The 114,158-nt window shown below is 66.3% G+C and carries 100 protein-coding genes, 2 tRNA genes, 1 pseudogene and 1 other annotated feature (2 of these 104 only partly in view); of the genes and pseudogenes, 52 read left to right on the top strand and 51 right to left on the bottom strand.

What is annotated here, in order from left to right:
- The 5 genes in view from fliP to AM586_RS21120 are tightly spaced (at most 15 nt apart) and all read left to right on the top strand, a layout consistent with a single transcriptional unit that may run on beyond the window.
- Positions 1–43, top strand: the final stretch of a protein-coding gene (fliP, locus tag AM586_RS21100) for a flagellar type III secretion system pore protein FliP (protein WP_047824356.1). Its footprint begins 734 nt before the window's first position; 43 of the gene's 777 nt are visible here — the last part of the coding sequence; its start codon lies off the left edge, out of view; it ends in the stop codon at positions 41–43.
- A gap of 15 nt (positions 44–58) precedes the next feature.
- Positions 59–328 carry a flagellar biosynthesis protein FliQ gene (gene fliQ / locus AM586_RS21105; RefSeq protein WP_047824354.1) on the top strand — a complete coding sequence of 90 codons (270 nt, stop codon included), beginning with the start codon at positions 59–61 and terminating at the stop codon, positions 326–328.
- A gap of 11 nt (positions 329–339) precedes the next feature.
- Positions 340–1,119 (top strand): flagellar biosynthetic protein FliR, encoded by a 780-nt coding sequence (gene fliR, locus AM586_RS21110; RefSeq protein WP_047824351.1) that lies wholly within the window; start codon positions 340–342, stop codon positions 1,117–1,119.
- Positions 1,112–2,251, top strand: coding sequence for a flagellar biosynthesis protein FlhB (locus AM586_RS21115; RefSeq protein WP_047824349.1), 1,140 nt, complete (start codon positions 1,112–1,114; stop codon positions 2,249–2,251). Before fliR ends, AM586_RS21115 begins: the two co-directional genes overlap by 8 nt.
- Positions 2,248–4,341: a flagellar biosynthesis protein FlhA gene (locus tag AM586_RS21120; RefSeq protein ID WP_047824348.1), complete on the top strand. Its 2,094-nt coding sequence runs from the start codon at positions 2,248–2,250 to the stop codon at positions 4,339–4,341. The genes AM586_RS21115 and AM586_RS21120 overlap by 4 nt, the downstream gene beginning before the upstream one ends.
- Before the next feature lies 1 nt (position 4,342).
- Here AM586_RS21120 and AM586_RS21125 read toward each other — a convergent pair whose 3' ends face one another.
- Together AM586_RS21125 and AM586_RS21130 are read right to left on the bottom strand one after the other, a co-directional pair.
- Entirely contained in the window at positions 4,343–5,158 is an 816-nt protein-coding gene (locus tag AM586_RS21125) for a hypothetical protein (RefSeq protein ID WP_229411103.1), read from the bottom strand.
- 149 nt (positions 5,159–5,307) lie between these two features.
- On the bottom strand, positions 5,308–6,507 hold the full coding sequence (locus AM586_RS21130; RefSeq protein WP_047824343.1) for a flagellin: 1,200 nt from the start codon (positions 6,505–6,507) through the stop codon (positions 5,308–5,310).
- Positions 6,508–7,079: 572 nt separating this feature from the next.
- Here AM586_RS21130 and AM586_RS21135 point away from each other — a divergent pair.
- The 4 genes and pseudogenes from AM586_RS21135 (at position 7,080) to AM586_RS21150 (ending at position 12,221) form a co-directional block, all read left to right on the top strand.
- Positions 7,080–8,303: pseudogene (locus AM586_RS21135) on the top strand (IS3 family transposase).
- Positions 7,360–7,476 (top strand) — a sequence feature (AL1L pseudoknot). Its footprint overlaps the pseudogene before it by 117 nt.
- Before the next feature lie 367 nt (positions 8,304–8,670).
- Positions 8,671–9,663 (top strand): tRNA dihydrouridine(20/20a) synthase DusA, encoded by a 993-nt coding sequence (gene dusA, locus AM586_RS21140; protein WP_257791524.1) that lies wholly within the window; start codon positions 8,671–8,673, stop codon positions 9,661–9,663.
- A gap of 344 nt (positions 9,664–10,007) precedes the next feature.
- The gene (locus tag AM586_RS21145) at positions 10,008–11,804 is read left to right on the top strand and encodes a methyl-accepting chemotaxis protein (RefSeq protein ID WP_229411101.1); all 1,797 of its coding nucleotides are present in this window, start codon (positions 10,008–10,010) and stop codon (positions 11,802–11,804) included.
- A 75-nt stretch (positions 11,805–11,879) separates the two neighbouring features.
- Complete coding sequence (locus tag AM586_RS21150; protein WP_047824338.1) at positions 11,880–12,221, top strand: energy transducer TonB; 342 nt, start codon at positions 11,880–11,882, stop codon at positions 12,219–12,221.
- Here AM586_RS21150 and AM586_RS21155 read toward each other — a convergent pair.
- Entirely contained in the window at positions 12,200–13,255 is a 1,056-nt protein-coding gene (locus AM586_RS21155; RefSeq protein ID WP_082439829.1) for a glycosyltransferase family 2 protein, read from the bottom strand. The two genes, AM586_RS21150 and AM586_RS21155, sit on opposite strands and share 22 nt — an antisense overlap.
- Before the next feature lie 68 nt (positions 13,256–13,323).
- Positions 13,324–14,853, bottom strand: coding sequence for a hypothetical protein (locus AM586_RS21160; RefSeq protein WP_047824336.1), 1,530 nt, complete (start codon positions 14,851–14,853; stop codon positions 13,324–13,326).
- Between the two features lie 168 nt (positions 14,854–15,021).
- On the opposite strand from AM586_RS21160, the gene AM586_RS29105 reads away from it, so the two are divergent.
- The 3 genes from AM586_RS29105 to AM586_RS21170 all read left to right on the top strand — a co-directional run bounded on the left by AM586_RS29105 (position 15,022) and on the right by AM586_RS21170 (position 16,475).
- On the top strand, positions 15,022–15,150 hold the full coding sequence (locus AM586_RS29105; protein ID WP_257791525.1) for a hypothetical protein: 129 nt from the start codon (positions 15,022–15,024) through the stop codon (positions 15,148–15,150).
- A gap of 442 nt (positions 15,151–15,592) precedes the next feature.
- Positions 15,593–15,967 carry a YXWGXW repeat-containing protein gene (locus tag AM586_RS21165; protein WP_047824333.1) on the top strand — a complete coding sequence of 125 codons (375 nt, stop codon included), beginning with the start codon at positions 15,593–15,595 and terminating at the stop codon, positions 15,965–15,967.
- Positions 15,968–16,094: 127 nt separating this feature from the next.
- Entirely contained in the window at positions 16,095–16,475 is a 381-nt protein-coding gene (locus tag AM586_RS21170) for a hypothetical protein (RefSeq protein WP_156328143.1), read from the top strand.
- An 84-nt stretch (positions 16,476–16,559) separates the two neighbouring features.
- Here AM586_RS21170 and AM586_RS21175 read toward each other — a convergent pair.
- From AM586_RS21175 to AM586_RS21190, 4 genes are all read right to left on the bottom strand, one after another.
- Positions 16,560–16,635: transfer RNA gene (locus AM586_RS21175), tRNA-His, on the bottom strand.
- A 76-nt stretch (positions 16,636–16,711) separates the two neighbouring features.
- The gene (gene murI / locus AM586_RS21180; RefSeq protein WP_047824329.1) at positions 16,712–17,575 is read right to left on the bottom strand and encodes a glutamate racemase; all 864 of its coding nucleotides are present in this window, start codon (positions 17,573–17,575) and stop codon (positions 16,712–16,714) included.
- Positions 17,576–17,631: 56 nt separating this feature from the next.
- Positions 17,632–19,167: a fumarate hydratase gene (locus AM586_RS21185; protein WP_047824327.1), complete on the bottom strand. Its 1,536-nt coding sequence runs from the start codon at positions 19,165–19,167 to the stop codon at positions 17,632–17,634.
- A 17-nt stretch (positions 19,168–19,184) separates the two neighbouring features.
- Positions 19,185–19,736: a YqhA family protein gene (locus AM586_RS21190; RefSeq protein ID WP_229411100.1), complete on the bottom strand. Its 552-nt coding sequence runs from the start codon at positions 19,734–19,736 to the stop codon at positions 19,185–19,187.
- Between the two features lie 292 nt (positions 19,737–20,028).
- Between AM586_RS21190 and acs the strand changes: the two genes are divergently transcribed.
- Positions 20,029–22,032, top strand: coding sequence for an acetate--CoA ligase (gene acs, locus AM586_RS21195; protein ID WP_047824323.1), 2,004 nt, complete (start codon positions 20,029–20,031; stop codon positions 22,030–22,032).
- Positions 22,033–22,129: 97 nt separating this feature from the next.
- Here the strand turns inward: acs and AM586_RS21200 are convergent, their stop codons facing one another.
- From AM586_RS21200 to AM586_RS21210, 3 genes are read right to left on the bottom strand one after another with little or no spacing between them, the layout of a single operon-like run.
- Entirely contained in the window at positions 22,130–22,426 is a 297-nt protein-coding gene (locus tag AM586_RS21200) for a KTSC domain-containing protein (protein ID WP_047824321.1), read from the bottom strand.
- 34 nt (positions 22,427–22,460) lie between these two features.
- Positions 22,461–23,201, bottom strand: coding sequence for an SDR family NAD(P)-dependent oxidoreductase (locus AM586_RS21205; protein WP_047824319.1), 741 nt, complete (start codon positions 23,199–23,201; stop codon positions 22,461–22,463).
- Positions 23,202–23,204: 3 nt separating this feature from the next.
- A complete protein-coding gene (locus AM586_RS21210; protein ID WP_047824317.1) occupies positions 23,205–24,509 on the bottom strand; it encodes a family 1 glycosylhydrolase in 1,305 nt (434 codons plus the stop codon).
- A 193-nt stretch (positions 24,510–24,702) separates the two neighbouring features.
- Between AM586_RS21210 and AM586_RS21215 the strand changes: the two genes are divergently transcribed.
- The 6 genes from AM586_RS21215 (at position 24,703) to AM586_RS21240 (ending at position 30,471) form a co-directional block, all read left to right on the top strand.
- A tRNA-Ser gene (locus tag AM586_RS21215) sits at positions 24,703–24,793 on the top strand.
- A gap of 155 nt (positions 24,794–24,948) precedes the next feature.
- A complete protein-coding gene (locus AM586_RS21220) occupies positions 24,949–25,848 on the top strand; it encodes a LysR family transcriptional regulator (protein WP_047824315.1) in 900 nt (299 codons plus the stop codon).
- Between the two features lie 303 nt (positions 25,849–26,151).
- Positions 26,152–27,537: an MFS transporter gene (locus AM586_RS21225; RefSeq protein ID WP_047824313.1), complete on the top strand. Its 1,386-nt coding sequence runs from the start codon at positions 26,152–26,154 to the stop codon at positions 27,535–27,537.
- Between the two features lie 8 nt (positions 27,538–27,545).
- Positions 27,546–28,478 (top strand): hydroxyacid dehydrogenase, encoded by a 933-nt coding sequence (locus tag AM586_RS21230; protein ID WP_047824311.1) that lies wholly within the window; start codon positions 27,546–27,548, stop codon positions 28,476–28,478.
- 12 nt (positions 28,479–28,490) lie between these two features.
- A complete protein-coding gene (locus tag AM586_RS21235) occupies positions 28,491–29,183 on the top strand; it encodes an RraA family protein (protein WP_047824309.1) in 693 nt (230 codons plus the stop codon).
- 226 nt (positions 29,184–29,409) lie between these two features.
- Entirely contained in the window at positions 29,410–30,471 is a 1,062-nt protein-coding gene (locus AM586_RS21240) for a porin (RefSeq protein WP_229411099.1), read from the top strand.
- 123 nt (positions 30,472–30,594) lie between these two features.
- Here AM586_RS21240 and AM586_RS21245 read toward each other — a convergent pair whose 3' ends face one another.
- On the bottom strand, positions 30,595–31,347 hold the full coding sequence (locus tag AM586_RS21245) for an SDR family NAD(P)-dependent oxidoreductase (RefSeq protein ID WP_047824307.1): 753 nt from the start codon (positions 31,345–31,347) through the stop codon (positions 30,595–30,597).
- A complete protein-coding gene (locus AM586_RS21250; RefSeq protein WP_047824305.1) occupies positions 31,317–31,727 on the bottom strand; it encodes a MerR family transcriptional regulator in 411 nt (136 codons plus the stop codon). Before AM586_RS21250 ends, AM586_RS21245 begins: the two co-directional genes overlap by 31 nt.
- Before the next feature lie 428 nt (positions 31,728–32,155).
- On the opposite strand from AM586_RS21250, the gene AM586_RS21255 reads away from it, so the two are divergent.
- From AM586_RS21255 to AM586_RS21265, 3 genes are read left to right on the top strand one after another with little or no spacing between them, the layout of a single operon-like run.
- Positions 32,156–33,382, top strand: a complete 1,227-nt coding sequence (locus AM586_RS21255) for a hypothetical protein (RefSeq protein WP_047824304.1) — start codon at positions 32,156–32,158, stop codon at positions 33,380–33,382.
- Positions 33,383–33,385: 3 nt separating this feature from the next.
- Positions 33,386–34,180 (top strand): hypothetical protein, encoded by a 795-nt coding sequence (locus AM586_RS21260; RefSeq protein WP_156328142.1) that lies wholly within the window; start codon positions 33,386–33,388, stop codon positions 34,178–34,180.
- 54 nt (positions 34,181–34,234) lie between these two features.
- On the top strand, positions 34,235–35,233 hold the full coding sequence (locus AM586_RS21265) for a GlxA family transcriptional regulator (protein WP_047824299.1): 999 nt from the start codon (positions 34,235–34,237) through the stop codon (positions 35,231–35,233).
- Between the two features lie 9 nt (positions 35,234–35,242).
- Here AM586_RS21265 and AM586_RS21270 read toward each other — a convergent pair whose 3' ends face one another.
- From AM586_RS21270 to AM586_RS21290, 5 genes are all read right to left on the bottom strand, one after another.
- Entirely contained in the window at positions 35,243–35,740 is a 498-nt protein-coding gene (locus AM586_RS21270; RefSeq protein WP_047824297.1) for an Ohr family peroxiredoxin, read from the bottom strand.
- Positions 35,741–35,755: 15 nt separating this feature from the next.
- On the bottom strand, positions 35,756–36,505 hold the full coding sequence (locus AM586_RS21275) for an SDR family oxidoreductase (protein ID WP_047824295.1): 750 nt from the start codon (positions 36,503–36,505) through the stop codon (positions 35,756–35,758).
- 10 nt (positions 36,506–36,515) lie between these two features.
- Positions 36,516–36,995, bottom strand: coding sequence for a carboxymuconolactone decarboxylase family protein (locus tag AM586_RS21280; RefSeq protein WP_047824293.1), 480 nt, complete (start codon positions 36,993–36,995; stop codon positions 36,516–36,518).
- 145 nt (positions 36,996–37,140) lie between these two features.
- On the bottom strand, positions 37,141–37,968 hold the full coding sequence (locus AM586_RS21285) for a DMT family transporter (RefSeq protein ID WP_047824292.1): 828 nt from the start codon (positions 37,966–37,968) through the stop codon (positions 37,141–37,143).
- The gene (locus AM586_RS21290) at positions 37,961–38,974 is read right to left on the bottom strand and encodes a LysR family transcriptional regulator (protein ID WP_229411098.1); all 1,014 of its coding nucleotides are present in this window, start codon (positions 38,972–38,974) and stop codon (positions 37,961–37,963) included. The genes AM586_RS21285 and AM586_RS21290 overlap by 8 nt, the downstream gene beginning before the upstream one ends.
- A 305-nt stretch (positions 38,975–39,279) precedes the next feature.
- On the opposite strand from AM586_RS21290, the gene AM586_RS21295 reads away from it, so the two are divergent.
- On the top strand, positions 39,280–39,693 hold the full coding sequence (locus AM586_RS21295) for a cupin domain-containing protein (RefSeq protein ID WP_047824290.1): 414 nt from the start codon (positions 39,280–39,282) through the stop codon (positions 39,691–39,693).
- A gap of 30 nt (positions 39,694–39,723) precedes the next feature.
- On the opposite strand, the gene AM586_RS21300 is transcribed toward AM586_RS21295, so the two are convergent.
- Positions 39,724–40,122 (bottom strand): hypothetical protein, encoded by a 399-nt coding sequence (locus tag AM586_RS21300; protein WP_047824288.1) that lies wholly within the window; start codon positions 40,120–40,122, stop codon positions 39,724–39,726.
- A 122-nt stretch (positions 40,123–40,244) separates the two neighbouring features.
- Positions 40,245–41,531 carry a bifunctional diguanylate cyclase/phosphodiesterase gene (locus AM586_RS21305; protein WP_052233415.1) on the bottom strand — a complete coding sequence of 429 codons (1,287 nt, stop codon included), beginning with the start codon at positions 41,529–41,531 and terminating at the stop codon, positions 40,245–40,247.
- 249 nt (positions 41,532–41,780) lie between these two features.
- On the opposite strand from AM586_RS21305, the gene AM586_RS28295 reads away from it, so the two are divergent.
- Positions 41,781–42,206 (top strand): hypothetical protein, encoded by a 426-nt coding sequence (locus AM586_RS28295; RefSeq protein ID WP_047824286.1) that lies wholly within the window; start codon positions 41,781–41,783, stop codon positions 42,204–42,206.
- A 116-nt stretch (positions 42,207–42,322) separates the two neighbouring features.
- Here the strand turns inward: AM586_RS28295 and arsH are convergent, their stop codons facing one another.
- The 4 genes from arsH to AM586_RS21325 are packed head-to-tail and all read right to left on the bottom strand — an operon-like array spanning position 42,323 to position 44,624.
- Positions 42,323–43,030: an arsenical resistance protein ArsH gene (arsH, locus tag AM586_RS21310; protein ID WP_047824725.1), complete on the bottom strand. Its 708-nt coding sequence runs from the start codon at positions 43,028–43,030 to the stop codon at positions 42,323–42,325.
- Between the two features lie 4 nt (positions 43,031–43,034).
- Positions 43,035–43,772: an MIP/aquaporin family protein gene (locus AM586_RS21315; protein ID WP_082439430.1), complete on the bottom strand. Its 738-nt coding sequence runs from the start codon at positions 43,770–43,772 to the stop codon at positions 43,035–43,037.
- Positions 43,769–44,248, bottom strand: a complete 480-nt coding sequence (locus AM586_RS21320) for an arsenate reductase ArsC (protein ID WP_047824284.1) — start codon at positions 44,246–44,248, stop codon at positions 43,769–43,771. Before AM586_RS21320 ends, AM586_RS21315 begins: the two co-directional genes overlap by 4 nt.
- Positions 44,249–44,285: 37 nt before the next feature.
- Positions 44,286–44,624 (bottom strand): helix-turn-helix transcriptional regulator, encoded by a 339-nt coding sequence (locus AM586_RS21325; protein WP_047824282.1) that lies wholly within the window; start codon positions 44,622–44,624, stop codon positions 44,286–44,288.
- A gap of 188 nt (positions 44,625–44,812) precedes the next feature.
- On the opposite strand from AM586_RS21325, the gene AM586_RS21330 reads away from it, so the two are divergent.
- The gene (locus AM586_RS21330; RefSeq protein ID WP_047824280.1) at positions 44,813–46,105 is read left to right on the top strand and encodes a sugar MFS transporter; all 1,293 of its coding nucleotides are present in this window, start codon (positions 44,813–44,815) and stop codon (positions 46,103–46,105) included.
- Between the two features lie 13 nt (positions 46,106–46,118).
- Entirely contained in the window at positions 46,119–48,677 is a 2,559-nt protein-coding gene (locus AM586_RS21335) for a family 20 glycosylhydrolase (protein WP_229411097.1), read from the top strand.
- A gap of 24 nt (positions 48,678–48,701) precedes the next feature.
- On the opposite strand, the gene AM586_RS21340 is transcribed toward AM586_RS21335, so the two are convergent.
- A complete protein-coding gene (locus AM586_RS21340; protein ID WP_162600570.1) occupies positions 48,702–49,136 on the bottom strand; it encodes a response regulator in 435 nt (144 codons plus the stop codon).
- A gap of 154 nt (positions 49,137–49,290) precedes the next feature.
- On the opposite strand from AM586_RS21340, the gene AM586_RS21345 reads away from it, so the two are divergent.
- On the top strand, positions 49,291–51,345 hold the full coding sequence (locus AM586_RS21345) for an ATP-binding protein (RefSeq protein ID WP_052233413.1): 2,055 nt from the start codon (positions 49,291–49,293) through the stop codon (positions 51,343–51,345).
- On the opposite strand, the gene AM586_RS21350 is transcribed toward AM586_RS21345, so the two are convergent.
- The 5 genes from AM586_RS21350 to AM586_RS21370 all read right to left on the bottom strand — a co-directional run bounded on the left by AM586_RS21350 (position 51,326) and on the right by AM586_RS21370 (position 56,664).
- Positions 51,326–51,967 (bottom strand): hypothetical protein, encoded by a 642-nt coding sequence (locus AM586_RS21350; protein WP_047824276.1) that lies wholly within the window; start codon positions 51,965–51,967, stop codon positions 51,326–51,328. The genes AM586_RS21345 and AM586_RS21350 overlap by 20 nt on opposite strands.
- Before the next feature lie 161 nt (positions 51,968–52,128).
- Complete coding sequence (locus AM586_RS21355; protein WP_047824274.1) at positions 52,129–54,453, bottom strand: xanthine dehydrogenase family protein molybdopterin-binding subunit; 2,325 nt, start codon at positions 54,451–54,453, stop codon at positions 52,129–52,131.
- Positions 54,450–55,466: a xanthine dehydrogenase family protein subunit M gene (locus AM586_RS21360; RefSeq protein ID WP_047824272.1), complete on the bottom strand. Its 1,017-nt coding sequence runs from the start codon at positions 55,464–55,466 to the stop codon at positions 54,450–54,452. The genes AM586_RS21355 and AM586_RS21360 overlap by 4 nt, the downstream gene beginning before the upstream one ends.
- A complete protein-coding gene (locus tag AM586_RS21365; protein WP_047824270.1) occupies positions 55,463–55,990 on the bottom strand; it encodes a (2Fe-2S)-binding protein in 528 nt (175 codons plus the stop codon). The genes AM586_RS21360 and AM586_RS21365 overlap by 4 nt, the downstream gene beginning before the upstream one ends.
- 56 nt (positions 55,991–56,046) lie before the next feature.
- Positions 56,047–56,664 carry a DUF642 domain-containing protein gene (locus AM586_RS21370; protein ID WP_047824268.1) on the bottom strand — a complete coding sequence of 206 codons (618 nt, stop codon included), beginning with the start codon at positions 56,662–56,664 and terminating at the stop codon, positions 56,047–56,049.
- A gap of 494 nt (positions 56,665–57,158) precedes the next feature.
- Between AM586_RS21370 and AM586_RS21375 the strand changes: the two genes are divergently transcribed.
- From AM586_RS21375 to AM586_RS21385, 3 genes are read left to right on the top strand one after another with little or no spacing between them, the layout of a single operon-like run.
- Positions 57,159–59,090: a diguanylate cyclase domain-containing protein gene (locus AM586_RS21375; protein ID WP_052233412.1), complete on the top strand. Its 1,932-nt coding sequence runs from the start codon at positions 57,159–57,161 to the stop codon at positions 59,088–59,090.
- Positions 59,087–60,661: a sensor domain-containing diguanylate cyclase gene (locus AM586_RS21380; protein WP_156328141.1), complete on the top strand. Its 1,575-nt coding sequence runs from the start codon at positions 59,087–59,089 to the stop codon at positions 60,659–60,661. Before AM586_RS21375 ends, AM586_RS21380 begins: the two co-directional genes overlap by 4 nt.
- 22 nt (positions 60,662–60,683) lie before the next feature.
- Positions 60,684–61,127, top strand: a complete 444-nt coding sequence (locus tag AM586_RS21385) for a MarR family winged helix-turn-helix transcriptional regulator (RefSeq protein WP_047824264.1) — start codon at positions 60,684–60,686, stop codon at positions 61,125–61,127.
- A gap of 72 nt (positions 61,128–61,199) precedes the next feature.
- On the opposite strand, the gene AM586_RS21390 is transcribed toward AM586_RS21385, so the two are convergent.
- Positions 61,200–63,674 (bottom strand): TonB-dependent siderophore receptor, encoded by a 2,475-nt coding sequence (locus AM586_RS21390; protein WP_047824263.1) that lies wholly within the window; start codon positions 63,672–63,674, stop codon positions 61,200–61,202.
- Between the two features lie 347 nt (positions 63,675–64,021).
- Here AM586_RS21390 and AM586_RS21395 point away from each other — a divergent pair, with 347 nt between their 5' ends.
- The 4 genes from AM586_RS21395 to AM586_RS21410 all read left to right on the top strand — a co-directional run bounded on the left by AM586_RS21395 (position 64,022) and on the right by AM586_RS21410 (position 69,429).
- Positions 64,022–65,026, top strand: coding sequence for a LacI family DNA-binding transcriptional regulator (locus AM586_RS21395; RefSeq protein ID WP_229411096.1), 1,005 nt, complete (start codon positions 64,022–64,024; stop codon positions 65,024–65,026).
- Between the two features lie 53 nt (positions 65,027–65,079).
- Positions 65,080–67,419 (top strand): glycoside hydrolase family 65 protein, encoded by a 2,340-nt coding sequence (locus AM586_RS21400; RefSeq protein ID WP_052233411.1) that lies wholly within the window; start codon positions 65,080–65,082, stop codon positions 67,417–67,419.
- Complete coding sequence (pgmB, locus tag AM586_RS21405; protein WP_047824259.1) at positions 67,416–68,060, top strand: beta-phosphoglucomutase; 645 nt, start codon at positions 67,416–67,418, stop codon at positions 68,058–68,060. The genes AM586_RS21400 and pgmB overlap by 4 nt, the downstream gene beginning before the upstream one ends.
- A 106-nt stretch (positions 68,061–68,166) precedes the next feature.
- Positions 68,167–69,429, top strand: coding sequence for a sugar MFS transporter (locus AM586_RS21410; RefSeq protein ID WP_047824258.1), 1,263 nt, complete (start codon positions 68,167–68,169; stop codon positions 69,427–69,429).
- On the opposite strand, the gene AM586_RS21415 is transcribed toward AM586_RS21410, so the two are convergent.
- Both AM586_RS21415 and AM586_RS21420 read right to left on the bottom strand, forming a co-directional pair.
- Entirely contained in the window at positions 69,426–71,555 is a 2,130-nt protein-coding gene (locus AM586_RS21415; protein ID WP_060566703.1) for a GGDEF and EAL domain-containing protein, read from the bottom strand. The two genes, AM586_RS21410 and AM586_RS21415, sit on opposite strands and share 4 nt — an antisense overlap.
- 77 nt (positions 71,556–71,632) lie before the next feature.
- Positions 71,633–72,430, bottom strand: coding sequence for a hypothetical protein (locus AM586_RS21420; protein WP_047824256.1), 798 nt, complete (start codon positions 72,428–72,430; stop codon positions 71,633–71,635).
- 123 nt (positions 72,431–72,553) lie between these two features.
- Here AM586_RS21420 and AM586_RS21425 point away from each other — a divergent pair, with 123 nt between their 5' ends.
- The 4 genes from AM586_RS21425 (at position 72,554) to AM586_RS21440 (ending at position 77,194) form a co-directional block, all read left to right on the top strand.
- Positions 72,554–73,621 carry an aldose epimerase family protein gene (locus tag AM586_RS21425; protein WP_373887926.1) on the top strand — a complete coding sequence of 356 codons (1,068 nt, stop codon included), beginning with the start codon at positions 72,554–72,556 and terminating at the stop codon, positions 73,619–73,621.
- A gap of 171 nt (positions 73,622–73,792) precedes the next feature.
- Complete coding sequence (locus AM586_RS29195; RefSeq protein ID WP_047824252.1) at positions 73,793–75,490, top strand: methyl-accepting chemotaxis protein; 1,698 nt, start codon at positions 73,793–73,795, stop codon at positions 75,488–75,490.
- A gap of 82 nt (positions 75,491–75,572) precedes the next feature.
- Positions 75,573–76,268, top strand: coding sequence for a fumarylacetoacetate hydrolase family protein (locus AM586_RS21435; RefSeq protein WP_047824250.1), 696 nt, complete (start codon positions 75,573–75,575; stop codon positions 76,266–76,268).
- Positions 76,265–77,194 (top strand): 2-hydroxyacid dehydrogenase, encoded by a 930-nt coding sequence (locus AM586_RS21440; protein WP_047824248.1) that lies wholly within the window; start codon positions 76,265–76,267, stop codon positions 77,192–77,194. Before AM586_RS21435 ends, AM586_RS21440 begins: the two co-directional genes overlap by 4 nt.
- 29 nt (positions 77,195–77,223) lie before the next feature.
- Here AM586_RS21440 and AM586_RS21445 read toward each other — a convergent pair whose 3' ends face one another.
- From AM586_RS21445 to AM586_RS21460, 4 genes are read right to left on the bottom strand one after another with little or no spacing between them, the layout of a single operon-like run.
- On the bottom strand, positions 77,224–78,381 hold the full coding sequence (locus tag AM586_RS21445) for an HlyD family efflux transporter periplasmic adaptor subunit (RefSeq protein WP_060566705.1): 1,158 nt from the start codon (positions 78,379–78,381) through the stop codon (positions 77,224–77,226).
- A 15-nt stretch (positions 78,382–78,396) separates the two neighbouring features.
- Positions 78,397–79,872 carry an efflux transporter outer membrane subunit gene (locus AM586_RS21450; RefSeq protein WP_229412937.1) on the bottom strand — a complete coding sequence of 492 codons (1,476 nt, stop codon included), beginning with the start codon at positions 79,870–79,872 and terminating at the stop codon, positions 78,397–78,399.
- An 18-nt stretch (positions 79,873–79,890) separates the two neighbouring features.
- Positions 79,891–81,393 (bottom strand): MDR family MFS transporter, encoded by a 1,503-nt coding sequence (locus tag AM586_RS21455; protein WP_060567160.1) that lies wholly within the window; start codon positions 81,391–81,393, stop codon positions 79,891–79,893.
- Positions 81,394–81,449: 56 nt separating this feature from the next.
- The gene (locus AM586_RS21460; RefSeq protein ID WP_052234545.1) at positions 81,450–81,899 is read right to left on the bottom strand and encodes a MarR family winged helix-turn-helix transcriptional regulator; all 450 of its coding nucleotides are present in this window, start codon (positions 81,897–81,899) and stop codon (positions 81,450–81,452) included.
- A 120-nt stretch (positions 81,900–82,019) separates the two neighbouring features.
- On the opposite strand from AM586_RS21460, the gene AM586_RS21465 reads away from it, so the two are divergent.
- Positions 82,020–82,874 (top strand): hypothetical protein, encoded by an 855-nt coding sequence (locus AM586_RS21465; protein WP_052234544.1) that lies wholly within the window; start codon positions 82,020–82,022, stop codon positions 82,872–82,874.
- On the opposite strand, the gene AM586_RS21470 is transcribed toward AM586_RS21465, so the two are convergent.
- Positions 82,871–83,773 (bottom strand): LysR family transcriptional regulator, encoded by a 903-nt coding sequence (locus tag AM586_RS21470; protein ID WP_052234543.1) that lies wholly within the window; start codon positions 83,771–83,773, stop codon positions 82,871–82,873. The two genes, AM586_RS21465 and AM586_RS21470, sit on opposite strands and share 4 nt — an antisense overlap.
- Before the next feature lie 102 nt (positions 83,774–83,875).
- Between AM586_RS21470 and metE the strand changes: the two genes are divergently transcribed.
- Entirely contained in the window at positions 83,876–86,152 is a 2,277-nt protein-coding gene (gene metE / locus AM586_RS21475) for a 5-methyltetrahydropteroyltriglutamate--homocysteine S-methyltransferase (RefSeq protein WP_052234542.1), read from the top strand.
- A gap of 76 nt (positions 86,153–86,228) precedes the next feature.
- On the top strand, positions 86,229–87,047 hold the full coding sequence (gene fdhD, locus AM586_RS21480; protein ID WP_052234541.1) for a formate dehydrogenase accessory sulfurtransferase FdhD: 819 nt from the start codon (positions 86,229–86,231) through the stop codon (positions 87,045–87,047).
- Between the two features lie 36 nt (positions 87,048–87,083).
- Here the strand turns inward: fdhD and AM586_RS21485 are convergent, their stop codons facing one another.
- Positions 87,084–89,387, bottom strand: coding sequence for an FdhF/YdeP family oxidoreductase (locus AM586_RS21485; protein WP_082439433.1), 2,304 nt, complete (start codon positions 89,385–89,387; stop codon positions 87,084–87,086).
- Between the two features lie 118 nt (positions 89,388–89,505).
- Here AM586_RS21485 and AM586_RS21490 point away from each other — a divergent pair, with 118 nt between their 5' ends.
- Entirely contained in the window at positions 89,506–90,963 is a 1,458-nt protein-coding gene (locus AM586_RS21490) for a PLP-dependent aminotransferase family protein (RefSeq protein WP_229411314.1), read from the top strand.
- Here the strand turns inward: AM586_RS21490 and AM586_RS21495 are convergent.
- Positions 90,960–91,766 carry a formate/nitrite transporter family protein gene (locus tag AM586_RS21495; RefSeq protein ID WP_052234539.1) on the bottom strand — a complete coding sequence of 269 codons (807 nt, stop codon included), beginning with the start codon at positions 91,764–91,766 and terminating at the stop codon, positions 90,960–90,962. The genes AM586_RS21490 and AM586_RS21495 overlap by 4 nt on opposite strands.
- Before the next feature lie 176 nt (positions 91,767–91,942).
- Here AM586_RS21495 and AM586_RS21500 point away from each other — a divergent pair, with 176 nt between their 5' ends.
- Positions 91,943–92,227 carry a hypothetical protein gene (locus tag AM586_RS21500; RefSeq protein WP_082439831.1) on the top strand — a complete coding sequence of 95 codons (285 nt, stop codon included), beginning with the start codon at positions 91,943–91,945 and terminating at the stop codon, positions 92,225–92,227.
- 7 nt (positions 92,228–92,234) lie between these two features.
- Here the strand turns inward: AM586_RS21500 and moaA are convergent, their stop codons facing one another.
- Positions 92,235–93,272: a GTP 3',8-cyclase MoaA gene (gene moaA / locus AM586_RS21505; protein WP_082439434.1), complete on the bottom strand. Its 1,038-nt coding sequence runs from the start codon at positions 93,270–93,272 to the stop codon at positions 92,235–92,237.
- Between the two features lie 81 nt (positions 93,273–93,353).
- The gene (locus AM586_RS21510; RefSeq protein ID WP_052234538.1) at positions 93,354–94,376 is read right to left on the bottom strand and encodes an asparaginase; all 1,023 of its coding nucleotides are present in this window, start codon (positions 94,374–94,376) and stop codon (positions 93,354–93,356) included.
- A gap of 318 nt (positions 94,377–94,694) precedes the next feature.
- Between AM586_RS21510 and AM586_RS21515 the strand changes: the two genes are divergently transcribed.
- Entirely contained in the window at positions 94,695–95,066 is a 372-nt protein-coding gene (locus tag AM586_RS21515; protein ID WP_052234537.1) for a hypothetical protein, read from the top strand.
- A 76-nt stretch (positions 95,067–95,142) separates the two neighbouring features.
- Here the strand turns inward: AM586_RS21515 and AM586_RS21520 are convergent, their stop codons facing one another.
- On the bottom strand, positions 95,143–96,000 hold the full coding sequence (locus AM586_RS21520; protein WP_052234536.1) for a pirin family protein: 858 nt from the start codon (positions 95,998–96,000) through the stop codon (positions 95,143–95,145).
- A gap of 137 nt (positions 96,001–96,137) precedes the next feature.
- Here AM586_RS21520 and AM586_RS21525 point away from each other — a divergent pair, with 137 nt between their 5' ends.
- The 7 genes from AM586_RS21525 (at position 96,138) to AM586_RS21555 (ending at position 106,910) form a co-directional block, all read left to right on the top strand.
- Positions 96,138–97,673 carry a dipeptidase gene (locus AM586_RS21525; protein ID WP_052234535.1) on the top strand — a complete coding sequence of 512 codons (1,536 nt, stop codon included), beginning with the start codon at positions 96,138–96,140 and terminating at the stop codon, positions 97,671–97,673.
- Between the two features lie 335 nt (positions 97,674–98,008).
- On the top strand, positions 98,009–99,103 hold the full coding sequence (galT, locus tag AM586_RS21530) for a galactose-1-phosphate uridylyltransferase (RefSeq protein WP_052234534.1): 1,095 nt from the start codon (positions 98,009–98,011) through the stop codon (positions 99,101–99,103).
- On the top strand, positions 99,100–100,203 hold the full coding sequence (locus AM586_RS21535; protein WP_052234533.1) for a Xaa-Pro peptidase family protein: 1,104 nt from the start codon (positions 99,100–99,102) through the stop codon (positions 100,201–100,203). Before galT ends, AM586_RS21535 begins: the two co-directional genes overlap by 4 nt.
- Positions 100,200–101,300: a galactokinase gene (gene galK / locus AM586_RS21540; RefSeq protein WP_060566708.1), complete on the top strand. Its 1,101-nt coding sequence runs from the start codon at positions 100,200–100,202 to the stop codon at positions 101,298–101,300. Before AM586_RS21535 ends, galK begins: the two co-directional genes overlap by 4 nt.
- A complete protein-coding gene (locus AM586_RS21545) occupies positions 101,287–103,107 on the top strand; it encodes a glycoside hydrolase family 2 protein (RefSeq protein WP_047827143.1) in 1,821 nt (606 codons plus the stop codon). Before galK ends, AM586_RS21545 begins: the two co-directional genes overlap by 14 nt.
- Positions 103,108–103,298: 191 nt before the next feature.
- Positions 103,299–105,929 carry an NAD(P)-binding protein gene (locus AM586_RS21550; protein ID WP_047827142.1) on the top strand — a complete coding sequence of 877 codons (2,631 nt, stop codon included), beginning with the start codon at positions 103,299–103,301 and terminating at the stop codon, positions 105,927–105,929.
- A gap of 3 nt (positions 105,930–105,932) precedes the next feature.
- Entirely contained in the window at positions 105,933–106,910 is a 978-nt protein-coding gene (locus AM586_RS21555; RefSeq protein WP_052234532.1) for a TraB/GumN family protein, read from the top strand.
- A 38-nt stretch (positions 106,911–106,948) separates the two neighbouring features.
- Here AM586_RS21555 and AM586_RS21560 read toward each other — a convergent pair whose 3' ends face one another.
- The 7 genes from AM586_RS21560 to AM586_RS21590 all read right to left on the bottom strand — a co-directional run bounded on the left by AM586_RS21560 (position 106,949) and on the right by AM586_RS21590 (position 112,126).
- Positions 106,949–107,695, bottom strand: coding sequence for a hypothetical protein (locus AM586_RS21560; RefSeq protein WP_060566710.1), 747 nt, complete (start codon positions 107,693–107,695; stop codon positions 106,949–106,951).
- A gap of 165 nt (positions 107,696–107,860) precedes the next feature.
- Positions 107,861–108,262, bottom strand: a complete 402-nt coding sequence (locus tag AM586_RS21565; RefSeq protein ID WP_047827141.1) for a VanZ family protein — start codon at positions 108,260–108,262, stop codon at positions 107,861–107,863.
- 127 nt (positions 108,263–108,389) lie between these two features.
- Positions 108,390–108,806 carry a hypothetical protein gene (locus AM586_RS28635; protein ID WP_197416530.1) on the bottom strand — a complete coding sequence of 139 codons (417 nt, stop codon included), beginning with the start codon at positions 108,804–108,806 and terminating at the stop codon, positions 108,390–108,392.
- A 414-nt stretch (positions 108,807–109,220) separates the two neighbouring features.
- Complete coding sequence (locus tag AM586_RS21575) at positions 109,221–109,985, bottom strand: SDR family NAD(P)-dependent oxidoreductase (RefSeq protein ID WP_047827139.1); 765 nt, start codon at positions 109,983–109,985, stop codon at positions 109,221–109,223.
- 144 nt (positions 109,986–110,129) lie between these two features.
- Positions 110,130–110,633 carry a TPM domain-containing protein gene (locus tag AM586_RS21580; protein ID WP_047827138.1) on the bottom strand — a complete coding sequence of 168 codons (504 nt, stop codon included), beginning with the start codon at positions 110,631–110,633 and terminating at the stop codon, positions 110,130–110,132.
- Complete coding sequence (locus AM586_RS21585; RefSeq protein WP_047827137.1) at positions 110,633–111,487, bottom strand: YgcG family protein; 855 nt, start codon at positions 111,485–111,487, stop codon at positions 110,633–110,635. The genes AM586_RS21580 and AM586_RS21585 overlap by 1 nt, the downstream gene beginning before the upstream one ends.
- 12 nt (positions 111,488–111,499) lie before the next feature.
- On the bottom strand, positions 111,500–112,126 hold the full coding sequence (locus tag AM586_RS21590) for a LemA family protein (protein ID WP_047827136.1): 627 nt from the start codon (positions 112,124–112,126) through the stop codon (positions 111,500–111,502).
- Positions 112,127–112,246: 120 nt separating this feature from the next.
- Here AM586_RS21590 and pyrF point away from each other — a divergent pair, with 120 nt between their 5' ends.
- Complete coding sequence (gene pyrF, locus AM586_RS21595; protein WP_047827135.1) at positions 112,247–113,068, top strand: orotidine-5'-phosphate decarboxylase; 822 nt, start codon at positions 112,247–112,249, stop codon at positions 113,066–113,068.
- A 36-nt stretch (positions 113,069–113,104) separates the two neighbouring features.
- On the opposite strand, the gene sbcB is transcribed toward pyrF, so the two are convergent.
- Positions 113,105–114,158: the 3' portion of an exodeoxyribonuclease I gene (gene sbcB, locus AM586_RS21600; protein WP_197416529.1), read on the bottom strand. It continues 401 nt past the right edge of the window; the window shows 1,054 of its 1,455 coding nt (coding positions 402–1,455); its start codon lies off the right edge, out of view; its stop codon occupies positions 113,105–113,107.

Consider the following 114,158-nt stretch of genomic DNA (forward strand, 5'->3'; position numbering starts at 1 on the left):
CCTGACCGTGAATACCCTGGTCGGCAGCATCCACGGATTCTGAAGTACTTCTATCCATATGACTCCTGATATCGCCGTCGACGTGATCGTCGAAGCCCTGCAGCTGGTGATGCTGCTGGTGATGGTGCTGGTGCTGCCGGGCCTGGTGGCCGGCGTGATCGTCGCGCTCGTGCAGGCCGCCACCCAGATCAACGAACAGACCCTGAGCTTCCTGCCGCGCCTGCTGGTGACGCTGGTGGCGCTGATCGTGGCCGGTCACTGGATGACCAGCAAGATGATGGACTACTGCGTGGCCGTGTTCCAGCGCGCCTCGCAGCTGGTGGGATAGGGCGCGGACCGATGCTCGAAGTCGTCGGCCTGCTGCTGCCGCTGATCCATGCCCTGTGGTGGCCGTTCTGCCGCAGCATGGCGATGCTGTCGACCGCGCCGGTGATGGGCGAAGGACTGGTGCCGCTGCCCGTGCGCGCGCTGCTGTCGGTGGCGCTGGCTTTCATGATGCTGCCGATGACGAAAGGCGCGGCGATGCCGGATCCGTTTTCGCTGGCCGGGGTCATCGCGATGGTCGAGCAGGCCGTGATCGGCGGCGTCATCGGGCTGGCGATGCAGCTGACGATGGCGGTGGTGTCGATGCTGGGTTTCCTGGTCTCGAGCCAGATCGGTTTCTCGATGGCGCAGATGAACGACCCGGTCAACGGCCAGCAGTCGGACGTGGTCTCGGGCCTGCTGGGCCTGGTGGCGATCCTGGTGTTCTTCGGCATCGACGGCCATCTGGTGCTGGTCGGCGTGCTGGGGCAGAGCTTCCGCGCCTGGCCGGTGGGCTCCGGCTACGCGCCGCTGCTGCTGCAGGCCGTGTCGCTGAACGTCGGCTGGGTGTTCTCCGCCGCGATCCTGCTGGCGCTGCCGATCATCTTTTCGACCATGGTGGTGCAGATCGGCTTCGGCTTCCTGAACCGGGTGGCGCCTTCGCTGAACCTGTTCTCGCTCGGCTTCTCGCTGGTGACGCTGTTCGGCCTGATGATGCTGGTGCAGGTCGTGCGCTTCGTCCCCGAGCACTACGTACAAATGACCAACCAGGTGCTGGAGATGCTCCAGCAGCAGATGAGGGCGGCGCATGGCTGAAGGCACCGGCGGCGACAAGACAGAAAAGGCCTCGGCCCAGAAGCTGAAGAAGGCGCGCGAACAGGGGCAGGTGGTCCGCTCGCGCGACGTGGCGACGGCGGTCGGCATCCTGGCCAGCCTGAAGATCTTCGTGTTCCTGCTGCCCGATTACCTGGAATCCTTCCGCGCCCTGTTCCGGCTGGTCTACGTGCCGCTGGGCGAGGCGGGGACGATGGACAACGCGCTGTCGATCGTGTTCGGCAACGCGGCGATGCTGCTGGTGAAGATGGTGCTGCCGCTGCTGGGCGTGCCGCTGGCGGTGGTGGTGGCCAGCATGGTGCCGGGCGGCTGGGTGTTCTCGACGAGCAGCCTGGCGCCGGACTTCGGCCGCTTCTCGCCGGTGAAGAACCTGGGCCAGCTGGCCTCCGGCAAGCACTGGTCGACGTTCGCGACCTCGCTAGGCAAGGCCCTGATGCTGGGCATCGTGCTGGTGCACGTGGGCCGCTCCGGCGTGGATGCCTGGGTCGACCTGCAGCGCCTGCCGCTGTCGGACGCGCTGGTGCGCGGGAGCGGGCTGATGTTCGACGGCCTGATGTCGCTGGCCGCGGTGTTCGTGCTGTTCGCGCTGATCGACGTGCCGCTGCAGGCCTTCCTGTTCGCGCGCAACCAGCGCATGAGCAAGCAGGAAGTGAAGGAAGAATACAAGAGCACCGAGGGCAAGCCCGAGGTGAAAGGGCGCATCCGCCAGCTGCAGCAGCAGCTGGCGCGGCGCAATGTGAACAAGACCGTGCCGACCGCCGACGTGGTGATCGTCAACCCCGAGCACTACGCGGTCGCGCTGAAGTACGACAGCAACCGCGCCGAGGCGCCGTTCGTGGTGGCCAAGGGCGTCGACGAGATGGCCCTGTACATCAAGGCGGTCGCGGCGAAGCACCAGATCGAGACGGTCTCGCTGCCGCCGCTGGCGCGCGCGATCTACAACACCAGCCAGGTCCAGCAGCAGATCCCGGCCCAGCTCTACCAGGCGGTATCGCAGGTGTTGAACTACGTGCTGCAACTGAACGCATTCCGTGCAGGCCGGCGCCAGGCGCCCCCACGGTTCCCGAATGAAGTCGACGTCCCTGGACATTTGAGTGAGGTATCCGCAACATGAACCTGATTAACAGCTTGATGGTCGAGCTGCGCCGGCAGAAGATCGCCACTCCGGTGTTTTTGTTGACGCTGCTGGCGATGATCATGCTGCCGCTGCCGCCGGCGCTGCTGGACGTGCTGTTCACGTTCAACATCGTGCTGGCGCTGATCGTGATCCTGGTCTCCGTGTCGAGCAGACGCCCGCTCGACTTCTCGGTGTTCCCGACCGTGATCCTCGGCACGACCCTGATGCGACTGGCGCTGAACGTGGCCTCGACCCGCGTGGTGCTGCTGCGCGGCCACGAGGGCTCGGCGGCCGCCGGCCACGTGATCGAGGCCTTCGGCAACGTCGTCATCGGCGGCAACTTCGTGGTCGGCATCGTGGTGTTCGTGATCCTCATGATCATCAACTTCGTGGTGGTGACCAAGGGTTCCGAACGCATCTCGGAAGTATCGGCGCGCTTCACGCTCGATGCGCTGCCCGGCAAGCAGATGGCGATCGACGCCGACCTGAACGCTGGCCTGATCAACCAGGAAAAGGCACAGCAGCGCCGCAAGGACGTCGCCATGGAGGCCGACTTCTACGGCGCGATGGACGGCGCCTCGAAGTTCGTGCGCGGCGACGCCATCGCTTCGATCCTGATCCTCTTGATCAACATGATCGGCGGCGTCGCGATCGGCGCCCTGATGCACAACCTGTCGTTCGGCGACGCCTTCCGCGCCTACGCGCTGCTGACCATCGGTGACGGCCTGGTGGCCCAGATCCCGGCGCTGCTGCTGTCGGCCGCGGCCGCGATCCTGGTGACCCGCATCAGCGACTCGGGCGACTTCGAGAAGCAGATCGGCGGCCAGCTGCTGGCCCAGCCGAACGTGCTGTTCTCGGCCGCCGGCGTGATGATCGCCCTGGCCATGGTGCCGGGCATGCCGTGGTTCTTCTTCACGGTGTTCGCCGCCGCCCTGGGCTACGTCGGCTGGAAGCTGACGCGCGAGGTCAAGGAGCCGGAGACCGAGAACCTGGCCGCGATCGAGGCCGCGCTGCGCGACGACCGCGCGCCGGAACTCGACTGGCAGCAGCTGCCGGTGGTGCAGCCGATCTCGGTGGCGGTCGGCTACAAGCTGGTTCACCTGCTCGATCGGGCCCAGGGTGAAGTCTTATCCAAGCGTATCAAGGGCGTGCGCCAGAGCCTGTCCGAACAAATGGGGCTGCTGCTGCCGGCGATCGGCGTGCGCGACGACCTGACGCTGCGCCCGAACCAGTATTCGATCGCCGTCAACGGCACCGTGGTGGCCGAGGGCGAGGTGCAGCCGGAATGCCTGATGGCGATCCCGTCGCCGACCGTGTATGGCCAGCTGGACGGCATCCCCGGGATCGAGCCGGCCTTCGGCATGGCGGTGACCTGGATCGAGCCCGAGCAGAAAGCGCACGCGCTGGGCCAGGGCTACCAGGTGGTCGAGGTGGCCAGCGCCATCGCGACCCACGCATCGAAGGTGGCCAAGGACTACCTGTCGGAACTGTTCCGCCACGATGACGTGCCGGCGCTGCTGGAACGCCTGACGGCGCTGTCGCCGAAGCTGGCGGCGGCGCTGGACAAGGCGCTGACGCATACCCAGCTGCTGCGCGTGTTCCGCGTCCTGCTGGCCGAGAACGTGTCGCTGAAGGACATCGTCGTCATCGCCACCACGCTGCTGGACAGCTCGGAAACCACCAAGGATCCGATCCTGCTGGCGGCCGAGGTGCGCTGCGCGCTGCGCCGCCAGATCGTGGCCGGCCTGTACGGCAAGAAGAAGGACATGCCGGCGTTTAACCTGTCCGGCGACCTCGAGAACATGCTGCTCGGTTCGCTGAACCAGGCGCGCCAGAACAACGGCGGCAAGGTCACGCTCGATAACTACCCGATCGACCCGCAACTGCTGTCCCAGCTGCAGCTGAACATGCCGGTGGCGCGCGAACAGATGAAGCAGCAGCACACGCCGCCGCTCCTGCTGGTGCTGCCGCAGGTGCGCCCGCTGCTGGCCCGCTACGCGCGCCTGTTCGCGCCGGGCCTGCACGTGCTGTCGTATAACGAGATTCCGGAAAACCGCGAAGTCTCGATCATCGGCACGGTCGGTTGATTCAATGTGCCGGTAACAGCAGCGCCAGCTCCGCCATCGCCCGGAACACCGGCAGGCTGAGTGCCGATGCCGCATCCACCGAAGGCAAGCGGATGTGGGACAGTCCCGGCGGCAGGCTGTCGCGGTACGTCCATCCCAGCACGCGCAAGCCCGCGCGCGCCACCGCCGCTTCGAGCTCCGGCTGCAACGCACGCAGGCGCGCCGCGCTGCCCGCATCCGCCGCACACAATTCCAGCAGCACGCCGTCAGGCACCGGCTCGGCCTGCACTGTCACCACGGTGCCATCCTGCAACACCAGTTCGAGGCGCAGGGCGGCGCGCGAGCGGCGGCGGCGCTGCTGTTGCGGGGGTTCCTGATCCTGTTGCACCACCCGCAAGTGCTGGTCCTGGGCGCTGCCCGTATGCACGGTGAAGCGCCAGGCGTCGAGCGGGATGCCGGCCAGGTCGGCTTGGCGCAGGACGCGCGGGTCCTGGCTACCTAGTTGGCCAGCCAGCAGCATCGCGGCCGGCAGCTGTCCCGGGCGTTCCTGCAGTTCGCGGTTCGCGAGCTGGGCGCCGTAGTTGCGTACCATACTGCGCCAGGAGCTGGCGAGCGTGCCGCCATCCTGGCTCGGCCAGGTCAGCTGGCGCGACATCATGAGCTGGTCCGGGCGCATCGCGGCGCCGTCCGGCATCCCGTCGGCGCTGGCTGCGGACGCCTGGCCGGATGCCGGCTGCGATCCCGGCAAGGGCAGCGGCAGCGAATCCATCCCGGCCAGCAGGGCGGCTGGGACGACCGCGGCCACCGGACCGACCGGCAGCGAGGGCCCGGCAGGCACTGCGGGCAACACCGATGAAACGAGCGGAGGGAAGAACAGGGAGGCCATGGCAGAGGCAGGGTAGCAAGTAAAAAGGCCAACCGCAAGGCTGGCCTTTGAGGACTCCCGACTGGGTTAGTCCGGGAACGTGGCTGTTGACGGCCCCGCGATTACTGCAGCAGGGACATGACCATCGACGACATGCTGTTCGACTGCTTCAGCATGGCGGTGCCGGCTTGCAGCAGCATTTGGTTCGAGGTCATGCTCGACGATTCGGTGGCGAAGTCGACGTCCATGATGCGGCCGGCGGCGGCCTGAGTGTTGCTGCTGACGTTGGCCAGGTTGGTGTAGGCGTGGTCGAGGCGGTTGGCGGCGGCGCCCAGCGAGGAACGCACCGAACCCAGCGCGTCGATTGCCTTCTGCAGGTTGTCGACAGTAGTGTTCGCAGAACCAGCGGCAGTCAGCTCAGTGCCGGTGCCGGCGGCAGGGGTGCCGAAGCCGTTGTATTTCGAGCTGATGGTGCCCAGGGCGGAGTGCATGGCCGAGACTTGTGCCGACAGATCCAGGCTCATGGTTTCGCTGCTCGAGGCGCCGATCTGGAAGCTCAGGCCAGCGCTGAATTTGCCCGGCGTGTCGCCGGTGCTGGATGCCAGGGTAGCGTTGTAGGAAGCGGTTGCAGCGGTGACGTCCGCGGTGGCTTTGGCCACTTTGTCAGCCGAGATGTTCAAATCCTGCTTGGCGAGGATCTTTGCATCAGCCAAAGACTGATTGGTGGGGTCGGCAGTGAATGCAGCGTCCGCGTCGTAGTAAGCCTTAAGCTTGCCGCTGCCCGCGACCGGTGGGGTGGCGCTAGGGTCCGGCTGTACGCCGTAGTCCACCATGGCAGCAGCCAACGCATCGGTCGCAGTGGTTTTCTTGGCCAGGGCGTCAGACACGTCGCTGGCGGAAGCCTTGTTGTTCAGCAGTTTGGCGCCGCCGAACGAGGTGTTGCCGACGATGTTGGTCAGTTCGCCAGCCAGGGCGTCGTATTCCGACTGCATGGCATCCTTGTCGGCGCCGTTCGACGAAGCGTCGGCTGCCTGGGTCGCCAGGTCCTTCATACGGACCAGGATGTTGCTGGCTTCACCCAGCGCGCCTTCGGCGGTCTGCATCATCGAAGTCGCGTTCTGGGTGTTGCGCATTGCAACGGCCATGCCGCTCGACTGGGCTTTCAGGCGGGTGGCGATCTGCAGGCCGGCGGCGTCGTCCATGGCCGAGTTGATACGGTAACCGGTCGACAGGCGGGCCATCGAGGTCGACAGGCTGGTCTGGGTACGGGTGATCGAGCTCTGTGCGGACAGCGCTGCGTTGTTGGTGTGAAGGCTCAGCATGGTGAACTCCTAGTATCGGTTGGTAATTGGTTGGAGCTACGTTTGTCGCGCTCTCACAAGTACAAGACGACCAATTTCTTCAGGGCATTAAATGCCAGGTGGAAATTTTTAGAATATTTTTTGCCTGGACCGCGCCGGCCTCTTTCCTGACGCCACTTAGAAGATTTGCGTATCATGTCGCCTCTGCGTTCCATCTATGCAGATTCGTGTCCGATCAAATCTTCCGCTTCCCCAGCCGCCGCCTCTCGATTCCCCGATAACGGACTGGACCGAAGAGGCCGGCTGCACAGAGAGATAGGTGACTGGGCTGTAGCAGTTTTGTAGCAGTGAGTTTTCGTCGAGACCGCCGGAAGCCGGCCGTAGCAACGGCGGTGCAGTCGGGGAAGCAGGCGTACTACGGTTTTTTGAAGCCGCGCTGGGGCCTTCGTGATGACGCCCGCTGGCCGGGCGACCCGGCAGGGCCGGACTAAGTAGCGGCAGTTGGGGTACGCAGTTTGTCCAAATACACCGCTATGTCGCGAATGAACCGCCCCGAGTTTTGTAGAGGCTCCATTGTTTGAGAAAATGGAGTCATGAAGAAGCAACCCAAGTATTCCCCCCGAAGTCATCGAACGCGCCGTGCACATGGTCAGCGTGGCCGCCAGTGAATACAGTTCACAGGGGGGCGGCGATCGAATCCATTGTGGCCAAGATCGGCTGCATACCTGAAACGCTGCGCCGCTGGGTACGCCAGCAAGAGCGTGATACCGGCCAGTGTCCTGGGCCGACCACGCCCGAAGATGAGCGCATCAAGGCGCTAGATCGAGAAGTACGCGAGCTGCGCAAGGCAAACGAAATTCTGCGTCTGGCGAGTACGTTTTTCGCCCAGGCGGAGCTCGACCGCCGTTTCAAGTCGTGAAGAAATTCGTCGACCAGTACCGCCATGCCTACGGTGTCGAGCCGATCTGCAGGGTGATGCAGGGCGCGCAGTCGGGCTACTGGCGACACGCGGCGCAGCAGTGCAATCCGGCGTTGCGCTGTGCCCGTGTCAGCGTGACGACGTGCTGAGCGTCGAGATTGAACGGGTTTGGCAGGCGAACCTGCAGGTATACGGGGCCGACAAGGTACGGCGCCAACTGCGGCGTGAAGGAACTGACGTAGCTCGCTGCACTGTGGAGCGACTGATGCGAAAAGCTGGACTGCGAGGTGTAGTGCGCGGTAAGGTCGTGCGCACGACGGTTGCCGATGCAAAGACGCCGTACTCGCTCGATCGGGGCAACCGTCAATTCAAGGCGCAGCGGCCGCACCAGCTGTGGGTCTCGGATTTACGTACGTCTCGACCTGGCAGGCTTTCGTGTACGTCGCCTTCGTCATCGACGTCTTTGCCCGGCGCATCGTCGGCTGGCGCGTGAGCAGTTCGATGCGAACCGACTTTGTGCTGGATGCCTTGCAACAGGCCTTGTACGCGCGTCAGCCGGAACGAAACGCATTGGTCCATCATAGCGACAGAGGTTCCCAATATGTGTCGATTCGGTACAGCGAGCGTCTCGCAGAAGCTGGCATTGGGCCCTCTATGGGCAGCAAGGGGTGACAGCTATGACAACGCCTTGGCCGAGACCATCAATGGGCTCGACAAGGCTGAGCTGATCCACCGCCGCGCTCCCTGGAAGACACGTGAGGCCGTCGAACTGGTCACGCTGGAATGGGTGTCCTGGTTTAATCACCACCGTCTGCTCGAACCACTCGGCTATATACCGCCGGTGGAAGCTGAGGCAAACTATTACGAGCAACTGAGCAGTCAAGCCATACCGGCCTGACTCACATCAACCCGCCTCCACGAAAGCCAGGGCGGTTCAGGATGGGCGCTCCCGATTTCTTCGAAGTACCAATCGATGAGGTTTTTTAGGGTAAGATTCGCTAGCCCACGAGTGTCGTTGAAGCGTCGGGCATCCATCTCAGCCTCGATCTTCCGAGCCCACGCGACGGCCTGCGCCTTCGTTGAAAAAGTTTCCGAAATGGACTTGTGCCCTTTGCGGCGGATTTGTGCGCGCCAGGCGTCCCCGACTTTAAGTATCGAAGCCATCTGTAGCAAATTTGTAGCAACGAGAGGGAGAAAGCAGGGCAGTTTGCGGGAAACTGAGGGAAGTAGGCTTGATGCCTCTCAGAGGGAAAACTAGGATTTTGATGAAATACAGCAAGCGAAAATTATCTGTAGCACCCATGATGGACTGGACCGACCGCCACTGCCGCGTGTTCCATCGCCAGATTACCCGCCACACCTGGCTGTACACCGAGATGGTGACGACCGGCGCGCTGGTGTACGGCGATGTCGAACGCCACCTGCGCTATGACGAGGTCGAGCACCCGGTCGCCCTGCAATTGGGCGGCAGCGAGCCGGCCGACCTGGCGAAGAGCGCGAAGCTCGGCGAGCAGTGGGGCTACAAAGAGATCAACCTGAATTGCGGCTGCCCGTCCGAGCGCGTGCAGAAGGGCGCGTTCGGCGCCTGCCTGATGAACGAGCCGCAGCTGGTGGCCGATTGCGTGAAGGCGATGCGCGATGCCGTCTCGATCGACGTCACCGTCAAGCACCGCATCGGCATCGACTACGACGAGGACTACGGTTTCGTGCGCGACTTCGTCGGCACCATCGCCGATGCCGGCTGCAACACCTTCATCGTCCACGCCCGCAACGCCGTGCTGAAGGGCCTGTCGCCCAAGGAAAACCGCGAGATCCCGCCGCTGCGCTATGCCGTGGCCTACCAGCTCAAGCGCGAATTCCCGGAGCTGGAGATCATCATCAATGGCGGCATCAAGACCAACGACGAGATCGAAAGCCACCTGGCCCACGTCGACGGCGTGATGATCGGGCGCGAGGCCTATCACAACCCCTGGCTGATGGCCGACTGGGATGCGCGTTTCTACGGCGACGAGAGCCGCGCGCCGGCCTCGCGCGAACAGGTGCTCGAAGCAATGATCCCCTACATCCGCGGGCAACTGGAACGCTACGGTCCGCTGGGCCTGCGCCTGAACAGCATCACCCGCCACATGCTGGGCCTGATGGCCGGGTTGCCGGGCGCGCGCGGTTTCCGCCAGCTGCTGTCGGACTCGCGCCGCCTCGCCGAAGGCAATCCGGAACTCCTGCTCGAGGCCGCCGGACGCCTGCGCAAGGCAGCCTGATTCATTGATTTTTTGTTACGGTGGCGCCAGGCAGGGCCGCCGATTCATCCAGATCCCACACTAACGCTGTTGTATAGACAGCCGCTCAACGCCATTTTCCTTGCTCAACAGCAAGAATAGACCCATAATTTGGGCTCTTCTCCCAGCATGCGCCCCAATATTGTTGTAGTAGCGAAACAGTATTGAGCAGGATCAGGTTTACCAACTGCAATTGCAGTGTTTTGATTTATCCTGACGGAAACACACGAAAGTTCAAGGAGAAGTTGAGCTTTTGGCAATAAAGTGACGCGCGGTGCAGCGGTTCCGGGCGATCCAATCATTTGAAGAAACAGGGAAGACAGTCAATGAATCTATCCAATATGAAGGTCGGCATGCGTCTGGGGCTGGGCTTTGCGCTCGTGCTCGTGCTGATGGTCATTCTCACCGTGGTGGGCATCGTGCGCATGGCGCAGATCCAGAACCGCCTCGACCACGTCGTCAGCGTGAACAATGTCGTGACCCGCCTGGTCGTCGACATGCGCAACAATGTGAGCGAACGCGTCGGCTCGCTGCGCACTCTGACCCTGATGACTGATCCGACCGACATGGAACCGGAACTGAACAAGTTCAAGGAACAGACCGCCAAGTACGACGCCTTACAGCAGAAGCTGGCTGAAAAGTTCTCTCTGGAAGCATCGGCTGAAGAGAAGACCCTGCTGGGCCAGATCAAGGACGCGGAAGGTGTGGCCATGCCGGCCATCGCCAAGGCATCGGCACTCTACCTCGCCAACAACGCGATGGACGCGACCCGCGTGATGGTCAAGGAAATCCGTCCGGCCCAGAAGAAGTGGCTGGAAGCGCTGGACCAACTGGGTGCGCTGGAAGACAAGCAGAACAACCAGGCCCAGGCCGACGCCGAAGCGCAGTTCGGCAGCGCCCGTAACTTCATGCTGGTCCTGCTGGCGCTGGCCGTTGGCCTGGGCGTGGCAGCCGCTACCGTGATCACGCGCGGCCTGCTGAAGCAGCTGGGCGGCGAGCCGAGCTACACCTCGAAGATCGCCACCAGCATCGCCGAGGGCGACCTGTCGATCGCGATCAATACCAAGTCTTCGGACCGCGGCAGCCTGCTGAGCGAAATGAAACAGATGCGCAATAGCCTGGTCGACATCGTCAGCCAGGTCCGTCGTGGCACCCACACCATCACCACCGCGTCGCGCGAAATCGCCGCCGGCAACGTCGACCTGTCCTCGCGTACCGAACTGCAGGCCAGCTCGCTGGAGAAGACCGCCTCGGCCATGGAAGAGCTGACCTCGACCGTGAAGCAGAACGCCGACAACGCCCGTGAAGCCAACCAGCTCGCGGCGACCGCATCGAACGTGGCGCGCAAGGGCGGCGAAGTGGTGTCGCAGGTGGTGGGTACGATGGGCGAGATCAACAGCTCGGCCAGCAAGATTGCCGACATCATCGGCGTGATCGACGGCATCGCCTTCCAGACCAACATCCTGGCGCTGAACGCCGCCGTCGAAGCGGCCCGCGCCGGCGAGCAGGGCCGCGGCTTTGCCGTCGTCGCATCGGAAGTGCGTAACCTGGCCCAGCGCTCGGCTGCGGCAGCGAAAGAGATCAAGACCCTGATCGGCGACTCCGTCGAGAAGATCGGCCGTGGTTCGAAGCTGGTCGGCCAGGCCGGCGTGACCATGGAAGAAGTGGTCGACAGCGTCAAGCGCGTGACCGACATCATGAGCGACATCGCTGCCGCCAGCGCCGAGCAGAGCGCCGGCATCGAGCAGGTCAACCTGTCGATCATCGAGATGGACGGCATGACCCAGCAGAATGCCGCCCTGGTCGAGCAGGCCGCCGCGGCCTTCCAGAGCCTGCAGGACCAGGCTGCCGAGCTGCAGCGTGTGGTCAGCATCTTCAAGCTGGCCGAAGGCGAAGAAGCCGCGGCCGCAGCGTCGGCCCCGGCAGCGGCCTTGACCGCCGTGGCGACCCGCGCCGTAATCGCCCGTCCGGCCCGTCCGCAAGCGGCAGCGCCGCAACTGAAGAAACCTCCCGCCCGCAAGCCCAAGGCTGCGGACCAGCAGGCGCCGGCAGCGGACAGCCCGTCGTCGACCTCGAAGAAGGTCGCAGCGGCCGCCGCCAGCGACGACTGGGAAGAATTCTGAGCCAGGACGGCTCGTCAAATAGCCGGTGAGGACACCGGCGTTTAAAAAAAACTTTATTATTTAGGGGAAACAAAAATGTCCAACAAGAAATTTGCCGTCAGCCTGCTCGCCGCCCTGTCCGTTTCCGGCTTCGCCGCCGCCGCCGAAACCCCGGCCAGCTTCGATCCGTCGAAGTGCAAGGTCGAGTACCCGAAAGCGTCGCTGATGAACGAAGAGCAGGGCGTGACCTCGATGTCGTTCCAGATCAACGCCGACGGCTCCGTGGCCGATTCGAAGCTGGAAAAGTCGAGCGGTTTCAAAGGCCTGGACAAGGCAGCCCTGAAAGGCCTGTCGGCCTGCAAGTTCAAGCCGGGCACCAAGGATGGCGCGCCGGCCCAGACCTGGACCAAGGTCGACTACGCCTGGAAGCTGGACTGATCTGCTTCCTCCCCGCAGTACGAAAACCGGCCCGCGTGGCCGGTTTGTCGTTCAGGAGGGCACACCGTGCTGCACGGCACCCCGTCCTTCAGGAAATACAAGGGCCGTTGCTTGCTCTCGTCGAACATGCGGGCAAGATACTCGCCGATGATGCCGATGCTGGACAGTTGCAGGCCGCCGAGGAACATGATGGCCGTCAGCAGCGAGGGATAGCCCGGCACGGGATTGCCGACGACAAGCGTGCGCACCACGATGTACAGGCCATAGGCGAACGCGCCCGAGGCACTGCACAGGCCGACATACGTAGCGACCTTGAGCGGCATGCAGCTGAACGACGTGATGCCTTCCAGTGCAAAGTTCCACAGTTTCCAATAGTTCCACTTGCTGGCGCCGGCATGGCGTGGTGCACGCTGGTAGGGCACCGCTTTCTGCGGATAGCCGATCCACGCGAACATGCCCTTCATGAAGCGGTGCTGCTCGCGCATCTGGCACACCGCGTGCACCGCGCGCCGGCTGAGCAGCCGGAAGTCGCCGGTGTCTTCCGGGATGCGCACCCGGCTCATTTTCTGGATGAGCCGGTAGAACAGGAAGGCCGTCAGTCTTTTCGCCGCGCTCTCGCCGTTGCGGCAGGTGCGCTTGGCGTACACGACGTCGTAGCCGTCGAGCCAGTGCGCGACCAGCTCGGGAATCAGTTCGGGAGGATCCTGCAGGTCGGCGTCGATCACGACCACGGCATCGGTGTCGGCATGGTCGAGACCGGCCGTGAGCGCGATCTCCTTGCCGAAGTTGCGCGACAGGTCGACCAGCATCACGCGCGCGTCGTGCTCGGCGAGCTGGCGGATCGCGTCCAGCGTGGCGTCGATGCTGCCGTCGTTGACGTAGATGATCTTGGCGGGCAGCGCCAGCCCGTCGAGCACCGCGCTGAGCCGGGCGTGGAATTCGGGCAGCACTTCCTGCTCGTTGAACACCGGGACCACAACCGACAAGGTTCTCGTGTCGCGCGCGCGCAGCTGTTCGAGTTCGTTTGGATGCATCGTCAGGCCCTCCCGCCAGAAAAATCCCATGCCAGCCCAGTCGCAGGCCCGCGCCGCCATCCTGCCGCTCAGTCGGCCATGGCCCGCCGGCCGGCCACGCGCGCCAGGACGGGCTGCAGCACCGAATAATGCTTGTCACGGTAGAGCTCGTGAAAGCGTCCGTTTTCCAGCAGCAGCTGGCGGATCGGCGCGTCGAGCGGCAGCACGGCCAGGTCGACCCCCATGCGTTCGAACTTCGCCTGCCAGCCGTCCGCCCCTTGGTAGACGCGCAGGTATTCCTTGATGAACTTGTCGCCATACATGTCGGCCCGTCCATCCACCGCGACCCTGGCATGCGGCGCCAGCCGGTAGATCAGGTAGCCGCCATCGCCGTATTCGTTGAGCAGCTTGCCGCCCAATCCGTGCGCCACGATGAAATCGACCGCGCCTTCGGCCAGCACCTTGCCGGGCCGGCGTTCCGCCTGCGTCTGTTCGCCATGCACATAGGCGGGCAGGCACAGGGCGATCGTGCACGCTACCAGCCAGTTGAGCCCGTATTCATACTTGCCGAGCTCCTGGCCATGGCCGCGCCGCGCCATGTACCAGCGAACCGGCCGCAGTCCGAGGACGAAGGCCTTGAGGGCGGCGGACGGCCCGCGCGCCAGGGCCAGCGCGGTGAACGGGACCAGCACCAGCACGGCCAGCGGCACATGGCGTTTGGAGATGTAGCCGGCCACGATAAAGACCAGCGGCAGCGCCAGTTCGGTCAGGTCGGGCTTGCGCGCGCCGTAGACGGCCGCCACGAAGAACATCAGCACCAGCAACAGGTAAGCCTGCGACTGGGCGTCGTGAAAATCCGGGCTCTGCCACTCCTGGATCAGCTGGTTGACCTGCATGCCGACCACCTGCAGCGGGTACAGCCAGCGCTCGAACAGCCCGGGATTCGCGAGGCTGGCGATCACGACCAGGAACACCGCCTGTGACAGGCGCACCAGCCGCCGCTTCGCGGCCGGATCGCGCGCCGGTCCGCCCGCCCACGCCATCCACTCGCACGCGGTGAACAAGAGCAGCAGGGCGATCCCGACCGCATACGCGGCGTGCGCATTCACCCACACCACCATGACGAAGGGCAGGACGACAAGGGGCCTGGTGGCATGCTCGTACTTAAAGCGGAGCAATACCGCCAGGTAGATTGCGAAGCACACATAGGTGAGCAGTTGCGGCCGCGGCGACATGGCGGCGGCAAAGGCGTATGCCCCGATCAGCAGCGGCGGCCAGGTGGTCGCCGCGCTGGCCAGGCGGCGCGCTGTCGTGAACGATATGGCCAGCGCGCTCACGATCAGCGTTGCGGCCAGCAGGCGCACGCCCGTCGTGCCGAGCCCGGCGGAGGTCGCGTACAGCAGCACCTCGAACAGCCACTCGTGCAAGACCCAGGGATGTCCCGCCCGGGTATGCGAAAAGACATCGCCAGCCGGCAGTGCTGCGTGAGCGACGATATACTCGCCGGTTTTGAGGTGCCAGAAGTAATCCGGGTCGGTCAGCGGCAGCTGGGTCAGCAGCACGACGAACACCGCGAAGGCGACGAGGCTGGTCTTGCTCAGCTGCAGGATTCGGACCATGTCGAGTTGCCGGATTGGACATCGATATCAATGGAGTGATCCTATCTGCTGCCTGCACGATCGTGAAGTTACAACTGCCTAAACTCGCTAGTACTTTTGTACGGGTTTTGAAAACCTGAACCGGCTGCGCGGTCCGTTTGCCGCTTACGGCGCCGGTCGCACCAGTCCATGCCTGAACACGTAATCCACCACCTGGTGGCCGACCGCGAGGCCGGCGGTCTTGTCGGATGGCCAGTGCACACCGGCGTAGATGCGGCTTTGCCGGCATCGTTCCCGGCCTGCGTGAAACTGCTGTAGCTGCGCGGCCAGGCCGGCCTGGCAGGAAGGGCAGGAAGGGCAGGGCGGCGTGAAATCGGGCCCGCTCGGGTTGCTGCAACGAGCATGGGAAGACACAGGGTGCAGAGCAGCGGCTTGAAGCGCAGTTTCATGGCAGGATTCCGGTCGGAAGCGCGAGGAGGACCCGGCGCCCGCCGTGCGCCAGGCGGACGCTGAAGCGGGTTCGGTAACCCGACGGTACGAGTTCGGCCTTGTCGGAACAAGCACAAGCGGAAGCTGGATTGAGCGGCGACAGGGGCAATTCCATCCAGAATCGAAATTTCCTTAAGCTCGCGCAACACGCATACGCTTTCTGTTACACATCTGTGGCGTCTTGTTTCGGTTGTAAGCACTTGCATCAAAACCACTGCTTCGTGGTTCAGGTCGCTATAGTGGATTCACACCAACCGAAAGGAGAAGCATCATGAAACGAATCCTCTGTGCCGCTGCCGCAGCCCTGATCAGCACCGCCGCCTTCGTGCCGGCGCAGGCCTTCGCGAAAGGTGACGTGCTGGTCGTCCGCACCGCGCCGCCGGCGCCGCGCCACGAAGCCGTGCCGCATGCACGCCGCGGCTACGAATGGGCCCCGGGCTACTGGAACTGGAACGGCCACCGCTATGTGTGGGTCAAAGGGCATTACGAAAAAGTCCGCAAGGGCTACACCTACCACCGTCCGGAATGGCGCCAGGGCGACAATGGCTGGACCCTGGAGCGCGGCGGCTGGCGTCACGGCGACCGCGACGGCGACGGCGTGCCGAACCGCGTCGACGACCACCCGAACAATCCGCACCGTTCGTAAGCATGCACGCTGAAATGCAAGAACCGGCCCTCGTGGCCGGTTTTTTGTTTTTGGAGTGAGGCCGCGCAAGCCCGGCCGTATGCGGGATACCTAGCATGGGAAGTCCGATCATTATCGGAAAAACATCATGCGTGGTATTTCTGTTAAGAAATTTATTCTTGTTGCGCTGTCGCTGCCCTGCTGCCTGGCCAAGGCCGTCGTGCTGGAGTGTCCCGTGAATGCGCCGGCCGAATGGAAAGTGGCCAAAGCCAGGCTGGACCGGGTGCGCGTATTCGGCCCCGGGTCGGAAGGCTTGCCGGACAAGGAGTGGCAGGCGGGCGGCGTCCTGTTCCAGTCATGGAAGATCAAGACCGGCGCCCGCCGCGCGGCCTACCAGGTCGACTGCCTGTACACCGGCACCCCGCGCTTCATCCGCTTCGACGCGCGCAGCACGGCGCGCTGTGTGGCCAAGCGGCGGGTGAGGGCGGATACGCTGATGAACGGGTCGATGGAATTTCGCTGCCGATAAATCGAGCGAAATAAAAGTAGCGAAATAAAAGGAGCGAAAAAACAAAAAGCCCGGTCTTGCGAACCGGGCTTTTCGTTGAATTCTTGGGGTGGCTGATGGGACTCGAACCCACGACAACAGGAATCACAATCCTGGACTCTACCAACTGAGCTACAGCCACCACTGTTTTCTTACTGCTGTCTCGTTGTTGCCGAGACAGAACGAGATTATAGCGGCACCTTCTCCATCTGGCAAATCTAAATGTGCCCAGCAGTGCGGAACCCGGCAAAATCGGTTTCCTGGACCGGCGGATCGATGCCGACCAGGCTGTTGAACGCCGCCGACAGGGCGGTGGCGCTGGCGCTCGTATAAGCTTCCACGCGCGCCGCTTCGTTGGCAGCGGCAGGGCGCAGCAGATCGCCGGCTTCCAGCAGGCGCCCGAGCTGGCGCGCGACCGCCTCGCCGGTATCGACCAGGGTCACGTCATCGAAGCCCTGGTCGGCGATCACGCGCTCGATCGAGGCCTGCACCAGCGGATAGTGGGTGCAGCCCAGCACCAGGGTGTCGGCGCCTTGCGCCAGCAGCGGGGCGATGTAGCGCTCCAGCATGGCGGCGGTGTCGTGCGAATCGAGCTCGCCGAATTCGATCTGGTCGGCCAGGCCCTGGCAGGGCTGCAGCAGGAACTGCGCGCCGGTCGCTTCGGCGATCTGGTCGCGCAGCTGCAGGAACTTGGCGCCGGCCAGGGTGCGCTCGGTGGCCAGCACGCCGATCCTGCCGTTCCGGCTCGCCGCGGCGGCCGGCTTCAGGCCGGGCTCGACGCCGACGATGGGCATGTCCGGCATGCGCGCGCGCAGCAGCTTCACGGCGGCCACGGTCGCGGTGTTGCAGGCCACGACCAGCGCCTTTGCGCCTTTCGCGACGAGGAAGCGGGCGATCGCCAGCGAGCGTTCGGCCACGACCTCCTCGGGCTTGTCGCCGTAGGGGGCGAAGCCGGAGTCGGCCACGTAGATCAGGTGTTCGTGCGGCAGCTGGGCGCGCACATGGCGCAGGACGGAGAAGCCGCCGACGCCGGAATCGAAGATGCCGACCGGGGCGTCGTGGGGGAAGTGGGGAGTGCTCATGGAGGAATACTAACTCAGCGGGCGTAGGGTGGGCACCCCGTGCCCACCCTACCTTATCAGGCGACGCTGACCGGAATACCCTTCAGCGACTCGATCTTCGCCGACCATTCCTTCGGACCGGTCTGGTGCACCGAGGTGCCGGTCGAATCGACGGCGACGGTCACCGGCATGTCCTTCACTTCGAACTCGTAGATCGCTTCCATGCCCAGGTCTTCGAAGCCGACCACCTTGGCCGACTTGATCGCCTTCGAGACCAGGTAGGCCGAACCGCCGACTGCCATCAGGTAGGCCGACTTGTGGTTCTTGATCGCCTCGATGGCGGCCGGGCCGCGCTCGGCCTTGCCGATCATGGCGATCAGGCCGGTCTGCTCGAGCATCATGTCGGTGAACTTGTCCATGCGGGTCGCGGTGGTCGGGCCTGCCGGGCCAACCACTTCGTCACGCACCGGGTCGACCGGGCCGACGTAGTAAATAACGCGATTCGTGAAGTCCACCGGCAGCTGCTCGCCCTTGGCCAGCATGTCCTGGATGCGCTTGTGGGCGGCGTCGCGGCCGGTCAGCATCTTGCCGTTCAGGAGCAGGGTCTGGCCCGGCTGCCAGGACGCGACTTCTTCCTTCGTCAGCGTATCCAGGTTCACGCTCTTGGACTTCTGGGTGTCCGGGGTCCAGTTCACGTCCGGCCAGGTCGACAGCGCCGGCGGTTCGATGTAGGACGGGCCCGAGCCGTCCAGCACGAAGTGGGCGTGGCGGGTAGCGGCGCAGTTCGGGATCATCGCCACCGGCTTCGAGGCCGCGTGGGTCGGGTACATGTTGATCTTCACGTCCAGCACGGTGGTCAGGCCGCCCAGGCCCTGGGCGCCGATGCCCAGCGCGTTGATCTTGTCGCACAGTTCGATACGCAGTTCTTCCAGCTTGTTCTGCGGGCCGCGCTGCTTCAGTTCGTACATGTCGATGTCTTCCATCAGCGACTCTTTCGCCATCAGCATCGCCTTCTCGGCCGAGCCGCCGATACCGATGCCCAGCATGCCCGGCGGGCACCAGCCGGCGCCCATCAGCGGCACGGTCTTCAGGACCCAGTCGACCAGCGAGTCGGACGGGTTCAGCATCACGAACTTGGTCTTGTTCTCCGAGCCGCCGCCCTTGGCCGCGACCATCACGTCGACGGTGTCGCCCGGCACCAGTTCCATGTGCACGACGGCCGGGGTGTTGTCCTTGGTGTTCTTGCGCTCGAAGTGCGGGTCGGCCACGATCGAGGCGCGCAGCTTGTTGTCGGCGAAGTTGTACGCGCGGCGCACGCCTTCGTTGACGGCGTCGGTGATCGAACCGCTGCCGAAGCCCTCGAAGCGCACGTTCATGCCGACCTTCAGGAACACGTTGACGATGCCGGTGTCCTGGCAGATCGGACGCTTGCCCTCGGCGCACATGCGCGAGTTGGTCAGGATCTGGGCGATGGCGTCCTTGGCGGCCGGGCTCTGCTCCGCTTCGTACGCGCGCGCGAGGTGCTGGATGTAGTCGGCCGGGTGGTAGTAGCTGATGTACTGCAGTGCTGCGGCGACGGATTCGATCAGGTCGTCCTGTTTGATGACAGTCATTTCGTTCTCGTTCAGGGTTAGTGTTTGGAGCTGCTTGCGGTGTTGGTCATGATGCGGTCGGTATAGGCGATCGCCATCGCCGACAGCAGGAACACGACGTGGATACTGGTCTGTGCGATCAGGGTCTGCGGGTCGTACACCTTCGCGTTGATGAAGGTCTTCAGCAGGTGGATCGAGGAGATGCCGATGATCGCCATCGCCAGCTTGGTCTTCAGCACGGAGGCGTTCACGTGCGACAGCCATTCCGGCTGGTCCGGATGGTCTTCGAGGTACATGCGCGACACGAAGGTTTCGTAGCCGCCGACGATCACCATGATCAGCAAATTCGAAATCATCACCACGTCGATCAGGCCCAGCACGACCAGCATGATGGTGGTCTCGTTGAGCTTGTCGGGCAGCGGCGCGCCGGGCACCGCCACGGCCTGGAAGATGTGCTGCAGGGCGGCCTCGTTGCCCATCGCGGCAAACACCAGGTCCTTCAGCTCGACCCAGAAGTGGAACACGTAGACGCATTGCGCCAGGATCAGGCCGAGGTAGAGGGGCAGTTGCAGCCAGCGGCTGGCAAACATGAAATTGGCGAGGGCGCTGCGTTTCCGGGCGGGGGGCGTGGCTTGTAAATCGGGCATCTGCGTTGGGGACTTATAGGGCCGCGGCCCAAGGTCGAGGTCAAGACAGCTCAACATTCTACACCTGCTGCGCGCCGCTGGCTTGCCCTTCGATGTTCCGGAAAGGTTGGTAGAATGATCTTGGGATGCCGAAGGCGCGCCGCGGTGCTGCTGCTGCACCGCCCAGTCTGTAAGGGCTCAGTAAGCGAGCGCGCATATGGTATGTGGCAAAACTACTACTACTGTGGAGACTAGCATGGCTGAGAACGAGACCAACAAGGAGCTGGAGCAGGGCGCATTGCACGAGCACCGCGTGTTCAACCCGCCCGCCGACTTTGCCGCCAACGCAACCATCTCCGGGATGGATGCCTACCGCAAACTGTGCGACGAAGCCGCCAGCGACTACGAAGGATTCTGGGCCAGGCTGGCCCGCGAGAACATCGACTGGCAGAAGCCTTTCACCCAGACCCTCGACGAATCGAATGCCCCGTTCTACAAGTGGTTCGCCGACGGGCAACTGAACGCCTCGTACAACTGCCTCGACCGCAACCTCACGAACGGCAACGCCGATAAAACCGCGATCATCTTCGAGGCCGACGACGGCCAGGTGACCCGCGCCACCTACCGCGAACTGCATGAGCGCGTCTGCAAGTTCGCGAATGGACTGAAGGCCCGCGGCATCAAGAAGGGTGACCGCGTCATCATCTACATGTCGATGTCGATCGAAGGCGTGGTCGCGATGCAGGCCTGCGCCCGCATCGGCGCGACCCACTCGGTGGTGTTCGGCGGCTTCTCGGCGAAGTCGCTGCAGGAACGCGTCATCGACGCCGGCGCGGTCGCCATCATCACCGCCGACGAGCAGATGCGCGGCGGTAAATCGCTGCCGCTGAAAGCCATCGTCGACGAAGCCCTGGCGATGGGCGGCTGCGACACCATCAAGGATGTGATCGTCTACAAGCGCACCGGCGGCAACATCAACTTCCAGCAGGGCCGCGACCTGTGGCTGCACGAGCTGCTCGAGGGCCAGCCGGCCGAGTGCGAGCCGGAGTGGGTCGATGCTGAGCATCCGCTGTTCATCCTCTACACCTCGGGCTCGACCGGCACGCCGAAGGGCGTCCAGCACAGCACCGGCGGCTATCTGCTGTGGGCCGCGCTGACCATGAAGTGGACCTTCGACATCAAGCCGGACGACGTCTACTGGTGCACGGCCGACATCGGCTGGGTCACCGGCCACACCTATATCTGCTACGGCCCGACCGCCGTCGGCGCCACCCAGGTCATCTTCGAAGGCGTGCCGACCTTCCCGCACGCCGGCCGCTTCTGGGAGACCATCGCCAAGCACAAGGTCTCGATCTTCTACACCGCGCCGACCGCGATCCGTTCGCTGATCAAGGCCTCCAACGCGGACGAAAAGGTGCATCCGCAGAGCTTCGACCTGTCCAGCCTGCGCCTGCTGGGCACGGTGGGCGAGCCGATCAATCCGGAAGCCTGGATGTGGTACTACAAGAACGTCGGCAACGAGCGCTGCCCGGTCGTCGACACCTTCTGGCAGACCGAGACCGGCGGCCACATGATCACTCCGCTGCCGGGCGCGACCCCGATGGTGCCGGGCTCCTGCACGCTGCCGCTGCCGGGCATCATGGCCGCCATCGTCGACGAAGCCGGCGCCGACGTGCCGAACGGGCAGGGCGGCATCCTGGTCGTGAAGCGTCCGTGGCCGTCGATGATCCGCACCATCTGGAACAACCCGGACCGCTTCCGCAGCGCCTACTATCCGGACGAACTGGGCGGCAAATACTACCTGGCCGGCGACGGCGCGATCCGCAACAAGGACACCGGCTACTTCACCATCACCGGCCGCATCGACGACGTGCTGAACGTCTCTGGCCACCGCATGGGCACGATGGAAATCGAGTCGGCCCTGGTGGCGCACCCGGTCGTGGCGGAAGCCGCCGTGGTCGGCAAGCCGGACGAGACCACCGGCGAAGCCGTGTGCGCCTTCGTGGTCCTGAAGCAGGCGCGCCCGACCGGCGAGGAAGCGAAGAAGCTGGCCGCCGAGCTGCGCAACTGGGTGGGCAAGGAGATCGGTCCGATCGCCAAGCCGAAGGAAATCCGCTTTGGCGACAACCTGCCGAAGACGCGCTCCGGCAAGATCATGCGCCGCCTGCTGCGCGTGCTGGCCAAGGGCGAGACGATCACCCAGGACGTGTCGACGCTGGAGAATCCGGCAATCCTGGACCAGCTGAAGGAATCCGCTTAAGCGTCGCTTCCGCGTCGTCGTCCCCGCGCAGGCGGGGACCCAAGTTCAATCTACAGCAGAGTTGACGCCGCATCCGTGCAAACGGTGCGGCGTTTTTTTATTCTTCGCCGGGCTGCTTGAACAGGGCGTCGAGCGGATTCGGCTTTTTCGGATCGAGTTCGGCGCGCTGGCCGGCGACTTCCGCACGCCCGCGCGTGCCCGCGAACTCTTCCTCGATATTGTCCCGATAAAAACTCCAGGCAGCGCCCGAGTTCGAGAACCGTTTCCAGACGTCATTGCTCACGCCGGCATAGTCGATGGCGCTGCCGTCGTCGAACTCGACCCGCAGGATGCGTTCCTTCGGCGCATAGCCGATCGCGCGCAGTTTGCCGGCGTTGATGCGTTTCATGTCCATGTGGGCTCCCCGGATGATCTTGCCCCTAGTGTAGTCACAGTCGATCGAGCCTGCCACCGTCGACCAGCAGCGAAGCACCCTGGACGAAACGCGCCGCGTCCGAGGCCAGGAAGGCAACCACGTCGGCAACGTCGGCGGGCTGGCCGACGTCGTGCTTGTCGATGATCTCGATCCCGGCTTTCACGTTCGGGTTGTCCCACAGCATCGGGGTATCGATTGCGCCGGGCAGGACCGCGTTCACGCGGATCCCCTTGGGCTTGCCTTCCAGCGCGGCCGAACGCGTCAGCGACACCAGGGCCGCCTTGGCCGCCGCGTACGAGGCCACCATCGGTTCGGTCTCGACCGCGTGGACGCTGGAGATATTCACGATGGCGCCGCCGGACGGCATGCGCAGGAAGGCCTGCTTGATGAAATAAAAGGCGCCGACCAGGTCGACACTGAGGATGCGGGTCCAGTCGTCGCCGGTCTGTGTTTCGATCGGCTTGAAGATCATCAGGCCGGCGTTGTTGACGATGATATCGATGCTGCCGAAGCGCTGTATGGCGGTGTCGACGGTGCGCAAGACGTCAGCCTCGACCGCGACGTCGCAAGGGCTGGCGGCAATGCACGCGGGATCGGCTTCCTTGCCGAGTTCGGCGCTGGCGGCGTCGAGGCGCTGCTGGTCGAGGTCGGCGAGTACGACGCGGGCACCGTCGCGCAGCAGGCGACGCGCGATGGCGAGGCCGATGCCGCCGGCCGCACCTGTAACGATGGCAACTTTATTCTGCAGGCTCATGGTTCACTCGGTATTCTTGGGCGCGGCGGTGGCCGCTTCGCTGGTTTCGTGGGCCGGCGCCGGAGCAAGCTCGGGCGCAGGGAGAATGGTGTCCTGCGGCAGCGCCACCGGCACTTGCAGGCACACGCTCTGGGTCGGCAGCACGGCGCCCCAGTCGCGGATCAGGTCGCGGTAGGCGGCACCCACCGGACGAATGTTGCGGTCCAGGTCGAACAGGCCGAGCGGATTGACGTTGCCGTTGTCTTCGCGCAGCGCCGTATCCCAGTCGACCTGGTCGGTCAGAGAGTACCAGGTGAAGCCGACCACCGGCACGCCGCTGTTGCGAATGCTGAGGACGTTCGCCCATTCCTTGCGCAGCCAGCGCACCGCCTCGTCGCCCGCAGGACCCTGCGCCAGGTTGGTTTCGGTATGCATCACCGGCAGGCGATAACGGTCGTAGTACTGCTGCGTGATGATGGCGTAGCCAAAGATCTCACCGGAAGCGCGGGTGTTGCCGTCGGCGCTGACATGGTGCTCATTGGTCTGGTAGTAATCGTTGCCCATCAGGCAGTGGTGCTTGAGATTATTGTCGAGGAAAAAATGGTATTCCTCGCGCGTCATCCCATTGTCCATCAGGTACTCGTACATGTTCGAATCGACCCGGCGGCCGTAGTTCAAATCGAGCGACAGGAAGCGGTGGGCATTCTTGATTTCCGCCGGTCCGATGGCGTCCGGGCACTCGGCGTGGAAATACTCGCTCGATTCGCTCTGCACGAACAGGGCGTCGGCGCGCACCTGCAGGATTTCGCGCATCGCCAGCAGGTTGGCGCGGACGATGTACTTGGTTGCGTTCACGAAGCCGCGGTCGGTCGTCAGCTGCTCGTTCCACCAGCCGTACTTGGCCGAGAAGAGGGCGCAGATCGACATCTCGTTGATGGGCGTGTACAGCTGGACCCAGGGAAAGCGCTCGGCGAAGGCACGCGCGTAGCCGGCAAACAAGGCCGGGAAATCCGGATTCTGGAAGTTGCCGATCCAGTCGGGCACGCCGAAATGGCACAGGTCGACGATGACGACCAGGTTACGGCGGTACAGTTCGGCAAAAGTCTCGTCCGCGAAGGACCAGTCGTAGCGGTCCGGCCCCAGCCAGGTCAGGTGAAGGGGAGGGCCATAGCGCAGCACGCGGATGCCGAGTTCCCGCACGAGGTCGAAATCCGTGCGCCAGTGCTTGTAGTGGCCGCACTTCGCCATCTCGTCGACGCGAACCTTGCCGTTGCCGATGGTCGGGATGCTGTTTTCGATGCCGGTCGCGAACATAAATCCAGTGAACAAGCTGCTCTCCCAAAACAATTCTTGAGAGCAGCGTACTCGGCTGTTGATAGCTGGGCTGTACGGTCGCGTACACAAGACCTGCCTTCCAGCGACTGGGGAGGAGGGATCGTTGCGCGTACGATCCTACTTGTACTGCCGAGAATCCTTGCTATAATAGGCGGCTTCGCGGACATCGCCGTCCGTGGACCCATCAGGAGAGATGGATGAGTGGTTTAAGTCGCACGCCTGGAAAGCGTGTATAGGTTCATAGCCTATCGGGGGTTCGAATCCCCCTCTCTCCGCCAAGGATTCTACTAAGGCCGCTTTCGAGCGGCCTTTTTCATTTGCGTAAGCCTGCGCCCTTCCAGGTAATGCCTGTCCTGATGCTATCCTTTCACAGATGCATCTGCGAGCTGACGCTCGCGCCCCAGGATCAATTTGCCGGAAAAAATCGAGCCATATGACACTGAAACAGCTGGAAGCGTTCTACTGGGCAGCTACTCTAGGCAGCTTTTCCACCGCGGCGAACAGGCTCAACATTACGCAGTCCACGCTGTCAAAACGCCTGGCTGAGCTTGAAGCTTCGCTTGGTGCGTCCTTGTTCGACCGATCAGCACAACGTTCCGTACTCACGGAACACGGCCAACGAATTCTCGAGCATGCACACAAGATGCTGGTGATGGAAGGGGAGATAAAATCATTGCTGTGTCTTCCCCAATCCCTGAGCGGCACCTGCCGATTCGGCATCAGCGAATTGACGGCCTTGACCTGGTTCCCGAACTTCGTCTCCAGGATCAACCAGCTTCATCCGCAACTGGTATTGGAACCTTACGTCGATTTGGGCTCAGCGCTGGAAAAAAAGCTGATGCGGGGAGAACTCGATTTTGCGATCGTCCCGCATACGCGCGCCGGCAATGGATTGCTGTCTTCGATGCCATTGGCCACGCTCGACTTTGCATGGATGGCCTCGCCAAAACGCATCAAGGCCGGCAAGACCTTGACGGTCGAAGAAATTCAGCAGCACCCGATCATCGTCATGACCAGCGAATCGCGCCTCACTGAATCCTTCCATAACTGGTCGTCGCAGCATAAGGTCTCGGCCCGGCGTGTTCTCGCATGTAACAGTCTCAGCGCCATCGTCGGCCTGACGATCGCAGACGTGGGAATCAGTTTCCTGCCGCGCCGCTTCCTAGAGCCCATGGTCGAGCATGGGAAGTTGAACGCGTTTCAGAGCGAGCCGCCTCTGCCTTCCATCGAGTACTGCTTCCGCTGGCGAACCGACGATACCCGTACCCTTGTTCCGACGCTGGCCCAGTTGGCCGGGACAGAAGTCAACTATTCCCTGGCGTACGGGTTCTGAGCATTCCTCCATCGTCACCTGAACGGTCCTGCTTTCGCCACCGCAGCGCTCGCTGAACGGCGAGTCGCCGTGTCAGTGCGCGTCATCGACGCACGCCGCCCATTCCCTTTCCACCAATGCTGCCGGTGTCCAAACATCCGCTGCAGGCCTGCCGTCACCGCGCGCTGATGAGAAAAACGAATGACCGGGGGTCGATATTATTCGCTTTTTTTCAAGCCCGCTTGTGGCCTAACATCTGATCAACAACTACGAACCTGTCTCGTTTGAGAACAGGTCAATTTAGAACACAAAAGGAGACATATCTTGGAGACTGCTTCGGGTAGCCGTACGTCCTACCGCTGGATCGTCCTCGCGATGATTTACGTGACGTACATGATCGCCGGTGCGGACCGCGCCAACATCGGCGTACTGATTCCCGTGATCCGCAAGGATTTCCATCTCACCAATACCGACGTCGGGGCACTGGCAAGCCTGTTTTACGTCAGCTACGCCATCGTCCAGATCCCGGCCGGCTATCTGTTCCAGAAATTCGGTATCCGCAAGCTGCTGGTCGTGTCGATGGTGCTGACTTCGCTCTCGACCTTGTTCACCGGCCTGGCCGCAAGCGCCATGCAGTTGAAGCTGGCGCGACTGGTACTGGGCGGCGCTGAAGGCCCGATCAATATCGGCATCGTGTCGACGATCAATCGTTGGTTCCCCGCGCATGAAAAAGGTCTCGCCACCGGCGTTTTCATGTCCTCTATTAAGTTTGCGCCCGCTTTCGTGCCGCCGCTGTGCGCCTACCTGATGCTGCATTTCGGCTGGCGCGACGTGTTCTATATTTTCGGCATCCCCGGCTTTGTCATCGCCGGATTGTGGTACTGGCTGGTTCGCGACGACCCTGCCGAATCGCGCCGCTGTTCTCCCGCCGAAGTCGCGTACATCAAGGAATCGGCGCCGCTGACGGTGCAAAAAGATGCGAAACCCGCGGCGGCAGCGACGGCCCCGGCCTGGCTCGATACCGCCATCAAAACCCGCGAAGTCGACCTCCTGAAGACCAACAAGGAAGTGGTGCGCTCGTGGAACGTGTGGGCCTGCGCCATGGGTTACTTTTTCATGGTCGGCATCACCTACACGATCATGACCTGGGTGCCGACCTATCTCGTCTCGGTCAAGCATTTCTCGATCATGAAGATGGGCATCGTGGCTTCGGCCCCGTGGGTGGGCGCGATTGTCGGCAACATCCTCGGAGGCTGGCTGTCCGACAAGGTCTTCGCCAAACGCCGCAAGCCCGTCATGCTGATCACTTCGGCCGCGACCGTGCTGACGATGTATGCACTGATCAATGCCCCCAGCGAGCCGCTTCCCCTGGCAGCCCTGCTGTTCGTCGCCGGCGTGCTGCTGAACCTGGGCTATTCGACTTTCCTGGTCTACCCGATGGGTATCGCAACCAAGGACAAGGTGCCGTTCGCCGCGTCGATCGTCAACTTCGCCGGTTCGCTCGGCGGCGCATTCACGCCCTTCCTCGTCGGCGTGGTGCTCGACCGGTTGAACTGGGACTGGGTATTCGGCCTGCTGGCGGCGACCTCGTTCATTACCTTTGGCCTGGTGGCTTGCATGATCGAGCCGAAAGCGCGTCCCAACGTCCAGTCGGGCACGTCGCCGGATGCCGCAATCCACCCTGCCGCAAGTTCTTCTTTAGCTCGTTAAGGCAAAAAATGGCAATTTTCATCATGGACCGCATTGCGGAAGATGCGGTGTCCTTCCTGCGCCAGCACCACGAGGTCGTCGATTTCCCGGCATCCCGGGAACGTGACTGGAAAGCGGAAGCGAGTGCGCTGATCGTCAGGACCTTCCAGGTGCGCGAGGCCGACATCGGCCAGGCGCAGCGCCTGAAGATCGTCGCCAAGCATGGCAGCGGCGTCGACAACATCGATATCGCCGCCGCCATCCGCAAAGGCATCATGGTGACGAATACCCCGGGCGCGAACGCCGATGCGGTGGCCGAATACGTGCTGGCCCTGGCATTGACCACCGCCCGCCGGGTCGCCATGTCGGACCGCTTCCTGCGTGGTGGCATCCCGGGCCAGGCCCAGGATGGCATCGAACTCGGCGGCAAGACGCTCGGGCTGATCGGCCTCGGCGACATCGGCTCGAAAACCGGCCGCCTGTTCAAGAGTGCCTTCTCGGCGCAGGTGATTGCCTACGACCCCTACGCGCCGAAGAGCGCCTTCGAGCAGTGCGGTGCGCGGCAGCTTGCCGATATCGCCACCGTACTGCGCGAGGCCGACGTGATCAGCCTGCACGTGCCCCTGCTGGACAGTACGCGGCACCTGATCGGTGCGGACGAGCTGAACATGATGAAGCCGACGGCGATCCTGGTGAATGCCGCGCGTGGCGGCATTGTCGACGAGTCGGCCCTGCATGCTGCGCTGTCGACTGGCCGCATCGCCGGCGCCGCCAGTGACGTGTTCGAGGCCGAGCCGCCGCCGTCCTCGCACCCACTGCTCAGCCTCGACACCTTTGTCGGATCGCCGCATATCGCAGGCAGTAGCCGGGAAGCGTTGCGGCGCATGGGCTTCGGCGCGGCACGCGCGGTCCTCGCCGCACTCGCCGGCGACATCCCGGCCCATGTACTGAATACCCATTGAAAAGGAGCCGATGTGAAAACCAAGAAATTTGATAATGCCGCAGAGTTCGAGCGCGTCTCGCCTGACCTGATCGAGGAGGCCCGCCAGTTCCAGTCCGCCGTGCTCTGCGACGTTGCAGGCCGCCGTGGCGCCCTGAACGCACGTATCCAGGGCCTGTCGCCAAGCATGAAACTGGCCGGCCCCGCCTTCCCGGTAGAAGTCCGTCCTGGCGACAACCTGCTGTTCCACGTTGCGCTGGCATTGGCAAAGCCTGGCGACATCATCGTCGTCGATGGCAAAGGCTACGAGTCGAGTGCGCTGGCGGGCGAACTGATGGCCTCCCAGGCAGTCGCGGCCGGGATCGGCGGCTTCGTCATGGATGGTGCGATTCGCGACACCGACACGCTGAGCAAGGGACCGCTGCCGATCTTCGCCGCCGGTCGCAACTCCGCGGGGCCGACCAAAGGCCTGGACGGACGCATCGGCACCACGATCGCCATCGGCGACGTGGCGGTGGAGCCCGGCGACCTGGTGGTGGCGGACTGCGACGGCGTGGTCGTGATTCCGCGCAAGGACGTGCCGGCAGTGCTGCAGGGCGCGCACCAGAAACTGAAGGCGGAAGCCCAACGTCTCAAGGAAATCGAAGAAGGCATGCTGGTCTCGCCATGGCTCGACGACGCGCTGCGCTCCGCAGGCGTGCTCGGCAAAGAAGAAACGCTGCTCTGAACCGGGCAGGCTGCACGCGCGATGGCATGCCACGTCCGCCCATTCCCAGGCTGACGCTGGCATGACCGGCACGCGCGAGAGCGGCATCCCGACCGAATAGCGGCGCCGCTTCGCTCCAGTAAATCCACAGACCGATCGTGTCGTCCCTCGGACGAGGACTCGTCACGTCTGGCACTGCTGTTCAAAAGCCTCAACCAAACCACAGCACAACAACAGGAGACACGTTTTGAAGAAGATCGCAATCCTCATGCTGGGACTCGCCGCAGGAGCTGCCCAAGCACAGTCCAACGTCACGATTTACGGTATCACGGACGCCGCGCTGGTCGGCGAAAGCGGCGGCGCGGCCGGGCATGTCACCAAGATCACCAGCGGCGCCGGCCTGGCCTCGCGCATCGGCTTCAAGGGCGTGGAGAGCCTCGGCGACGGCATGACCGCATTCTTCACCCTCGAAACCGGCACCAGGATCGACACCGGCGAACTCGATGCCGCCAACACCATCTTCAACCGCCAGGCATTCGTCGGCCTAAAGACCGGTGCCGGTTCAGTCGCGCTGGGACGTCAGTACACGCCGTGGCACCTCACCTTGGCGAGCGTGGCGGATCCGTTCGGCACTGGCTACGCGGGCACGTCCAAGAATCTCTTCCCGGATGCAGGCACCAACGCCCGCACCAGCAATACCGTGACCTATACTTCGCCGAAGGTCAGCGGCGTCGACGTCGCGCTGGCCTATAGCATGGGCGAGCAGGGCGCGTTCTCGGCGGGGCGCCAATACGGCGGAGCGGTCGGCTATGCGTATGGGCCTTTGGTCGTACGCCTGGCCTATAACGCAAAGAACTCGGATGTTGCGGGAGCGCCTGCTGCCGTCAGCCATGACCTTGGTCACAACACGCTGCTTGCAGCGAACTATGACTTCAAGGTGGTCAAGCTGTACTTCGGCTATGAGGTCGACAAGGGCTTTAACTCGCACCCGGTGCCGAACCCTAACGCGTATGCGGTAAAGGCAAGCCCGACAATCGACAGCAATGTGTTCTTGCTGGGGCTGTCCGCACCGCTCGGCAACGGCATGCTGATGGCCTCGATCCAGCGTCTGAACGACAAGACGAAGTTCGACCAGGATGCGGCTGCGTGGGGCATCGGCTATCTGTATTCATTGTCCAGGCACACAGGTTTGTACGCCGCGTACGGGCATGTCAGCAACGAGAACGGTGCTGGCTATACCGTGCTCAATAATAGTGAATCAGGTACCGGCAACACTGCTTACAACCTCGGCTTCCGCCACACTTTCTAAATATGTCGATCCGATCGGCCTCACCTGCAGGATGACGTCGATCGGTAAGCTTCTATCATCAAAGAAGTGTATTGGCTGTCATGAAAGGATTCCCATCCCGATCAGGTCCTGCCGGGAATGAAGTCAGCTTACGTCCAGGCCGCCGTCTACGGTGACGACCTGACCAGTCACCCACACCGCATCGGAGCTGGCAAGGGCCAGAATCCATGGCGCCACGTCTTTAGGCTCGCCTCGCCGGCCCAGCGGAATGCGACTGCGTTCCTGGTCCTTGACCTGCGCCACCTGCTCTGCGTTCAAATGCATCCGTTCGGTGAGGAAATCCGTTTCGGTCGGGCCGGCGGCCACGGCATTGACGCGGATGCCATCGGCGGCCAGTTCCAGCGCCCAGCAGCGCGTCATGTGTTCGAGCGCGGCCTTGCTGGCGGCGTAATGAGACAGCGCGGGAGCCGCCTTGTGGCCGAAGGTGCTCGAGATGTTGACAATCGCGCCACGCGACGCCTTCAGGTGCGGCAGGGCCGCGCGCGCCAGCAGCGACGGGCCGATGACGTTGATGGCAAAGATGTCACGAACGCGGCCGGCGTCCGCGTCGGCCAGCGGAAGGATGGCGCCGCCGCCCGCGTTGTTGACCAATGCGTCGAGGCGTCCCCATCTCCCGACGACGGACTGGACCGTCATTGCGGCATCGTCGGCCGAAGCGGCGTCCGCCACCACGTAATCGATGCCGGCCTGTTCCGCCGCCAGCGCCTTCAGCGGCGCCTCACGCCGTCCAGTGACCACGACGCGCGCTCCCAGTGCGGCAAATTGATGCGCCGCCGCGCGGCCGATGCCTGCGCCCCCACCCGTGATTAAGATGACTTTTCCGTTAAATTGTTGCATAGCTCGTTCCCGGTCGATGAAGAAGTGTTGAGGCCGAACAGGTGCTCCATGCGCTCGACCAGCCGGCGCCGTCGCTCGGTGAGCACGGCGACCAGTTCGTCGAGCTCGCGTAATTTCTCGCGGTGCTGCGCTAGCCCTGCGGCGCACTGTTCAGCGTCGAAGTGCTCCTGACCGAAGCAATGAATGAAACCCTGGATCTGGCGGGTGCTGAAGCCGCATTCAAGCAGGTCCCGGATCCAGCGGACCTGCTCGACGGTATCCGGCGTGTAATACCGGTAGCCGTTTTCCAGGCGCCGAGATTGGATCAGCCCCTGCGCCTCATAGTGCCGCAACAGACGCGGGCTGATGCTCGCCGCACGTGCCAGTTGACCAATTCGCATACATAACCTCCGACAATTCATTCTCAGGCATTGCCACTAGTGGCAATGTCAAGCAATCCGAAAGCGTCCATCGCCCGTTTGCGCGGACCTGCGCTTCCTTGCCGAGGGGACCAGGCAAGCCGTTTCTCTGCATCGGGATTCTCCAAGCGTTATTACAGCATCTCCGCGCGGTCCGGGACATGCAGAAAGCGAATGGCGCACATTTCGTTCCCGGCGCATGGCGCCTTGGCCATCCTGTCCCTGCCGGCCGCTGCGCCGCCGGGCGGCTGGCGACCCGGCGACGTTTCGATTGAAGACAGCGGATTGGTGCCGCCTGCGCACCATGCTGCTGCCCGGGCAAGGGCTAGTGCGCTTCCGGGGCGCTACCTAAGATGGGGACAGTACCGGGCCCGCGCAGTGTCCGGCTTCATCCGCCAATAGGAGTCCTCATGCGTCATTCCATTCTCTCCCTCGCATCGCTGTTGAGCATCGGCGCCGCTGCCAGCGCCGCCGACGTGCAGTCGATCTCCCGGCTCGAAGCCGGCCCCGGCAACGTGCTGTTCGTCGCCGACTGGAAGGCGGCGCGGGTTCACGCGATCGAGCTGCCGCCTGCGTCGCACAAGCCGGCCGGGAGCTTCAATATCCTGGACCTGGAATCGCTGCTGTCGCGCCAGCTCGGCGGCGCCAGGATAACGGTGCAGGACATGGCAGTGCGCCCCGGCACCGGTGAAGTCTATGTTGCTGTGAGCACCGGCGCGGCCCGGACGCCGTCGCTGTTCGCGGTGACCAGCGACGGCAAGGCCAGGCGCGTCGACCTGAAGGCGGCACGATCCACTTCGGTGCTCCTGAATGATGCGCCGGCGGGCAAGGACAGGTTCTGGAAGGAGACACCGGAGCGCAGCTTCACCGTGACCGACATGAAGTGGCGCGAGGGCGAACTGTTCGTGGCCGGATTATCGAACCAGGCGTTCTCGTCCACGCTCCGGCGCCTGCGCTATCCGTTCGCCGGGAAGCAGTCGGTGAGTTCGGTCGAGATCTTCCATGGCGGACATAACATGATGGAAACGCGCGCCCCGGTGCGGGCCATGAGCTTTGCCCGGCTGGACGGCAAACCCTACCTCGTCGCCGCCTATACCTGCACCCCGCTGGTGCTGATTCCCCTCGACGCCCTGCAGGATGGCGCCCATGTGCGCGGCAAGACGATCGCTGAGCTCGGCTATGGCAACACGCCGGCCGACATGATCACGTACACCATGACGACCAAGGGCAAGCCCGAGGAATATGTGATGCTGGTGAATTTCAATCGTGTATCGAACCTCATTCCCATGTCAGAACTGCGCGTGGCAAATGCCCGCCCGGGTATCGAGCAGGTGGTGCCGTTCGGGCAGATTGCCGGGCTCGACGTCCAGCAGGCGCCGCTCGCCGGCGCCATGCGCATCGACAACCTCGACGACCAGTCCTTCGTCCTCGTGCGCCGCCGGCTCGAAACTGACGCGCTCCAGCTGGTCAGCCTCGGCAAGGACCTGAGTTTCCGCATGACCGACCACGTGTCGGAATACGCGTTCAAGGACTACAGCTTCAAGGGCGATTCCTGGCAGCAGCGCAACATCAAGCCGCGCCAGGACATCCTGCTGCGGCAGGAAGGCGTCCCCGAACTGATCAAGCCGAACGAGTAGGACATGGGCCGATACCGATGGCGCCAGGGCGCGGCTGCCGCGTTGCTGGCCGCCGTGCTGTACGGCGTCCATGCGCAGCCGGCACCGGTGCATCAGGTGCGGCCGTCGGCCGACCACGTGCCGGCCAACCTGTTGCGCATCTCGCTGGAATTCGCCGCGCCGGTCGAAGGCGGCGTGTTGTCCCGGCTGGCGCTCATCGATGGCGGCGGCAGCGTCATCGAGGGGCCATTCCTGCCACAGGAGCTGTGGTCGCCGGACGGCAGGGTCCTGACAGTGCTGCTGCATCCGGGCCGCGTCAAGAGCGGCCTGCGCGCGCACGAAGCGCTGGGGCCGATCCTCCGGACCGGGCACACGGTGACGCTGACGCTCGATAGCCACCCGCTGCACCGGTGGCGGATCGATGCGGCGGATACCGTGGGGCCCGTCGTGCGGGCCTGGCGCGTCGCGCCGGTCGGCGCCGGCACCCGCCACGCGCTGGTCGTGATGCTGGATGGCGCGATCGACGGCCGCGACGCCGACTTCATCGCGGTTGCGGATGCCGACGGGCGACGGCTCCGCGGCCAGGCGGCGCTGGGCATCGGCGAAACCCGGTGGGCCTTCACACCGGCGCAGCCCTGGCGGCCAGGCCGTTACCGGCTGGTGGTGCGGGGGCTCATGGAAGATGCAGCCGGCAACCGCGTCAACGGCCACTTCGAGACAGCACCCGGCGGCGTGCCGGCGGCTGCCGACCAGGTCCGCTCTTTCATCGTCGAAGCGCCGGCTGGCGCAGCAGCGCGCCGGCGCCGGCAGGATCCTTGACTTCCCGGTGGCAAGCGGTAAGATCGGCTCGTTCTTCCGCTTGCTACTTCCGCCATGCACCTCATCCGCCAGGCTCCGCTCATCCTGTTCGTGACGTTTCCCGAAGTGGGGCTGCTCGACCTGACCGGCCCGCAGACGGTGTTCTGGGCCGCGCAGCGGCATACGGCCGGGCGCGGACTGCTGCCTTACGAGCGGCATACGGTAAGCCTGAATGGCGGGCTTGTGCGCACGGAAGAGGGCGTCGCGATCGACACGCTGCCATTTTCCATGTTCGCGGAGCGTGCCATCGACACCATCGTCGTTCCCGGCGCATCCAGAATCGTCGAGATCCTGGATGAGCTGGATGCCACGGTCGACTGGATCCGGGAGGCATCGGCGCGCGCGCGGCGGACGGCCTCGGTGTGCACGGGCGCCTTCCTGCTGGCCCAGGCCGGGCTGCTGCAGGGGCGGCGCGCTGCGACGCACTGGGGGGTGTCGGATCTGCTGCAGCAGCGTTATCCATCGCTGGACGTCGATCGCGACGCCATCTTCGTCCGCCAGGATACGGTCTGGACCTCGGCCGGCGTCACCGCGGGCATCGACCTGGCGCTGGCGCTGGTGGAGGAGGATTGCGGGAGGGCTGTCGCCATGGACCTCGCGCGCGACCTCGTCGTGTTCATGAAGCGGCCCGGCGGGCAGTCGCAGCACAGCGAACTGCTGCGGGCGCAGTCCCGGGAGAGCGCCGGCTTCGACGAACTGCACGCCTGGATCCTCGATAACCTGCACGATGCCGACCTTCGCGTCGAACTGCTAGCGGAACGCGCACGCATGAGCGCCCGAAATTTTTCCAGGGTCTACAAGGCCAGGACAGGCCACACGCCGGGCAAGGCGCTCGAGCTGTTCAGGGTGGAGTCGGCGCGGCGGATGCTGGAGCAATCGGAAAGCAATCTCGCCCAGATCGCACTGCGCTGCGGTTTCGGGGACGAGGACCGGATGCGCACCACCTTCCTGCGTCACCTCGGCGTGACGCCATCGGACTACCGCCGCCGCATCGCCGAGGCGCCGCCGGCCTGATCCTGGCTCTCAGTCTCCGTGCTCGACCAGCGTGACGATGCTTTCGATGCCTTGGCGCGCCATCTTGGTATAAGGACAGACGCGTTCGGCGTCGCGGACCAGTTCCGCGGCAGCGATGCGGGGAAGGTCCGGCATGCGCACCCGCACGTGCGACGCCAGCATGAACAGGCCGTCGGTCGGATCGCGGCCGAAACTCACCGTCACCGCGACTTCGGTGCCGTTCGCAGCGAGGCCGCGGTGCGCCGCCAGCAGCATCAGCGAACCGTGGAAGCATGCCGCGTAGCCTGCCGCGAAGAGTTGTTCGGGATTGGTGCCGCCCCCGATCCCGCCTAGTTCGGGGGGCATGCGAAGCTCGAGCTCCAGTGCGCCGTCGGCGGACCGGACAAGGCCCGAGATGCGGCCGTGTCCGGACGGTCCGCCGGTCACCGAGACCGACGCGGCGTACAAGCCGCCGTCGGCGCCCGACCCGGCGGACAGGGCAATCGACGGCCAAATGACCTGCTTCATCGATTGCCTTTCGCGCTACCGGGCCTGCGCTTGCAGCCAGTCCTGCAGCTTGACGCCGCCCAGCCTGGCCTTGCCGTGCGGGACAAGCGTATCCTCGTCCAGCCTGGCGCCGAAATACCGGGCGCCGTCGTCGGCGTGCACGGTGCGCGGATCCCTCCGTGCCGCCAGGTAGGTCCGCACCAGGTCCGTCAGGCGGAACCGCTCGGGCCCGGCTATCTCGACGATCCCGTTGGCCGGCGCGCCCAGCGTGATGTCGGCCAGGGCGATGGCCACGTCCACGGAACAGATCGGCTGCACGTAGGCCGGCGACAGCGTAATCGCATCCCCGCCGGTCCCCGAGGCTGCGATGGCGCCCAGGAATTCGAAGAACTGGGTCGAGTGGACGATGCTGTAGGGCAGGCCCGACTCCCGGATGAGCTTTTCCTGGGCGATCTTGGCGCGGAAGTAGCCACTCTCGGCAAGCCGGTCGGTGCCGACGACCGACAGGGCGACATGGTGTCCGACGCCCGCCCGGGCGGCGGCTGCCAGCAGGTTGCGCCCGGAGACGGAGAAAAACTCCATCACCGCGCCGTCGGCGAACGACGGCGAATTGGCGACATCGACGACGGCCGCGGCGTCCGACAGGACCTGGTCCAGGCCCTCTCCCGTGAGTGTGTTGACGCCGGACTTGGGCGATGCCGCGACCGCTTCGTGGCCACGCTGGCGCAGGATCTCCACCAGTTGGCTGCCGATCAGGCCGCTACCGCCGATGACGACGATTTTCATGGCGACCTCCTCAGGACAGTTCGGCCTTGTCGAGGCCCCATGCCTTGTCGAAGGAGCCCGGCACCACCTTGAACGCCACGTTCACGCGGTTCCACGCGTTGATGGCCATGATTTCATAGGTCAGGTCGGTCAGCTCCGTCTCCGACAGCTGGGTGCGGACCCGCTCGTACACTTCGTCCGGCACCCCTTGCGGCGACAGCACCGTCAGCGCTTCGGTCCAGGCGAGCGCTGCGCGTTCGCGCGGACTGAACAGGGTCGACTCGCGCCAGGCCGCCAGGTGATGCAGGCGCAGCGGACGCTCGCCATGGATGACGGCCTGCTTGACGTGCATGTCGAGGCAAAAGCCGCAGCCATTCATTTGCGAGGCGCGGATGGCGACGAGGTCACAGATGTTTTCTTCGATGGCGCCATCGTGAATGAGAGTATTGAACTCGACGAACTTCTTGAAGAGGTTCGGGGCCTGTTTGATGTAATCGATACGCTGCGTCATGATGAATCTCCTTGAGTTGGACACTGCGGAGGCGTGCGGCGCGTTGCCGGCGCCTCGCAGTAAAACCAGTGTAGGCAGCATGGGTGCCGGGCGGTAGGCCCCCGGCGGGCCGCATGCCGGTGCGCGAAACGCACCAATCCGGGCCTCATCGGGCGAGGCGTACGCCCGCCGCCACGAGGAGCAGGGCGGGCGCCAGCCGCCAGGCCGCTGCGCCATCGAACGCCCCGTTGACGGCGAGCGACAGCGTCGAGAGCACCGGCGTCAGGTAGGACAGGGAACCGATCGTGGAAGCATTGCCCGACCGCATGGCGCGGTCCCACAGGACGAACGACAGCCCGAGCGGCCCGATGCCGATCGCGGCCATGCCTGCCAGCTCCGTCGCCGAGGGACGGTAGGGCGCTTCGAACAGGAGGTGCGCGCCGAGTGCGAGCATGCCGGCGCCCAGGCAAAAGCCTCCCGTCGCCCAGGACGAATACGCGGCGAGGTAGGCAGGCGCAACCGAATACACGGCCCAGCAGAGCGCGGCAAGGAGCGCTAGTGCATACCCCGCGATATGGGCGGCCGACATGCCGGATGGCGATGGGGCGATGACCAGCGCGCAGCCGGCGAATCCGATCACGCAGCCGGTGAGCTGGCGCGGCAGCAGCCCGTTTCCCATCGGGCCATATGCGGCCAGCACGACGATGAGCAGCGGCCACAGGTAGTTGAGCAAGTTCGCCTCGGCGATCGGCGCCAGGCGAAATGCCGCCACCAGGCAAGCGTGGTAAATGAACAGGCTCGCCACGCCGAAGCCGAACACCGGCGCCGCCACGCGCCATTCGCGCCACTTGTGCGCCGAAGCGAAACTGCCGCAGCACAGCGCGATTCCCGTCAGCAGCAGCGGCGGCGCAGTGCCGGCGTAGCGCACCAGCGTCGCGAACAGCGCCCACAACAGGATCGCGCCGAGCGCACAGATCCATGCGTTCTTACTCATGCGTTTCCCCTGCCTTGGTCGCCAGCAGGGCGTCGAGGCAGTGCAGGTCGAGCGCGCGGATGCGGTCCGTCATGTAGTCGATGAAGACACGCATGCGCATCGGCATGTGATGTCGGCTGAGGTAGCAGAGGTAATGCCCGCGATCGTCGGGCGCGTGCTGCGCCAGGGCGGGCAGGAGGCGCCCGGAGCGCAGGTGCTCGCAGATCTGGTAGCCGGCCATCTGGGCGATGCCTTCTCCATCCAGGACCGCCTGCAGCACCAGGTCGGCGTCGTTGAAGCAGAGCCAGCCCTTGGGCAGGTGCTTCTGGACCAGGCCGTCGACCTTGAACTCCCATTCGAACACGCGGCCGGAGGCGAAGCGGAAGTTGATGCAGGGATGGGCGGCAAGCTCGCCAGGCGTGCGCGGCAAGCCGTGGCGGCGTGCATACTCCGGCGAGGCGCAGACCAGCATCTGCATCGGAACCAGCTTCTTGGCGACGATCTGGCCATCGTCCATGCGTCCATTGCGGAAGGCGACATCGATGCGGTCGGAGGTGAAATCGGTCGGGCGGTCGTCGAGCGTCAGGTCGAGCGTGATGTCGGGATAACGCGCATGGAATTCTTTCAACAGGGGCGCGACCACCTTGCGGCCGAAGCCGACCGTTGCCGAGATGCGCAGGCTGCCGCGCGGCGTACCGGTGCGCAGGTCATGCATTTCTTCGACCGATTGCATGATCCGTTCGACGCCGGGCCGGCAGTTCTCGAAAAACACCTCTCCCTCCGCGGTGAGGGTGGTGCTGCGCGTCGTTCGCAGGAACAGCCGGGTATCCAGCTGGGTTTCGAGCTTCTGTACGCTGCGGCTGACTGCCGAGCGGCCGACGCCCAGCCGTTCGGCGGCCCGGGCAAAACTGCCTTCGTGCACGACTGCGATGAACGCGACCACCCCCGCATAGGTCGTGGCAAAGCTCGAGGCCAGGGCGTCACTCTGGTCGCCGGCCATCCTCATGGGCAGGGGCATGTCACCCATGGCTGGCTTCCATGGATGTAGCGGAAAGGGGAATCAGACGGTAGGGCACGACTTCCTGCATTCATAAATAGCGCGAGCAAATAGTAGGTGCGTATTCACATCGCCGGCAATGACAAAAATCCTGTTTTTCCTGCCAGGCCGCGGGAGCCAGGCGGTGCAAGCTGCGGATTGGTGCTTTTCCTGCACCAAAGTGCGTCCCTCCGGATGGCTATCTCGCAGGCGTTCGCATCTCTAGACTGGAAGGCGCTGCGGATCCCGCAGCCGGTTCTCAGCTGTACTGGGACAAATTCGTAAAGGATCTCATCATGTCTTCCATCTCCAGGCACCTTCGTCCGCTTCTCCTCTCCACGCTGGTTGCCGCCGGCGCGCAGGCGCATGCCGCGGCGCCCGGCCCGGCCGTCACCGCCCTCATGAACAAGGCGCTGGAAGACTATCCCGGCAAGGAGGTGCTGATGCTGACCGTCGACTTCCCTCCAGGCGCGGTCGACCCCCTCCATCGCCATGACGCCCATGGCTTCGTCTACGTTCTTGAAGGATCGATCGTCATGGCGGTCAAGGGCGGCAAGGAGCAGACGCTGACACCCGGCCAGACTTTCTATGAAGGCCCGCACGACGTGCACACAGTCGGACGCAACGCCAGCAAGACAAAGCCCGCAAAGTTCCTGGTCTTCCTGTTGAAGGACAAGGGCAAACCAGCCGTCATTCCCGTCAAGCCGTGATGGCCTGGCCGAGCTCACGCGGGAACAGGCTCACGACTTCTCGAGCGAGTACTGCTTCAGCAGGCCGGTGGCCAGGGCCTTGCCCTGGCGATCGACCAGGGCATGGTCGACGCGATAGCCGGCTGCCGCTTTCGTCATCCCGAGCGGCATCTGGACAACGCGCCATAGCGACGGCGGATTCGCCTTCTTCGAGGCGGAAAAAAACCTGCCGCGAAGCGAAGCGCCGTCCGTGAACTGGATGGTGTATTCGCATGCGTGGACCGGACGTGATGCCTGCTTCCACGCCGTGAGCGCGCGATCGGCCTCGAGGAAACCCGACACCACGGCCGTCACGCCGCACACCGGCAACCTGAGCCGAATCCGCGCAATGCCTATCTTTTCTTTGGCGTCGTCTTCATTCCCGGACGCCGCGATGGCCTTGAGCTCCATGTCTTCTCCTTCTCTTCGCGATCGGGAGCAGTGTATGCACCGGCTGCTTGCCCCACTAGGCCCGCCGCGAGCCGCACGGTAGTGCCTACTGCGCACCAATCGCGCCTGGATGGCGGAGTACTTCAGGACGGGCGACGCGGTGCGTAGGGCGAGGCGCGCAGCCAGTCTCGCATCCGGGACGCTGGGAAGGGCCTGGCCACGAAATAGCCCTGGGCAATATCGCACTTGAGCTCGTACAGCGCATCCCAGATCGGGCGGTCGGCCGTTCCTTCGGCCACGACGGTCAACCCGAGTTCATGGGCCAGGCCGATGGTGGCGCGCACGATGCTTGCCGAGCGCCGGTCGTGCAGCATGCGGCTGGTGAAGCCATGGTCGATCTTCAGCACCTGGACCGGCAGGTCGGCCAGGTAGGACAGGGACGAAAACCCGGTGCCGAAGTCGTCGACGTAGAGTTCGAAGCCGAGTGCACGCAGGCGTTCCAGCTCGGCGATGCTGTCCTGGGGGTTGTGCAGCAGGGCGCTCTCGGTCACTTCCAGGCCGAGCGCGGCGCTGTTCACGCCTTCGGTTTTCAGGATGAGGGGCAGGATCCGCGACAGGCGCAAGGTCGACACGTCGCGGCTGGACAGGTTGACCGCAAGCGGGATGTCGAGCCCCTGCGCGGCCCAGGCGGCGCTCTGCTGCGCACTGGCGCGCAACATGTGCTCGGTCAGCAGCATCGTCAGGTCGGTGTTCTCGATCAGGGGCACGAAGTCGCCCGGGAGGATGACGCCACGCTGAGGATGGTGCCAGCGCACCAGGGATTCGGCCCCGGCCAGCGCCCCGCGGCGCATGTCGACCTTGGGCTGGCAGTACAACTGCAGCTCGCCGCGGCCGATCGCGCCGCGCAGCTCGGTGAACAGGGCCAGGCGCGCGGGGGTATGCGGGTCCCGCTGCGGATCGTAGACGCCTACCGCGGTGCCCATGTCCAGCGTCTGAGACAAGGCGATGTCCGCCTTGCGAAGCAGGGCCCGGTAATTGTCGCCGTCTCCGGGGCCCAAGGCAATGCCGAGGTGGACGCTGAGCTCGCAGCCGAAGCCCTGGGCCTGTAAGGGTTTCTCGAATGCGGCCCGCAAGGCCTCGGCAAAAGCGAGTGCCCGGGCGCGGTCGTGGTTGGGCAGCAGGACCGGGAAACGCGAGCCGACCCGTGCTGCCAGTCCGCCGGGCGGCAACAGGAGCGCAAGGCGAGCCTCTACCTCGGCCAGGAAGGCATCGCCGATCATGTGGCCCAAAGCGAAATTGATGTTGCGAAAGTGGACCAGGTTGACGATGCAAAAAGCCGCGGGTTGGCCCAGTGCCAGTCTCTGCGGCGCCAGCTCATCGAATTCGGGACGGGAAACGAAGCCGGGGCATGTGTCGGCTGGGATGGACATGATGTCGACCTTCCGAAGCGATTTGGATCCTGAGCAATCGAACCCAGTATAGACGTATCCGGTCCGGTGCGGACTGCCGGCCCGAATGCTGACGTGCCCGCCGATCTGGCGGTGACGGTACACCACTAGACCTTCCTACAGGCGCTGGCCGGGCCGCCCAGGCACTAACTGCTTGACATCCCCGGCATGACAAATGCATTGTACATACGCGTCCCTGCGAACGAATAAGCCATCGAAAGGAGCACGACCATGCTGAGCAAGACTATCCATTCATTCCGCATCCTCGCGGGTCTGGCAGTGACGGCCGGCCTGGTCGCCTGCGCCACGCCAGCGGCCGACCAGGACCAGCATCACGCCCGTCATCACCCGGCGCAATCGGAAGACATGGCGGCGCCCGCATCGCCCGGCGGATCCGCTGCGCAGGGCGGAATGGGAAGCGGCGCGATGACAGGCAGCCAGGGTGGCTGCGGGATGATGGGTGGAAACACGACGGGAAGCCAGGCTGGCTGCGGCATGCAGCATATGGACAAGGATGCGATGTGCGCAATGTACCGGAGCATGCGTGATGCCCCGACCGAACAGGCGCGGCAAGCGATGATGGACCAGAACATGCGGGCCATGTCACCGGAAATGCGCCAGCGGCATATGGAAATGTTGCGGCAGCAGTGTCAATGACGGCGCCGCGGAAACTGAACTTAGGCTCATCGCCGGCGCTGCAATCATCGGTGACAGCAGCCGTCCGGTGAAGGGATACAGCCGACCCACAAAATCGAATCCAGCCCAGCCGCCCCCTACAGCTTCTCGATCTGCCGGTCGATCGCCTTGCGCGCCCGCTCGTTACGCTCGCTGTAGCGGTCGTTCAGGTAATCGGTGCGGCCGCGCAGCAGCAGGGTGAACTTGAACAGCTCTTCCATCACGTCGACCACGCGGTCGTAGTAGGCGGAGGGACGCATGCGCCCGGCGTCGTCGAACTCCTTGTAGGCCATCGGCACCGAGGACTGGTTCGGGATCGTGACCATGCGCATCCAGCGTCCCAGCAGGCGCAGGGTGTTCACCACGTTGAACGATTGCGAGCCGCCGCAGACCTGCATCACCGCCAGCGTGCGGCCCTGGCTCGGGCGGATCGCGCCCTGCTCGAGCGGAATCCAGTCGATCTGGTTCTTCATCACGGCCGTGATCGCGCCGTGGCGCTCCGGGCTGCACCATACCTGGCCTTCCGACCACAGGCACAGCTCGCGCAGTTCGACCACCTTCGGGTGGGTCTCGGGTACGCTGCCGACCATGGGCAGCTCGGTCGGGTCGAAGATCTTCACGTCGGCGCCGAAATGCTCGAGGATGCGCGCCGCTTCCCAGGTCAGGAAGCGGCTGAAGGAGCGTTCGCGCAAGGAGCCGTACAGCAGCAGGATGCGCGGCGGATGGTCCATGTCAGCGCTGGGTTCCAGCTTGCCGAGGGTAGGCAGGTCCAGCAGCGCTGGCTTGATGTTGGGGAGGTTTGACATCGGCTCATCCATGCTTGATCTCCGGGGCGTGTTCGGTGTCGGTAAAGTCGCTGCGCGCCACCGTGCCGGCCACCGAGGCTTCGCGGTGCGCCGTCGGGTACAGCCAGCAGAACAGCGGCGTCGCGGTGGCGGCGCCCAGCAGCTGCGCCACGATGAAGCCGAATGCATCGGCGGGGCGGATGCCGGCGAAGGTGTCAGTGGCGCTGCGCGCGAGGGTCACCGCGGGGTTGGCGAACGAGGTCGACGACGTGAACCAGTAGGCGGCCGTGATGTACGCGGCGACCGCGAACGGCGTCACGCCGGGCCGGCTGCGCGAGCAGCCGATAATGACGGCGACCAGGCCGAAGGTGGCGACGAATTCGCTCCACCATTGCGCGGCGCCGGTGCGCACGTGTTCCGACGCGACGAACACCGGGACGTCGAACATCAGGTGCGCGGCGGCCACGCCCGCGAAGGCGCCGGCGACCTGCACGGCGATGTACGGTACCACCTCGGCAGCCGGCATGTTCTTCTGCCACGCTTCCGACAGCGTGACGACCGGATTGAAGTGCGCGCCCGAGATGGTCCCGAACATCAGGATCAGGGCCACCAGGCCGGCGCCGGTCGCAATCGCGTTGGCCAGCAGGGCGATGGCCACGTTGCCGCCGGCCAGCCGCTCGGCCATGATGCCCGATCCGACGACCACGGCCAGCAGGAGCGCCGTGCCGAGGCCTTCGGCGACGATTCGTCTGGCAAAAGTCATGCTGCGAGTTCTCCGATGCGGTCCAGCTCCGCCTTCAGGCGCGCCTTGTCATCTTTCAGCGCGTCGAGGGGCAGGGCCAGGAAGGCCTCGATGCGCGCCCGCAGGATCGCGTAGGCCGTCTCGAAGGCGGCGTCGATCTCTTCCCTGGAGCCGATCACGTGGCTCGGATCTTCCACGCCCCAGTGCGTGCGCAGTACCGGGCCGAGATAGGCCGGGCAGGTCTCGCCGGCGGCGCTGGCGCAGACCGTCACCACGATGTCTGGCGTCACCGGCAGCGCGTCCCAGGACTTGCTGTAGTAGCCTTCGGTGGAGATGCCCTTGCTGGCCAGCAGGGCGAGCGCCTTGTCGTTGAGCTTGCCGGTGGGCTGGCTGCCGGCGCTGATGGCGTGCCAGCCGGCCGGGGCCAGGTGCTTGAAGACGGCTTCGCTGATGAGCGAGCGGCAGGAGTTGCCGGTGCAGAGGAAAAGTACGTTCACGTCGGGTCTCGGTTGAAGTGAGGATGGCTTGGGCGGCTCAGGAGACGCAGCTGGCTGCTTCGCAGGCCCGGGCGCATGCCGGCGCGCAGGGGCTGCCGCCGCAGCAGTTCTCCGTAAGGAAGCCAAGCAAGGCCTCCATCCTGTCGAACTGCGCGGCATAGATGATGAAGCGCCCGTCCTGGCGCGGCACGATGAGGTTCGCGTTCGTCAGCTCCTTGAGGTGGAAGGACAGCGACGACGAGGGCACGCCGAGCGCTTCCGCGATCCTGCTGGCGGCGAGTCCGGCTGGACCGGCCTGGACCAGCAGCCGGAATGTCGCCAGCCGCGATTCCTGGGCGAGGGCGGCCAGCGCGACCACCGCATCCTTGTTGTCCATGCGTGCTCCGTTCGGTAATTCGATATTTCCAGTATAGTCGAAATGTCGACGCATCCTCAAGCAGCCTGGCGACCAATGCCGGCTTTCAGCGCACTTTTACTAAACAAGCCCCCTCAGGGAGCGCATTGATGGACTTGCCAAAAACCCACTGCTAGCATGACACATCGCTAATCCCGAGGTGCCGCAGCATGGAACTCAGTGCCAATCCGCCCCAACAGCAGCCTGCCACCGGCGCCCGCCGCGAGGTCATCGTCGGCATGCTCTTCGTCGGCCTGCTGTTCTTCATCCTCGGCTTCGTCACCTGGCTGAACGGTTCCTTGATTCCCTTCCTGAAGATCGTCTGCGGGCTGAACAACTTCCAGGCCCTGTGGGTCACCTTCGCCTTCTACATTGCCTACACCGTCATGGCCCTGCCGTCGGCGGCGGTGCTCAAACGGACCGGCTACAAGAAGGGGATGACGCTGGGCCTGGGCATCATGGGCCTCGGTGCGCTGCTGTTCATCCCGGCGGCGCAGAGCACCCGTTACGGCCTGTTCCTGGCCGCGCTGTTCACGCTGGCCACCGGCATGACGCTGATGCAGACTGCCATCAATCCCTACATCGTCTGCCTCGGCCCGCGCGACAGTGCCGCCATGCGCATCAGTATCATGGGCCTGTTCAACAAGGGCGCCGGCATCGTCGTGCCGCTCGTCTTCACCAGGCTGATGCTGAAGGATATCGACACGGCGTCCCAGGCCGTGCTGGCGCAGCGCCTGGTGTTCCCGTACGCCTGCATGGCGGCGGTGCTGTTCGCGATCATGGTCTTCATCCACTTCTCGAGGCTGCGCGAGATCCCGCTGGACGCCGATGGCGCGGACGCGCGCGTCGACGCCACCTCGGTGCTGCAGTTCCCGCAGCTGGTGCTGGGTGCGCTGGCGCTGTTCGCGTATGTCGGCGTGGAAGTCATCGCCGGCGACACCATCGGCCTGTACGGCCACGAACTGAAGGTCGGCAACTTCGGCGTGCTGACCTCCTACACCATGGTCAGCATGGTGATCGGCTACCTGGTCGGGGTGGCGGCGATCCCGCGCTTCCTGTCGCAGCAGCGCGCACTGGTGCTGTCGGGACTCGCCGGGGTCTTGCTGACGGTCGGCGTGACACTCGGTTCGACCGCCGACACCGGCCTGGCGCAGATGCTGCTGGGCTGGAGCGGCGCGCCGCTGGTGCCAAACACCGTGATGTGCCTGGCGCTGCTCGGCCTCGCGAACGCGATGGTGTGGCCGGCGATCTGGCCGCTGGCCTTGCAGGGACTGGGCAAATACACCGCCAGCGGCTCGGCCGTGCTGGTGATGGCGATCGCCGGCGGGGCGCTGCTGCCGCTGCTGTACGGCCACCTGTCGGACATCGTCACGCCGCGCAGCGCCTACTGGCTGCTGCTGCCTTGCTATGCGCTGATCCTCTGGTATGCCGCCAGCGGACACAAGATCCGCCGCTGGCGCTGAACCGGAGAGACGCTTGAAGCATGTTCCCCTGACGGCGCTGGCCCTGGTCGCCGCGCTGTTCGCGCCGGTCGCGCCTGCGGTCGCGCAGGCGCCCGCCGCGCTGAAACACGAAGCGGCTCCGCAGGGCGTCGCCAGCGCAAGCAAACTGCAGCTGCGCTGGGAACTGCAGCGCAATCTGTTCAGCGCGCAGGCGCCGCACGGGCGCTCGCAAGCGCGCCTGATCCTCGGCAACCACGACAGCCAGCCTTTGCCGGCGCAGGGCTGGTCGCTGTACTTCAATTGCGTGGGCCGTCCGGAATTCGGCGAACTGGCCAGCGGCCTGGTCCTGGACCAGGTGGCCGGCGACCTTTTCCGCCTGCGCCCGGGGCCGCGCTTCGCCGGCGTCGCGCCGGGCCAGACGCTGGACATCGTCTACTATTACCCGGGCCTGGTCATCAAGCTGGCCAAGGCGCCGATCGGCCCCTACCTGGTCTACGATGCCGCGCCCGACATCGGCGTGGCGATCCAGGACTTCGCGCTGCTGCCGGTCACGCGCCCCGAACAGCTGGACCGCGGTAGCAGCGGCGCCAGGCCGGTGGTCACGCCGCTGGACACCTATCGCGCCAACACGCGCGCCGACCTGCTGCCCGCCGCCGAGCTGCCGCCGGTGCTGCCGACGCCGCTGCAACTGAGGTCCGGCGCCGGCCGGCTAGTGCTGGCGGCGCGGCCGACCGTGCAGGCACCGGCTGCACTGCAGAACGAAGCGGCGCTGGCGCGTTCGCTGTTCCCGTCGGCCCTGCCGGCAGGCGGCCCGCTGCTCAAGCTCGGCATCGGCAAGGTGCCGGGCCAGGCCTCGCCCGAAGCCTACAGCCTGCGCATCCGTGCCGACCGCGGCATCGACATCGTCGGCAACAGCGCGGCCGGCGTCGCCTACGGCCTGCAGACCCTGCGCGAGCTGCTGCCGCTGCCCGGCGCAAGCGAGCCGGCCCTGGACGAGGCGAGCATCGTCGATGCCCCGCGCTTCGCCTACCGCGGCTTCCAGCTCGATGTGGCCCGCAATTTCCACGGCAAGCAGACGGTGTTCAAGTGGCTCGACCTGATGGCGCGCTACAAGCTCAACACCTTCCACTTCCACCTGACCGACGACGAAGGCTGGCGCCTGGAGATCGCCGGCCTGCCGGAGCTGACCGCCATCGGCGCGGTGCGCGGGCACAGCGCGACACCGGGCCTGCGCCTGCAGCCGGCCTACGGTTCCGGTCCGGATCCGCGTGACCCCAGCGGTAGCGGCTACTTCAGCCGCGCAGACTACATCGAGATCCTGCGCCATGCGGCGGCGCGCCACATCACGGTGATCCCGGAAATCGAGATGCCCGGCCACTCGCGCGCCGCCGTGCAGGCGATGGAGGCGCGCTACCGCCGGCTCAAGGCGGCGGGGCGCAAGGATGCGGACAAGTACCTGCTGAACGACTTCGCTGACCGGTCGAGCTACAGCTCGGCGCAGTACTTCACCGACAACGTCATCAACCCCGGCCTCGATTCGACCTTCACTTTCATCGAGCACGTGGTCGCGCAGGTCGCGGCGCTGCACCGGGAGGCCGGCGTGCCGCTGCGGACCATCCACATGGGCGGCGACGAGCTGCCGGACGGCGCCTGGGAGCGCTCGCCAGCCAGCCTCGCGCGCATGCGCAGGGAAGGGCTGGAGAGCAGCGCCGACCTGTGGGACTATTTTTACGAGCGCGTCGACGACATCCTGCGCAGGCACGGCTTGACGGCATCGGGTTGGGAAGAACTGGCCGCGCGCAAGACACGCCTGGCCGGCCGTTCGCTGCTGATCCCGAATCCGCGCTTCACCCGGCGCGGCTTCCAGGCCTGGGTCTGGAACAACACCCGCGGCGCCGAGGACTTCGCCTACCGCCTCGCCAACGCCGGCTACGACATCGTGCTGGCGCCGGTCGGCAGCATGTACATGGACATGTCCTACAACCCGAATCCGGAAGAGCCGGGCGTGAACTGGAACGACTACATCGAACTCGACAAGGTGTACGACTTCATCCCCTTCGACATGCTGAAGAACGCCGGCGCGGCCGAGCGTATCGGCAAGGATGGCCTGACCGACTACGGCAAGCGCCGCGTGCGCGGCCTGGAAGCGACGCTGTTCAGCGAAACCGTCCGCGACCCGGCACGCATCGACTACCTGGTGATGCCGCGCCTGCTGGCGGTGGCGGAGCGGGCCTGGGCGCCCGATCCGGCCTGGGCCACCGAGCAGGACCCGCTCAGGGCGGCGGCGCTGCACCGCAAGGCCTGGTCCGGTTTCGTGAATGCGCTGGGCCAGCGGGTGCTGCCGCGCCTCGACCTGGAGCGGCCGGACCTGGCCTACCGCATCGCGCCGCCCGGCCTGATGCTGGACGGCGAGCAGGTCCTGGTCAACCACGTCCTGCCCGGCATGACGCTGCGCTACACCAGCGACGGCAGCGAGCCGACTGCCGCCAGCCAGGCGGTGACGGGACCGATTGGAGAGCGTGGAATGATCAGGGTCGCGGCTTTCGACCGCAATGGCAGGCGCGGACTGGTGGCCAGTATCGACCGCCGCTAAGGGCTGGCCGCCGGCCGCACCCGCTCAGCGCGGCTGCATGCGGCGCTGCCCCTGCCGCCGCCGCTCGCGCTGCGAGCTCGCGTGCGTCGCCTGGGACGGCATCGCGCCGTTGCCGTCGATGCCGAATTCGATCACCCGGCGCAGCGAGCGCAGCGTGACCGGCTTGGTCAGCACCGTGCTGAGGCGCGCATGGTAGTGGGGAGCCTGGCTTTGCTCGTCGAGCAGCAGGATCACCGGCGCCTGCGGGAGCAGCCGCGTGATTTCGCCGATGAAGGAGCGGCGGTCGTCGGCGTTGAAGGTGGTGTAGGTGAGGACCAGGTCGAAGCGTACCGTCTGGGCAGTGTTCAGGGCTGCGCGCGGGTTGTCCGTGGTGGCCACGATATAGCCGAGCGACTTCAGCAGGGTAGAAATCTCGCTGCAAGCCACAGGGTCATGTTCTACGAGCAGTGCGCTTCTCATTGTCAATCCTCCTATCAAGTGGATGACGACGGCTCGTGCTAGTTCAAGCGCAAAGTTGTAACAATTATTCTCATCCATTCAATTGCGTGCGCATCGTGGCGCCATGGTGCTGTGCTAAAGTCCTGTTTTTACGAGAACATAATGCAGTCCTGTCATGATGCGAGACCAGGCCGTCAAGAAATGGACTGAAGAGGAACGCCTGGCGGCGCTCGAGCGCTATGGCGTCCTCGACACGCCGACGGAAAAATGCATCGACGACCTGGTGCGGCTGGCGTCCGAGCTGCTGGAAGCGCCGATCGCGGCGGTCAACCTCATCGATGCGCGGCGCCAGTGGTTCAAGTCCGAGATCGGCCTGGGCGTGCGCGAGATGCCGCTCGACGATTCGATCTGCAAGTACGCATTGCTGGGCGAGGGCACGATGGTGGTGCCCGACGCCACCCAGGATCCGCGCTTCGCCTGCAATCCGCTGGTCACTGCCGCCTCCGGCCTGCGCTTCTACGCCGGGGCGCTGCTGACCACCCCCGAAGGCATACCGCTGGGCACCCTGTGCGTGCTCGACCGGCGCCCCCGCCCGCACGGCCTGAGCGCCAGCCAGCGCTTCGCCCTGCAGACCCTGGCCGAGCAGGTGATGGCGCAGTTCGAGCTGCAGCGCCAGGCCGGGATCGAGCGCCGCCTGCGTTCCAGCGAATCGGCGCGCCTGCGCGGCGAGCAGCGCTACCGCACCGTGCTCAATTCGATCGACGTCGGCTTCTGCGTCATCGAGATGATCGACGACGCCAACGGCGAGCCCTGGAACTACCGCATCCTCGAAGTGAACCCGGCCTTCGTCAGGCATACCGGCCTGAGGGACGCGGTCGGATGCACCATCCGCGAGCTGATCCCTGAACACGACGTGCGCTGGTCGCGCATCTACGGACGCGTGGCCAGGACCGGACTGCCGGTGCGCGTGGAGCAGCACAGCGCCAGCCTGGGCCGCTGGCTGGACGTGTACGCCGCCCGCGTCGGCGAGCCGGACAGCGGCCAGGTCGCGGTCTTCCTGCGCGACATCACCGAGGAAAAGGCAGGCAGCGACGCGCTGCAGCGCCTGGCCGACGACCTGGCGGCCGCGAACCGCCGCCAGTCCGAATTCCTGGCCACCCTGGCGCACGAGCTGCGCAATCCGCTGGCGCCGGTGCGCACCGGTCTCGACCTGCTGCGCATCGGCGCCGACAAGCCCAGCGTGCTGGCCAGGGTCAGGCCGATGATGGAACGCCAGGTCAACCATCTGGTGCACCTGGTCGACGACCTGCTCGACGTGGCCCGCATCAGCAGCGGCAAGGTCGAGCTCAAGATGGCGGACATGCCGCTCCGGGACGTGCTGCAGCGCGCGGCGGAGATGACCCTGCCGGGCATCGAAGCCCGGCGCCATGTGTTCCGCATCGACATCGCCGACGAGCCGATGCCGGTGCATGCGGACGCGACCCGGCTGGCGCAGGTGGTCGGCAACCTGCTGTCGAACGCCGCCAAGTATACGCTCGAAGGCGGCGCCATCGTGCTCGAGGCGCGCCGCGAGCAGGGCCGGGCGCGCATCGTCGTGCGCGACGACGGCATCGGGATCCCGGCCGAGGCCCTGCCGAACATCTTCGACATGTTCACCCAGGTCGGACGCCATCCGGAACAGGAACAGGGCGGCCTGGGCATCGGCCTGCACCTGGTCAAGCAGTTGACCGAGCTGCACGGCGGCAGCGTGCGCGCCGAGAGCGCGGGGCCGGGGCAGGGCAGCAGCTTCGTGATCGAGTTGCCGCTGGCGCAGGCTGCGGCGAGCGCGGACGGCCAGCATGCCGATACCCCGGCCGGCGCAACCCGGCGTCCGCTGCGGATCCTGCTGGCGGACGACAATACCGATGCGGTCGAGCTGCTGCGCGAGATCCTCGAACTCGAGGGACACCGCGTCGAAGTGGCCGCCGACGGCCTGGCGGCGCTGGAAACGGCCGCCGGCTTCCTGCCCGACGTCGCCTTCCTCGACATCGGGATGCCGGGCCTGAACGGCTACGAGGTCGCGCGGCGGCTGCGCGCCACCCCGGCGCTGGCGCAGGCCAGGCTGGTCGCGGTGACCGGCTGGGGCACGCAGGAAGACCGTGCGCGCTCCGAAGCGGCCGGCTTCGACGCCCACCTGACCAAGCCGGTCGAACTGGACGCCCTGATCGCGATTATCGCGTCGTCTGCTTGATGGATGCCCTGCGGCGGCGTGCGAACCAGCCCGCCAGTCCGCCGATCGCCAGCGTGGCCAGGCCGGCCGGTTCCGGCAGCTCCTGGCCCGGCGGCAGGCCCGCGACGCTGCGCAGCTCGCCGCGCTCGCCCGCGCAGGACGGATGCGCGAAGCCGCAGCCTTCGGCCTCGTCGCTGTGCGCCGCCAGCAGGGTGAAGACGGCGCCGTCGCTCGCCATGCTGAAATCCGAGGCGCCGTCGTTGACGTCGAGGGCGCCGCTCAAGCGGCCGTCCGCCAGGAATTGCAGCGTCATCGACATGCGCTGCAAGCCCCACCGGGTCTCGTCGCCGTAGCGGTAATCGATCAGATTCCATTCCGCCCGGCCGTCGGCGCCGGCATACCAGTAACGCAGCGACAGCAGGCTGTCCTGCTGCAGTTCGCAAAACCCGTACATGCACCGGTTCTCGACCGCCAGGTCGAGCGCGCCCCGGGCCACGGCTGCATCGGTGAATACGAGTTCGAGCTGCAGGCCGTCCGGTACCGAAGGCGAGTGAGTCACCTGCTGCCAGGTGTAGACGACGTCCGCCGAAGCGGCGTGGGCAAAGAGGGCGGTGGCGGCCAGGCAGAGAATCTTGCGCAACATATGTGTCTCCAGAAAGATTCCATTTAACAAGCAAGGACTGCGCCTGACTTGCCAAGTCATTGATTCATGGAGAAATGGGCCGGAATGCCCTGCTTTCCTTTCGGCATCATGTAAGGCGGGCCGACAGTGCCCGAGCGCACATAGGCCGGACGCCGCCTGTCTCAGTCCATCTGCGGCGGATGCTGTACCGGCACCTCCCGGTCGCCCAGCAGCAGTTTGTCCGGCGACATCGGCGTACTGCGCAGGCGCCTGCCGGTGGCGTGGAAGATCGCGTTCGAAATCGCCGCCGCGACGCCGACGAGGCCGATCTCGCCCACGCCCTTGGCGCCGAGCTGCTTGCTGACCACGCGATCGTCCTCGTCGGCGAACACGACCTGGATATCGTGGATGTCGGCGTTCACGGCCACGTGGTATTCCGCATAGTTGTGATTCATGAACCTGCCCAGCCGGTGGTCGGTATGGGTCTCCTCGTGCAGGGCCTGGCTGATGCCCCAGACCGTGCCGCCGACGATCTGGCTCTCGGCGGTCTTGGCGTTGATGATGCGTCCGGCCGCGACCGCGTTCACCACCCGCGTCACGCGCACGATGCCGAGCTTTTCGTTGACGCGCACCTCGCAGAACACGGCCGAGTGCACGGCGCGCGAATACTTGCGCTGCTTGAGCAGCTGCGGCGTCATCAGGAATTTTTCCTCGACCCGGTCGACCTGGGCGTGCGCCAGCACCTCGCGCAGCGCGACCCCCTTGGCCGGCTCGCCGCGCAGGTGGATGCGGCCGTCGGCGAACGCCACCTGGCGCAGCTGCAGCTTCTTGAAGAGCGAGTCGGGCATGGCCTGGGCCATCTTCAGCAAGGCCTTCTGCAGTTTCTCGCAGGCGCCGGCGACCCCGGAACCGACCGTCGTCACGTGCGAGGAGCCGCCCTCGACCGGCGCCAGCGGCAGGGTCGAGTCGCCCAGCTGGAAGGTCACCCTTTCCAGCGGCAGGCCCATGGCTTCGGCGGCGATCATCGACATCACGGTGTAGGTGCCGGTGCCGATGTCGGAGGCCGCGCTCGAGACCACCAGCCGGCCGTCGGCATGCAGCACGGCCGAGACCCGCGCCACCATCACCAGCGAGTCCCACATGCCGGTCGCCATGCCCCAGCCGACCAGCTCCTCGCCGTCAGGCATCGAGCGCGGCTCGATCGGCCGGTCCTTCCAGCCGAAGCGCTCGCTGCCGAGCCGGTAGCACTGGCGCAGCTCCTTGCTCGAGAACGGCTTGTCCTCGAGCGGATTCTTCTCGGCGTAGTTCAGCAGGCGGAAGGCCAGCGGATCCATTTTGAGTGCGTAGGCCAGTTCGTCCATCGCGACCTCGAAGGCATGCACGCCGTGGGCGGCGCCGGGCGCGCGCATGTCGATCGGCGTGTAGCGGTCGGTCGCGACCAGCTTGTAGCCCAGCTTGATGTTGTCGCAGGCGTACATCTGGCCGGACCAGTTCACCACCACCTCGACGTAGTCTTCGAAGCGCGAGGTCTCCTGGACGGCGTCGTGGATGATGGCGGCGAGCTTGCCGTCCCGGCCGGCGGCGAGCTTGATCCGGTGCCAGGTCTCGGGCCGGTGGCCGAAGCTGAACATCTGCTGGCGGGTCAGGGCCACGCGCACCGAGCGTTTCAGCTGCAGGGCCGCCATCACGGCCAGCGGCAACTGGTACTGCGGGCGCAGGCCGGAACCGAAGGCGCCGCCCACGTACGGGTTGCGCACCGTGACCTTGTCCTTCGACAGGCCGAACACGTGCGAGACATACCAGCGGCTGTTCTGCGAACTCTGGGTCTTGTCGTAGATCGTGAGGTGGCCGTCGTCGCCAAGCACCACGGTCGAGGCGTGCATCTCCATCGGATTGTGGTGCTCGACCCCGTTGTAGTACTGGGCCTCGATCTTCACCGGCGCCGACTCCCAGGCGCTATCGGCGTCGCCCTTCGAGCTGGGCGGCGTGAAGCCGGCCTTGAAGGGACGCGGTTTGTAGGCGCGGCCGAGATTCGCCAGCAGGCCGGTATCGTGCTCCTGCACGTCGTAAGTCAGGGATACGAGCCTGGCCGCATGGCGCGCGGCCTCGAAGGTATCGGCCACCACCAGCGCCACCGGCTGGCCGCTGTAGAAGATTTCGTCGCTGTACAGGGGACGGAAGGGCGAGCCGCCCGGCGCCGTCATGTCCTTGTAGGCGAGGTCGTTGCCGCGCATCTTGACCTTGCGGTTTTCGTGGGTGATCACGGCCACCACGCCCGGCACCGCTTCGGCGGCCACGGTGTCGATGGTCTTGATGCGGCCCTTGGCCACGGTGCTGTTGACTACCACGCCGTAGGCCAGGCCGGGCGCATCGTGCTCGGCGGCGTACCTGGCGGCGCCGGTTACCTTGGCGCGGCCGTCCACGCGCGACACGTGCATGCCGCTGCGCACGCGGCCTGTGCCTTCCGGCGCGCTCGGGGCGCGCAGGTCCGGAATCAGATCCGTCATTCTCTCTCTCCCCTGGCATATTCGGTGCCGCGCATGGCGGTGCTCAAGGCCTGCACGATGGCGTTCTTCGCCAGCGGCAGCTTGAAGTCGTTCTGTCCGTAGCCGCGCGCGCCCTGCAGGATGCGCTCGGCGGCCAGTGCGAACGCGGCTTCGCCGGCCGGCTTGCCTTCCAGCTCGCGCTCGGCTTCCTCGACGCGCCAGGGTCGATGGGCGACGCCGCCCAGGGCGATGCGGGCCGCGCGAATGGTGCCGCGGTCCAGGTCCAGCGCGGCCGCCACCGACACCAGCGCGAACGCGTACGACAGGCGTTCGCGCACCTTGATGTAGGCGCTGTGAGCGGCGAAGCGGGTGGCGTCGGGCAGGGCGATATGGACGATCAGCTCGCCCGGCTGCAGCGTGCTGTCGAGGTCCGGACGGTCGCCGGGCAGGCGGTGGAAGTCGGCGAAGGGAATCTCGCGCCCGCCCGCGGCGGAGCGCACGTGCACCACGGCGTCGAGCGCGCGCAGGGCCACGCACATATCGGACGGATGCGTCGCGATGCACTGCTCGCTGGTGCCGAGGATGGCCAGCTGGCGGTTGATGCCGTGCTTGGCCGGGCAGCCGGTGCCGGGCTCCCGCTTGTTGCAGGGCACGCCGACATCGTAGAAGTAGACGCAGCGGGTGCGCTGCAGCAGGTTGCCGCCGTTGGTCGCCATGTTCCGCAGCTGCGGCGAAGCGCCGGCCAGGATCGCGCTCGACAGCAGCGGATAGCGGTCGCGGACCAGCGGGTGGTAGGCGGTATCGGCATTGCGGGCGAGGGCGCCCAGGCGCAGGCCGCCGTCGGCTTCCTCGATGCGGTCCAGGCCGGCCGGGGCGATGGCGTTGATGTCGACCAGCTGATCTGGCGTCATGACGCCTTCTTTGATTAAATCGAGCAGGTTGGTGCCGCCGGCGATCGGCCTTGCGCCTGCGGAGGCGAGGGCGGCCAGCACGCCGCCGATGTCCTTCGGCTGGGTGAACGAGAACGGGTTCATGCGAGCACCGGGCCGGTCGTGAAGGGCTGTCCGCCGTCGAGGGCGGAGGCGTCCAGTTCCAGCACCTGCGCCACCGCGCGCACGATCTGCGGATAGGCGCCGCAGCGGCAGACGTTGCCGCTCATGAGTTCGCGCACGTCGGCGATGGTCCTGGCCTGGCCTTCGGCGATCAGGCCGGCGGCCGAGCAGATCTGGCCCGGCGTGCAGTAGCCGCACTGGAAGGCGTCGCAGTCGATGAAGGCCTGCTGCAGCGGATGCAGGGCGTCGCCCCGGGCCAGGCCCTCGACGGTGGTGACCTCATGGCCATCCTGCATGACCGCCAGGGTCAGGCAGGAATTGACGCGCCGGCCGTCGAGCAGGACGGTGCAGGCGCCGCACTGGCCATGGTCGCAGCCTTTCTTGGTGCCGGTCAGCCCGGCGCGCTCGCGCAGGAGGTCGAGCAGGGTAACCCAGGATTCGACGTCGAATTCCCGCTCCTGCCCGTTGATGCGCAGGCGGATCGGATGCTGCTGGTGAGGGGCCATGGCCGTCCTTTCGTCGGTGAAGCGTCCACCTTACGAGGTCGGCCTTTCCTGCTCGGTTAGATGACACACATACGGCGGGCGCGGCGCAAGAAAGCGCCGATACCGAGCATGCCCAGGCCCAGCAGGGCGAGCGAGCCCGGTTCCGGCACCTTGGCCGAGACGTCGACGTTATCCAGTACACCATCCAGGGAAACCGTCTGGTTGCCGGAAAAATCGTGGAACTCCAGCATCGCCTTGTCGCCGTCTGCAATGAAGCTGAAGCTGTAGCGCGCCAGCTCCGGACCGAAGCGGGCAACGGCGGTCGTGTCCAGCAGGCTGTCGCCATAGGCGCCGACCACGCCGACACGCAGTTGCTGCGTGCATGCGGCGTCGCAGTCGGTCAGGCCGTAGTCGAAGCTGACCGTGTAGGCCTGGCCGGCCTGGGTAGCGATCCGCTGCGAGAGCAGGCCGTCGCCGGCCGTGTCGCCCGCATTGAAGGCGACCATGCCGGCGCCGTTGCTGGCGGTGCTGCCCGCGCCGAAGTAGGAAGGACCGGTCATCGAAAAGACCTCGACATTCCCCGCGACGTTCCAGCCGCTGGCGCCGGACTCGAAACCGCCGTTCTCGACGATATTGGCCCTGGCCGAGCTAGCGCACAGCAGCACCAGCGCGGCAATCGACAGTTGACGTTTCATGTTTTCTCCTAGTTATAGTTATTAAACGTGAAGCAACTATCGTTCCAGATAAAAAATCTTTCGATAAAACAAATATTTACTTTAGGAATCAGATTAATTATTTGCCTGAGTGTAAAGTTTTTCGACAGGCGGCCATGGCGAGCTATTTCTGTTGCGCAAACCCCACTCAGCCAGTCTGAAGCCCAGCGTCGTGGACGAGCCATCCGATGCACGCATCGTCGAGCGTTGCGCTCCTCCTACACCTCTGAAAACTTCACATAAGGAAATCAAATTTGTTGAATTCTCACAAATATTTTCGTTATACAATCCATCACTTGTGTTGAAACTGGATTAATGGTTTCCACATAGAAATGTTACCGGAGATGCTGCACAGCCCGTTTGAATCGACTAGAATCTTTTGTCCCCGGGCAAGCCCGTCGCCCAGCCTTAATCCCCGACCGCCGGCCTCGATCCTGCCGGTTCTTTTCTTCGCCGCGTCGCGGCAAGGATGTTTCATGCTCAGTCAACAAGAACTCGCAGAACAGGAGCGCGTGAAGGCCTTGCGTGCCGTGGCCGTGCTCGACACGCCGCAGGAAGACCGCTTCGACCGCTTCACGCGTCTCGCCGCCACCGCGTTCCAGGCGCCGATCGCGCTGGTGTCCCTGGTCGACGCGGACCGCCAATGGTTCAAGTCGCGCGTCGGCCTCGACGCCCTCGAGACCCCGCGCTCCATGTCCTTCTGCAGTCATGCGGTCGCGCTCGACGACCTGCTGGTGGTGCCCGACACCCATCTCGACGAACGCTTCGTCGACAACCCGCTGGTGGTCGGTTCGCCCGGCATCCGCTTCTACGCCGGCCAGCCGGTGCACAGCGTGGAAGGCCAGCCGCTCGGCACCCTGTGCGTCATCGACCGCCAGCCGCGCCAGTTCGGCGATGCCGAGAAACGCATGCTGCGCGACCTGGCCCAGATGGTGCAGGACGAAATGAATCGCGGCGTCTTGGTGGCGGCGCGCGACGCCGCCCAGATGGCGCTGCGCGAGCTGAACGTCCAGCTCGAGCGCCGGGTCGAGGACCGCACCCGCGAACTGCATGCCAAGAACCGCCTGCTCGAACAGGAAGCGCAGCAGCGCATGCTGGCCCAGCAGGCCCTGATGCAGAAGCAGGAGCTGCTCGATGCGGTGCTGGAATCGGTGGATGTCGGCGTGGTCGCCTGCGGCGCCGACGGCGCGCTGACCCTGTTCAACCGCGCCGCGCGTGACCTGCACGGCATGGACATCGCTCATCTGAAGGCGGTGGAATGGGCGCAGCACTACCGCCTGTTCGAGGAAGACGGCGCCACGCCGCTGGAGGAGGCCCGCATCCCGCTGGCGCGCGCCCTGCGCGGCGAGAACGTCAAGGATGTGCCGATGGTGGTCGTGCGCGACGACCGGCGGGAAGATGGGCAGCGCGACCAGCGCGCGCACCGGGTGCTGGCCAGCGGCCGCGCGCTGAAGGGCCCGAACGGCGAGCCGCTGGGCGCGGTGGTGGCGATGAAGGATGTCAGCGAGCTGGCCGAGTCGCGCGCCCGCGTCATCGAGAGCGAGGAGCGCCTGCGCACCATCGCCGACAACGTGCCGGCCCTGATCGCCTACATCGACACCGGCCTGCGCTACGGCTTCGCCAACCAGCGCTACCAGGAATGGTTCGGCGTGAAGAGCGCCGACATGCTCGGCAAGACCGTTGCCGAAGCGATGGGCGAAGCCTTCTTCGCGCCGCGCCGCGCGGCCCTGGAGCGCTGCCTGGACGGCCACGGTTCGGCGCTGGAGATCGAGGAAGAGCGCCGCGGACGCCGCCGCGTGATCAGCACCACCTACCTGCCGCACGTGCGCGACGGCCAGGTGCATGGCATCTATGTGCTGTCGACCGACGCCACCTCGGCCCGCGAATACGAGCGCCAACTGCACGCGCTGGCGCACGCGGACCACCTGACCGGCCTGCCGAACCGCCGCAGCTACGAGGAGCGCCTGGCGCAGGCGATCGCGCGCTCGCGCCGCAGCGCGATGGCGATGGCGCTGGTCTATCTCGACGTCGACCACTTCAAGCAGATCAACGACGGCCTCGGCCACGCCAGCGGCGACGCCGTGCTGCGCGAATTCGCCAAGCGGCTCTCGAGCACCGTGCGCACGACCGACACCGTGGCGCGCCTGGCCGGCGACGAGTTCGTGATCGTGCTCGAGCAGGTCGGCTCGGCGCGCGAGTGCAGCCGCATCGCCGACAAGCTGCTGGAAGCGCTGCGTGCCGACTTCCTGGTCGACGGCCAGCCGCGCCGCGTCACGGCCAGCATCGGCATCGCCTGGTCGGCCCGTCCGGAGCAGGCCGCGCTGGCGCACACGGCCGACGAAGCCCTGTACCAGTCCAAGCGGGAAGGGCGCGACACCGCCACGGTACTGCTGGCCGGCGGGCATTGAACCGCCAATCGATGCCGCCGGGTTCCGCGCCCCGCCTGAAGCACCTGAACCGCGTCCGCCGTCCGCTGGTCGGCCGCTCGATCGCCCTGCTGGCCGCGTTCTGCGTGCTGCTGGTCGGCATCCACGGCTGGAGCCTGTGGACGGCGCGCCAGGGCCAGCTGGCCGAGACCGCGGCCAGCACAGCGAACATGGCGCGCGCGCTGGCGGCCCAGGCCGAGACCTCGTTCAAGGTGGCCGATGCGATCCTGGCCGAGACCGTGGAGCGCGTCGAGCACGACGGCGCGGCCGGCGCGGCGGGCGAGCGCCTGCACCGGCGCTTCGTGCACATCGCCGCCCATTCCGCCGAAGTGCACGGCCTGTTCGTGTACGGCCCGGACGGCAGCTGGGAAGTCACCGCGCTGCCGCATCCGGTCCAGGCGAACAATGCCGACCGCGATTACTTTCGCTACCACCAGTCCCACCTCGATCGCCGCACCCACGTCGGCAAGCCGGTGCGCAGCCGGTCCAGCGGCGCGCTGGTGATCCCGGTGTCGCGCCGCATCGACCGTCCGGACGGCAGTTTCGGCGGGGTCGCGCTGGTGACCCTGGACCTCGGCTTCTTCGGCCGTTTCTATGACAGCTTCGACGTCGGCCGCGAGGGCAGCATCGCACTGGCCCTCGACGACGGCACGCTGCTCTACCGGCGCCCGTACCGGGAAGGCCTGATCGGCACCGACATCAGCAAGGGGCCGGTGTTCCAGATGCTGCGCAATACCGGACCGGTCGGCACCGCGCTGCTGAAGTCGGGCATCGACGGCATCGAGCGCCTGTTCAGCTACCACCACCTGGACGGCTATCCGCTGCTGGTCCTCAGCGCCCAGTCGAAGGACGAGATCCTCGACGACTGGTGGGTGGCGGCGATCAAGATGAGCTGCGTGGTGGCGTTCGCGATCGCCGTGCTGGCCTGGGGCGGCGCGCGCATGGTCCGCCAGATCCGCAGCCGCGAACAGCTCGAGGACGAACTGCGCGAGGCCGGCGCCGCGCTGGAGCGCCACAACGAGACCCTGAAGGTGCAGGCCGAAAGCGACGGCCTGACCGGGCTGGCCAACCGCCGCATGTTCGAAGAGACGCTCGGGCGCGAGCTGGCGCGGGCGCGCCGCACCGGCGCCTCGTTCGCGCTGATCCTGGCCGACGTCGACTGTTTCAAGAAGTACAACGACCGCTACGGCCACGTGGCGGGCGACGACTGCCTGCGCAAGGTGGCGGTGGCGATCGCGGCCGGGGTGCGCCGCCCCGGCGACCTGGCGGTGCGCTACGGCGGCGAGGAATTCGCCGTGATCCTGCCGGAGACCGACCTCGAAGGCGCCCTGACGGTGGCCGAGACGATCCGCGCCGCGGTGGCCGCGCTGGCGATCGAACATGCCGACGGCCCGACCGGCAAGGTCAGCCTGAGCCTGGGCGTGGCGGCCGGCCCGGCCGGCGCCGAAACCGACGGCGCCTGGGTCGAGGCCGCGGACCGCCAGCTGTACCAAGCCAAGGCGGGCGGCCGCAACCGGGTGGCCGCGGGTGACGCATCGCTTGCACTTGCATAGCGCGCGATCTACCATTTCTTCCATGAATCCGAACCCACCTCCCTTGCTGGACGACCAGCTCTGCTTCGCCCTCTATTCGACCGGGCTGGCGATGAACAAGGTCTACCGCAAGCTGCTGCGCAAGCTGGACCTGACCTATCCCCAATACCTGGTCATGCTGGTGCTGTGGGAGCGCGACGGCGTGACGGTGTCCGACATCGGCGCCCGGCTGTTCCTCGACTCGGCCACATTGACGCCACTGCTCAAGCGCCTGGAAGCGGGCGGCCTGGTGGCGCGCGCGCGCTCGAACGCCGACGAGCGCCAGGTCGTGGTCAGCCTGACGGACGCCGGCCGCGCGCTGGCGCAGCAGGCGTCCGCGATCCAGGAACAGCTGCTGTGCGCGGCAGCCTGCGCGCCGGGCGATCTGCTGGCGCTCAAGGGGCAGCTCGAGCGGCTGCGCGGCAAGCTGGCCGATAGTGCGGAATAAAGGCGCGCGGCATAAAAAAGGCGGACCCGAAGGTCCGCCAAGAGGGTTACAACAGAGAGAGACTGCTTTCGTTCAGAAGCGGTAGTTGAGCGACGCTTCCCAGGTGCGGCCGAAGATCGGGCGGGCATTGATCGGGCCGCTGCTGGCGCCGACCAGGCGCGAATTGCCCTCGGTGAGGCCGAGCTCGTTGTTGACGTTGCTGCCGCTCAGGCGCAGTTCCAGCTTGTCGGACAGTTCGGCCAGGATGCCGAGGTCGAGCGTGTCATAGGACGGCAGGTACTGGGTGTTCTGCTGGTCGGCCCAGCGGCTGCCGATGTGCGAGTAAGTGCCGTACAGCTTGAACGCCATGTCGCCCACCGGGATCCGGTAGCTCGGCGAGAAGCGGTACTGGAACTTCGGCTGGCGCTGCACGGCGTTGCCGTTGATCGCCGGGTTGTCCTTGTAGGTCGAATCCTGCCAGTCGCCGGTCAGCTGCAGCTGCAGGCCCGTGATCGGACGCACCGCCAGTTCGAATTCCACACCCTTGCCCTTCGAGCCGCTGACCGAGTACAGCACGTCGGTGGTGGTGATCTGCTGGAAGGAGATGCCGGTGAAGTCGGTGAAGAAGGCGTTCACGTAGGCGCTGTACAGCGGGGTTGCGGTCTTGAAGCCGACTTCGTACTGGGTCACCTTCGGGTTCGGCACGCGGTTGCGGTCATTGACCACCTCCTGGCTGCCGGCATTGCGCAGGTCGTCGAAGTAGACGAAGGTGTGGCCCTGGTTGGCGCGCACGAACACGCTGGCATCGGCGGTCAGCTTGTACAGGCCGCCGACCGTGAACGAGTTCGCCGAATCCGAACGCGACAGGCCGGTATAGCTGCCGTTCGGCTGCGAGGTGCCGTTGTTGTAGACGGTCAGCGGGTTGTTGTCGGTGTCGGCGGAAGTCAGGTTCGAGATCGAGCCCGAGATGCGCTGGCGCTCGTGGCGCATGCCGGCATCGACCTTGATGCGGTCGCTGATGCGCCATTCGTCGGCGATGAAGCCGGCGGTGTTGTCGCCGTTGTACGAAGCGATCGGCGCGTAGAACACATTGCCGTCGGTGCCGTTGTTGGACACGACCACGCCGTTGTTCAGCTTCGCGTTGATCAGGCGGGCGTTCGGGGTCGCCGTCATCAGGTGGCTGTTGCCGAGGTACCAGACGTCGTGCGAGGAATAGTTGGCGAAGTAGGCGCCGACGGTCAAGGTGTTGTTGTAGCCGATATCCTTGCTGACCCGGAATTCGTCGGTGAAGGAGCGCAGCTTCTTCTCGACCGCCCACAGGCCGGCCTGCACCACCTGCTGGTTCGGCGCGACCGCGGCGCCGCCGCTCGTATAGGTGAGCGCGCCGCCGGTGGCGCTGACGCCGCCGGCCGCCGCCAGCGTGGCCGCATTGCCGTTGTTGGCCGCGATCGCCTGCGCCAGGTAATCGGCCGCCGTCAGCGGGTTGTTACCGGTGAACATGGCGATCGTGTCGAGGTTGCCGCTGAAGTAGTTCAGCTTGTTCGACACATCCCAGCCGTTCAGCTTCTGCTGGAAGTCCGCGCCGATCAGGTTCGAATTCAGGCCGCGGCCGTTGCCCAAGTCGTAGTTCAGGGTCTTGCCCGGACCGGCTTCGACCGTGAAGTTGCGCATCTCGTTGCTCATCAGGGTGCCGGTGAGCGGGTTGAAGCCGGGGAAGGACGAGATCGTGTGGCCGTTGTTCGAGGAGATCAGCGGCACGCCGGTGTAGAAGGCGTTCTTGTCGGAAGTCGAGCGCGCGTACAGGGTCAGCTCGCCCTGGTCCAGCTTGCGGGTCAGGGAGGCCGACAGCTGGCCGCCATCGTCGGCCGGGAAGCCGGCGTCGCGCACGCCGTTGGTGGTGCGGTAGAAGCCGCCGATCATGCCATACCAGCCCTCGGCGATCTTGCCGCTGTAGACGCCGTCGACGCGGCGCAGGTTGCCGGTGCCGGTGGTGAAGCGCAGGTTGCCTTCAGGCGTGTCGCCGCCTTTCTTCATGATGAAGTTCATGGTCGCGCCAGGCTGGCCGACCGAATAGATGGTGCTCGGGCCGCCGCGCAGCACTTCGACGCGCTCGATGGTGTCGTCCAGGCGGAAGGCCGACGAGCCCTCGAAGAAGGACAGCACCGGCACCGGATAGATCGGGTTGCCGTTCATCTGCACCGAGACGAAGGGCGAGTCGCTGCCCGAGGGGAAGCCGCGCACTTCGATATTCGCGCCCGACTGGCCGCCGGTGGCTTCGGCGTACACGCCCGGCACGATCTTCAGCACGTCGGCGGTGCTGGTCGGCGCCGCGGCCTTCAGCTGCTCTTCGGTGGCGGTGGTGATCGAAAAGCTGGTGTCGATCTTGCGTGTGCCGGAGGCCGAGGCGGTGCCGGTCACGACCACCTGCTGCATCTCGTTCTGCGCATTGGCCTGCGGGGGCAGGGGAGAGGATTCCTGGGCCATGGCCTGGGACTGGGCGACCAGGGCGAGCACGGCAAGGGCCACGGCCGACAGCTGCGGGGCCGGGAAAGGAAGGTGATTTTTCATGTGTAGGCTCTCGTTTTAGGATGGGGAATCCGGCTACTTACGGGGCGTCTCCTCCCCGCTGCGCTGTCGAATCTTGTGCGCCTGCCAAACCCCTCATGGCTGCGTTGCACCGTCTCGCCGTACCGGCGTACTGTCTTCGACGGTGCGCCTTGCCCTGAGGGCTTTGCCAGGCGCTTTACTCTTCGACAAGCAAAGTCGTGCTATTGAAACAAGGAATGTTATCGATGTCAACGTAATTGTTATCGATGTCATTTTTTGTCGACAAAGCAAAGAAATCTGTCATAATGCCGTGCCGGCTCAGGCACTCTTGGATTACATAGAATTTGATGACGCAAGCGAAAAAAACGGTGGCTGCGAAGCCGCGTCCTGCACGCGATACCACGGTGACGATGGAGGATGTGGCGCGCGTGGCCGGCGTGTCCACCATCACGGTGTCGCGCGCGCTGCGCGACAGCCCGCTGGTGACCGAGCAGACCCGCGAAAAGATCCGCAAGATCGCCGCCGAGCAGGGCTACCGTTTCAACATCAGCGCCCGCAACCTGCGCATGCGCCGCTCGTACTCGGTGGCGGTGGTGGTCGAGATGACCCCGGTGAAGGGACGGCCGATGTCGGACCCGTATCCGCTCGAGCTCCTGGGCGGCATCACCCAGGAACTGACGACCGCCGGCTACAGCGTGGTGCTGACCTCGCGCCAGCTGCTCGACACCGCGCCGGTGCAGGGCGCCGACGGCCTGATCCTGCTGGGCCAGGGCTCGCACGGCGAGGCGGTGCGTGCGCTGCAGCAGAGCAGCATGCCGCTGGTCGTATGGGGCGCGCCGGAAGCCGGCTCCAGCTACGTGGTCGTCGGCAGCGACAACCGCAAGGGCGGGGCCAGCGTCGCCGAACGCTTCCTCGAGCAGGGCCGCCGCAAGCTGGTCTTCGTCGGCGACGTCGACCACGCCGAGGTGCAGGAACGCTGCGCCGGCTTCGTCGATACGCTGTCCGGCCGCGCCACGGTGCACATCCTGCGGCCCAAGGCTTTTACTTTCGAGGCCGGCTTCGACTGCGTGAATGCGCTGTTGAAGAAGAAGGCCGGCCACAGCTGCGACGGCCTGTTCGCCGCCAGCGACCTGCTGGCCATGGGCGCGATCCGCGCCCTGACCGAAGCCGGGCTGCGCGTGCCGGACGATATTTCGGTCGTCGGCTACGACGACACGCCGGGCGCGGCCAGCTTCGTGCCGCCGCTGACCAGCGTGCACCAATACCTGCGCGACGGCGGCGTGCTGCTCGCCCGGAAGATGCTGGCCATGATCGAAGGCCGCCCCGCGCAATCCGAAATGCTGCCCACGACCCTGATCGTGCGTCAGACCTGAACTGAGCTGAACCGAGCTGACCTGAACCCTTCACTGAGCGAACCAGCATGCCTATGAATGATATCGATAACATCGCGCTCCTGCCGGGCATCGCCGCCGAGCCCTGGTGCATCCGCGAACGCGCCGTCGAGCCGGGCGCCCGTTTCCTGCGCGAGACCCTGTTCACGCTGGGGAACGGCTACATCGGGATGCGCGGGACGCCCGAGGAAGGCAATCCGGCGCCCAAGGGCCAGACCCTGGAAGGCACCTACCTGAACGGCTTCTACGAGTCCGAGCCGATCGTCTATCCGGAAAACGCCTACGGCCTGGCGCGCACCAACGAATTCATGCTGAACGTGCCGAACGCCAAGCGCGTCGGCATCGCCATCGACGGCGAGACCTTCGGCCTGGAGCAGGGCAAGGTGCTGGACTACGAGCGCGTACTCGACTTCCGCACCGGCCTGCTCAGCCGCACGGTCGATTGGGAGACCGATGGCGGCAAGCGGGTCCGCATCGCCAGCCGGCGCCTGGTCTGCCTCGAGCGCAAGCATGTCGCCGCGATCGAGGTCGCCGTCACGCCGCTGAACTTCTCGGGCCGCCTGCGCCTGGTCGCCGAGATCGACAGCGAGGTCACGAACCTGCAGGCCGGCGACGACCCGCGGGTCGGCTCGGCGATCACCGGCCCCAGCCTGCTGCCGGTCGAGCGGCAGCGCACGCCCCAGGGCATGCTGGTGCTGCAGCGCACCCGCCACAGCGGTTTCCTGCTGGCGACGGCCACCGAGGCGCGCCTGGACCGCGCCGGCGCGACGGTGGAAGACACCGACAACGGCCACGCCTTCGAACTCGATGCGGTCCAGGGCGGCACCGTGGTCCTGCACAAGTTCATTGCCTACGCCACCTCGCGCGACATGGCGGACGGGCAGGTCGCGGCGCACGCGCGCGCCGAGCTGGAAAGCGCCGCCCGGGCCGGCTTCGAGGCCCTCGCTGCCGAGCAGGCGGCCTGGCTGGCCGACTTCTGGGACCAGGCCGATGTCGGCATCGACGGCGACGACGCCCTGCAGCAGGGCGTGCGCTTCAACCAGTTCCACCTGCTGCAGTCGGTGGGCCGCGATGGCCGCACGAATATCGCCGCCAAGGGCGTGACGGGCGAGGGCTACGAAGGCCACTACTTCTGGGACACCGAGATCTACGTGTTCCCCTTCCTGCTGTTCTCGAAGCCCGAGATTGCGCGCGCCCTGCTGCAGTACCGCTATGCGACCCTGCCCAAGGCGCGCGAGCGGGCGCGCCAGATGGCGATCGGGAAGGGGGCGCTCTACCCGTGGCGCACCATCGCCGGCGAGGAGTGCTCGGCCTATTACCCGGCCGGCACCGCGCAGTACCACATCAACGCGGACGTCGCCTATTCGATCCGCCTCTACCTGCTGGCGACCGGCGACTTCGACTTCATGGCGCAGTACGGCGCCGAGATCGTGCTGGAGACGGCGCGTATCTGGACCGACATCGGCAACTACGATCGCCAGGGCCGCTTCTGCATCAATGCGGTGACCGGGCCGGACGAGTACACGGCCGTCGTCAACAACAACTACTACACCAACGCGATGGCGCGCATGCACATGAGCTTCGCGGCGGACGTGGCCGGGCGCCTGCGCGCCGAGCGCCCGGACGACTATGCGCGCGTGGCCGCCGCCGTCGAGCTGGACGAGGGCGAGATCGCGGCCTGGCGCGCGGCGTCCGCCGCCATGCGCCTGCCCTACGACGCGGAACTCGGCATCCACGAGCAGGACGACAGCTTCCTGTCGAAGCAGCCCTGGGATTTCGCCAACACACCGCAGGAAAACTATCCGCTGCTGCTGCATTACCACCCGCTGGTGATCTACCGCCGCCAGGTCTGCAAGCAGGCCGACGTGGTGCTGGCCCTGCTGCTGCTGTCGAACGAATTCTCGCTGGACGACAAGCGCCGCGACTTCGATTACTACGAGCGCGTGACGACCCACGATTCGTCGCTGTCGTCCTGCATCTTCAGCATCGTGGCGAGCGAAGTCGGCTACCACGACAAGGCCTACGCCTATTTCATGGAGACTGCGCGCCTCGACCTCGACAACACCCACGGCAATACGGAATACGGCGTGCACACCGCGGCGATGGCCGGCACCTGGCTGGGCGTTGCCTACGGCTTCGCCGGCATGCGCATCGACGACGCCGGGCTGCGCTTCGCCCCGGTGCTGCCGGAAAAATGGCAGGGCTACCGCTTCAAGGTGCACGTGCATGGCGCCCTGCTGGGCGTCGAGGTGGATGCCGGCGGCGCCGCCGTCTATCGCCTGCTGCAGGGTACGGAGCTGAGCCTGTCCCATCGCGGCCGCAAGCTCACGCTCAGCGCGCAGCAATCCGAGATCCGCATGGAGGAAAACACATGAGCAGCAGATTCAAGGCCGTCGTCTTCGACCTCGACGGCGTCATCACCGACACCGCACGTTTCCACTACCTGGCCTGGAAGCGCCTGGCCGACGGCATCGGCGCGCCCTTCGACGAAGCCTTCAACGAAGAACTGAAGGGCGTCGACCGCATGGGATCGCTGGAGCTGATCCTGGCGCGCGCGCCGCGCAGCTACACGGCGCAGGAGAAGCTGCGGCTGGCCGACGCCAAGAATGCGCATTACCAGGAACTGGTGGCGACCATGACCCCGGACGACCTGCTGCCGGGCGCCCTGCGCGCGCTGGAACAGGTGCGCGCGGCCGGCCTGAAGATCGGCCTGGCCTCGGTCAGCAAGAACGCCTTCACGGTGCTCGACCGCCTCGGCATCCGCGACCGCTTCGACGACGTGGTCGACGCCGCCACCATCGCCAACAGCAAGCCGCACCCGGAGATCTTCCTGACCGCGGCAAGCCACCTGGGCATCGCGCCCGCCGACTGCCTGGGCGTGGAAGACGCGGCCGCCGGGGTGGCGTCGATCAAGGATGCGGGGATGCGCGCGGTGGGCGTGGGCGACCCGCAGATACTGGCGCGGGCCGACTACATCATCCCGTCGATGCGGGAATTCAGGCTCGGCGACTACTGAAGGGCCTCGCAAACCTACTGCGCGTTGCACTTTCGGCCTGCGATGCTCGCTACGGTTTTGGAGGCCTTTTTCAGAGTCCAACATAAAAATATATAACGGAGACACCGTGAACAACCGACGCATCCTGCTGGCACTCTTTCTGATCTATTTCGTGTTCGCCATCCTGCTCAACAGCGTCGGGACGGTGATCCTGCAGGTCATCAACAGCTACGGCATCGACAAGAGCTCGGCCAGCGTGCTGGAAGGCTTCAAGGACCTGCCGATCGCGGCGGTGTCCTTCCTGGTGGCTTCGTCCCTGCCGCGCTTCGGCTACAAGAACGCGATGCTGGTGGCGCTCGCCATCGTCGGCTGCGCCACCCTGGCGATGCCGATGCTGCCTGGCTTCGCCACCGCCAAGCTGCTGTTCCTGTGCGTGGGCGTGGCCTTCGCCCTGGTCAAAGTATCGGTGTACTCGTCGATCGGCCTGGTGGCCCAGGACCGCAAGCAGCACGCCGGCATCACCAACATGCTGGAGGGGTTCTTCATGGTCGGGGTGCTGAGCGCCTACTGGATCTTCGGTTTCTTCATCGACTCGAACGACCCGGCCTCGCTCGGCTGGCTGAACGTGTACTGGCTGCTGTCGGGCCTGTGCGCCGCGACCTTCCTGCTGGTGCTGTCGACCCGTTTCGACGAAGGCAGCGCGGCGCCGCCGCACAGCCGCGGCGCGGCCTCGGATTTCATCGGGATGCTGCGCCTCTTCATGCGGCCGCTGGTGTGCGTGTTCGTGCTCACGGCCTTCCTGTACGTGCTGGTCGAGCAGAGCGTCGGCACCTGGCTGCCGACCTTCAACAACGAGATCCTGAAGCTGCCGGCGGCGATGAGCGTGCAGGTGACCAGCATCTACGCCGCCTGCCTGGCGCTGGGACGCCTCTCGGCCGGGGTCGTGATGCGCCGCCTGAACTGGTTCCCGGTGCTGGCGGGCTGCATGGTGGCGATGGGTGCGGTGGTGCTGCTGGCGCTGCCGCTGGCGCGCGGCATCGCGCACGACCCGAACGTCGGCTGGTCGACGGCGCCGGCGGCGGCCTTCCTGTTCCCGCTGGTGGGCCTGTTCATGGCGCCGATCTACCCGGGCATCAATTCGGTGATGCTGTCCTCGCTGCCGCGCCACCAGCATGCGCCGATGACCGGCCTGCTGGTGATCTTCTCGGCGCTGGGCGGCACCACCGGCTCGCTGATCACCGGCTATGTGTTCGGCCGCTTCAACGGCCACTTCGCGTTCTACCTGACGCTGGTGCCGATCGCGCTGATGCTGGTGAGTCTGTGGTTCTTCAAGCGCCAGGTGGAGCGGAACGGCGAGGCGGCGCCGGAAGGCGCGCCGGAAGCGGCCTAGCCGGCCGGCGAGCCGCTCCCCGTATTCGCCTGCTCGCACCCCGGATCGGCCTGCTGCGGCGTCGCGCTCTGGGCCAGCAGCAGGGCCTGGAATTCGCTGGCGCGCATCGGCTTGCCGATCAGGTAGCCCTGCAGCACGTCGCACTCGGTCGAGCGGATCGCGCTGGCCTGGGCCTCGGTCTCGATCCCTTCGCAGATCACGGCCAGCTTGAGCGACTTGGCGAAGGCGATCACGCCGTTGACGATGTCCAGGCAGCGCCGGTCCTGCTCGATCTCCTGCACGAAGGAGCGGTCGATCTTGATCGCGGTGATCGGGAACTGGCGCAGGTAGGACAGGTTCGAATAGCCGGTGCCGAAATCGTCGAGGGCGATGCGGAAGCCTTCCTGCTGCAGCGAGCGCAGCACCGCGGCCGCCTTCCCGATGTCCTGGGTCAGCATGCTCTCCGTGACTTCCAGCTTGATGCATTCGGTGTGCAGGCCGTAGTGCGCCACCAGGTTCTTCAGCAGCAGCGGCAGGTTCTCGTCGGTGAGCTGGCGCGCCGAGACGTTCACCGCCATCTGCAGGCGGTAGCCGAGCAGCTCCCATTCGCGCGCCTGGCGGCAGGCTTCCTCGCAGACCCAGGCCCCCACCGCCGTGATCGCGGGCGAATCCTCGAGCATCGACAGGAACATGCCGGGGGCGAGCACGCCCAGCGTCGGATGGTCCCAGCGCAGCAGGGCCTCGGCCCCGACCACGGCGCCGTTGGCGGCGCTGATCTGCGGCTGGTAGTAGAGCACGAACTGGCGCCGCTCGAGGGCGGAAAAGACTTCCTGGCGCAAGCTCAGGCGTTCCTTGATCAGGCGCGCCGACGCCGGCGAGAACACGCTGAAGGTATGGCGGCCGTTGGCCTTGGCCGCGTACATGGCGGCGTCGGCATTGTTGAGCAGCTCGTCCGCGGAGTGCTCGCGGGCCTTGCCGAGCGCGATGCCGATGCTGGCGCCGACCGTGACCTTCAGGTGGTCGACCGCGATCGGCTCGGCCATCCGCTGCAGCACCGCGGCCGCCAGCGCCTTTGCCGATTCGGGCTCGGCATTGGTGAGGACAAACACGAACTCGTCGCCGCTGATGCGCGCGACCGTGGTGTCCTCGTCCTCGAAGGCGGCCATTCGCCGTCCGATCTCCTGCAGGGCCAGGTCGCCGGACTGGTGGCCGTGGGCGTCGTTGACTTCCTTGAAGTGGTCGAGGTCGATGAACAGCACGCCGACCATGTCGTCGCGCGCCAGCGCCTCGTCGAGCGCGCGCAGGCAGCTGAAGCGGTTGTGCAGGCCGGTCAGGCTGTCGTGGGTCGCCATGTGGACCAGTCGCGCCTCGGCTTCCTTGCGCTCGGTGATATTCGCGAAAAAGACCGTCAGGCCATCCTTCGAGGGATAGACGCGTATCTCGATCCAGCTGGCCAGCGGCTCGTAGTAGCTCTCACAGCTGGCGTATTCCTGGCGCTCCAGCGCGCGCAGGTAGGTTTTGTGGAAGGGACCGCCGACCCCTTCCGGGAATTCATCCCACATGTTCTTGCCCAGCAGTTCCTCGGGCTCGCGCGCCAGCCAGGCCGCGCCCTTGCTGTTGATGTAGGTGAAGCGCCAGTCGTGGTCGAGCGAGAAGCAGCCGTCCGAGATACTGTCCAGTACCGTGCCGAGACGCTCGCGGGCATAGGCCACTTCGGCCTGGGCCTGGTTGGCGACGCTGACGTCTTCCAGGAAGGCGGCGAAATTGGTGATCGCGCCGCCGGTGTCGCGCACCGGGAACAGGTGCATGCGGCTCCAGAACTGGCTGCCGTCCTTGCGGTAGTTACGCAGCGTGCAGGTGTAGGGATGGCCGGCCGCGATGGCCTCGCGCATGCCGGCAAGTTCCGGCTGCCCGCGGTCGCTGTTCTGCAGGAAGCGGCAGTTGCGGCCGATTACCTCGGCCAGGGCGTAGCCGGTCATCGCCTCGAACGCCGGATTCGCCCAGGCGATCGGGTTATCGTCCTGCAGCGCGTCGCTGATGACGATGGCGGTGCTGCTGGCCCTGATCAAGCCCTTGAAGAAGGCGGCGGGCTTGTCCTCGAGGTTCACGAGGGTGAGCTGGTTGAATTCCCGCGAGAGAGTTGACATGGTCGCCTGACTGAACACTGGACGGCTCCAGTGTAAACGCGGTGTTCAATATGCGGAGCACGCAAGCGGCCCCGGCGCTAGGGCAGCGGGGGCATGCCCAAATCCGTCATTTTTTCGCGCAGGGCGAGGCGGTCGGCGTCAATCCGCGCGCCGTTTGTCCGGCTCGACAGGCTATGCATCTCCTTGCGGCCGAGGAAGTAGGCGATGCGCTCCGCGTTCGCCCCGGACGGGTGGGGAAGGCCGTGCAGGATGCGTTTTTCGTCGATGATGCCGCGCTGCGCCAGCCAGGACAGCGCCAGGCCGACCTTGGGGCCGAGCGGCACGAACACCGCATGCGCCAGCTGCGCCGCCTCCTGGCCGAAGTACTCGAGCAACTGGGCCTGCAGCAGGGACGTGGTCAGCATGTTCGGATTCGCGCCATTGTAGTTGGCGCCATCCACGAAGACCGGCTGGCGCAGCGCCCCGGTCACGTGCATCAGGTGGGCGTCCGTATCGAACAGGCCGGCGCAGCTGGCGATGCCGAGCCAGTGCTGCAGGCCGATGTGGTCGAGCAGGGCCACCAGGTTGGGGCGGATCGCGCCGCTGAAGGCGCCCGTGTACTTGGCTGCGCGCAGTACCTCATGGTCGGGCATGCCCAGGGCGAGCTGGCGGCGCGCCTCCCGCACCGCGTTCTTCCATTGCACGAAACCGGGCGAGATCCCGACCACGACCACGCGCGCCCGCAGGTTCACGTGGTCGAAGGGGATGTAGTGGGCGCTGACGCGGCCGGCGCTGGCGAGCAGGAAGCCGGCGGGAATCCGGTCCGGACCGGCGACGGCATCCGGATCGGTAGCGAGAATGAGGTCGCGGAAGCGGGCAAAGGAGGCAGGCGGCATGCCGCATTGTGCCAGTGTCGGCGGCTCGTACGATAGAAATTCATGCGTGCAACGGCGCGCGAGCCCAGCCCGGGGCCATGCTAGGATCGAGCATCCATGGACCGGCCACGAGGACGACATAACGTGCAAGCGCATACCGGCATCACCCAGGCGCCGTTCGGGACCTTGCCCGACGGCGCGCCAGTCACCCAATTCACGCTCACCAACCGGAGCGGCATGCTCGTCAGGATCCTGGACTTCGGCGGCATCATCACCGAGATCCACGTGCCGGACCGCGACGGCCGCCTGGCCGATGTCGCGCTCGGCTTCGACAGGCTCGAGCCTTACCTGGGCGAGAGTCCGTATTTCGGTGCCCTGATCGGCCGCTACGGCAACCGCATCGCCAAGGGCCGCTTCGTGCTTGACGGTCACGAATACGAACTGGCGACGAACAACGGCAACAACCACCTCCACGGCGGCACGCGCGGCTTCGACAAGGTGCTGTGGCAGGCCAGCGTCGAGGGCCGGGAACTGCGGCTGCGCTACCGCAGCGCGGACGGCGAGGAGGGCTATCCGGGCAACCTGGACGCCGAGGTGGTCTACAGCCTGAACGACGAGAACGAGATCGTGGTGCGCTTTTCCGCGACCACCGACAAGCCGACCCCCGTCAACCTGACCCAGCACAGCTATTTCAACCTTGCGGGCGTCCAGGCCTGCGGCGACATCCTCGGCCACGAACTACGCATCGACGCCGCCGCTTTCGTGCCGATCGACGCCGAATCGATTCCGCTCGGCGGCCTGCGCCCGGTGGAGGGCACGCCCTTCGACTTCCGCCGGTCGCGCACGATCGGGAGCCGGATCGGCGAGCAGGATCAGCAACTCGTCAACGGCCAGGGCTACGACCACTGCTTCGTGCTGGAGCGGCCGACCGGCGGCCGCGAACTGGCGCGGGCGGTGCGGGTGCGCGATCCGGGCTCGGGGCGGGTGCTGGAACTGTTCACGCAAGAGCCGGGCGTGCAGTTCTACAGCGGTAACTTCCTCGACGGCTCGCTGGAGGGCAAGGGCTGCGCCTACCCGTTCCGCAGCGGCTTCGCCATCGAGCCCGAGCATTTCCCGGATTCGCCCAACCAGCCCGCATTTCCGAGCACGATCCTGCGGCCGGGCGAGACATATGCGACCGAGTCGCGTTTCAGATTTTTTGTGGAGAAATAAAACGAAACGAACGATCGTTTGATTTGTTGCAGAAGAGACTCACCATATAAGAAAAATTGCCATGGGTTAATTTTTCTCCATCGACTTCACCCTGTTTTGCGCCGTAATCTCCCTTACTGTAGGCAAACTCAGCAATACGTTTGCCATCGACTAATGGTTTCGGAGAGAAGAATGCAAATCACGGATTTGAAGATCGGGGCCCGTCTCGGGATGGGCTTCGGCCTCATTTGCCTGACGCTGGTGTTGGTTGTCGGGCTGGGGCTTGCCAATCTGGCCAAGGTGAACGAGGGTACGGACACGCTGGTCGCCAAGCGGATTCCGCGCCTGGAGCTGACGACCCGCCTGCTGAACGATGCGAATGACATCGCTCTCGCGATGCGTAACATCATGCTGAGCGACGACCCGGCAGACCGCGCCGGGCAGCGCGAGAAGATCGCATCCTTCCGCAAGGACGCCGAAACCATCCTTGCGGAACTCGACCGGGTCCTGGAAAGCCAGCACGGGCGCGAGCTGCTGCGCCGCCAGCAGGAGCTGTACACCCGATACACGAACGCCCAGCAGGAATTGCTGCGCCGGCTCGATGCCAATGACGCCGACGGCGCCAAGGCCTACCTGACGAAGGAACTGCGCCCGGTCTTGGTGGAGTTCAAGAAGGTCATCGCCGACCAGATCCAGATGCAGAAGGGCCTCGCCACCGACGATGCGACCGCCGCCGCCGCAACCTATGCGCATACCCGCAACCTGATGCTGATCCTGGGCGTGCTGATCCTGGGCGCCGCCGCCACGCTGGCATGGTGGATCACCGGCACGATCACGCGTCCGATGCGCCGCGCGCTGGCCGTGGCCGACGCCGTCGCCGCCGGCGACCTGAGCACCCGTGTCGAGGTCACCAGCAAGTGCGAAGTCGGCCAGTTGCTGGCTGCCCTGAAGACCATGAACGACAACCTGGTGAACACCATCGCCACGGTGCGCACCGGCACCGCGGCGATCGACATCGCCTCGGCCGAAGTCGCGGCCGGCAACCAGGATCTCTCGAGCCGTACCGAGCAGCAGGCCAGCTCGCTGGAAGAGACGGCGTCCTCGATGGAAGAGCTGACCTCGACCGTCAAGCAGAACGCCGACAATGCACGCCAGGCCAACACCCTGGCCGAGGCGGCATCCGGCGTCGCCGCGCGCGGCGGCAAGGTGATCCACGAGGTGGTCGCCACCATGGACCAGATCCACGAAGCGTCCGGCAAGATCGTCGACATCATCTCCGTCATCGACGGCATCGCCTTCCAGACCAACATCCTGGCCCTGAACGCCGCGGTGGAAGCGGCGCGCGCGGGCGAACAGGGCCGCGGCTTCGCGGTGGTGGCCGGCGAGGTGCGTTCGCTGGCCCAGCGTTCGGCTGCCGCCGCCAAGGAGATCAAGCTCCTGATCGACGATTCCAGCGACAAGGTCGGCACCGGCAGCCGCCTGGTGCAGGAGGCCGGCAGCACGATGGGCGACATCGTCGACAGCGTGCGCCGCGTGACCGACATCCTCAACGAGATCACTTCGGCCAGCCAGGAGCAGAGCGCCGGCATCGAGCAGATCAACGAAGCCATCACCCAGATGGACGCCGCGACCCAGCAGAACGCCGCCCTGGTCGAACAGGCGGCCGCCGCTTCGCAGTCGATGCAGGACCAGGCCGCGCGCCTGTCGGCGGCGGTGGCGGTGTTCAAGCTCGACCAGGCCTCGGCCCCCGTGGCTTCCGCGCCGGCGCCGGCGCGCGCAGCGCTGCCGGCCGTGCGCCGGACGCCGTCCAAACCGGCGGCCAGGGCGGCTGTACAGCCGGTCCGTGCCGGGCGTTCCGCAGCGGTGGAAAGCGACTGGGAAGAGTTCTGATCAACCTGTCATTGCCGGTTGTGATAGGCTGTCCGACGCGCCTCCCGGGCGCGTCCGGCAAACCGTCTTTACAAGGATCAGCATGACTGGCTTCGTCATTACCCCGCCCAACGCCGCATCCCTCGCGATCAGCGGCTCCGACCAGCTCTTCCCGCTGCGCCGCGTGTTCTGCGTCGGCCGCAACTACGCCGCGCATGCGCGCGAAATGGGGGCGGACCCGGACCGCGAACCGCCGTTCTTCTTCTCGAAACCCGCCGACGCGGTGGTGCCGGCCAGCGGCACGCTGCCGTATCCGCCGGCCACGCGCGAGCTGCACCATGAGGTCGAGCTGGTGGTGGCCCTGAAGGAAGGCGGCGCCGACGTCGACCCCGAGCGCGCGCTCGACCTGGTGTGGGGCTATGCGGTCGGCCTCGACCTGACCCGGCGCGACCTGCAGGCCATCGCCAAGAAGGATGGCCGGCCGTGGGACATGGCCAAGGGCTTCGACGCTTCCGCGCCCTGCAGCCCGCTGCAGCCGTTGTCCTGCACCGGCCACCCGCAGCAGGGCCGCATCTGGCTGGAAGTGAACGGCGAAGTCAAACAGGAAGGCGACCTGAACGAAATGATCTGGCCGGTGGCCGACGTGATCAGCTACCTGTCGCGCTTCGTGACGCTGGCGCCGGGCGACCTGATCTTCACCGGCACCCCGTCCGGAGTGGGCGCCTTGAACCCGGGCGACCAGGTGCGCGGCGGCGTGGACGGCGTCACCACCTTCGAACTCACGGTCGGCGGCGAATGACAGCCGGCCCGCGCCGGCTGCTGCAGATCGGCAGCTTCCCGGCCGAAGTCCAGTCCCAGCTCGATGCCGAGTTCGATTGCCTGCGGGCCGAAGACCTGGCGCGCGATCCGTCCCGCGCCGCCGGCGTCCGTGCGCTGGTCACGCGCAGCAACCTGGAGGTGCCGGCCAGCCTGGTCGAACGCCTCCCGGACCTGGAGATCATCGCCACCTGCGGCGTCGGCTACGATCTGATCCCGCTCGGGCTGGCGGCGCAGCGCGGCATCGTGGTCTCGAACACCCCGGACGTGCTGAACGCCGCAGTGGCAGAACTGTGCATCGGCGCGCTCCTGTCCCTGCTGCGCAAGCTGCCCCAGGCCGACCGCTACGTGCGCGAAGGCCGCTGGGCCGGGGCCAACTTCCCCCTGACCGCCAGCCTGGCCGGCAAGCATGTCGGCATCGTCGGCCTGGGCCGCATCGGCAAGGACATCGCGCGCCGCCTGGAGCTGTTCGGCGTGGCGCTGGCCTACCACGGCCGCAGCGACCAGAAGCTCCAGTGGCGCTTCGAGGCCGACCTGGCGGCGCTGGCGCGCGACGTCGACATCCTGATTGTGGCGGCGCCGGGCGGCCGCGAGACCGCGCGCATGATCGACGCCCGCGTGCTGGACGCGCTGGGCCCGAAGGGCTACCTGGTGAATGTGGCGCGCGGCTCCCTGGTCGACCAGGAAGCGCTGCTGGCGGCGCTGGAACGCGGCGCGATCGCCGGGGCGGCGCTCGACGTGTTCGATAACGAGCCGGACATCGATGCGCGCTTCTTCGGCTTGGAGAACGTGCTGCTGCTGCCGCACATCGGCAGCGCGACCGTGGAAACACGGGCGGCGATGGCGCAGCTGATGCTGGATAATCTGCGGAGTTACTTCAGGAGCGGGCGGGCGCTGACGCCCGTGTAGGGTGGGCACCAGGTGCCCACCCTACCGTCTTAGTTGGCCATGTTCTTGGCCACGATCGCATCCGTCGCCGACTGCGCCTGCTGCAGCGGCTGGTTCAGCACATTCGTCGTGTAGCTCGGCGCCGGCGTCGACACGGCGCCGAGCGCGCCGCCCTCCTGCTTGCTGATGTCGACGTCGACGGTGGCCGACAGGCCCACGCGCAGCGGGTGCTGGGCCAGTTCCTTTGGATCGAGCGAGATGCGCACCGGCACCCGCTGCACCACCTTGATCCAGTTGCCGGTCGCGTTCTGCGCCGGCAGCAGCGAGAAGGCGCTGCCGGTGCCGGCCGCCAGGCCCACCACCTTGCCGTGGTAGACCACCTTGCTGCCGTAGATGTCGGCTTCGATGGTGGCTGGCTGGCCGACGCGGATGTCGCGCAGTTCCGATTCCTTGAAGTTGGCGTCGATCCACAGCTGGTCCAGCGGCACGATCGACAGCAGCGGCGCGCCCGGGGCGATGCGGCTGCCGACCTGCACGCTGCGCTTGGCCACGTAACCGCTCACCGGCGCCACGATGGCGTTGCGGCGCGCCGCCAGCCAGGCCGACAGGTAATCGGCCTTGGCCGCCAGCACGGTCGGGTGATGGGCCGGGTCCACGCCGGCCACCGCGACGCGCGCCGCCGCCACCTGTTTCAGCGCCACGTCCAGCGCGGCCTTCGCATCCTCGACGGCGCGGCGCGCATGCGCCACGTCTTCGCCCGAGACCACATTGCCGGCCGCCAGCGGCGCGCGGCGCGCCAGGTCGTCCTGGGCCGCCTTCAGGGTCACCCGGCGCTGGTCGACCACGGCGCTCAGCTGCTCGACGTTGGAATAGCGCTCGCGCTGCTGGCGCACGGCGGTGCCGAGGCGCGCTTCGGCCTGGGCCAGGTTGACCTCGGCGTCGGACGGATCGAGGCGCACGATCTCTTCGCCGGCCTTGACCTGCTGGGTCTCGTCGGCGCGGATCTCGACCACGCTGCCGCTCACCTGCGAGGAAACGTTCACCAGGTTGCCGCCGACATAGGCGTTGTCGGTTTCCATGCGCTTGGACGCGACCAGGGTGTAATAGGCGCCGTAGGCCAGGCCGGCGGCGAGGAAGGCGACGGTGATGCCTGCCAGGACGGCGCGGCGCTTGCCTTTGTTCGGGACTTGAGTGTTCTCGGTGCTCATGGGACGGGTCTTTGATTATTTGGAATTATTGGATGCAAGGGCGGGCCTACCGCCAGCGTTTGCCGGCGCGGCGTGATAACCGCCGCCGAGCGCCTTGACCAGCGCGACCTGGGTCTGCAGGCGTGCGTCGGCGATCTGCAGGTCGGTGTCCTGCTGGCGCAGCAGGGTCATCTTCGCCTGCAGCACGCCGGCGCGTTCCAGCAGGCCGCGTTTCATGCGCGCTTCGGCGCTGTCGACCAGCTTGCGGCTGGATTCCAGCGCGAGCCGGTGCGCCTGGGCTTCCTGCTCGAGTCCCTGCAGGGTGGCGCCTTCCTGGGCCACTTCGCGCACGGCGGCCAGCACGGCCTCGTTGTACTCGCTCACCAGTTCGTCGCGATTGCTGCGCGCCACACCCAGCTGGGCCTTCAGGCGGCCGCTGTCGAACAGCGGCAGGTCGAGGGTGGCGCCGAGCAGCGGCGTGCGGCTGGGCCAGCGCAGCAGTTTGCCGAGCGAGACCGCGTCGAGGCCGAGCGCGCCGACCAGGTTGATGTCGGGTCGGAAGGCGGCCTCGCTGGCGGCCACGCGGCCGAGCTGGGCCTCGACCCGCCAGCGCGCGGCCTGCAGGTCGGGACGGCGCGCCAGCAGTTCCATGCCGAGTTCACGCGGCAGGGCGTTGACGGCAGGCGCCGGCCTGGAACGCGCGAGCTTGGCGAGGGCCAGGGTATCGCCGCCGGTCAGGGCGCGCAACACTTCGCGTTCGCGGCCCGCCTGGGTGGCCAGGCGCTTCGACTGTTCGTCGAGCACGCCGAGGTCGAGTTCGGCGCCGGCCAGCTGTTCGCTGGTGGCCAGGCCGTGGGCGATGCGGGCCTTGCGCCCGTCCACGATCTCGCGCTGCACGGCCGCGAGAAGCTGCACATTGTCCTGGCGCGCCCACAGCATCTGCAGGCGGAAGTAGCTCTGGGCGACGCTGGCGGCGATCGCCTGCGCGGCCTGCGCGGCTTCGGCCCGGCGCGCATTCTCTTCGCCCAGCGCGCTGGCGACCAGGGAGCGGTGCTTGCCCCACCAGTCGACGTCGTAGGAGGCGCGTACCTGCACGTTGGCGTCGTTGAACCAGGCCCCGCCGATCGGCGGCGGGAAGAAGCCGTTCGAGGAATAGCGCTGGCGGTTCAGGCCCGTCGCCAGGCCGACCCGGGCGCCTTCGTCGGCGCGCTCGGCGCTCACGATGGCCTGGGCGCCGGCCACGCGCGCCTGCACCACGGCCAGGCTCGGGTTGTCGCGCAGCGCCTGCCGGATCAGGGCATCCAGCTGCGGGTCGCCGTAGGCCAGCCACCATTGTTCGGCGGGCCAGGCGTCCGCCGGCAGGGTGATGCCGGGCGCGAGCCGGGCCTTCGCGGCCAGGTCGATCGCGGCCGGCTTGTTCCTGTCGGCCGGGACGCTGATGCAGCCGGCCAGCAGCGCCAGCACGGCGCCGGCGATCGAGGCGTTTTTCAGATTGAGGGATGAGAGTCGCACTTGTTCTAGCTTTCCAAATTAATCGAGGTGCGCGGCTTCGACCGGGGCCGGGCCGCTTGATGCCTTCGGCGGACGGATCAGGATCAGCAGCGGAATCACGGCGGCGGTGAGCAGCATCATCAGCCAGTAGTCGTCGACGTAGGCGATCATCGAGGCCTGGCGCGTGACCTCGTTGTTGATCATGGCGGCGCCGAGCTGGCTGCCCACGTTGTAGACGCTGCCCGGATCGCTCAGCGCCGGGTTGGCGTTGGTGATGTGGGTCGTCAGCGAGGCGTGGGCGATCTGGGTGTTCCGCACCAGCAGCGCCTGCACCAGCGCGATGCCGATCGACGAGCCGATGTTGCGAATCAGGCTGTACAGGGCCGTGCCTTCGGCGCGCATCTGCGGCGACAGCGTGGCGAAGGTGGCGGCCGACAGCGGCACGAACACCAGGCCCAGGCCGACGCCCTGGATCACGCCCGGCCACACGATGTCGGAGGTCGACAGCACCAGCGTGTACTGGGTCATCTGCCACAGCGAGAAGGCGGTGATGGCGAAGCCGCTGCCCAGCAGCAGGCGGAAGTCGACCTTGCCGGTCAGCTTGCCCACCACCAGCATCGCCGCCATCGTGCCCAGGCCGGACGGCGCCGTCACCAGGCCGGCCAGCGCGGCCGGATAGCCCATCAGGCCCTGCAGCATGGTCGGCATCAGCGCGCGGGTCGCGAACAGCACCATGCCGACGATGAAGATCAGCAGCAGGCCGGTGACGTAGTTCGAGTTCTTCAGCAGGCGGAAGTCGACGAAGGTCTTGCCGGCCGGGCTCATCAGGGAGTGGCCGATGAAGTAGGCGAAGGACAAGGTGGTCAGGACCAGCTCGATCCAGGTTTCAAGCGACGCGAACCAGTCGTTCTGCTCGCCGCGGTCGAGCAGCATCTGCAGCGCGCCGATCGCGACCGACAGCGTGACGAAGCCGAACATGTCGAAGCGCACGCGGCGCGCGGCGGGCGTCGGTTGGATGTAGCGCCAGATGCCGTAGAAGGCCACCGCGCCGATCGGCAGGTTGATGAAGAAGACCCAGCGCCAGCTGTAGCTGTCGGTCAGCCAGCCGCCCAGGGTCGGGCCGAGGATCGGGCCGATCATCACGCCCATGCCCCACACCGCCATCGCCGAACCGTGCTTCTCCTTCGGATTGATGTCGAGCAGGACCGACTGCGACAGCGGCACCAGGGCCGCGCCGAACACGCCCTGCAGCATGCGCGAGACGACGATCTCGGTCAGGTTCATGGAAATGCCGCACAGGGCGGAGGCGATGGTGAAGCCGGCCACCGAGACCAGGAACACCTTCTTCAGGCCGAAGCGGTCGACCAGCCAGCCGTTCAGCGGGGTGGCGATGGCGGCCGCCACGATGAAGGAGGTCAGCACCCAGGTGATCTGGTCCTGCGAGGCCGACAGCGCGCCCTGCATGTGCGGCAGGGCGACGTTGGCGATGGTGCCGTCGAGCGCCTGGATGATCGTCGCCAGCATGATCGAGATCGTGATCATGGTGCGGTTGAGCGGCGGGCTGTGGGGAACCGGCGCCGCGTTCACGGTGGCTGCGCTCACAGCTGCTCCTCGATACGGGTGCGCAGCAGCTCCAGCAGCTCGGTGGCGGCCTTGAGCTGGGCCGGGTCGATGTCGCCCAGCAGGGCGGTGCGCACGGCGTTGGCCTGTGCGCGCACCTGCTGGTACAGCGTGGTGCCGGCTTCGGTCAGGTGAACCAGCTTGACGCGGCGGTCGGTGGGCGAGGGCGCGCGCGTGACCAGGCCTTCGCGCTCGAGGCGGTCGAGCATCGACACCATCGACGGCCCTTCGACGCCGACCAGGTCGGCCAGCGCGCGCTGCGACAGCGGGCCGGTGCACTTGGCGACCATCGCGATCGTCATCCAGCCGGCCTGGCCGATGCCCAGGTGCTTGAGTTGCTTGTCGATCAGGAGGCGCCAGCCGCGCGCCGTGCTGTGCACGGCGGCGGAAAAGCGCTCCCCGACCGGGGATTCAGGTAGATCACTCATCGTTAGTAATCGAATCGATAGGAATCTATCGAGTTTAGATTATGCAAGATGCCTTGTAAAGAGCGATCCGATGTCCAAGGTCATGTCAGAATCGTCTTAACGATGAGGAAGGAGGCGTAGATGCCGCAAGCCGCACTGCTGACTGTCCACGGAATGGGGGAGACGAAGCGCGACTACGCCGAGAAGCTGTTCGAGGCGGTAGCGGCGCGCCTGGGGCCGCTGTCGGGCCGGGTCGATTACCGCTCGATCTACTACCAGGACATCCTCAAGCCCAACCAGGAAACCGTATGGGCCAAGGTGAACGACACGACGCGCCTGCACTATGCCGACCTGCGCCGCTTCCTGCTGTTCGGCTTCGGCGACGCCGCCGGGCTGGAGAACCGCAAGGAGATCGAGGGCTCGGTCTACGAACTGGCGCAGGCGGCGATCGCGCGCCAGCTGCTGGGCGTGGCCAGGCAGGACCCGGAAACCCGCGTGGTGTTCCTGGCGCAGTCGCTGGGCTGCCAGGTGCTGTCCAGCTATCTCTATGACGCGCAGAAGGCGGCCGCCGGCGGACGGGTGGCGGCGGGCGTGTGGCAGGACATCGACGGCTGGGCCATGCGCGCGCTGGGTGCGCGCCTGAGCGACGCCGACCGGCGCTTCATGGCCGGCGGCACCTGCGGCGCCCTCGTCACGACCGGCTGCAACATCCCGATCTTCGTGGCCGCCCACAAGGTCATGGACATCAAGCCGATCGCGCGGCCGACCCCGGGCTTCGAGTGGATCAACCTGTACGACCCGGACGACGCGCTCGGCTGGCCGCTGCAGCCGCTGTCTCCGGGCTATGCCGAGCTGGTCGACGACCGCGCGATCAATGCGGGGCAGGGTGCGGTCACCTGGATCCTGAAGAGCTGGAATCCGCTGTCCCACACGGCCTACTGGGGCGACGCCCAGGTGCTCGACGTGCTGGTGCAGCGGCTGCGCGCCGCGTTCTAGCGATCCGGCGCGCCGGCTCCTGTCGCGCGCGCCTTGGCGACGAAGGCGCGAAGGTAATCGACGTCGCCGTCGGCCTCGCGCACCCCCAGGAACAGCTGCTTGGCGACGCCGCGTTCGCCCAGCCGCACCGATGTGAGCGCCATCTTGGGCGCGTATTCCTCCACCAGCCAGCGTGGCAGGGCGGTCACGCCGCGCCCGGCGGCCACCATTTGCAGCAGGATGTCGGTGGTCTCGATGACCTTGTGCTTGCGCGGCAGGCACCCGGCCGGCAGCAGGAACTGGTTGTAGATGTCGAGGCGCTCGACCGCGACCGGATAGGTGATCAGGACTTCCTCCGCCAGTTCGTGCGGCATGACGTGGTCGCGTCCGGCCAGCCGGTGTGCGCCCGCAAGCACCAGCACCTGCTCGTAGTCGAACACCGGCTCGAAGCGCAAGCCCGGCTTGTGCACGGGATCCGGCGTGACCAGGATGTCGATCTCGTAGCCGAACAGGGCGCCGATGCCGCCGAACTGGAATTTCTGCTTGACGTCGACGTCGACGTCCGGCCAGTCGGCCAGGTAAGGCGCGACGACCTTCAGCAGCCACTGGTAGCAGGGATGGCATTCCATCCCGATGCGCAGGGTGCCGCGCTGGCCTTGCGCGTACTGCCGCATCAGTTGTTCCGCATGCTCGAACTGCGGCAGCAGGCGGTTGGCCAGGCCGAGCAGGTATTCGCCGGCCTGAGTGAGCCGCAGGCTGCGTCCTTCGCGCAGCCACACGTCGGTGCCGAGCTGCTGTTCGAGCTTCCTGACCGTGTGGCTGAGCGCCGATTGGGTCAGGCACAGTACGTCTGCCGCCGCCGTCAGGGAACCCTGGCGGGCGACCTCGCGGATGAGGGCCAGGTGAATGCGTTCAAGCATGCTGAATCATGAAGAAAGTTAATGGATTAATGAAATATTACCATTTTTATTCATGAGTTCCCTTGACTATGATGCATACCATTCTCACTAGGACTCATCGACATGGTCACCACACACAATCTCGGATACCCCCGCATCGGCGCCCGGCGCGAACTGAAATTTTCCCTCGAGCAGTATTGGAAGGGGGCGGCCTCGCAAACCGAGCTGGAAGCGCTCGGCATCCGGCTGCGCCAGCGGCATTGGCGGGAGCAGGCCGGGCTGGACCTGGCGCCGGTCGGCGACTTTTCACTGTACGACCAGGTGCTCGACATGAGCTTTACGCTGGGGAACGTTCCGGCGCGTGCGCGTCGCCAGGCGGGGACCGAGCTCGACACCTATTTCCGGGTCGCGCGCGGCCGCTCGGCGCACGACGCGGACTGCGCCTGCGCCCATGCGGGGGAGATGACCAAGTGGTTCGACACCAACTACCACTACATCGTGCCCGAGTTTTCCGCTGCGACCGAATTCTCGCTGGACGCATCGCGCCTGCTGGCGCAGCTGCGTGAAGCGCGTGCGCTCGGCGTGCCGGCCAAGCCGGTCATCCTCGGACCGGTCAGCTATCTGTGGCTGGGCAAGGCCAAGGACCAGTCCGACCGGCTGGCCCTGTTGCCGCGCCTGCTGCCGGTCTACGCCGCGTTGCTGGAGCAGCTGGCGCTGGAAGGCGCCGAGTGGGTCCAGGTCGACGAGCCGGTACTGGTCACGGAGCTCGACGGCGCCTGGCGCCAGGCCTTCGCCAGCGCGTACGAGAGCCTGCGCGAATCGCCGGCCAAGCTGCTGCTGGCGACGTATTTCGGCACGCTGCAGGACAACCTCGACCTGGCGTGCGGCTTGCCGGTGCAGGGCTTGCATGTCGACGCCGTGCGCGGTCGCGCCGAAGTCGACGAGGTGGTGCGGCGCTGGCCGCGCGATCGCGTGCTGTCGCTGGGCGTGATCGATGGCCGCAACGTCTGGAAGACCGACCTGCACGCGACCCTCGAATGGCTGGAGCCGATCCATGGGCTCCTGCGTGAGCGCTTGTGGATTGCCCCGTCCTGCTCACTGTTGCACGTGCCGGTCGACCTGGACGGCGAGCAGGGCCTCGACCGCGAGATCCGCTCCTGGCTCGCCTTCGCACGCCAGAAGCTGGATGAGCTCAGGGTGTTGGGCGTGGCGCTGAACAAGGGCCGCGTGGCGGTGCAGGATGCATTGGTCGCGAACCATGCGGCGGTCAGCAGCCGGCAGCGCTCGGCGCGGGTGCACGACCCGGAGGTCAAGGCGGCGCTGGGCGGCATCTCCGCCGCGCTGGGGCGGCGCTCCAGCGCATACGCGGCGCGGGCGGCCAGGCAGGCGGCGCTGCTTCGCCTGCCGGCTTACCCGACCACGACGATCGGCTCCTTCCCTCAGACCGCCGAGATCCGGGAGGCCCGCAAGCGCTTCCGCCAGGGTGTGCTGGACGAAGCGGCCTACCGGGCGCTCATGCGGGACGAAATCGCGCGCTGCGTGCAGGAGCAGGAAGCGATCGGCCTGGACGTGTTCGTCCACGGCGAGGCGGAACGCAACGACATGGTCGAATACTTTGGCGAGCAGCTCGACGGCTTCGCCTTCACCGAAGCCGGATGGGTACAATCCTACGGCTCGCGCTGTGTCAAGCCGCCGATCCTGTTCGGCGACGTCAAGCGGCCGCGCGCCATGACGGTCGAGTGGACCCGCTATGCGCAATCGCTGACCGACAAGCCGATGAAGGGCATGCTGACCGGCCCGGTCACCATCCTCAACTGGTCGTTCGTGCGCGACGACCAGCCACGCGCCGAGACCTGCCGCCAGCTGGCGCTGGCGATCCGCGCCGAGGTGCTGGACCTGGAACGCAGCGGCGTGCGGGTGATCCAGATCGACGAGGCCGCGCTGCGCGAAGGTCTGCCGCTGCGCCGCGCGCAATGGCGGACCCACCTGGAGTGGGCGGTCGAGTGTTTCCGCATCGCCGCCAACGGCGTGCGCGACGATACCCAGATCCACACCCACATGTGCTACTCGGAGTTCAACGACATCATCGCCGCGATCGCCGGGATGGACGCGGACGTGATCACCATCGAGACCTCGCGCTCGGACATGGAACTGCTGGACGCTTTCGAGCACTTCGACTATCCGAACGCGATCGGTCCCGGGGTGTACGACATTCATTCGCCGAACGTTCCCAGCCGCGAACACATCGAGCAGATGATGCGCAAGGCGGCGCGTCGCGTGCCGGCGCAGCGCCTGTGGGTCAATCCCGACTGCGGCCTGAAAACCCGCGGATGGGACGAGGTGCGCCCGGCGCTGCGCAACATGGTCGACGCCGCCCGCAGCTTGCGCGAAGCCGCCTGAGCGTCGAACTGTATTCCCGCGCCGCGGCGGCTTCTGTACGCGCCGCGCCGGACCCGGCCGGCCTACCATCGGGAGCATGAGAGATATCATTTCAGACGATGCCGCGCCGGTGGGACCGGCCGGCTTCCAGCTGCGGTCGATCGTGCGCCACCGCGGCGACAGCCGGGGCGAGGGGCACGACAGCGTGGCGGAGGAGATGCCGCTGGCGCTGGTGGTCAACGGCATTTCGCACGTGGTCATGATGGTCACGCCGCGCGACCTCGAGGCCTTCGCGGTCGGCTTCGCGCTGACCGAGGGGCTGGTCGACAGCCGGGCGCAGATCTACGATGCCGAGCTGCGCATCCACGCGCGCGCGGCCGAGGTCGAGCTGACCGTCGCGCAGGAGGCGTTCCAGCGCCTCAAGGGACGGCGGCGGGCGCTGGCCGGGCGTACCGGCTGCGGCGTGTGCGGCATCGAAAGCCTTGCGCTGCTCGACCTGGCGCCGGAAAAGATGGCGCCGGCGGCGCTGCCCGCGGACCTGGTGACGGCCATCGCGCGCGCCGCCGCGGAACTGCCGCGGCACCAGACCCTGATGCGCGAGACCGGGGGCGTGCACGCCGCCGCCTGGTGCGGGCATGACGGCGCCATCGCCGCCGTGTTCGAGGACGTCGGCCGCCACAACGCGCTCGACAAGCTGGTGGGGCACCTGGCGCTGCAGGGTATCGACCTGCGCAGCGGCTTCGTCTTCATGTCGAGCCGCGCCAGCTACGAGCTCGCGCGCAAGACCGCGCGCATGGGCATCCCGATGCTAGCGACGATCTCGGCGCCCAGTTCGCTGGCGGTCGACATCGCGGCGCAGGCCGGCTTGAAGCTGGCCAGCTTCTGCCGGCAGGATGGGTTTGTCGAATATACGTGACGCTGAAGGTCGTCCCCGCCTGCGCGGGGACGACCTTCAGGCGCTGGCGCTGAGCAGCACCGGGATGGATTTCGAGGTCGGGGTGCCGGCGCCGGTGGCCACGCTGTCGAGCGGCACCAGCGGGTTGGTCTCGGGGTAGTAGGCGCCGAGGCAGCCGCGCGGGATGTCGTATTCGACCAGCATGAAGCGCTCGGCGCGGCGTTCCACGCCATCGTCCCACACGCTGGTGATGTCGACCCACTGGCCAGCCTCCAGGCCGAGCATCTCCAGGTCCAGCCGGTTCGCGAACAGCACCCGGCGCATGCCGAACACGCCGCGGTAGCGGTCGTCCATGCCGTAGATCGTGGTGTTGTACTGGTCATGGGAACGGGTCGTCATCAGGACCAGCAGCCGCTCGCCGTGGCGCGCACGCGCGCGATGGATCGGCGTGTCCTTGTCGATCGCATGCACCACGAACTGCGCCTTGTTGCTGGCGGTGACCCACTCGCGCTCGCGCGAAGCGACCTTCAGGTGGAAGCCGCCAGGCACCGCCACCCGGGCGTTGTAGTCGTGGAAGCCGTCGATCGAGCGCTCGATCGCGTCGCGGATGCGCGCGTAGTCGCCGGCGTACCAGTTCCAGTCGACTTTGCCGCTGCCCAGCGTGGCCTCGGCCATGCCGGCCACGATCGCCGGTTCCGACAGCAGCTTCGGCGAGGCCGGCTTGTTCATGCCGTACGAGATGTGCACCATGCTCATCGAATCCTCGACCGTCACGCCCTGTGGGACGCCCTGCTGCAGGTCGATCTCGGTGCGTCCCAGCGTCGGCAGGATCAGCGCGTCCTTGCCGTGCACCAGGTGGCTGCGATTCAGCTTGGTGGTCACGTGCACCGTCAGCGCGCACGAACGCAGCGCCTGGAAGGTGAGCGGCGTGTCCGGGGTGGCGATCGAGAAGTTGCCGCCCAGCCCGATGAAGACCTTGACCCGGCCGTCCAGCATGGCCTTGATGGTCTCGACGACGTCGTAGCCGTGGTGGCGCGGCGGCTCGAAGCTGAATGCCTTGCCGAGGCGGTCGAGGAAGGCCTGGGATGGCTTTTCCTCGATGCCGACGGTGCGGTCGCCCTGCACGTTGGAGTGCCCGCGCACCGGGCACAGGCCGGCGCCGAGGCGGCCGATGTTCCCGCGCATCATCATGAGGTTCGACAGCAGCTGGATCGCTCCCAGCGAATTCTTGTGCTGGGTCAGGCCCATGCCCCAGGTCGCGATCACGCGCTCGCCCTTGACGTAGACCTGGGCCAGCCGTTCGAGCTGCTCGCGCGAGACGCCCGATTCGGCCAGGATGTCGTCCCAGCTCTCGGCGCGCAGGTCGGCCGCGAAGGCCTCGTAGCCGGTGGTGTGCTGGGCGATGAAGTCGACATCGACCACGCGCGCCAGGCCGGCTTCGCGCGCCGCATCGTCCAGCTCGACCACGCGCTTGGCGAGGCCCTTGATCAGGGCCAGGTCGCCGGCCAGTTTCGGCTGCACGAACAGGGTGCTGATCGCGGTGCTGGAGTTGGTCAGCATCTCCAGCGGCGCCTGCGGGTCGGTGAAGCGTTCCAGGCCGCGCTCCTTGAGCGGGTTGATCGAGACGATGGTGGCGCCGCGCTTGGCGCAGGCGCGCAGTTCGCCCAGCATGCGCGGATGGTTGGTGGCCGGGTTCTGGCCGAAGATCAGCAGCGTGTCGGCGTGTTCGAAGTCTTCCAGCGTGACGGTGCCCTTGCCGACGCCGACCGTGCCCGGCAGGCCGCGGCTGGTCGGCTCGTGGCACATGTTCGAACAGTCCGGGAAGTTGTTGGTGCCGTACATGCGCACGAACAGCTGGAACAGGAAGGCCGCCTCGTTGCTGGCGCGGCCGGAGGTGTAGAAGGCGGCCTGGTTCGGGTCGGGCAGGGCCTGCAGGTGGCGTCCGATCAGCGCGAAGGCATCGGACCAGGCGATCGGGATGTACTTGTCGCTGGCGCTGTCGTAGACCATCGGGTCGGTCAGGCGGCCGTGCCGCTCCAGCTCATAGTCCGACTGCTGCATCAGCTCGGCCACGGTGTGGCGCGCGAAGAATTCGGGGCCGACGCGCTTGCCGGTCGCTTCCGCGGCGACCGCCTTCACGCCGTTTTCGCAGAATTCGAAGGTCGAGGCATGCGCGCGGTCCGGCCAGGCGCAGCCCGGGCAGTCGAAGCCGTCCGGCTGGTTCTGCCGGAACAGCGTCTTGTAGTTGCTGCCGCTGACCTTTTCCCTGAACAGGTTGATCGCCACCTGCTTGACCGCACCCCAGCCGGCCGCGGCATGGGTGTACGGGGCGACGAAACCTTCCTTTTCAATTTTTCCCACCTTTGGCTCCTGTATCTGGCAGGCCGCTAGAGTACGCCCCGCGGCCCGGCGGCAGCGTGCACAAAACCGTTTTGATAAGGGGAGTACAGTAAGGCGACAAGCCCGGCAGCAGCGGCCCTTGGGCTATACTGCCGGCGTGCCCAAACTCTATGAAACGCTTGCCGCCGAGATCGAAACCCAGATCGCCAACGGCGTGCTGCTCGAAGGCGAAAAGATTCCCTCGGTCCGCCAGACCAGCCAGCATCACAAGCTGAGCATCACCACGGTGCTGCGCGCATACGTACTGCTGGAAAGCCGCGGCATCATCGAGAGCCGGCCGCAGTCCGGCTATTTCGTGCGCCGGCGCGTCCGGCAGCCGGCGCCGGCATCCACGCACGCCCCGGCGCCGCTGATGCTCTCGTCCGAGGTCGACGTCAGCCGGCTGGTGCTCAAGACCCTGCGTTCGATCCGGGCCGACGGCGCCGTTCCGCTCGGCTCGCCGTATGCGGATCCGTCCCGCTACCCATGGAAGCGCCTGAGCCAGTACGCCAACGCGATCGCGCGCCGCCACCAGGAGTGGAGCGTGATGAACGACCTGCCGCCGGGGAATCCGCAACTGATCCGCCAGATCGCGCGCCGCCATCTCGAGAACGGGCTGGCGGTGGACCCGGGCGAAATCATCGTCACGGTCGGCGCGACCGAGGCGATCAACCTGTGCCTGCAGGCGGTGGCGCGGCCGGGCGACACCATCGCGGTCGAGTCGCCGACCTATTACGCGATGCTGCATGCGATCGAGCGCCTCGGCATGCGTGCGGTCGAGGTGGTGACGGACCCGAAGGAGGGCATCGACCTCGATGCCCTGGCCACGGTCATCGCCGAACAGAAGATCGCCGCCTGCATGGTGATGCCGAACTTCCAGAATCCGCTCGGGTTCCAGATGAGCGACGAGCGCAAGCGCGCGCTGGTGGACTTGCTGGCCGCGCACGATATCCCGGTCATCGAGAACGACGTCTACCACGAGCTGTATTACGGCGACAGCCATCCGACCTCGCTCAAGACCTTCGACACCAAGGGGCTGGTGCTGTACTGCGCCTCGTTCTCGAAGAACCTGACGGCGGCCTACCGGATCGGCTGGTGCCTGCCGGGGCGCTACACGGCGGATGTGGAAAAGCTGAAGTTCCTGAATACCCTCGCGACCTCGTCCCTGCCGCAGCTGGCGATCGCCGAATACCTGCAGAACGACGGCTACGACGCCCACCTGCGCAAGATGCGCAAGGCCTTCGCCCAGCAGGCGCGCATCATGGCGGCCGCGGTGCTGCGCTTCTTCCCGGAGGGGACGCGGGTGAGCGAACCGAAGGGCGGTTATGTGCTGTGGGTGGAATTGCCCGGGCGGGTCGATGCAATGAAGCTGTACGCGCGCGCCCTCGAGGAGGGCATCACGGTCGGTCCGGGAAATATGTTCTCGGCGCGCGGCAGCTTCAAGCATTTCATCCGGTTGAACTACAGCTATCCGTGGAGCGCCGCCATCGAAGCCGCGGTCAGGCGGCTCGGACGCCTGGTTGGCGAACTGGCGCAGGAATCGTCCCCGGACGTCTAGCGCTCGCGCAGCGGGGCCGCCTTGGCCGTGCCGCACGATGCCAGCGCGGCCTGCGACTGGGCCCAGTAGCCGGCGCCCACCATCAGCATGCCGCCGATCGCGTTGCCGAGCGTGACCCAGCCCAGGTTGGCGAGCACGCCGCCCAGGGGGACGTCGGCGGCGCCGCCGAGCATGGCCAGGGCGAAGGTGAACATGTTCGCGATCGAATGCTCGAAGCCGCAGGCGGCAAACATCATCACCGGCCAGAACACCAGTCCCAGCCTGGCGCTGTCGCTGCTGGTGCGCGCGCACATCCAGACCGTCAGGCAGACCAGCCAGTTGCACAGGATCGCCTTGAACAGCAGCGCGATCGCCGGCGCGTTCGCCTTGGCCGCCGCGGTTTTCGTGAACAGCGCCGCGCCGTCGGTCAGCAGGACGCCGCCGCCGGCCAGCTTCAGGATCGCCGCCAGCACCACGGCGCCCACCAGGTTGCCGAACCAGCAGTGCGCCAGGGTGCCCAGCACATCGCTTGCGCTGGCCTTGCGGCGCAGCCAGGCCAGCGCCATCTGCATGGTCAGGCCGGTGAACAGGTGGCCGCCGGCGAAGGTGATCAGGGTCAGGCCGAGCGCGAACACCGCGCCCATGACCAGGCGCGCCCAGGCCGGGTCGGCGTGCGCACCGACGGTGAACATGAGGATCGCGCCGAAGCCGACATAGGCGCCGGCCATCGCGCTGCCGATCAGGAAGGAAAACGGCCGGGTGCGGGCCTGCTGCGCGCGCTGGACCCCGGTATCGGCGAGCTGGTCAATCGTCGTGTCGAACATGGCAAGGCTTTCGGATACTGTGCTGCAGAAGGCCGCTAGTGTAGGCGCAGGCGCGGCGCAGTCAGCGGTACAGAATTGTCTGTGTGAAAGGAATACAGTCGGGCAGGCACTGTGCGTTTCGTGAGCCGATGGATCTGTATTCCTTGCCTGTGCGGCGTTCGGATTATGCTGCGGCGATGGATGCGATCAATGTAGATGACCTGGGGATGAACGAGGGCGAGCTGCTGCTGGCCGGCCTGCTGGAACAGTTGTGGCGGATGGCGTTGGAGGCGCCGGCCAGGCCCTGTTCGCTGGCCAGGGTCAGCAAGCGCGTGCACCGCCCGATGAGCGCACTGATGCGGCAATTGAGCCTGCTGTCGGAAGCCGGCCTGGTCGCGGTCGACGCGCGCGAGGAGGGCGGCGGGAGCGTGGCCTTGACGGCGGCCGGCCGCGCATTATGCGCAGAATGGTTCGGCGCTTAGGAGGGGGCTAGCCGCCAACCAGCGACATGCGCACCACCGGATAGCGCTTGGCGCCGCCGTCGGCCCGCAGCGTGCCGCGCTGTTCGGAATAGCGGTCGGCGCGTGTTTGCCAGCTGACGCGGATTGCCTGCTCCAGCTGTCCGGCCCGGCCTTCGCGCAGCAGGGAACGCAGGTCGACCGAACGCGTGGCGAACAGGCACAGGAACAGCTTGCCGTCGGCGCTGACCCGGGCGCGGGTGCAGTCGCCGCAGAACGGCTTTGATACGCTGGCGATGAAGCCGACCTCGCCGCCGCCGTCGGCGTAGCGGAAACCGTCGGCGGTATCGCTGGCGCGGCCTGCCTGCGGGACGAGGGCGAATTCGCCCTCGATCAGGGCGCGCATCCCGGCCGCCGTCACGACCTGGTCGAGCAGCCAGCCGTCGGCGCCGCCGACGTCCATGTATTCGATGAAGCGCAGGTTGACGCCGCTGTGGCGGAAGTGGCGCGCCAGCGGCAGGATCTGGTGTGCGTTGCGGGACTTGTCGATCACCGCATTCACCTTCACCGGCGCCAGTCCGGCGGCCAGCGCGGCCTCGATCCCGTCGAGCACCCGGCCTACCGGGAAGTCGACATCGTTCATGGCGCGGAACACGGCGTCGTCGAGCGCGTCGAGGCTGACGGTCACGCGCGCCAGGCCCGCATCCTTCAGCGTGCGCGCCTGCGCCGCGAGCAAGGCGCCGTTGGTCGTCATCGCGATCTCGACCGGCTTGCCGGCCGGGGTCTCCAGGCGCGCCAGCGCTTCGACCAGGCGCGGCAGGTCCTTGCGCAACAGCGGTTCGCCGCCGGTGATCCGGATCTTTTCCACGCCCAGGCGGACGAAGGCTGTCGACAGCGTCAGCATCTCGTCGAAGGACAGGCGCTCCGCCGCGCGCAGGAAGGGGTAGTCGCGCGTGAAGACCTCCTTCGGCATGCAGTAGGTGCAGCGGAAATTACACTGGTCGATGACGGAAAGCCGCAAGTCCTTCAGGGGACGCTGCAAGGTGTCGATTGCTACGGAGTCGTTCATGACCCGAGGATAGCAGCGCCCGCGTGCGCCGCGTGCATACAGTCGGGCCGCGGCGCGGCCAGTACAGTTCTTCCTGCCGGCTCAGGCCGGCTGCAGCGTGAACACGGCGCGGACCTCGCCGGCGGGCGTGCCGCGCGCATTCAGGATCGCCGGGGCGCGCCAGGGTTCGAGCAGTCGGCGGCGGTGCGCGTCCAGCAGGCCGAGCTGCTCGAGCACGCTGAAGGTCGAGGGGTGCAGGGCGCGGACGGCGCCGTCCGCCACCTTGATCGCGATCCCCAGCCCGGCCGAGCGGACGCCGATCGCCTGCACGGCGTCGGCGCCGATCTTCGCCACCCAGTCGCCCTGGCCCGCGTTCATCCACGCCAGGTCGGTGCGGGCTTCGCCGGACACCATGTCGGGCCGCTTCGTCATCGCATCGAACAGGTCGCCCAGCGCGCTGCCCAGGCGCGCGTCCCGGCCGCCCTGCGCCAGGCGCGCGTACAGGTGGGCCAGGCGCGCCAGCGGCATCGCATAATTCGGCGCCGAGCAGCCGTCGATGCCGGTCGGCAGGGACTCCTCGTTCATCTGCACGGCCTCGGCCAGGGTGCTGCGGATCGCCCGTTGCAGCGGGTGCTGCGGGTCGACGTAGCCGCGGGTGGGCGCGCCGTGCAGGCGGCACCAGGCCAGGAAACCGCTGTGCTTGCCCGAACAGTTGTGGTGCACGGTGCGCCAGCGCCGGTCGGCCGGGACCGGCAAGCCGACCGCGTCGTAGTACAGCGGGGTGGCGCAGCCGCATTCGAGGTGGCTCTCGTCGAGGCCGGCCTTGTCGAGGATGGATTCGACCCCGGCCAGGTGCTTTTCCTCGCCCGAGTGGCTGGCGCACAGCAGCGCCAGTTCGTCGAGCGTGAGTCCGAAGCGCGCCGGGCCGTCGGCCAGCACGAAGGGCAGGGCCTGGAAGGGCTTCAGGGCCGAACGCGTGAAGACCATCGCGTCCGGATCGCCGCTCGAATACAGCAGGCGGCCGGCGGCGTCGACCACGGCGATGGAACCGAAGTGGATGTTCTCGACCGGATAGCCGGTCTCGGGAAAGCCACGGGTGGTGGCGACGAGCGGGACTGGATGCATGGATGGCGATGTGGCGATGGTGGCAATGGGTGAACTCTAGCGGATCGCGGCAGGCGACGGTGCACGTCATTTTTTGTGGCTTTTTTTGTATGTATTGCCAACATCTTGACGCCTGTTTTCGACGTTTCATCCCGCGTTTTCGACGCTTCGGCAGATCACCGCAGACACCGCCGCGGGCTGTGAATACACTGGTTTCACTCGCCGCACATTCTACGATGCGGCGATACGAAAAACGGTGGACCTTCGGCGCTATCGACGATTGTTTGGATAAAGCAAGAATGGTCCGATATTCATTTCGAATCGTGCATTGGAGTAATCATGAACTTGAAAAAAGTACTGGCCTTCCTCGGCGCCGCCGCCGTCTCTTCCATGGCCCTGGCCGACAGTGCGCTGCCGGTGTCCGTGAGCGCCGACGGCAATACGGTCCTGGTGCAGGGCAACGCCAGCCCGGTGGTCCACCTGACCGTGGCCCAGGCCAAGGATGCGGTCGGATCGTTCGCGCTGCAGGACGGCCGTACGCTGAGGCTGACGAGCCGTAACAGCACCCTGTTCATGGAAGTGGACGGCAAGCGCGAAAAGCTGCTGCCGCTGTCCCCGACCGAATTCGTGGCCCGCGACAGCGGCGCGCGGCTCGCGCTCGACCAGCAGGCCTACCCCGACAAGGTACTGCTGACCCAGTTCCGCCGCTGACGGATGATCGAATGAAGAATCACGGCCGGCCTGGCCGCTGGGACCGGGCCGGCGTTTTTCATGCCTGCGATGCGCGTCAGATCGCGTCGCCGAAGCGCCCGGCCTGGTAGTCGAGGATCGCCTGGTTGATCTCTTCGCGCGTGTTCATCACGAAGGGACCGTGCGAGACCACCGGTTCGCGGATCGGCGCGGCATGCCCGAGCAGCAGCAGGGAATCATGGTCGGCGCGCAGCGACAGCTCGTCGCCCTGGGGTTCGAACTCGGCCAGGTGGAAGGCGCTGACGAGGTCCGGCGCCGCCTCGATCACGCCGCGTACCACGTAGAGGAAGATGTTGCGGTCGAGCAGGTCGTTCATGTAGAAGGTCGAACCGGCCTTCATCTCGACCAGGCTCATGAAGACGCCGGTGAGCGACTCGATCGGCCCGGTCACGCCGCCGTAGCTGCCCGACACCAGGTGCATGCGCACCGTGCCGTCGTCGCTTTCCACCACGGGAATCTGCTCGCGCTGCAGGCCGACATAGCGCGGCTCCGTCATCTTCAGGCTGGGAGGCAGGTTCACCCACAGCTGCAGGATCTCGAGCGGGCCGCCGCGCTGCATGAATTCGCGCGGCGACACTTCGGCGTGCACGATGCCGCGTCCCGCCGTCATCCACTGCACGCCGCCCGGGCCGATCACGCTTTCGTGGCCGGCGCTGTCGCGGTGGGCCAGCAGGCCGTCGAGGATGAAGGTGACGGTCTCGAAGCCGCGGTGCGGGTGCGGGCCGAAGGGCAGGCCGCCGTTGTGCGCCGGGTAGACCTGGGGGCCGTGGTGGTTGAGGAACAGGAAAGGATCGATCTGGTCGATGTGCGGCCCCGGCAGCGGACGCTGGGTGATCAGGTCGCCGATGTCGTCGCGCATGGCGGGGTGCACCCGCTGGATGGTCTTGTAGGTCATGTCCTTCTCGTGTTGTTCGCCTTGCTCCATACGATACCCGATTACCCGCCCCCGGCGGCGCGCGGCGCTCGCCATCGCCGTGCTAGACTCCTTGCGCTTATGCAACAAGCTTAATGCAACAAGGAGACAGGCTTCACATGAAAACAAGACAGACCCTGGCCGCGCTGGCGCTGGCCTTCAGCGCCGGCGCGAACGCAGCGAGCGCTGCCGGCGCCGCACCGGCGGCCGTGCCGGGCGAGGCCGCGGTGAAGGCCGCCAAGCATGCCGTCAACGCCTACCGCGACGATGTCGTCGATACCCTCGCCAGGATGGTCAGCTTCAACACGGTGGCCGATAAAGACGTGCCCTTCGAGCGCAATCCCCAGCACACCGGCTTCAAGAATTACCTCAAGGGCGAGGCGGCGCGCCTCGGCTTCGACTTCGCCGACTACGGCCATGTGATGGTGATCGGCCTCGGCGCAGCTGACGCCCCCGAGCGCGTCGGCATGATCGCGCACGGCGATGTGCAGCCGGTCGATCCCGCCAAGTGGAAGAAATCGCCTTTCGAGCTGGACCGCACCAGCGAGCCGGGCAAGCTGCTGGCGCGCGGCGCCGAGGACGACAAGGGCCCGATCGCCACCGCCCTGTACGCGATGAAGTCGCTGAAGGACCTGCAGCTGCCGCTGTCCAAGCGCATCGAGCTGTACGTCTACATGGCCGAGGAATCGGACTGGGATCCGCTGGTCGCTTTCGTGAAGACGCATACGCTGCCGCAGGTGAACATCACCCTCGACGCCGAGTACCCGGCGGTGACGGCGGAGAAGGGCTACGGCACGGTCGCCGTGAGCTTCCCGGCGGCGGCGGCGCCCGCGGGCGAGCCGGCCGTGGCGCAGTTCGGCGGCGGCTTCTTCGGCAGCCAGATCCCCGAGGATGCGCACGCCCTCATCGCCAACGCCAGCCCGGCCCTGGAAGCCCAGATCCGGCAGCGCGCGGCGAAGCAGACCGGCATGCGCTACACCTTCGAACGCAAGGGCGGCGAGCTCGCGGTCACTGCCAAGGGCGTGTCGGCGCATTCGTCGAAGCCGGAGGACGGCCTGAACGCGATCAGCATGCTGGCCGATGCGCTGGCCGTGCAGGCCTGGCCGGACAACGCCGCCGGCGCGCTGGTCAACTTCCTCAACGAGATGGTCGGGACCGGCTACCTCGGCGAGAAGTTCGGCAGCATCGCCTACCGCGACAGCTTCATGGGACCGATGACTTTCGCCCCGACCGTGATCCGCCAGAAAGGCGAGAGCCCCGAACTGTCGATCAACATCCGCCGCCCGCAAGGCAAGAGCGCGCAGCAGCTGTCCAACGAGATCAATGCCGCGCTGGCGCAGTGGCAGGGCGCGCATGGGTCGATACAGCTGCTCGACACCAAAGTGCAGATCGGCGACCCGTGGATCCAGCACGACGCGCCGCAGCTGCCGGTGCTGATGAAGGTGTTCTCGTACTTCACCGGCGTGAAGGATCCGAAGCCGGTCGCGGTCGGCGGCGGCACCAACTCGCGCCTGTTCCCGCACGCCGTCAGCTTCGGTCCGGCCATGCCGCACACGGTCTATACCGGCCATTCCGAGCATGAGTTCATCACTCTCAAGCAATTGCTCTTGAACTTGGAGATGTATACGGCCGTGCTGGCCGAGCTCGCGCAGTAAGAGAGGCCCCGCCGCGCGCTTCGACACCGTGTGTTGACGTGTAGGTCGAAGTCCCGCCAAAACCTGCGATTTTTTCTAATCGTTCTGTAGGTTTGGACCTACAAAGCATCCCTTTTCATAGGGAAGAATTACCCCTGCCCGGCGCTCTCCCTAGGAGAGTGGGCAGCCGGGCCTGTCGGCGCCGGAAGCCCTCCGCATGAGCTTGTTGATGCCCGGAAAAGCTCTTGCTTACACCTGGAAATAGTGGCGAAAACGCCATGTTAGGATCGGTTCCTGACCGCGACCGCGATACCGAAGTCGCCTTGCCTATCCCGACATGCCCGACCACTATCGCCATGCATATCCAAGAACTCGTAAAACCAGACGGACGACAACTCACCCTCTACAGTAACCAGCCGATCCCGGCCGGCCTTGTTGCACCGAGCCCCTTTCCTGATCCGCAAAATGCGAATCCGCACCTGCGCTGGCATCCGCTGCGCGGCGAGTGGGTGACCTATGCGGCGTTCCGCCAGAACCGCACCTACCAGCCGCCGCCGCAGTACAACCCGCTGGCCGCGACCAGCGATCCGGCGCACCCGACCGAGATGCCGGCCGGCGACTACGAGATCGCGGTGTTCGACAACCGCTTCCCCTCGCTGGCGCTGGATTCCCATGATCCGCCCACGCTGACGGTGCCGACCGCGCCCGCCAACGGCAAGTGCGAGGTGGTGGTGTTCACCCAGGATCCGCAGGCCGCGCTGGGCAAGCTGCCGCTGTCGCGCATCGAGCTGCTGCTGCAGGTGTGGGGCGACCGCACCACCCGGATCGGCGGCCAGCACCACATCCAGTACGTGCTGCCGTTCGAGAACCGCGGCGCGGAAGTGGGCGTGACCCTGCACCACCCGCACGGCCAGATCTACTGCTATCCGTTTGTGCCGAGCGTGCCGGCGCGCCAGTTGGCCCAGGAGCGCGAGTACTACCTGCAGCATGGCTCGAGCCTGCTGTGCGACATGGCGCGCGACGAGGCCGCCGACGGCAAGCGGGTGCTGTACCAGGACGACCATGCGATCGCCTTCGTGCCGGCCTGCGCGCGCTATCCCTACGAAGTCTGGGTGATGCCGACCGCGCCCTGCAAGGACTTTGCCGCGCTCACCCCGCCGCAGCGCGAGAGCCTGGCGCGCGCGCTGAAGACCGTGCTGCTCAAGTACGACCACCTGTGGGACCGTCCTTTCCCCTACCTGATGGCCTGGTACCAGGCGCCGACCGACGGCGCCGAGCACCCGGAAACCCAGCTGCACTGCCAGTTCTACCCGCCGTACCGCACCCGCGACCGCCTCAAGTACCTGGCCGGCACCGAGCTGGCGGCCGGCATGTTCGCGATGGACGTGCTGCCCGAAACCACGGCCTACGAATTGCAGCAGGTCGAGGTCGACCTGGAGGACGGCGCATGAGCGTCACGGCCGATCCGCTGACGGTGCGCGGCGCGGAAGCCGCGGCCAAGCTGGCGCTGCTGCGCGAAGCGCTGGCCCAGCTCGGGGCCGGCGCGATCCGCCTGCGCGGCGAGGACTGGTTTGCCTGGGCCACCGCCGGCGGCATGCCGCTGGCGCCGGACGGCTGCGAGAGCGGGGTGGCGGAGCTGTTGGTCACGCCCGACGAAGCCTGCGTGCTCACCGACGAGGCCGAGGCCGAGCGCCTGCGCCTGGAAGAGGTGCCGGCCGGCTTCACTTTCCACGGCGCGCCCTGGACCGACGCCGAGCTGCACGAGACCTATGTGCTGGGCACGGCCGGCGGGCGCCCGGTGCTGTCCGACCGTCCCGGGCCGAACGAGCAGCCGCTGCCTGCCGGCCTGAAGCTGCGCCGCATGGTGCTTGGGTTCGAAGAGCAGGAACGCTACCGCCAGCTCGGCCGCGAGGCCGCCGAGGCGATCGGTGAAGCGCTGCGCGCGGCGCGCCCGGACTGGACCGAATACCAGCTGGCCGGGGAGGGGGCGCGCGCCCTGCTGCGGCGCGGCATCCAGCCATCGCTGGTGCTGGCCGCCGGCGAACGCCGCCTGGGCAAGTGGCGCCGCCCGACGCCCTCGCACGAACCGCTGGGCGCGCGCGCCACGCTGTCGTGCTGCGCGCGCCGGCATGGCCTGGTCGCGCGGCTGTCGCGCTCGGCCAGCTTCGGCGGGCTGCCTGCCGAGCAGGACGAACTGCTGCGCCTGGAATCGACCGGGCTCGATGCGGTGCGCGCCGGGCAGTCGCTGGCCGCCGTGTACCACGCGTTCGAGGCCGCCTACCGCCACGCCAACCGGCCGGACGCGATCCGCGAGCGGCCGCAGGGCGGCATCGTCGGCTACCAGGCCTGCGAACTCGTGGCCAGCCCCAGCACCGCGACCGGGCTGGAGACCGGCATGGCCTTCGCGTTCAACCCCGGCTTCGACGGCATCGGGATCGAAGACACCTTCCTGCTCGGCGCGACCGGGCTGGAGAACCTCACGCTGGACCCGCAGTGGCCGGCGGTGAACATCGGCGGCCGCATGCGGCCGCGCTGGCTGGAGCTGACATGACAAGTGCAGAAACCTTCTTCGGCGGCGCCCCGGAGGCGTGCGCATTCGCTCCCGGCCGGGTCAACCTGCTGGGCGAACACACCGACTACAACGACGGCTTCATGCTGCCGGTGGCAACGCCGCAGCGCACCAGCGTGGCGCTGGCGCGCAGCCAGGACGACCAGCACCACCTGTACTCGGGCACGCTGGACGGCAACGTGAGCTTCGCCGCGAAAGGCGGCAGCGCGCCACAGGGCTTCGGCAGCTATATCGAAGGCTGCATCCGCCTGGTCGAGGCGAACGGGGTCGAGGTCCCGCCGCTGCGCGTGTTCGTCACCACCGAGCTGCCGGTCGGCTCGGGCCTGTCGTCCTCGGCCGCGCTCGAAGTGGCGACCCTGCGCGCGCTGCGCCAGCTGCTCGGCTTCGAGCTCGACAACGTGAAGCTGGCCCAGATCGCCCAGCGCGCCGAGATCGAATATGCGCGCGTCAACTGCGGGATCATGGACCAGATGGCGTCCAGCCTGTGCGATGAACGGAACATGCTGTTCATCGACGCCCGCACCCTCGAGCACCGGCTGGTGCAGATGCCCGAGGGGACCGAGCTGATCGTGATCGACTCCGGCGTGCCGCGCACCCTGGCCGCCAGCAAGTACAACGAACGCCGCGCCGAGTGCGAGGAAGCGTCCCGCAAGCTGGGCGTGACCGCGCTGCGCGATGTCACCGACCCTTCGGTGCTCGAGCAGCTGCCCGAGCCGCTGCGCCGGCGCGCCCGCCACGTGGTGCTGGAAGACCTGCGCGTGCTGGAGGCGGCCGGCGGCGTCTCGGCCGAGCGCTTCGGCGAGCTGATGAACGCCTCGCACGACAGCCTGCGCGACGATTACGAAGTTTCCATTCCCGAGCTCGACCGGCTGGTGGAGGCCTTGCGCGCCGCCCCGGGCGTGCTTGGCGCGCGCCTCACCGGCGCCGGCTTCGGCGGGGCCTGCGTGGCCCTGTGCCGCACCGGCCAGGCAAGAAGCGCAGCAGAAGTCGCACTCTCCAATTACAACAAAGAGGGACAGAAGGGACGCATCCTGATCCCGGTCCCGACCCAAGGAAAGGAACACAATGAGCCAGTTTGAGTACCCCCGCCCCCAGCTGGTACGCGACAATTGGATCAATCTGAACGGCAAGTGGCGCTTCCGTTTCGACGACGAGGTCAGCTGCAGGATGCCCGAAGGCGTCACCGGCTGGACCCATGAGATCAATGTGCCATTCGCGCCGGAGACGGAAATGTCCGGCATCCAGGACACCGGCTTCCACCGCTTCTGCTGGTACGAGCGTGACTTCGAACTGATGCCGTCCGAAAAGCGCGCGATCCTGCACTTCGGCGCGGTCGACTATGCCGCCCGGGTCTGGATCAACGGCCAGCTGGTGGCGGAACACGAGGGTGGCCATACGCCGTTCTCGGCCGACATCACCCAGGCCCTGAAAGCCGACGGCAAGCAGGTCGTGACCGTGTTCGTCGAGGACGATCCGGCCGACCTGGCCAAGCCGCGCGGCAAGCAGGACTGGCTGCTGGAGCCGCACTCGATCTGGTATCCGCGCACGACCGGCATCTGGCAGACCGTCTGGGTCGAACAGGTCTCGCGCACCTTCATCCGCTCGCTGCGCTGGACCCCGATCTTCGAGACCTTCGAGATCGGCTGCGAGGTGTTCGCCGGCGGCGACATCCAGGAACACATGTTCGTCGAGGTCAAGATCTGGCACGGCGAACAACTGCTGGCCGACGACAACTACAAGCTGCTGCAGGGCGAGGCGAACCGCAAGATCGCGCTGTCCGACCCCGGCATCGACGACTCGCGCAACGAGCTGCTGTGGAGCCCGGAGCGGCCGACCCTGCTCGACGCCGAGGTGATCCTGCGCTGCGGCGACCAGGTGGTCGACCACATCAAGTCCTACACCGCCCTGCGCGCCTTCCACATCAACCGCGACCGCCTGCTGCTGAACGGCCGCCCGTATCCGCTGCGCCTGGTGCTGGACCAGGGCTACTGGACCGAATCCTTCATGACCGCGCCCTCCGACGAGCACCTGAAACGCGACGTCGAGCTGGCCAAGATGATGGGCTTCAACGGCGTGCGCAAGCACCAGAAGATCGAGGATCCGCGCTACCTGTACTGGGCCGACAAGCTGGGCCTGCTGGTATGGGAGGAGATGCCTTCGGCCTACCGCTTCTCGCCGCATGCGATCAAGCGCATCGTCAAGGAATGGACCGAGGCGATCGAGCGCGACTACAGCCACCCCTGCATCATCGTCTGGGTGCCGTTCAACGAATCCTGGGGCGTGCCGAACCTGACGCTGACCCAGGCGCACCGCAACGCGGTCGAGGCGCTGTACCACCTGACGCGCACCCTCGACGCGACCCGCCCGGTGATCGGCAACGACGGCTGGGAAGCCTCGGCCACCGACATCCTGGGCATCCACGACTACGACAGCGATCCGGAAAAGATCAAGGCGCGCTACGAGGTCAGCGACCCCGTGCGCACGCTGTTCGACCAGCGCCGTCCAGGCGGACGCATCCTGACGCTGGACGGTTTCCCGCACCGCGGCCAGCCCATCGTGCTGACCGAATTCGGCGGCATCGCCTTCGATCCGAACGCGACCCCCGAGGATGGCACCTGGGGCTACACCCGTGCCCATACGGCCGAGAGTTATCACGCGCTGTACCAACGCCTGCTGAAAGTGGTCAACGAGACCTTCATGTTCAGCGGCTTCTGCTACACCCAGTTCGCCGACACCTTCCAGGAAGCCAACGGCCTGCTCAACGCCGACCGCACCCCCAAGCTGCCTTTCGAGGTCATCAGTGCGGCGACCCGCAACGTCCCGCTGCATCCCAAGCAGGACGTTGAAAAGGAGGGAGAAGGACCAGCCGGCGGGCGCCCGGAATAACCTAACGCGCGTTGCAGCTTCGGTTTGCGATGCGCGCTGTACCGTAAGTACAGCTGCGCTTCTCAACCGAATCTGCGGCCGCTCGCGACGGTTCTTCCGGGCGCTTTGGAGCCGGTGGTCGGTCTGCAGCACCGAAATTTTGAATTCACCGACCGCCCGTGCTCCATACGGGCCTTGAAGGAGCCATCATCATGACAACGATCGTCGTTTTCAGCCACCTGCGCTGGGATTTCGTGTTCCAGCGGCCGCAGCACCTGCTGTCGCGCCTGGCGCAGCATTATCCGGTCCTGTTCGTCGAGGAGCCGGAATACGACAGCGGCGCCCCGTTCATGCAGCGGTCCCAACCCGCGCCGAACGTGACCGTGTGCCGCGCGCACACTCCGATCCATGCCAAAGGCTTCCATGACGACCAGCTGCGCCTGCTGCAGCCCATGGTGGGGCAGCTGGCACCGCCGGGCGAGCAGCTCATCGCCTGGTTCTATACGCCGATGGCCTTGCCCCTGCTGCAGTCGCTCCAGCCCGCGCTGGTGGTCTACGACTGCATGGACGAGCTGGCCTCGTTCAAGAATCCGCCGAAGCAGCTGCTGCAGCGCGAGAGTGCGCTGCTGAACATCGCCGACATGGTGTTCGCCGGCGGTCCCAGTCTCTACGAAGCGAAGAAGAACCGCCACCCGAACGTGCACTGCTTTTCCAGCAGCGTCGACGTGCTGCATTTCCAGCAGGCGCTCGACCGGTCGCGCGTCCACCCGCAGCAGAAGGATATCCCGCATCCGCGCCTCGGCTTCTACGGGGTGCTGGACGAGCGCTTCGATCCCGACCTGGTCGGCGCAATCGCCGACGCCCATCCGGACTGGCAGGTCGTGCTGGCCGGCCCGATCGTGAAGATCGACGAGGAACGCCTGCCGCGCCGCGCCAACATCCATTACCTGGGGCAGCAGCCCTATGCGGCCTTGCCCGAGCTGCTGGCCGGCTGGGACGTCTGCCTGATGCCCTTCGCGATCAACGAAGCGACCAGGTTCATCAGCCCGACCAAGGTGCTGGAATACATGGCGGCCCAGCTGCCGATCGTGAGCACGCCGATCGCCGACGTCGCCAATCCCTACGGCCACGTGGTCGCGATCGCCAGCGGGGCGCGCGAGTTCGTCGCGGCCTGCGAAGCGGCCCTGGCCCAGACGCCGGAACAGCGCGCGCGCATGATCGACGCCATGAACGCCATCGTCGCCGCCACGTCCTGGGACAACACGGCGAAGCACATGCACGAGCTGCTGGAGTCGACGCCGGCGCGCAGCGAGGGCACGACCGCGCAGCGCGCCGCGAACGCGCACGCGGTTTCACAGGCGAGCCTGCCGCCGGCCCAGGCTGCCGGGGCATCCTCGCCCAAGGTCAATCCACTGCGCAGCCAGGGCGCGCGCCACGTCGGCACCGTGATCGTCGGCGCCGGCCCGACCGGGTTGTCGGCCGCCTACCACCTGGGCGCGGACACGCTGCTGCTGGACCGCAACGAGACCGTCGGCGGCTGGTGCCGCTCGATCGAAGACCATGGCTTCACCTTCGATCACGCCGGCCACATCATGTTCTCGAACGACCCCTATGTGCTGAAGATGTACGAGCTGCTGCTGGGCGATAACGTGCACTGGCAGAACCGCGAAGCCTGGATCTACAGCAAGGGCGTGCATACCCGCTATCCCTTCCAGGGCGCCTTGTACGGCCTGCCGCCCAAGGTCATCACCGAGTGCGTGATGGGCGCGATCGAAGCGCGCTATGGCGCGGATAACGACGCCGACGCCGGCGAGGCGAAGACCATCGACGACTGCTGCGCCGACGGCACTACGGACGTGTGCAATACCGACCGCTCGGTCCGGGGCCAGGTGAAGAACTTCGAACAGTTCATCTACAAGGTCTGGGGCAAGGGCATCGCCAGGCACTTCGCCATCCCCTACAACCGCAAGCTCTGGACCGTGCCGCTGGCCGAGATGGAAACGTCCTGGCTGGGCGGACGGGTGCCGCTGCCGAACCTCGAAGAGATCGTGCAGGGCGCGCTCGAACCGTCACCGAAGCCGGTCGGGCCCAACGCGCGCTTCGGCTATCCGCGCAAGGGCGGCTTCCAGGCCCTGATGAACGGGTTCCTGCCGCACATCAAGGGCAAGATCGAGCTGGGCGCCGAAGTCGTGCAGGTGCTGCCGCGCGAACACATCGTCGCCCTGGCCGACGGCCGCCGTTTCCGCTACGACGACCTGATCTCGACCATGCCGCTGCCGGAGCTGGTCAAGGCGATCGGCGACGAAGCGCCGGAAGCGGTGAGGAATGCGGCCAAGGGGCTGCGCCACGTGTCGATCCGTTGCGTCAACATCGGCATCGACCGGGTCGCGACCGACAAGCACTGGATCTACTATCCGGAAGACACGATCTTCCACCGCATCTTCGTGCAGGGCAATGCCTCGCCGGAATGCAATCCACCGGGCGGCTTCGGCTTCACCTGCGAGATCTCGTATTCGCCGACCAAGCCGCTGCCGCTGGACGGCGAGGAACTCATCGCCCGCGCGATCGAGGATTGCCGCAAGGTCGGGATGATCCGCGAGGGCGACCGGATCCTGGTCGCGAACCAGGTCGACATGCCCTATGCCTACGTGCTCTACGACCACCAGCGCGCACGCAATGTCGAGACCTGCAAGGCCTGGCTGAAGCAGTTCGACATCACCCTGGTCGGGCGCTACAGCGAGTGGGAGTACTACAACTCCGATCACGCCCTGCTGGCCGGCAAGCGCGGCGCGGAGATCGTGATGGACAAGCGCAGCCGCACCCAGAAGGTCGGCATGGAGTGAGCGATGCAGCCTTCCGCCTGGCGCCGCCGGGCGGCGGCGATGCTGGTATTGCCGTTGTCGCTGGCGCTGCCAGGGGGCATGGCGCGCGCCGGGACATCTGCCTCGGCCGAATACCTGCCCTACGGATCGGCGCCGGATAACCCGCGTCCGGTGGCGGCCCGCCACCAGGGCGGCCTGTTCCGCGTCAGCCTGGACGGGCGCGTGGCCTACCTGTTCGGCACCGTGCACATGGGCATGCGCGGCTTTTATCCCTTGCCGCCCGAGGTGCGCCGCGCCCTGGTCGGCGCCAACCGCGTGGTCGTCGAACTCGACACCCGCGTCAACGGTCCTTTCCAGCGCGCGCTGGACCTGCACGGCAGATATGCGCCGGGCGACGATATCCGCCGCCACCTGCCGGCGCCGACCCTGCGGGCGCTGACCGAGGTCCTGCACGCCCAGGGCATCAGCGTGACCAGCATGGCTTCCTATAAACCCTGGCTGGTGGCGAACCTGCTGTTGAGCATGGAGCTGGAGCGCAAAGGCTACCGCCGCAGCGAAGGCGTCGAGGCGACCCTGCTCGCCCAGGCGCGGCGGCGCGGCCTGCAGGTGACCGAGCTGGAAAGCGCCGAATACCAGCTGGCCTTGTACGACAGCATGGACGAGCGGCAGTCGGCACGCTACCTGGAGGAGGTGCTGGACGGGCTCAAGAATGGGCGTTCGCTGCGCACGGTCCAGGCGGTTCTCGATGCCTGGGCATCGGGCGATGCACACGCCCTCGACGTGGTGCTGCAGGAAAGCACGAGCGGCCCCGGCGTCGTGGCGGAGTTCACGCGCCGCGTGCTGCTGGGGCGGCGCAATCCCGACATAGCCGACCAGATCGAGCGCCTGATGCGCGAGGACAGCGTGACCTTCGTCGGCGTCGGCTTGCTGCACCTGCTGGGCGCCAACGGGCTGCCCCAGCTGCTGGCACAGCGGGGCTATCTGGTGGAGCGCGTGTATTAGAGCGCACAACGCTCTACGCGGAGCCAGGCCCCGCTTGTTTAATGCTGGATCACGCCGCCGCTCAGGCTGACCCGGTCGCCACTGCGGAAGTCCGGCGTGGTTTCCTGGGTGATCACCTGGGTGCTGCCGTCGTCCATGCGCAGTGTGACGCGGTAGACGCGATCGGACGAGGTCGAGCTGCCGGTGCTGCCGCTGGTGCCGCTGCCGCCGACCGCTGCGGCGCCGACCGAGCCTGCGCCGGAGACGCCGCTCGCCATGCGCGGGACGACTTCGACGGCCACCACGGTGGCGTTCGGGCTGGAGCTTGCCGCGGTGGACGCGGTGCTGGACGCGCCATAGGAATCCTGGCCGGTCGCGCTGGCGGTGCCGCCGGTGCCGGTATTGCTGGTGCCGGTGCCGGTGCCGCTGCCGCTGTCCGAGGTGCCGGAGGTGCCCGAGCTGCCGGAGGTACCGGAGGTACCGGAGCTGCCCGACGTGCCGGTGGCCGAGGAGCCGGTGCCGGCGCCGTGCTGGTCATAGCCGGAGCCGGTGGCGCTGCCGGAGCTGCCGGAACTGCCCGAGCTGCCGGAACTGCCCGAAGAACCGGTGCCGCCGCCCCAGCCGGCCGAACCGCTGCTGCCGGTGCCCGCGCCGGTGCCGGACATGCCGCCGCTGCCGCCGCTGCTGGTGGAGCTGCCGCTTTCCATGCCGCTGCTGTCGCCGCCCGTCATGGATTTACACGCGGGCAAGCCGAAAGCCAGCGTCAGCAAGCCTGCCAGGAGTACGCTCTGGTGTTTTGACTTCATGATCAACTCCTTCTGATGGGATGAATATATCAGGTAGGTGCGTGACGATGCCGCGTGCCACTCCGGTAAGAGGGGCGATCGGAAGCGACGTTCCAGCTGACTCGGGTTGAACATGAGCCACGTCAAGGACGTGGCGAGGCTGGGGAATTCGGAGCGGCGTCGTTCTCAGCGCTTTATGCCGGGCAGCGCTTTCGGCAGCACGGCGCACAGCAGCAGGGACACCAGGATGGCCGAGCTGCAATCCACGGCCCAGTCGCGCACGTCGGCGCCGCGGTAGGGGAAGAAGCTCTGGATGAATTCGTCGCCGGCCCCCATCAGGGCGATCGCCAGCACGGCCTTGACGGCGCGCGCGGCAGGGCTGCCGCTGCTGCCCAGGAAGCACAGGCAGGCGAGGACGGCATAGGCGATGGAATGCAGCACGACGCCTGGCGCATAGTGGCCGATGTCGGCGCGTGCACCGGGAATATTGCCGGCCACGATGATGGTCAGGTACATCAGGGCGGCGCAGCCAAGGCAGGCAAAACGGAAGCGCGGATGCGTGAGAAAACTGGACAGCACGACGGTCATGGCAAGGAGCAGGTGAGATGAGGGACACACTAACCTTACCATGACGCATGCACGAAAGTTCGAATGCGTCTTTGCCCCTGGCTCCGGCGCACCGTCTTGCGGAAGGCCGGCCAAGGGCGGGGCCGCGTCAGATCGTGAGCGCGGGTGTCCCGTTGGGGTAGTGGGCGTCGAAGCAGCTTTCGCATTCGGCGCAGAAAAGATGGGCGATGCGTACGGTCTGCTGTCGCAACACGAGCTTGAGTTGGTGTGTCTGGCATTTCGGACAAGGTTCGCGGACGCTGCCGAAGCTGAGTACGTGAAGAGGCTGCCCTTCATCGTCGAGGTGGTCGATTACCATGCGCGGATTCAGTTCACTGAGGACAAGATAGTCGTCGGCGGCTTGCTGTCGTCGGCGCGCGGTAGGGGAGTGCTGCTGGTTTGGCGTGATCGTTTCAGGTGAATTCATTGGACTGGCTCCATGAAAAAAACGCAGGCACAAATTCATCATAGCGAAATCCAGGATCGGATCAAGCTCTGCCTCGAGTTTTTCTTTGTTGCGTTGCACAGGTGCTAGTAAATCTGCGGAACAAAAAAATGCCCGCCAACGGAGGACGGGCACAACCCAAGATCGGGCCAAGAGACGCAGAATCCGGTGCGGCGCACCGCGTTGCGGCACGCCTTTCTGTAATCACGCATATCGGTTGCGTGTATCCAGATGAACCCAGTATAGGACGGGAATATGAATGGTAAATGACATGTCTCAAACAAACATCCTGTTCCTTAAGAACGAATTCAGCTGAGACTGGTCTATCGCCGACAGGCAAAAAAAAAGCCCGCTTTCTAGGCGGGCTTCAAACTATTTTCTTGGAGGAGAATAGTGGAGACAGATGAGAGTATGTTGCGGCGCGATATATATGTCCAATTTTGAATTTGGATAGCTGATATTCACCGTACTGATAACTATCGTGTCCGGTTTCTTTTACTCCTTGACCGGCACCGTGTAGTTCAGCGCCATCCGCCCGCCGTCCGCATACAGGGTCTGGCCGGTCATGTAGGAGGCGTCGTCGCTGGCGAGGAAGGCCGCGATGCCGGCGATCTCTTCCGGCTCGCCGCAGCGTCCCAGCGGTGTGCGCGACAGGATCGTGTGGCGCGCTTCCGGGCTGCCCATCACGGCATTCTTCGCCAGCTCGGTCAGGATGGTGCCGGGGCCGATGGCGTTCACGCGGATGCCGTGCTGGGCCAGGGCGATCGCCGCCACCCGCGTCAGCTGGTTCACGCCGCCTTTCGAGACCACGTAGGGAATCTGGTTCGGGATGGTCAGCTCGGCGTTCACGCTCGACATATTGATGATGCAGCCGCTGCTGCGCTTGACCATCTCGCGCGCCACCGCCTGGCTGCACAGGAACATCGACTTCAGGTTGATGCGGAGCACGCGGTCGAAGTCTTCCTCGGTCAGGTCGAGGAAGTCGGCGGCGTGGGTGACGCCGGCATTGTTGACCAGGATGTCGACGTGGCCGAAGGCGGACAGGGTGGCGGCCAGCATGGCGTCGACGTCGGATTTCTGGCTGACGTCGGCGCAGAAGAAGCGGGCATTGTCGCCCAGCGCCTCGGCCGCCGCCGCGCCTTCCTGGCGTACGTCGACCAGCATCACGCGCGCGCCTTCGCGCACCAGGCGTTCGGCGCAGGCATAGCCGATTCCCCGGCTGGCTCCGGTAACGATGGCGACTTTCTGGGCAAGTTTCATGGCGGGATTTCCTGGATGGCTAAAACCGCCATTGTACAGAGCCGAGCGTCCAACAAAGCCCGCATGGCGGCGTTGCATCGTCTCGCCGTACCTCTTGTACTGTCTTCGACGATGCGCCTTGCCCTACGTGCTTTGTTGAGCGCTCTATAGCATGAGCGGCTTGTCCGGCAGCTCATTCGGCCGCGATCCGTTCGAGGGAAAATGCTGGCGCAGCAGCATATTGACCTGACCGACGGCGTCCAGCGTGGCCTCGTGGAAGCGGCCCTGGGCAAAGCCCGCCGTCATCGTGTTGCAGATCGCCTGCCAGGTGGCGGCGTCGATCCTGCGGTTGATGCCGCGGTCGGCCACGATATCGACCTTGCGGTCGGCCAGGTTGACGTAGACGAGTACGCCGCAATTGTCCTCGGTGTCCCAGATGCCGTAGTCGGCGAACAGCGAGATCGCGCGCTGGCGGTTGCTGACGTCTTCCCACACGGCCGACAGGGGCAGGGATTTTTCGACCACCAGCCGGACTTCGCCGCGGTGGGTCTGTTCGCCCGCCGTGATCGCTTCGGCGATGGCGGCCAGGGTCGCGGCCGGAAAGGCGCGCTCGGCCTCGGTCCGGGTGCTGAACAGGTGGCGCAGCGCGCGCTTGAGCTTGCCACCCATTACCAGTCTCCCGAGGCGCCGCCGCCGTCGAAGCTGCCGCCGCCGCCCGAAAAACCGCCGCCGCCGGAAAAGCCGCCGCCACCCGAGAAGCCGCCGCCGCCGTCATGGCGCCTGTTGTTCATATTGCTGAGGATGCTGCCGAGGATGAAGCCGGTGCTGGCGTTGTTCCAGCCGCCGGTCTGGCGCCCGCCGAAGCCCGGCGTCAGCCTGGCGCGGCGCGGACGGAACAGCGAGCGCAGCACCATGAAGCCGACGACGATGAAGAAGATGCTCATGATAATGCCCGGGCCGCCATCCTCATCCTGGGCCTGCTGCTGCGCCTGTCCCTGCTGGGCCTGCGGAGCGGGAAATTTTTCCTGGTCCAGGAGGGCCGAGATCGCGCCCACGCCGGCGACCAGGCCGCCGTAGTAATCGTTCTGGCGGAAGTGCGGCGCGATCGTGTCCTGCAGGATGCGCTTGGACTGGGCGTCGGTGAGCACGCCCTGCACCCCGCGCCCGGCTTCGATGCGCAGGCGCCGCAGTGAGGAGGGATTGTCGCGCGCGACCAGCAGCAGCACGCCGTCGTCGACGCCCTTGCGGCCCAGCTTCCAGGCGTCGGCCACGCGAATGCTGTACTGCTCGATGACTTCCGGCTCGGTCGATTTCACCAGCAGCACCGCGATCTGGCTGCCGGTCCGGGCCTGGTAGTCGGCCAGCACGCTCTCCAGGCGCTGGCGCTGTTCGGGCGTCAGCATCCCGGCCTCGTCGGTGACGCGGGCGTTCAGCGGCGGCACGGGCCTGAGCTGCGCCTGGGCCGTTCCGGCGAAGAGCAGGGCAAGGGCAAAGCCCCACAGCAGGCGCATCAGCGGGTTCATGTCGGCAGGACCTTATTTACCGAAGTCGACTTTCGGCGCGGTCGAGATCGAACGTTCGTTGTCGACCGTGAACGAGGGCTTGGGCTGGTAGCCGAACATCTTCGCCGTCAGGTTGGTCGGGAAGCTGCGCGCCAGCACGTTATAGTCCTGGACCGAGGCGATGTAGCGCTGGCGCGCCACCGTGATGCGGTTCTCGGTGCCTTCGAGTTGCGACTGCAGGTCGCGGAACTGGGTGTCCGCCTTCAGGTTCGGATAGTTCTCGGACACCGCCATCAGGCGCGACAGGGCGCTCGACAGCTCGCCCTGCACCTGCTGGAACTTCTGGAAGGCTTCCGGATTGTTCAGCACCTCGGGCGTGATCTGGAAACTGGTGGCGGCGGCGCGCGCACGGGTGACGGCTTCCAGGGTTTCGCGTTCGTGGGTAGCATAGCCCTTGACCACATTGACCAGGTTCGGGATCAGGTCGGCGCGGCGCTGGTACTGGTTGACCACTTCGCTCCAGGCGGCCTTGGTCGCCTCGTCCTTGGCCTGGAATTCGTTGTAGCCGCAGCCCGACAGCAGCGAGCCGGCCAGGATCGCGGTGAACAGCATCGCGGCCCAGCGCGTGAACAGGGAAGGCGTCGAAGAGGTCTGCTTCATTATGTATTCCATCGCAAGTTGTCGAATGACTAAAAATATACCGCAATTGGCGGTGCAGCGGCGTCCTGCGCATGCTCCGCGGTACAATAATGGGTTTGCAACAAGAGATTAGGGCCAGCCATGAACTTCATCGACAAGTTGAACGCCGTCTGGCGCAGCAACGATTCCCTGCTGTGCGTCGGACTCGATCCGGACCTCGAGCGCCTGCCGGCGCACCTGCGCGCGCACCCGGAAGGCATCGCCGAATTCTGCAAGGCCATCATCGACGCGACCGCCGACCTGGCCTGCGCCTTCAAGCCGCAGATCGCCTATTTCGCCGCACTGGGCGCGGAAGACCAGCTCGAGACGGTGTGCCGCTACCTGAAAGACCGTTATCCGCACATCCCGCTGATCCTGGACGCCAAGCGCGGCGACATCGGCGCCACCGCGCGCCAGTACGCGCGCGAAGCCTTCGACCGCTACGGCGCGGATGCCGTCACCGTGAACCCCTACATGGGCTTCGATTCGGTGGAGCCGTACATGGAGTGGCCGGACCGCGGCGTGATCGTGCTGTGCCGCACCTCGAATGCGGGCGGCTCGGACCTGCAGTTCCTCGACGTGGGCGGCCGGCCGCTGTACCAGCATGTGGCGCAGCTGGTGGCCGAGAAGTGGAACCGCAACGGCCAGTGCGCACTGGTGGTCGGCGCCACCTTCCCGCAGGAGCTGGCCCAGGTGCGCGCCCTGATCGGCGACATGCCGCTGCTGGTGCCGGGCGTCGGCGCCCAGGGCGGCGACATCGAGGCGACCGTCAAGGCGGGCCGCACCGCGAACGGCGCCGGCATGATGATCAACTCGTCGCGCGCCATCATCTACGCGCAGCCGCAGGGCGACGAGGATTTCGCAGCGGCCGCGCGCCGCGTGGCGATCGAGACGCGCGACGCGATCAACCAGTACCGCGCGTAAGGATATCCGCGTGGGCACGGGATGCCCACGCGTACCTCAGTACCGCTGCGGCGCAATCGACTCCGCGTAGTCGTACAGCGCGCCCAGGATCTCCTCGGCGCGCTCGTCCGCCGTCTCCGACAGCGCATCGATCTCGGCAAACAGTTGTTCGACGGTGCGGGCGCCGCCCAGGCCGTCGAACAGGCGCGCCGCACGGTGCGCTTCCCAGCTTTCCAGCTCCTGCTCCTGCAGGGTATGCGGGAAGTTGCGGCAGCGGTAGCGGAACAGGATCTGCGCCAGCCGCTCGTCCTCGAAGCTCGGCTGCCGGTCCGCCAGGCGCGTGGGGTGCTCCGAGCGCAGGCTTTCGAGCTGGCGCCGGTCGCCCTGCGAGACGAAGCCGTTGTACAGGTCCTCGTCGACGTCCACCCCGGCGCCGGACCCGGTCCCGGTGCGCTGGAACACCTTCTGCCACACCGCGCTCATGTCCGGCCCGCCGGCCGCGATGCGCGCGTGCGCCAGGCACTGCTCGATGTCCAGCTCCCATTTCGCCGCCAGCGACGAATCCAGCGTGCGCAGGTTCCCGACCAGCATCGGCGACTTGTTCAGGTGCACGCTCTTGATCGGCAGGCGCGTCATTCCTTCCGGCATCTCGGCGGCGCGCGTGAACAGGCGTTCGCGGATCACGTCCACGCTCAGCGCGAACAGTTCGGACGGGTCGTGGCGGCAGTCCCAGACCAGCACCTCGTTCTTGTTGGTCGGGTGCGACGCCAGTGGATACACCAGGCCCAGGCAGCCGCGCTCGGCCGGGAACATGCCGGACACGTGCAGGACGGGCCGGCGCTGGCTGCGGTCCAGGTGCAGGCCCATCTCGCTGGCCACCTTGTCCTTGCGGCGCAGTTCCAGGCAGAAGTCGAACAGCTTCGGGTGCTTGCTGCGGATCAGGCGCGCCATCGCGATGGTGGCGCGCACGTCGGACAGCGCATCGTGGGCCGCCTCGTGCACCAGGCCGTTGGCGCGCGTCAGGTCTTCCAGCCGGAAGCTGGGCTTGCCGTCTTCCTTCATCGGCCAGCTGATGCCGTCCGGGCGCAGGGCGTAGGTCATGCGCACCACG

The organism is Massilia sp. WG5, assembly GCF_001412595.2.
Classification (GTDB): Bacteria; Pseudomonadota; Gammaproteobacteria; order Burkholderiales; family Burkholderiaceae_D; genus Telluria.

Excerpts from the sequence above, each read along its gene's own strand:
- AM586_RS21460 (WP_052234545.1), bottom strand. The coding sequence starts at position 81,899 with ATGAGTGATCTACCTGAATCCCCGGTCGGGGAGCGCTTTTCCGCCGCC.
- AM586_RS21495 (WP_052234539.1), bottom strand. The coding sequence starts at position 91,766 with ATGTTCGACACGACGATTGACCAGCTCGCCGATACCGGGGTCCAGCGC.
- AM586_RS21515 (WP_052234537.1), top strand. The coding sequence starts at position 94,695 with ATGAACTTGAAAAAAGTACTGGCCTTCCTCGGCGCCGCCGCCGTCTCT.
- AM586_RS21375 (WP_052233412.1), top strand. The coding sequence starts at position 57,159 with ATGCTCAGTCAACAAGAACTCGCAGAACAGGAGCGCGTGAAGGCCTTG.
- AM586_RS21145 (WP_229411101.1), top strand. The coding sequence starts at position 10,008 with ATGAATCTATCCAATATGAAGGTCGGCATGCGTCTGGGGCTGGGCTTT.
- moaA (WP_082439434.1), bottom strand. The coding sequence starts at position 93,272 with ATGAACGACTCCGTAGCAATCGACACCTTGCAGCGTCCCCTGAAGGAC.
- AM586_RS21355 (WP_047824274.1), bottom strand. The coding sequence starts at position 54,453 with ATGACGGATCTGATTCCGGACCTGCGCGCCCCGAGCGCGCCGGAAGGC.
- AM586_RS21510 (WP_052234538.1), bottom strand. The coding sequence starts at position 94,376 with ATGCATCCAGTCCCGCTCGTCGCCACCACCCGTGGCTTTCCCGAGACC.
- AM586_RS21170 (WP_156328143.1), top strand. The coding sequence starts at position 16,095 with ATGCGTGGTATTTCTGTTAAGAAATTTATTCTTGTTGCGCTGTCGCTG.
- AM586_RS21385 (WP_047824264.1), top strand. The coding sequence starts at position 60,684 with ATGAATCCGAACCCACCTCCCTTGCTGGACGACCAGCTCTGCTTCGCC.
- AM586_RS21440 (WP_047824248.1), top strand. The coding sequence starts at position 76,265 with ATGACAGCCGGCCCGCGCCGGCTGCTGCAGATCGGCAGCTTCCCGGCC.
- AM586_RS21290 (WP_229411098.1), bottom strand. The coding sequence starts at position 38,974 with ATGGGTGACATGCCCCTGCCCATGAGGATGGCCGGCGACCAGAGTGAC.
- AM586_RS21115 (WP_047824349.1), top strand. The coding sequence starts at position 1,112 with ATGGCTGAAGGCACCGGCGGCGACAAGACAGAAAAGGCCTCGGCCCAG.
- fdhD (WP_052234541.1), top strand. The coding sequence starts at position 86,229 with ATGAGAGATATCATTTCAGACGATGCCGCGCCGGTGGGACCGGCCGGC.
- AM586_RS21200 (WP_047824321.1), bottom strand. The coding sequence starts at position 22,426 with ATGGACATGAAACGCATCAACGCCGGCAAACTGCGCGCGATCGGCTAT.
- AM586_RS21590 (WP_047827136.1), bottom strand. The coding sequence starts at position 112,126 with ATGAAGCAGACCTCTTCGACGCCTTCCCTGTTCACGCGCTGGGCCGCG.
- AM586_RS21130 (WP_047824343.1), bottom strand. The coding sequence starts at position 6,507 with ATGCTGAGCCTTCACACCAACAACGCAGCGCTGTCCGCACAGAGCTCG.
- AM586_RS21445 (WP_060566705.1), bottom strand. The coding sequence starts at position 78,381 with ATGAGCACCGAGAACACTCAAGTCCCGAACAAAGGCAAGCGCCGCGCC.
- AM586_RS21560 (WP_060566710.1), bottom strand. The coding sequence starts at position 107,695 with ATGAAGTCAAAACACCAGAGCGTACTCCTGGCAGGCTTGCTGACGCTG.
- AM586_RS21325 (WP_047824282.1), bottom strand. The coding sequence starts at position 44,624 with ATGGACAACAAGGATGCGGTGGTCGCGCTGGCCGCCCTCGCCCAGGAA.
- AM586_RS21305 (WP_052233415.1), bottom strand. The coding sequence starts at position 41,531 with ATGTCCATCCCAGCCGACACATGCCCCGGCTTCGTTTCCCGTCCCGAA.
- AM586_RS21360 (WP_047824272.1), bottom strand. The coding sequence starts at position 55,466 with ATGAACCCGTTCTCGTTCACCCAGCCGAAGGACATCGGCGGCGTGCTG.
- AM586_RS28295 (WP_047824286.1), top strand. The coding sequence starts at position 41,781 with ATGCTGAGCAAGACTATCCATTCATTCCGCATCCTCGCGGGTCTGGCA.
- metE (WP_052234542.1), top strand. The coding sequence starts at position 83,876 with ATGGTCACCACACACAATCTCGGATACCCCCGCATCGGCGCCCGGCGC.
- AM586_RS21245 (WP_047824307.1), bottom strand. The coding sequence starts at position 31,347 with ATGCAACAATTTAACGGAAAAGTCATCTTAATCACGGGTGGGGGCGCA.
- AM586_RS21205 (WP_047824319.1), bottom strand. The coding sequence starts at position 23,201 with ATGAGCCTGCAGAATAAAGTTGCCATCGTTACAGGTGCGGCCGGCGGC.
- acs (WP_047824323.1), top strand. The coding sequence starts at position 20,029 with ATGGCTGAGAACGAGACCAACAAGGAGCTGGAGCAGGGCGCATTGCAC.
- AM586_RS21265 (WP_047824299.1), top strand. The coding sequence starts at position 34,235 with ATGCACCTCATCCGCCAGGCTCCGCTCATCCTGTTCGTGACGTTTCCC.
- pyrF (WP_047827135.1), top strand. The coding sequence starts at position 112,247 with ATGAACTTCATCGACAAGTTGAACGCCGTCTGGCGCAGCAACGATTCC.
- AM586_RS21545 (WP_047827143.1), top strand. The coding sequence starts at position 101,287 with ATGAGCCAGTTTGAGTACCCCCGCCCCCAGCTGGTACGCGACAATTGG.
- AM586_RS29195 (WP_047824252.1), top strand. The coding sequence starts at position 73,793 with ATGCAAATCACGGATTTGAAGATCGGGGCCCGTCTCGGGATGGGCTTC.
- AM586_RS21165 (WP_047824333.1), top strand. The coding sequence starts at position 15,593 with ATGAAACGAATCCTCTGTGCCGCTGCCGCAGCCCTGATCAGCACCGCC.
- AM586_RS21585 (WP_047827137.1), bottom strand. The coding sequence starts at position 111,487 with ATGAACCCGCTGATGCGCCTGCTGTGGGGCTTTGCCCTTGCCCTGCTC.
- arsH (WP_047824725.1), bottom strand. The coding sequence starts at position 43,030 with ATGTCAAACCTCCCCAACATCAAGCCAGCGCTGCTGGACCTGCCTACC.
- fliR (WP_047824351.1), top strand. The coding sequence starts at position 340 with ATGCTCGAAGTCGTCGGCCTGCTGCTGCCGCTGATCCATGCCCTGTGG.
- AM586_RS21330 (WP_047824280.1), top strand. The coding sequence starts at position 44,813 with ATGGAACTCAGTGCCAATCCGCCCCAACAGCAGCCTGCCACCGGCGCC.
- AM586_RS21260 (WP_156328142.1), top strand. The coding sequence starts at position 33,386 with ATGGGCCGATACCGATGGCGCCAGGGCGCGGCTGCCGCGTTGCTGGCC.
- AM586_RS21435 (WP_047824250.1), top strand. The coding sequence starts at position 75,573 with ATGACTGGCTTCGTCATTACCCCGCCCAACGCCGCATCCCTCGCGATC.
- AM586_RS29105 (WP_257791525.1), top strand. The coding sequence starts at position 15,022 with ATGCCTGAACACGTAATCCACCACCTGGTGGCCGACCGCGAGGCCGGC.
- AM586_RS21500 (WP_082439831.1), top strand. The coding sequence starts at position 91,943 with ATGGATGCGATCAATGTAGATGACCTGGGGATGAACGAGGGCGAGCTG.
- AM586_RS21370 (WP_047824268.1), bottom strand. The coding sequence starts at position 56,664 with ATGAAACGTCAACTGTCGATTGCCGCGCTGGTGCTGCTGTGCGCTAGC.
- AM586_RS21350 (WP_047824276.1), bottom strand. The coding sequence starts at position 51,967 with ATGTTGCGCAAGATTCTCTGCCTGGCCGCCACCGCCCTCTTTGCCCAC.
- AM586_RS21465 (WP_052234544.1), top strand. The coding sequence starts at position 82,020 with ATGCCGCAAGCCGCACTGCTGACTGTCCACGGAATGGGGGAGACGAAG.
- galK (WP_060566708.1), top strand. The coding sequence starts at position 100,200 with ATGACAAGTGCAGAAACCTTCTTCGGCGGCGCCCCGGAGGCGTGCGCA.
- fliQ (WP_047824354.1), top strand. The coding sequence starts at position 59 with ATGACTCCTGATATCGCCGTCGACGTGATCGTCGAAGCCCTGCAGCTG.
- galT (WP_052234534.1), top strand. The coding sequence starts at position 98,009 with ATGCATATCCAAGAACTCGTAAAACCAGACGGACGACAACTCACCCTC.
- AM586_RS21230 (WP_047824311.1), top strand. The coding sequence starts at position 27,546 with ATGGCAATTTTCATCATGGACCGCATTGCGGAAGATGCGGTGTCCTTC.
- AM586_RS21190 (WP_229411100.1), bottom strand. The coding sequence starts at position 19,736 with ATGTTTGCCAGCCGCTGGCTGCAACTGCCCCTCTACCTCGGCCTGATC.
- AM586_RS21120 (WP_047824348.1), top strand. The coding sequence starts at position 2,248 with ATGAACCTGATTAACAGCTTGATGGTCGAGCTGCGCCGGCAGAAGATC.
- AM586_RS21550 (WP_047827142.1), top strand. The coding sequence starts at position 103,299 with ATGACAACGATCGTCGTTTTCAGCCACCTGCGCTGGGATTTCGTGTTC.
- AM586_RS21315 (WP_082439430.1), bottom strand. The coding sequence starts at position 43,772 with ATGACTTTTGCCAGACGAATCGTCGCCGAAGGCCTCGGCACGGCGCTC.
- AM586_RS21455 (WP_060567160.1), bottom strand. The coding sequence starts at position 81,393 with ATGATCACGATCTCGATCATGCTGGCGACGATCATCCAGGCGCTCGAC.
- AM586_RS21220 (WP_047824315.1), top strand. The coding sequence starts at position 24,949 with ATGACACTGAAACAGCTGGAAGCGTTCTACTGGGCAGCTACTCTAGGC.
- AM586_RS21160 (WP_047824336.1), bottom strand. The coding sequence starts at position 14,853 with ATGGTCCGAATCCTGCAGCTGAGCAAGACCAGCCTCGTCGCCTTCGCG.
- AM586_RS21555 (WP_052234532.1), top strand. The coding sequence starts at position 105,933 with ATGCAGCCTTCCGCCTGGCGCCGCCGGGCGGCGGCGATGCTGGTATTG.
- AM586_RS21255 (WP_047824304.1), top strand. The coding sequence starts at position 32,156 with ATGCGTCATTCCATTCTCTCCCTCGCATCGCTGTTGAGCATCGGCGCC.
- AM586_RS21400 (WP_052233411.1), top strand. The coding sequence starts at position 65,080 with ATGAATGATATCGATAACATCGCGCTCCTGCCGGGCATCGCCGCCGAG.
- AM586_RS21470 (WP_052234543.1), bottom strand. The coding sequence starts at position 83,773 with ATGCTTGAACGCATTCACCTGGCCCTCATCCGCGAGGTCGCCCGCCAG.
- AM586_RS21415 (WP_060566703.1), bottom strand. The coding sequence starts at position 71,555 with ATGTCAACTCTCTCGCGGGAATTCAACCAGCTCACCCTCGTGAACCTC.
- AM586_RS21575 (WP_047827139.1), bottom strand. The coding sequence starts at position 109,985 with ATGAAACTTGCCCAGAAAGTCGCCATCGTTACCGGAGCCAGCCGGGGA.
- dusA (WP_257791524.1), top strand. The coding sequence starts at position 8,671 with ATGAAATACAGCAAGCGAAAATTATCTGTAGCACCCATGATGGACTGG.
- AM586_RS21390 (WP_047824263.1), bottom strand. The coding sequence starts at position 63,674 with ATGAAAAATCACCTTCCTTTCCCGGCCCCGCAGCTGTCGGCCGTGGCC.
- AM586_RS21285 (WP_047824292.1), bottom strand. The coding sequence starts at position 37,968 with ATGAGTAAGAACGCATGGATCTGTGCGCTCGGCGCGATCCTGTTGTGG.
- AM586_RS21270 (WP_047824297.1), bottom strand. The coding sequence starts at position 35,740 with ATGAAGCAGGTCATTTGGCCGTCGATTGCCCTGTCCGCCGGGTCGGGC.
- AM586_RS21300 (WP_047824288.1), bottom strand. The coding sequence starts at position 40,122 with ATGGAGCTCAAGGCCATCGCGGCGTCCGGGAATGAAGACGACGCCAAA.
- murI (WP_047824329.1), bottom strand. The coding sequence starts at position 17,575 with ATGAGCACTCCCCACTTCCCCCACGACGCCCCGGTCGGCATCTTCGAT.
- pgmB (WP_047824259.1), top strand. The coding sequence starts at position 67,416 with ATGAGCAGCAGATTCAAGGCCGTCGTCTTCGACCTCGACGGCGTCATC.
- AM586_RS21295 (WP_047824290.1), top strand. The coding sequence starts at position 39,280 with ATGTCTTCCATCTCCAGGCACCTTCGTCCGCTTCTCCTCTCCACGCTG.
- AM586_RS21525 (WP_052234535.1), top strand. The coding sequence starts at position 96,138 with ATGAAAACAAGACAGACCCTGGCCGCGCTGGCGCTGGCCTTCAGCGCC.
- AM586_RS21345 (WP_052233413.1), top strand. The coding sequence starts at position 49,291 with ATGATGCGAGACCAGGCCGTCAAGAAATGGACTGAAGAGGAACGCCTG.
- AM586_RS21280 (WP_047824293.1), bottom strand. The coding sequence starts at position 36,995 with ATGACGCAGCGTATCGATTACATCAAACAGGCCCCGAACCTCTTCAAG.
- AM586_RS21420 (WP_047824256.1), bottom strand. The coding sequence starts at position 72,430 with ATGCCGCCTGCCTCCTTTGCCCGCTTCCGCGACCTCATTCTCGCTACC.
- AM586_RS21250 (WP_047824305.1), bottom strand. The coding sequence starts at position 31,727 with ATGCGAATTGGTCAACTGGCACGTGCGGCGAGCATCAGCCCGCGTCTG.
- AM586_RS21365 (WP_047824270.1), bottom strand. The coding sequence starts at position 55,990 with ATGGCCCCTCACCAGCAGCATCCGATCCGCCTGCGCATCAACGGGCAG.
- AM586_RS21565 (WP_047827141.1), bottom strand. The coding sequence starts at position 108,262 with ATGACCGTCGTGCTGTCCAGTTTTCTCACGCATCCGCGCTTCCGTTTT.
- AM586_RS21275 (WP_047824295.1), bottom strand. The coding sequence starts at position 36,505 with ATGAAAATCGTCGTCATCGGCGGTAGCGGCCTGATCGGCAGCCAACTG.
- AM586_RS21150 (WP_047824338.1), top strand. The coding sequence starts at position 11,880 with ATGTCCAACAAGAAATTTGCCGTCAGCCTGCTCGCCGCCCTGTCCGTT.
- AM586_RS21580 (WP_047827138.1), bottom strand. The coding sequence starts at position 110,633 with ATGGGTGGCAAGCTCAAGCGCGCGCTGCGCCACCTGTTCAGCACCCGG.
- AM586_RS21155 (WP_082439829.1), bottom strand. The coding sequence starts at position 13,255 with ATGCATCCAAACGAACTCGAACAGCTGCGCGCGCGCGACACGAGAACC.
- AM586_RS21185 (WP_047824327.1), bottom strand. The coding sequence starts at position 19,167 with ATGACTGTCATCAAACAGGACGACCTGATCGAATCCGTCGCCGCAGCA.
- AM586_RS21520 (WP_052234536.1), bottom strand. The coding sequence starts at position 96,000 with ATGACCTACAAGACCATCCAGCGGGTGCACCCCGCCATGCGCGACGAC.
- AM586_RS21535 (WP_052234533.1), top strand. The coding sequence starts at position 99,100 with ATGAGCGTCACGGCCGATCCGCTGACGGTGCGCGGCGCGGAAGCCGCG.
- AM586_RS21340 (WP_162600570.1), bottom strand. The coding sequence starts at position 49,136 with ATGAGAAGCGCACTGCTCGTAGAACATGACCCTGTGGCTTGCAGCGAG.